The organism is Massilia pseudoviolaceinigra, from assembly GCF_030846505.1.
GTDB classification, from domain to species: domain Bacteria; phylum Pseudomonadota; class Gammaproteobacteria; order Burkholderiales; family Burkholderiaceae_D; genus Telluria_A; species Telluria_A violaceinigra.
The window spans coordinates 1-111,926 of sequence record NZ_JAVCWL010000007.1 but is presented as its reverse complement, the minus strand read 5'-3'; the positions used below and the strand labels follow the sequence as shown (position 1 = coordinate 111,926).

General features: G+C 64.3%; 107 protein-coding genes, 1 tRNA gene and 3 pseudogenes (1 of these 111 running past the window's edge). 54 read left to right on the top strand and 57 right to left on the bottom strand.

The features are described from left to right. On the top strand, positions 1-281 hold the 3' portion of the coding sequence (locus tag RBA40_RS08905; RefSeq protein ID WP_306647581.1) for a cupin domain-containing protein. Its footprint begins 235 nt before the window's first position; only the last 281 of its 516 coding nucleotides appear in the window; its start codon lies off the left edge, out of view; it ends in the stop codon at positions 279-281. A gap of 76 nt (positions 282-357) precedes the next feature. Here RBA40_RS08905 and RBA40_RS08900 read toward each other — a convergent pair. Then, positions 358-434: transfer RNA gene (locus tag RBA40_RS08900), tRNA-Pro, on the bottom strand. A 76-nt stretch (positions 435-510) separates the two neighbouring features. Here RBA40_RS08900 and RBA40_RS08895 point away from each other — a divergent pair. Further along, on the top strand, positions 511-1,197 hold the full coding sequence (locus tag RBA40_RS08895; protein WP_306647580.1) for a hypothetical protein: 687 nt from the start codon (positions 511-513) through the stop codon (positions 1,195-1,197). Positions 1,198-1,314: 117 nt separating this feature from the next. Here RBA40_RS08895 and RBA40_RS08890 read toward each other — a convergent pair whose 3' ends face one another. The 6 genes from RBA40_RS08890 to rsmI form a co-directional block, all read right to left on the bottom strand. After that, positions 1,315-2,319: an alpha/beta hydrolase gene (locus RBA40_RS08890; RefSeq protein ID WP_306647579.1), complete on the bottom strand. Its 1,005-nt coding sequence runs from the start codon at positions 2,317-2,319 to the stop codon at positions 1,315-1,317. 54 nt (positions 2,320-2,373) lie between these two features. Then, positions 2,374-3,171 (bottom strand): alpha/beta fold hydrolase, encoded by a 798-nt coding sequence (locus RBA40_RS08885; protein WP_306647576.1) that lies wholly within the window; start codon positions 3,169-3,171, stop codon positions 2,374-2,376. A gap of 103 nt (positions 3,172-3,274) precedes the next feature. Next, entirely contained in the window at positions 3,275-3,730 is a 456-nt protein-coding gene (locus tag RBA40_RS08880; protein WP_306647578.1) for a MarR family winged helix-turn-helix transcriptional regulator, read from the bottom strand. Between the two features lie 86 nt (positions 3,731-3,816). Beyond that, entirely contained in the window at positions 3,817-4,821 is a 1,005-nt protein-coding gene (locus RBA40_RS08875; RefSeq protein ID WP_306647577.1) for an alpha/beta hydrolase, read from the bottom strand. Between the two features lie 54 nt (positions 4,822-4,875). Then, the gene (locus tag RBA40_RS08870) at positions 4,876-5,673 is read right to left on the bottom strand and encodes an alpha/beta fold hydrolase (protein WP_306647576.1); all 798 of its coding nucleotides are present in this window, start codon (positions 5,671-5,673) and stop codon (positions 4,876-4,878) included. 295 nt (positions 5,674-5,968) lie between these two features. Further along, the gene (gene rsmI, locus RBA40_RS08865) at positions 5,969-6,880 is read right to left on the bottom strand and encodes a 16S rRNA (cytidine(1402)-2'-O)-methyltransferase (protein ID WP_306647575.1); all 912 of its coding nucleotides are present in this window, start codon (positions 6,878-6,880) and stop codon (positions 5,969-5,971) included. A gap of 12 nt (positions 6,881-6,892) precedes the next feature. On the opposite strand from rsmI, the gene RBA40_RS08860 reads away from it, so the two are divergent. From RBA40_RS08860 to RBA40_RS08840, 5 genes are all read left to right on the top strand, one after another. Further along, entirely contained in the window at positions 6,893-8,173 is a 1,281-nt protein-coding gene (locus RBA40_RS08860; RefSeq protein ID WP_306647574.1) for a penicillin-binding protein activator, read from the top strand. Position 8,174: 1 nt separating this feature from the next. Next, positions 8,175-8,534, top strand: coding sequence for a YraN family protein (locus RBA40_RS08855; protein ID WP_306647573.1), 360 nt, complete (start codon positions 8,175-8,177; stop codon positions 8,532-8,534). Between the two features lie 56 nt (positions 8,535-8,590). After that, a complete protein-coding gene (locus RBA40_RS08850; RefSeq protein ID WP_054265336.1) occupies positions 8,591-9,187 on the top strand; it encodes a phosphoheptose isomerase in 597 nt (198 codons plus the stop codon). Further along, positions 9,180-9,821, top strand: coding sequence for a BON domain-containing protein (locus RBA40_RS08845; protein WP_099873123.1), 642 nt, complete (start codon positions 9,180-9,182; stop codon positions 9,819-9,821). Before RBA40_RS08850 ends, RBA40_RS08845 begins: the two co-directional genes overlap by 8 nt. 116 nt (positions 9,822-9,937) lie before the next feature. Continuing rightward, a complete protein-coding gene (locus RBA40_RS08840) occupies positions 9,938-10,459 on the top strand; it encodes a TlpA family protein disulfide reductase (protein ID WP_306647572.1) in 522 nt (173 codons plus the stop codon). Between the two features lie 36 nt (positions 10,460-10,495). Here the strand turns inward: RBA40_RS08840 and RBA40_RS08835 are convergent, their stop codons facing one another. After that, on the bottom strand, positions 10,496-11,380 hold the full coding sequence (locus RBA40_RS08835) for a DUF3034 family protein (RefSeq protein WP_374710471.1): 885 nt from the start codon (positions 11,378-11,380) through the stop codon (positions 10,496-10,498). A gap of 200 nt (positions 11,381-11,580) precedes the next feature. On the opposite strand from RBA40_RS08835, the gene RBA40_RS08830 reads away from it, so the two are divergent. Beyond that, positions 11,581-12,171, top strand: coding sequence for a sigma-70 family RNA polymerase sigma factor (locus tag RBA40_RS08830; protein ID WP_306647571.1), 591 nt, complete (start codon positions 11,581-11,583; stop codon positions 12,169-12,171). After that, positions 12,168-12,872 (top strand): anti-sigma factor, encoded by a 705-nt coding sequence (locus RBA40_RS08825; RefSeq protein ID WP_306647570.1) that lies wholly within the window; start codon positions 12,168-12,170, stop codon positions 12,870-12,872. The genes RBA40_RS08830 and RBA40_RS08825 overlap by 4 nt, the downstream gene beginning before the upstream one ends. 96 nt (positions 12,873-12,968) lie before the next feature. On the opposite strand, the gene RBA40_RS08820 is transcribed toward RBA40_RS08825, so the two are convergent. The 3 genes from RBA40_RS08820 to RBA40_RS08810 all read right to left on the bottom strand — a co-directional run bounded on the left by RBA40_RS08820 (position 12,969) and on the right by RBA40_RS08810 (position 16,363). After that, on the bottom strand, positions 12,969-13,400 hold the full coding sequence (locus RBA40_RS08820; protein ID WP_306647569.1) for a group I truncated hemoglobin: 432 nt from the start codon (positions 13,398-13,400) through the stop codon (positions 12,969-12,971). A 100-nt stretch (positions 13,401-13,500) separates the two neighbouring features. Then, complete coding sequence (locus RBA40_RS08815; RefSeq protein WP_306647568.1) at positions 13,501-15,786, bottom strand: PAS domain S-box protein; 2,286 nt, start codon at positions 15,784-15,786, stop codon at positions 13,501-13,503. A 151-nt stretch (positions 15,787-15,937) separates the two neighbouring features. Continuing rightward, positions 15,938-16,363 carry a PaaI family thioesterase gene (locus RBA40_RS08810; protein WP_099873137.1) on the bottom strand — a complete coding sequence of 142 codons (426 nt, stop codon included), beginning with the start codon at positions 16,361-16,363 and terminating at the stop codon, positions 15,938-15,940. Positions 16,364-16,437: 74 nt separating this feature from the next. On the opposite strand from RBA40_RS08810, the gene RBA40_RS08805 reads away from it, so the two are divergent. Further along, the gene (locus tag RBA40_RS08805; protein WP_306647567.1) at positions 16,438-17,058 is read left to right on the top strand and encodes a DUF1287 domain-containing protein; all 621 of its coding nucleotides are present in this window, start codon (positions 16,438-16,440) and stop codon (positions 17,056-17,058) included. Here the strand turns inward: RBA40_RS08805 and RBA40_RS08800 are convergent. After that, positions 17,042-18,628, bottom strand: coding sequence for a mucoidy inhibitor MuiA family protein (locus tag RBA40_RS08800; protein WP_306647566.1), 1,587 nt, complete (start codon positions 18,626-18,628; stop codon positions 17,042-17,044). The two genes, RBA40_RS08805 and RBA40_RS08800, sit on opposite strands and share 17 nt — an antisense overlap. A 277-nt stretch (positions 18,629-18,905) precedes the next feature. Between RBA40_RS08800 and RBA40_RS08795 the strand changes: the two genes are divergently transcribed. Together RBA40_RS08795 and RBA40_RS08790 are read left to right on the top strand one after the other, a co-directional pair. Further along, complete coding sequence (locus RBA40_RS08795; protein WP_306647565.1) at positions 18,906-19,484, top strand: hypothetical protein; 579 nt, start codon at positions 18,906-18,908, stop codon at positions 19,482-19,484. A 285-nt stretch (positions 19,485-19,769) separates the two neighbouring features. Next, complete coding sequence (locus tag RBA40_RS08790; RefSeq protein ID WP_306647564.1) at positions 19,770-20,351, top strand: hypothetical protein; 582 nt, start codon at positions 19,770-19,772, stop codon at positions 20,349-20,351. Between the two features lie 59 nt (positions 20,352-20,410). Here RBA40_RS08790 and RBA40_RS08785 read toward each other — a convergent pair whose 3' ends face one another. Beyond that, positions 20,411-21,352: a LysR family transcriptional regulator gene (locus tag RBA40_RS08785; RefSeq protein WP_306647563.1), complete on the bottom strand. Its 942-nt coding sequence runs from the start codon at positions 21,350-21,352 to the stop codon at positions 20,411-20,413. Between the two features lie 125 nt (positions 21,353-21,477). Between RBA40_RS08785 and RBA40_RS08780 the strand changes: the two genes are divergently transcribed. Next, the gene (locus RBA40_RS08780; protein ID WP_306647562.1) at positions 21,478-22,446 is read left to right on the top strand and encodes an MBL fold metallo-hydrolase; all 969 of its coding nucleotides are present in this window, start codon (positions 21,478-21,480) and stop codon (positions 22,444-22,446) included. Positions 22,447-22,484: 38 nt separating this feature from the next. On the opposite strand, the gene RBA40_RS08775 is transcribed toward RBA40_RS08780, so the two are convergent. The 5 genes from RBA40_RS08775 to lipB all read right to left on the bottom strand — a co-directional run bounded on the left by RBA40_RS08775 (position 22,485) and on the right by lipB (position 25,743). After that, positions 22,485-22,955 carry a hypothetical protein gene (locus tag RBA40_RS08775; protein ID WP_306647561.1) on the bottom strand — a complete coding sequence of 157 codons (471 nt, stop codon included), beginning with the start codon at positions 22,953-22,955 and terminating at the stop codon, positions 22,485-22,487. 69 nt (positions 22,956-23,024) lie between these two features. Next, complete coding sequence (locus RBA40_RS08770) at positions 23,025-23,297, bottom strand: hypothetical protein (RefSeq protein WP_306647560.1); 273 nt, start codon at positions 23,295-23,297, stop codon at positions 23,025-23,027. Then, entirely contained in the window at positions 23,294-23,986 is a 693-nt protein-coding gene (locus RBA40_RS08765; protein WP_306647559.1) for an alpha/beta fold hydrolase, read from the bottom strand. The genes RBA40_RS08770 and RBA40_RS08765 overlap by 4 nt, the downstream gene beginning before the upstream one ends. A 21-nt stretch (positions 23,987-24,007) precedes the next feature. Continuing rightward, complete coding sequence (lipA, locus tag RBA40_RS08760) at positions 24,008-25,000, bottom strand: lipoyl synthase (RefSeq protein ID WP_099873150.1); 993 nt, start codon at positions 24,998-25,000, stop codon at positions 24,008-24,010. Then, on the bottom strand, positions 24,997-25,743 hold the full coding sequence (gene lipB, locus RBA40_RS08755) for a lipoyl(octanoyl) transferase LipB (protein WP_306647558.1): 747 nt from the start codon (positions 25,741-25,743) through the stop codon (positions 24,997-24,999). Before lipB ends, lipA begins: the two co-directional genes overlap by 4 nt. A gap of 200 nt (positions 25,744-25,943) precedes the next feature. On the opposite strand from lipB, the gene RBA40_RS08750 reads away from it, so the two are divergent. The 4 genes and pseudogenes from RBA40_RS08750 (at position 25,944) to RBA40_RS08735 (ending at position 29,546) form a co-directional block, all read left to right on the top strand. Then, positions 25,944-26,813, top strand: coding sequence for a TauD/TfdA dioxygenase family protein (locus RBA40_RS08750; RefSeq protein ID WP_306647671.1), 870 nt, complete (start codon positions 25,944-25,946; stop codon positions 26,811-26,813). A 21-nt stretch (positions 26,814-26,834) separates the two neighbouring features. Continuing rightward, positions 26,835-27,839 (top strand): ABC transporter substrate-binding protein, encoded by a 1,005-nt coding sequence (locus RBA40_RS08745; RefSeq protein ID WP_306647557.1) that lies wholly within the window; start codon positions 26,835-26,837, stop codon positions 27,837-27,839. Position 27,840: 1 nt separating this feature from the next. Continuing rightward, positions 27,841-28,663 (top strand): annotated as a pseudogene (locus RBA40_RS08740) (ABC transporter ATP-binding protein). Then, a pseudogene (locus RBA40_RS08735) lies at positions 28,660-29,546 on the top strand (ABC transporter permease). Before RBA40_RS08740 ends, RBA40_RS08735 begins: the two co-directional pseudogenes overlap by 4 nt. Here RBA40_RS08735 and RBA40_RS08730 read toward each other — a convergent pair. The 5 genes from RBA40_RS08730 to RBA40_RS08710 all read right to left on the bottom strand — a co-directional run bounded on the left by RBA40_RS08730 (position 29,539) and on the right by RBA40_RS08710 (position 33,838). Next, positions 29,539-29,805: a DUF493 family protein gene (locus RBA40_RS08730; protein WP_306647556.1), complete on the bottom strand. Its 267-nt coding sequence runs from the start codon at positions 29,803-29,805 to the stop codon at positions 29,539-29,541. The pseudogene RBA40_RS08735 and the gene RBA40_RS08730 sit on opposite strands and share 8 nt — an antisense overlap. Positions 29,806-29,980: 175 nt before the next feature. Then, positions 29,981-32,185 carry a DUF6600 domain-containing protein gene (locus RBA40_RS08725; protein ID WP_306647555.1) on the bottom strand — a complete coding sequence of 735 codons (2,205 nt, stop codon included), beginning with the start codon at positions 32,183-32,185 and terminating at the stop codon, positions 29,981-29,983. Between the two features lie 116 nt (positions 32,186-32,301). Further along, positions 32,302-32,943: a LysE family transporter gene (locus RBA40_RS08720; protein WP_306647554.1), complete on the bottom strand. Its 642-nt coding sequence runs from the start codon at positions 32,941-32,943 to the stop codon at positions 32,302-32,304. A 163-nt stretch (positions 32,944-33,106) separates the two neighbouring features. After that, positions 33,107-33,391 carry an HU family DNA-binding protein gene (locus RBA40_RS08715; protein WP_054265369.1) on the bottom strand — a complete coding sequence of 95 codons (285 nt, stop codon included), beginning with the start codon at positions 33,389-33,391 and terminating at the stop codon, positions 33,107-33,109. Positions 33,392-33,625: 234 nt separating this feature from the next. Then, positions 33,626-33,838 (bottom strand): BrnA antitoxin family protein, encoded by a 213-nt coding sequence (locus tag RBA40_RS08710; protein ID WP_306627683.1) that lies wholly within the window; start codon positions 33,836-33,838, stop codon positions 33,626-33,628. Positions 33,839-34,071: 233 nt separating this feature from the next. Between RBA40_RS08710 and RBA40_RS08705 the strand changes: the two genes are divergently transcribed. Beyond that, a complete protein-coding gene (locus tag RBA40_RS08705; protein ID WP_306647553.1) occupies positions 34,072-35,019 on the top strand; it encodes a DUF808 domain-containing protein in 948 nt (315 codons plus the stop codon). 241 nt (positions 35,020-35,260) lie between these two features. Continuing rightward, entirely contained in the window at positions 35,261-37,750 is a 2,490-nt protein-coding gene (locus RBA40_RS08700; RefSeq protein WP_306647552.1) for a TonB-dependent receptor plug domain-containing protein, read from the top strand. Between the two features lie 12 nt (positions 37,751-37,762). Here the strand turns inward: RBA40_RS08700 and RBA40_RS08695 are convergent, their stop codons facing one another. Together RBA40_RS08695 and RBA40_RS08690 are read right to left on the bottom strand one after the other, a co-directional pair. Further along, entirely contained in the window at positions 37,763-38,290 is a 528-nt protein-coding gene (locus RBA40_RS08695) for a hypothetical protein (protein WP_306647551.1), read from the bottom strand. Between the two features lie 17 nt (positions 38,291-38,307). Beyond that, positions 38,308-38,775 (bottom strand): hypothetical protein, encoded by a 468-nt coding sequence (locus RBA40_RS08690; RefSeq protein WP_306647550.1) that lies wholly within the window; start codon positions 38,773-38,775, stop codon positions 38,308-38,310. Positions 38,776-38,844: 69 nt separating this feature from the next. On the opposite strand from RBA40_RS08690, the gene RBA40_RS08685 reads away from it, so the two are divergent. Genes RBA40_RS08685 through RBA40_RS08675 form a run of 3 tightly spaced genes read left to right on the top strand, consistent with a single transcriptional unit; the run spans position 38,845 to position 40,837 of the window. Continuing rightward, on the top strand, positions 38,845-40,137 hold the full coding sequence (locus RBA40_RS08685) for an SDR family oxidoreductase (RefSeq protein ID WP_306647549.1): 1,293 nt from the start codon (positions 38,845-38,847) through the stop codon (positions 40,135-40,137). Beyond that, a complete protein-coding gene (locus tag RBA40_RS08680; RefSeq protein WP_306647548.1) occupies positions 40,137-40,601 on the top strand; it encodes a DUF2269 family protein in 465 nt (154 codons plus the stop codon). The genes RBA40_RS08685 and RBA40_RS08680 overlap by 1 nt, the downstream gene beginning before the upstream one ends. 8 nt (positions 40,602-40,609) lie before the next feature. Next, positions 40,610-40,837 carry a hypothetical protein gene (locus RBA40_RS08675; RefSeq protein ID WP_306647547.1) on the top strand — a complete coding sequence of 76 codons (228 nt, stop codon included), beginning with the start codon at positions 40,610-40,612 and terminating at the stop codon, positions 40,835-40,837. Here the strand turns inward: RBA40_RS08675 and RBA40_RS08670 are convergent. The 3 genes from RBA40_RS08670 to RBA40_RS08660 all read right to left on the bottom strand — a co-directional run bounded on the left by RBA40_RS08670 (position 40,834) and on the right by RBA40_RS08660 (position 43,487). Then, the gene (locus RBA40_RS08670; RefSeq protein WP_306647546.1) at positions 40,834-42,171 is read right to left on the bottom strand and encodes a HAMP domain-containing sensor histidine kinase; all 1,338 of its coding nucleotides are present in this window, start codon (positions 42,169-42,171) and stop codon (positions 40,834-40,836) included. The two genes, RBA40_RS08675 and RBA40_RS08670, sit on opposite strands and share 4 nt — an antisense overlap. Next, positions 42,164-42,868, bottom strand: coding sequence for a response regulator (locus tag RBA40_RS08665; RefSeq protein ID WP_306647545.1), 705 nt, complete (start codon positions 42,866-42,868; stop codon positions 42,164-42,166). Before RBA40_RS08665 ends, RBA40_RS08670 begins: the two co-directional genes overlap by 8 nt. A 73-nt stretch (positions 42,869-42,941) precedes the next feature. Beyond that, the gene (locus tag RBA40_RS08660; protein WP_306647544.1) at positions 42,942-43,487 is read right to left on the bottom strand and encodes a Spy/CpxP family protein refolding chaperone; all 546 of its coding nucleotides are present in this window, start codon (positions 43,485-43,487) and stop codon (positions 42,942-42,944) included. A 162-nt stretch (positions 43,488-43,649) separates the two neighbouring features. On the opposite strand from RBA40_RS08660, the gene RBA40_RS08655 reads away from it, so the two are divergent. The 4 genes from RBA40_RS08655 to RBA40_RS08640 all read left to right on the top strand — a co-directional run bounded on the left by RBA40_RS08655 (position 43,650) and on the right by RBA40_RS08640 (position 45,513). Continuing rightward, on the top strand, positions 43,650-43,970 hold the full coding sequence (locus tag RBA40_RS08655) for an ArsR/SmtB family transcription factor (RefSeq protein ID WP_099873183.1): 321 nt from the start codon (positions 43,650-43,652) through the stop codon (positions 43,968-43,970). After that, a complete protein-coding gene (locus RBA40_RS08650) occupies positions 43,967-44,641 on the top strand; it encodes an aquaporin (RefSeq protein WP_306647543.1) in 675 nt (224 codons plus the stop codon). Before RBA40_RS08655 ends, RBA40_RS08650 begins: the two co-directional genes overlap by 4 nt. A 25-nt stretch (positions 44,642-44,666) precedes the next feature. Beyond that, on the top strand, positions 44,667-45,149 hold the full coding sequence (locus RBA40_RS08645) for an arsenate reductase ArsC (RefSeq protein ID WP_306647542.1): 483 nt from the start codon (positions 44,667-44,669) through the stop codon (positions 45,147-45,149). 178 nt (positions 45,150-45,327) lie between these two features. Next, positions 45,328-45,513: a hypothetical protein gene (locus RBA40_RS08640; RefSeq protein ID WP_306647541.1), complete on the top strand. Its 186-nt coding sequence runs from the start codon at positions 45,328-45,330 to the stop codon at positions 45,511-45,513. Positions 45,514-45,530: 17 nt separating this feature from the next. Here the strand turns inward: RBA40_RS08640 and bla are convergent, their stop codons facing one another. Continuing rightward, positions 45,531-46,427, bottom strand: a complete 897-nt coding sequence (bla, locus tag RBA40_RS08635; RefSeq protein WP_306647540.1) for a class A beta-lactamase — start codon at positions 46,425-46,427, stop codon at positions 45,531-45,533. Positions 46,428-46,604: 177 nt separating this feature from the next. Here bla and RBA40_RS08630 point away from each other — a divergent pair, with 177 nt between their 5' ends. Both RBA40_RS08630 and RBA40_RS08625 read left to right on the top strand, forming a co-directional pair. Continuing rightward, the gene (locus RBA40_RS08630) at positions 46,605-47,684 is read left to right on the top strand and encodes a cache domain-containing protein (protein ID WP_306647539.1); all 1,080 of its coding nucleotides are present in this window, start codon (positions 46,605-46,607) and stop codon (positions 47,682-47,684) included. Between the two features lie 19 nt (positions 47,685-47,703). After that, positions 47,704-48,273 carry a DUF8082 domain-containing protein gene (locus RBA40_RS08625; RefSeq protein ID WP_306647538.1) on the top strand — a complete coding sequence of 190 codons (570 nt, stop codon included), beginning with the start codon at positions 47,704-47,706 and terminating at the stop codon, positions 48,271-48,273. On the opposite strand, the gene RBA40_RS08620 is transcribed toward RBA40_RS08625, so the two are convergent. Beyond that, positions 48,270-48,650, bottom strand: coding sequence for a zinc finger Ran-binding domain-containing protein (locus RBA40_RS08620; RefSeq protein ID WP_306647537.1), 381 nt, complete (start codon positions 48,648-48,650; stop codon positions 48,270-48,272). The two genes, RBA40_RS08625 and RBA40_RS08620, sit on opposite strands and share 4 nt — an antisense overlap. Positions 48,651-48,825: 175 nt before the next feature. Between RBA40_RS08620 and RBA40_RS08615 the strand changes: the two genes are divergently transcribed. From RBA40_RS08615 to RBA40_RS08605, 3 genes are all read left to right on the top strand, one after another. After that, the gene (locus RBA40_RS08615; RefSeq protein WP_306647536.1) at positions 48,826-49,515 is read left to right on the top strand and encodes a hypothetical protein; all 690 of its coding nucleotides are present in this window, start codon (positions 48,826-48,828) and stop codon (positions 49,513-49,515) included. A 128-nt stretch (positions 49,516-49,643) separates the two neighbouring features. Next, positions 49,644-50,492, top strand: a complete 849-nt coding sequence (locus tag RBA40_RS08610) for a hypothetical protein (protein WP_306647535.1) — start codon at positions 49,644-49,646, stop codon at positions 50,490-50,492. Between the two features lie 105 nt (positions 50,493-50,597). Next, a complete protein-coding gene (locus RBA40_RS08605) occupies positions 50,598-52,970 on the top strand; it encodes a hypothetical protein (RefSeq protein ID WP_306647534.1) in 2,373 nt (790 codons plus the stop codon). A 13-nt stretch (positions 52,971-52,983) separates the two neighbouring features. Here the strand turns inward: RBA40_RS08605 and RBA40_RS08600 are convergent, their stop codons facing one another. Genes RBA40_RS08600 through RBA40_RS08590 form a run of 3 tightly spaced genes read right to left on the bottom strand, consistent with a single transcriptional unit; the run spans position 52,984 to position 56,623 of the window. Continuing rightward, positions 52,984-54,102: a glycosyltransferase family 4 protein gene (locus RBA40_RS08600; RefSeq protein ID WP_306647533.1), complete on the bottom strand. Its 1,119-nt coding sequence runs from the start codon at positions 54,100-54,102 to the stop codon at positions 52,984-52,986. Further along, the gene (locus tag RBA40_RS08595) at positions 54,099-56,321 is read right to left on the bottom strand and encodes a glycosyltransferase (RefSeq protein ID WP_306647532.1); all 2,223 of its coding nucleotides are present in this window, start codon (positions 56,319-56,321) and stop codon (positions 54,099-54,101) included. The genes RBA40_RS08600 and RBA40_RS08595 overlap by 4 nt, the downstream gene beginning before the upstream one ends. Further along, complete coding sequence (locus RBA40_RS08590; RefSeq protein ID WP_306647531.1) at positions 56,318-56,623, bottom strand: hypothetical protein; 306 nt, start codon at positions 56,621-56,623, stop codon at positions 56,318-56,320. Before RBA40_RS08590 ends, RBA40_RS08595 begins: the two co-directional genes overlap by 4 nt. 124 nt (positions 56,624-56,747) lie before the next feature. On the opposite strand from RBA40_RS08590, the gene RBA40_RS08585 reads away from it, so the two are divergent. Further along, a complete protein-coding gene (locus RBA40_RS08585) occupies positions 56,748-57,335 on the top strand; it encodes a TetR/AcrR family transcriptional regulator (protein ID WP_306647530.1) in 588 nt (195 codons plus the stop codon). Positions 57,336-57,343: 8 nt separating this feature from the next. Further along, a complete protein-coding gene (gene map, locus RBA40_RS08580) occupies positions 57,344-58,138 on the top strand; it encodes a type I methionyl aminopeptidase (RefSeq protein WP_099873214.1) in 795 nt (264 codons plus the stop codon). Here the strand turns inward: map and RBA40_RS08575 are convergent. The 3 genes from RBA40_RS08575 to RBA40_RS08565 form a co-directional block, all read right to left on the bottom strand. After that, positions 58,135-58,656, bottom strand: a complete 522-nt coding sequence (locus tag RBA40_RS08575) for a Clp protease N-terminal domain-containing protein (protein WP_306647529.1) — start codon at positions 58,654-58,656, stop codon at positions 58,135-58,137. The genes map and RBA40_RS08575 overlap by 4 nt on opposite strands. 14 nt (positions 58,657-58,670) lie before the next feature. Further along, a complete protein-coding gene (locus tag RBA40_RS08570; RefSeq protein WP_306647528.1) occupies positions 58,671-58,871 on the bottom strand; it encodes a helix-turn-helix domain-containing protein in 201 nt (66 codons plus the stop codon). A 175-nt stretch (positions 58,872-59,046) separates the two neighbouring features. After that, positions 59,047-60,315, bottom strand: a complete 1,269-nt coding sequence (locus tag RBA40_RS08565) for an endo-1,4-beta-xylanase (RefSeq protein ID WP_306647527.1) — start codon at positions 60,313-60,315, stop codon at positions 59,047-59,049. Between the two features lie 372 nt (positions 60,316-60,687). On the opposite strand from RBA40_RS08565, the gene gbpA reads away from it, so the two are divergent. Further along, positions 60,688-62,103 (top strand): N-acetylglucosamine-binding protein GbpA, encoded by a 1,416-nt coding sequence (gene gbpA, locus RBA40_RS08560; RefSeq protein ID WP_306647526.1) that lies wholly within the window; start codon positions 60,688-60,690, stop codon positions 62,101-62,103. A gap of 14 nt (positions 62,104-62,117) precedes the next feature. On the opposite strand, the gene RBA40_RS08555 is transcribed toward gbpA, so the two are convergent. From RBA40_RS08555 to RBA40_RS08545, 3 genes are all read right to left on the bottom strand, one after another. Beyond that, entirely contained in the window at positions 62,118-62,678 is a 561-nt protein-coding gene (locus RBA40_RS08555) for a DUF2939 domain-containing protein (protein WP_306647525.1), read from the bottom strand. A gap of 64 nt (positions 62,679-62,742) precedes the next feature. After that, a complete protein-coding gene (locus RBA40_RS08550; protein ID WP_306647524.1) occupies positions 62,743-63,981 on the bottom strand; it encodes a sensor histidine kinase in 1,239 nt (412 codons plus the stop codon). Further along, entirely contained in the window at positions 63,971-65,314 is a 1,344-nt protein-coding gene (locus RBA40_RS08545) for a sigma-54-dependent transcriptional regulator (protein WP_306647523.1), read from the bottom strand. The genes RBA40_RS08550 and RBA40_RS08545 overlap by 11 nt, the downstream gene beginning before the upstream one ends. A gap of 227 nt (positions 65,315-65,541) precedes the next feature. On the opposite strand from RBA40_RS08545, the gene RBA40_RS08540 reads away from it, so the two are divergent. From RBA40_RS08540 to RBA40_RS08525, 4 genes are all read left to right on the top strand, one after another. Further along, positions 65,542-66,834: an efflux RND transporter periplasmic adaptor subunit gene (locus RBA40_RS08540; RefSeq protein ID WP_306647522.1), complete on the top strand. Its 1,293-nt coding sequence runs from the start codon at positions 65,542-65,544 to the stop codon at positions 66,832-66,834. A gap of 78 nt (positions 66,835-66,912) precedes the next feature. Next, complete coding sequence (locus RBA40_RS08535) at positions 66,913-67,593, top strand: ABC transporter ATP-binding protein (protein WP_099873230.1); 681 nt, start codon at positions 66,913-66,915, stop codon at positions 67,591-67,593. A 10-nt stretch (positions 67,594-67,603) separates the two neighbouring features. Further along, positions 67,604-70,048: an FtsX-like permease family protein gene (locus RBA40_RS08530; protein ID WP_306647521.1), complete on the top strand. Its 2,445-nt coding sequence runs from the start codon at positions 67,604-67,606 to the stop codon at positions 70,046-70,048. Between the two features lie 240 nt (positions 70,049-70,288). Beyond that, on the top strand, positions 70,289-70,786 hold the full coding sequence (locus RBA40_RS08525; RefSeq protein WP_306647520.1) for a hypothetical protein: 498 nt from the start codon (positions 70,289-70,291) through the stop codon (positions 70,784-70,786). A 13-nt stretch (positions 70,787-70,799) separates the two neighbouring features. On the opposite strand, the gene RBA40_RS08520 is transcribed toward RBA40_RS08525, so the two are convergent. The 6 genes from RBA40_RS08520 to RBA40_RS08495 form a co-directional block, all read right to left on the bottom strand. After that, on the bottom strand, positions 70,800-71,309 hold the full coding sequence (locus RBA40_RS08520) for a GNAT family N-acetyltransferase (protein WP_306647519.1): 510 nt from the start codon (positions 71,307-71,309) through the stop codon (positions 70,800-70,802). Between the two features lie 122 nt (positions 71,310-71,431). Next, complete coding sequence (locus RBA40_RS08515; protein WP_306647518.1) at positions 71,432-72,001, bottom strand: hypothetical protein; 570 nt, start codon at positions 71,999-72,001, stop codon at positions 71,432-71,434. Between the two features lie 147 nt (positions 72,002-72,148). Next, positions 72,149-72,409, bottom strand: coding sequence for a hypothetical protein (locus RBA40_RS08510; protein ID WP_306647517.1), 261 nt, complete (start codon positions 72,407-72,409; stop codon positions 72,149-72,151). A gap of 47 nt (positions 72,410-72,456) precedes the next feature. Further along, the gene (locus tag RBA40_RS08505) at positions 72,457-72,978 is read right to left on the bottom strand and encodes a hypothetical protein (protein WP_306647516.1); all 522 of its coding nucleotides are present in this window, start codon (positions 72,976-72,978) and stop codon (positions 72,457-72,459) included. Between the two features lie 184 nt (positions 72,979-73,162). Further along, the gene (locus tag RBA40_RS08500; RefSeq protein ID WP_306647515.1) at positions 73,163-73,564 is read right to left on the bottom strand and encodes a hypothetical protein; all 402 of its coding nucleotides are present in this window, start codon (positions 73,562-73,564) and stop codon (positions 73,163-73,165) included. A gap of 2 nt (positions 73,565-73,566) precedes the next feature. Then, positions 73,567-74,349 (bottom strand): PEP-CTERM sorting domain-containing protein, encoded by a 783-nt coding sequence (locus tag RBA40_RS08495; protein ID WP_306647514.1) that lies wholly within the window; start codon positions 74,347-74,349, stop codon positions 73,567-73,569. A 234-nt stretch (positions 74,350-74,583) separates the two neighbouring features. On the opposite strand from RBA40_RS08495, the gene RBA40_RS08490 reads away from it, so the two are divergent. Then, positions 74,584-75,246 (top strand): DUF2238 domain-containing protein, encoded by a 663-nt coding sequence (locus tag RBA40_RS08490; RefSeq protein ID WP_306647513.1) that lies wholly within the window; start codon positions 74,584-74,586, stop codon positions 75,244-75,246. A 49-nt stretch (positions 75,247-75,295) separates the two neighbouring features. On the opposite strand, the gene RBA40_RS08485 is transcribed toward RBA40_RS08490, so the two are convergent. Further along, positions 75,296-75,529, bottom strand: a complete 234-nt coding sequence (locus RBA40_RS08485; protein WP_306647512.1) for a helix-turn-helix transcriptional regulator — start codon at positions 75,527-75,529, stop codon at positions 75,296-75,298. Positions 75,530-75,630: 101 nt separating this feature from the next. On the opposite strand from RBA40_RS08485, the gene RBA40_RS08480 reads away from it, so the two are divergent. Further along, positions 75,631-76,368 carry a DNA-binding protein gene (locus tag RBA40_RS08480; protein ID WP_306647511.1) on the top strand — a complete coding sequence of 246 codons (738 nt, stop codon included), beginning with the start codon at positions 75,631-75,633 and terminating at the stop codon, positions 76,366-76,368. Between the two features lie 36 nt (positions 76,369-76,404). Here RBA40_RS08480 and RBA40_RS08475 read toward each other — a convergent pair whose 3' ends face one another. The 3 genes from RBA40_RS08475 to RBA40_RS08465 form a co-directional block, all read right to left on the bottom strand. After that, positions 76,405-77,169, bottom strand: coding sequence for an SDR family oxidoreductase (locus tag RBA40_RS08475; protein ID WP_306647510.1), 765 nt, complete (start codon positions 77,167-77,169; stop codon positions 76,405-76,407). A gap of 520 nt (positions 77,170-77,689) precedes the next feature. Continuing rightward, positions 77,690-79,660 carry a hypothetical protein gene (locus RBA40_RS08470; RefSeq protein ID WP_306647509.1) on the bottom strand — a complete coding sequence of 657 codons (1,971 nt, stop codon included), beginning with the start codon at positions 79,658-79,660 and terminating at the stop codon, positions 77,690-77,692. Next, positions 79,660-82,410, bottom strand: coding sequence for a hypothetical protein (locus RBA40_RS08465; protein WP_306647508.1), 2,751 nt, complete (start codon positions 82,408-82,410; stop codon positions 79,660-79,662). The genes RBA40_RS08470 and RBA40_RS08465 overlap by 1 nt, the downstream gene beginning before the upstream one ends. A gap of 421 nt (positions 82,411-82,831) precedes the next feature. Here RBA40_RS08465 and RBA40_RS08460 point away from each other — a divergent pair, with 421 nt between their 5' ends. After that, positions 82,832-85,903 (top strand): sensor histidine kinase, encoded by a 3,072-nt coding sequence (locus RBA40_RS08460; protein ID WP_306647507.1) that lies wholly within the window; start codon positions 82,832-82,834, stop codon positions 85,901-85,903. Positions 85,904-86,024: 121 nt separating this feature from the next. Continuing rightward, positions 86,025-86,990 (top strand): alpha/beta fold hydrolase, encoded by a 966-nt coding sequence (locus RBA40_RS08455; RefSeq protein WP_306647506.1) that lies wholly within the window; start codon positions 86,025-86,027, stop codon positions 86,988-86,990. On the opposite strand, the gene RBA40_RS08450 is transcribed toward RBA40_RS08455, so the two are convergent. Continuing rightward, positions 86,987-87,631 carry a response regulator transcription factor gene (locus RBA40_RS08450; RefSeq protein ID WP_306647505.1) on the bottom strand — a complete coding sequence of 215 codons (645 nt, stop codon included), beginning with the start codon at positions 87,629-87,631 and terminating at the stop codon, positions 86,987-86,989. The genes RBA40_RS08455 and RBA40_RS08450 overlap by 4 nt on opposite strands. 143 nt (positions 87,632-87,774) lie before the next feature. Here RBA40_RS08450 and RBA40_RS08445 point away from each other — a divergent pair, with 143 nt between their 5' ends. Further along, complete coding sequence (locus tag RBA40_RS08445) at positions 87,775-88,224, top strand: cupin domain-containing protein (protein ID WP_306647504.1); 450 nt, start codon at positions 87,775-87,777, stop codon at positions 88,222-88,224. Between the two features lie 91 nt (positions 88,225-88,315). On the opposite strand, the gene RBA40_RS08440 is transcribed toward RBA40_RS08445, so the two are convergent. Beyond that, positions 88,316-89,506 (bottom strand): DUF4272 domain-containing protein, encoded by a 1,191-nt coding sequence (locus RBA40_RS08440; protein ID WP_306647503.1) that lies wholly within the window; start codon positions 89,504-89,506, stop codon positions 88,316-88,318. 193 nt (positions 89,507-89,699) lie between these two features. Between RBA40_RS08440 and RBA40_RS08435 the strand changes: the two genes are divergently transcribed. After that, positions 89,700-90,785 carry a DUF4034 domain-containing protein gene (locus RBA40_RS08435; RefSeq protein WP_306647501.1) on the top strand — a complete coding sequence of 362 codons (1,086 nt, stop codon included), beginning with the start codon at positions 89,700-89,702 and terminating at the stop codon, positions 90,783-90,785. Positions 90,786-90,935: 150 nt separating this feature from the next. On the opposite strand, the gene RBA40_RS08430 is transcribed toward RBA40_RS08435, so the two are convergent. Continuing rightward, complete coding sequence (locus RBA40_RS08430; RefSeq protein WP_306647499.1) at positions 90,936-91,436, bottom strand: hypothetical protein; 501 nt, start codon at positions 91,434-91,436, stop codon at positions 90,936-90,938. Positions 91,437-91,734: 298 nt separating this feature from the next. Next, positions 91,735-93,051, bottom strand: a complete 1,317-nt coding sequence (locus RBA40_RS08425) for a carbohydrate-binding protein (protein ID WP_306647497.1) — start codon at positions 93,049-93,051, stop codon at positions 91,735-91,737. 406 nt (positions 93,052-93,457) lie between these two features. Between RBA40_RS08425 and RBA40_RS08420 the strand changes: the two genes are divergently transcribed. Both RBA40_RS08420 and RBA40_RS08415 read left to right on the top strand, forming a co-directional pair. Continuing rightward, on the top strand, positions 93,458-94,339 hold the full coding sequence (locus RBA40_RS08420; protein ID WP_306647495.1) for an amino acid ABC transporter substrate-binding protein: 882 nt from the start codon (positions 93,458-93,460) through the stop codon (positions 94,337-94,339). 183 nt (positions 94,340-94,522) lie between these two features. Next, entirely contained in the window at positions 94,523-95,608 is a 1,086-nt protein-coding gene (locus RBA40_RS08415) for a type II asparaginase (RefSeq protein WP_306647493.1), read from the top strand. 48 nt (positions 95,609-95,656) lie between these two features. Here RBA40_RS08415 and RBA40_RS08410 read toward each other — a convergent pair whose 3' ends face one another. Then, positions 95,657-97,018 (bottom strand): sigma-54-dependent transcriptional regulator, encoded by a 1,362-nt coding sequence (locus RBA40_RS08410; RefSeq protein WP_306647491.1) that lies wholly within the window; start codon positions 97,016-97,018, stop codon positions 95,657-95,659. Beyond that, complete coding sequence (locus RBA40_RS08405; protein WP_306647489.1) at positions 97,011-98,804, bottom strand: sensor histidine kinase; 1,794 nt, start codon at positions 98,802-98,804, stop codon at positions 97,011-97,013. The genes RBA40_RS08410 and RBA40_RS08405 overlap by 8 nt, the downstream gene beginning before the upstream one ends. A 381-nt stretch (positions 98,805-99,185) precedes the next feature. Between RBA40_RS08405 and RBA40_RS08400 the strand changes: the two genes are divergently transcribed. From RBA40_RS08400 to RBA40_RS08370, 7 genes are all read left to right on the top strand, one after another. Further along, positions 99,186-99,461, top strand: coding sequence for a LysR family transcriptional regulator (locus RBA40_RS08400; RefSeq protein WP_187362455.1), 276 nt, complete (start codon positions 99,186-99,188; stop codon positions 99,459-99,461). Positions 99,462-99,561: 100 nt separating this feature from the next. Then, entirely contained in the window at positions 99,562-100,554 is a 993-nt protein-coding gene (locus tag RBA40_RS08395; RefSeq protein ID WP_306647488.1) for a porin, read from the top strand. A 78-nt stretch (positions 100,555-100,632) separates the two neighbouring features. Further along, positions 100,633-101,583: a transporter substrate-binding domain-containing protein gene (locus RBA40_RS08390; protein WP_306647487.1), complete on the top strand. Its 951-nt coding sequence runs from the start codon at positions 100,633-100,635 to the stop codon at positions 101,581-101,583. A 30-nt stretch (positions 101,584-101,613) separates the two neighbouring features. After that, positions 101,614-102,363, top strand: coding sequence for an amino acid ABC transporter permease (locus tag RBA40_RS08385; RefSeq protein ID WP_306647485.1), 750 nt, complete (start codon positions 101,614-101,616; stop codon positions 102,361-102,363). A 1-nt stretch (position 102,364) separates the two neighbouring features. Beyond that, positions 102,365-103,057: an amino acid ABC transporter permease gene (locus RBA40_RS08380; protein ID WP_099873273.1), complete on the top strand. Its 693-nt coding sequence runs from the start codon at positions 102,365-102,367 to the stop codon at positions 103,055-103,057. 23 nt (positions 103,058-103,080) lie between these two features. Continuing rightward, positions 103,081-103,806, top strand: coding sequence for an amino acid ABC transporter ATP-binding protein (locus RBA40_RS08375; protein WP_306647484.1), 726 nt, complete (start codon positions 103,081-103,083; stop codon positions 103,804-103,806). 38 nt (positions 103,807-103,844) lie between these two features. Next, entirely contained in the window at positions 103,845-105,131 is a 1,287-nt protein-coding gene (locus RBA40_RS08370; protein ID WP_306647482.1) for a Glu/Leu/Phe/Val family dehydrogenase, read from the top strand. Positions 105,132-105,301: 170 nt separating this feature from the next. Here the strand turns inward: RBA40_RS08370 and RBA40_RS08365 are convergent, their stop codons facing one another. Next, positions 105,302-108,151: a TonB-dependent receptor domain-containing protein gene (locus tag RBA40_RS08365; RefSeq protein ID WP_306647480.1), complete on the bottom strand. Its 2,850-nt coding sequence runs from the start codon at positions 108,149-108,151 to the stop codon at positions 105,302-105,304. A gap of 791 nt (positions 108,152-108,942) precedes the next feature. Beyond that, positions 108,943-109,155: pseudogene (locus tag RBA40_RS08360) on the bottom strand (transposase); the annotation flags it as partial. Between the two features lie 215 nt (positions 109,156-109,370). Here RBA40_RS08360 and RBA40_RS08355 point away from each other — a divergent pair. Next, a partial coding sequence (locus tag RBA40_RS08355) for a protein kinase domain-containing protein (protein ID WP_306647479.1) occupies positions 109,371-111,926 on the top strand: 2,556 nt, incomplete at its 3' end.

Here is a 111,926-nt window from a genome sequence, read left to right as displayed (position 1 = left end):
GAACGATCAGGATCGGGGCCGCCAGCCATCCGCTGCGGCAGGGGGACATTGTTGCCTGTCCGGCGGGCGGGCAGGAGACGGCACATCAAATCATCAATACGGGGGAAGGCGAGTTGCGCTACCTGGCGCTGAGCACGAACATGTCACCGGAAGTGGTGGAATTTCCCGATTCGGGGAAGTATGCGACACTGCTGCTCGATGCAGGCGGCGGTGCAAACACCTTGCCACAACGGACAGTGGGCCACATTGGCCAATCGGTCGACTACTGGGAAGGGGAATGATGCTGCAAGAGAGAACTACGAGAGGGAGATATGACAGGCTGACGAGGTCTTTTTCGTCAGCCTGCATAAGAAATACTGGTCGGAGTACAAGGATTCGAACCTTGGACCCCCTGGTCCCAAACCAGGTGCGCTACCGGACTGCGCCACACTCCGAGGACCAGAATAATAACGGACGGAATTAACTTGGTCAAGGGTCCGTATGATTTTTTCGCGTTTTTCTACGAGATAGATGAATTTTTACGCACCTGCGCATGGTCAAACCGTTAACGACCGGGTGTTGTTCCGGGTCGGCGTCGGCATCGCGATGTCGATTGCCGTGCATGGACTACTGCTGTTCGCGTATCGGCAGGGGCTGGTGCCGGCGTGGCGGGAGGGTGCAGCAGTGCCGCGCGAGGCGCTGGTGGTGAGGCTGCGCGCGCCGGAACCGGCACCGACGCCGCTGGCCGAGCCGGAGCTGGTGCCCGAGGTGGTACCGCAGCCGAAACCGAAGCCTGCGATGAAACCCGCGCCAGCCCCGACCGAACGAGCCGAGCCGAAACCAAGCACGCAAACGGCGAGGGCCCGGCAAACGTCGGCGGAGAGCATCACAGCGCCCGACGTGATCGCCTTGCCGGAGAAGGAAGCGGATGCACCGGCCGCGCCGGAAGCGTTCACGGTGGCGCCGCCATCAGGGGCCCCGCGGTTCGATCCGGACGCGGCCCGCAAGTTTGCTCGCGAGATCGCCACCAAACCGGACCCGGCGCGCGCGGCGATGGCCGTGGCGCAGATTCCGCCCAAGCCGTACGCGACCGAAACCAAGGCGGCACGGCTCATCGCGGGGGCCAAGCGACGCGACTGCAAGGATGGGATTCCGGGTGGATTGCTGGCGCCACTCGTTCTGCTGCTCGATAAGAAGGATAGTGGCTGCAAGTGGTAGCCGATCGGCAGGGCGACCGCCAACGATGCTGATCGTGCCGCCAGCCGGCCCGGGTAACACCTGGCCGGCGGAGACGTCAGGCGCAGGCTAGCTCAGCGCAGGCCCGGCCATCACTGCTTATTTCAGACGCAGCTTCAGTTCCTGCGACGCCTGCTCGAGCGCGCTGCGGGTACCTGGCAAGGCCGCCAGCGCGTTGAGCAGCCCGAAGTCGTGGATCATGCCGTTGTAGCGCACGCTCTTGACCTCCACACCAGCCGCGTCGAGCTTGCGGGCATAAGCTTCGCCTTCATCGCGCAGCACGTCGAATTCCGCGGTCTGGATCAGCGTCGGCGGCAGGCCTTGCAGTTGCGCGCTGGTCGCTTGCAGCGGCGACGCGTAGATCTCTTTGCGGGCGCCGGCGTCCTTGGTGTAGTGGTCCCAGAACCAGACCATCAGGTCGCGGGTCAAAAAGTGACCGTCAGCAAACTGCTTGTACGACGGCGTATCGAAGTTGGCGTCGGTCACGGGCCACATCAGCACCTGGGCGCGCAGCTTGGGTGCGCCCTGATCCTTGGCCATCAGGCTGACCACCGCCGCCATGTTGCCGCCCACGCTGTTGCCGGCCACCGCCAGGCGCTTGCCGTCGACGTTGATGGCGTCGCCGTTCTCGGCCACCCAGCGGGTCGCCGCATAGGCTTGCTTGACCGCCACCCCGTAGCCCGCTTCCGGCGATGGCGTGTAGTTGACGAACACCGCCGTCGCGCCGGAACCGGCCACCAGGTCGCGCACCAGGCGCTCATGGGTCGGATAGTCGCCCAGCACCCAGCCGCCGCCGTGGAAGAACATGAAGGCCGGGATCTTGCCCTTGGCCCCAGCCGGGCGCACGATGGTCAGCTGGACCGGCTTGCCGTCGAGGGTGACGGTTTTTTGGCTCACATCGGCCGGCGCCAGCGCCACCTTGCTGCCCGCCTGCGCTCCGACCAGCACGGCGCGCGCTTCTTCCGGCGTCATCTGGTTGAGCGGCTTGCCGCCTTCGATCGCTTTCAGAAATTGCGCGGTGTTGCGTTCGACGCCGGGAAGGCTGGCCGCGTGGGCGGTCGACAGCGAGGCGGCGAGCAGGGTCAGGGCGAGGGTGGCTTTCATGATGCTTCCTTGTAGTTGGTGTCTATTAAGTAGCGAGCTATATATTGGATCGGATTACTTGGCTTGCGCGGCGTCTTCGATCAGGCGGGCAACGGCAGCCGGGTTCGAGGTCATCACGACGTGCGAAGCGCCCTTGATTTCAACGGTTTTGCGCGATTTGGCGCGTTCGGCCATGAAGCCGAGGGCGGCTGCCGGGATGTTCTTGTCGCCGGTGCCGTAGATGAAGTACGACGGCAGGTTCTTCCAGGCCGGGGCGCCGGACGCTTCGGTCAACGCCGCTTCGGCGATCGGGCGCTGGCTTACAGCCATCAGCTGGGCATCGGCTTTCGGCACATCGGCGGCGAACTGCTGGTGAAACTTGTCTTGCTGGATGTAGAAGTCCTTGCCGCCGGCGGCGATGGCAACCGGCTCGGCCAGCGCCTGGCCCAGGGTGCCGCCGGGGAAGCGGCCGGACAGTTCGAGTGCCGTTTCACCCTGGTCCGGAGCAAACGCGGCCACGTAGACCAGGCTCTTGACGTTCGGGTTGCCGTTGGCGGCAGTCGAGATCACGGCGCCGCCGTAGGAGTGACCGACCAGCACCACCGGACCCTTGACGCTCTTGACGATATCGGACACCACGGCGGCGTCGCCCTTGACGCTGCGCAGCGGATTGGCCGCGCCGATCACGCTGTAGCCGTCGGCGCGCAGCTTGGCGGCCACGCCGTTCCAGCTGCCGGCGTCGGCAAAGGCGCCGTGCACCAGGATGACAGTCGGCTTGACGGTGGCGACCGAGGCTGGCGCGGCCAGTGCCGGGGTGGCTGCTGCGGCAGCGGTGATCGACAGGGCGAGGGCGATGGTGTTGATGGCTTTCATGGTGGTTCCTTTTAAGAGATTAAGTTAGTTAGCGATTATATAGTGCACTACATTTTTACTCGACCGGGGCAGGCGGTAACTGTCCGCCCTGGCTTGTCAGGTGCTACGTGTTCTTGTTCAGATTACTGCGCAGTACGTCGAGCTGCTGCTTGATGCTGACGACCTGGTCCAGCTCACAACCAACGGCGCACAACAGCTGCGACGGAAACTTCTTCGCTTCTTCCCGCAAAAGACTCCCTGCTTCGGTCAGCGAAATGATCACCTGGCGTTCATCGCTGGCGGCGCGGATGCGGGTCAGCAGTTCAGTCTGTTCCATCCGCTTGAGCAGGGGAGTCAGGGTTGCCGAGTCCAGGAACAGGCGCTCGCCAATCTCCGACACCGTCAACTCGTTCTGTTCCCACAGCACCATCAACACCAGGTACTGCGAGTACGTCAGTCCGAGCTTGCGCAGCAACTTGCGGTACAGCTTGCTCATCGCCAGGGAAGTCGAGTACAGCGAGAAGCACAACTGGCCATCGAGCTGGGGGACTTCGTTATTCGGTGTTTGTTTGTCGTCCATGTGAAGCAGTATATATAGTGCGCTATCGGATAGCAAGCTATTTCTCATTTAATTTGCTGCGGCCAGGTCGAGGCTAGGCCGGGGACTTATTTCAGACGCAGCTTCAGTTCCTGCGATGCCTGCTCGAGCGCGCTGCGGGTACCTGGCAAGGTCGCCAGCGCGTTGAGCAGCCCGAAGTCGTGGATCATGCCGTTGTAGCGCACGCTCTTGACCTCCACCCCGGCCGCGTCGAGCTTGCGGGCATAAGCTTCGCCTTCATCGCGCAGCACGTCGAATTCCGCGGTCTGGATCAGCGTCGGCGGCAGGCCTTGCAGTTGCGCGCTGGTCGCTTGCAGCGGCGACGCGTAGATCTCTTTGCGGGCGCCGGCGTCCTTGGTGTAGTGGTCCCAGAACCAGACCATCAGGTCGCGGGTCAAAAAGTGACCGTCAGCAAACTGCTTGTACGACGGCGTATCGAAGTTGGCGTCGGTCACGGGCCACATCAGCACCTGGGCGCGCAGCTTGGGTGCGCCCTGATCCTTGGCCATCAGGCTGACCACCGCCGCCATGTTGCCGCCCACGCTGTTGCCGGCCACCGCCAGGCGCTTGCCGTCGACGTTGATGGCGTCGCCGTTCTCGGCCACCCAGCGGGTCGCCGCATAGGCTTGCTTGACCGCCACCCCGTAGCCCGCTTCCGGCGATGGCGTGTAGTTGACGAACACCGCCGTCGCGCCGGAACCGGCCACCAGGTCGCGCACCAGGCGCTCATGGGTCGGATAGTCGCCCAGCACCCAGCCGCCGCCGTGGAAGAACATGAAGGCCGGGATCTTGCCCTTGGCCCCAGCCGGGCGCACGATGGTCAGCTGGACCGGCTTGCCGTCGAGGGTGACGGTTTTTTGGCTCACATCGGCCGGCGCCAGCGCCACCTTGCTGCCCGCCTGCGCTCCGACCAGCACGGCGCGCGCTTCTTCCGGCGTCATCTGGTTGAGCGGCTTGCCGCCTTCGATCGCTTTCAGAAATTGCGCGGTGTTGCGTTCGACGCCGGGAAGGCTGGCCGCGTGGGCGGTCGACAGCGAGGCGGCGAGCAGGGTCAGGGCGAGGGTGGCTTTCATGATGCTTCCTTGTAGTTGGTGTCTATTAAGTAGCGAGCTATATATTGGATCGGATTACTTGGCTTGCGCGGCGTCTTCGATCAGGCGGGCAACGGCAGCCGGGTTCGAGGTCATCACGACGTGCGAAGCGCCCTTGATTTCAACGGTTTTGCGCGATTTGGCGCGTTCGGCCATGAAGCCGAGGGCGGCTGCCGGGATGTTCTTGTCGCCGGTGCCGTAGATGAAGTACGACGGCAGGTTCTTCCAGGCCGGGGCGCCGGACGCTTCGGTCAACGCCGCTTCGGCGATCGGGCGCTGGCTTACAGCCATCAGCTGGGCATCGGCTTTCGGCACATCGGCGGCGAACTGCTGGTGAAACTTGTCTTGCTGGATGTAGAAGTCCTTGCCGCCGGCGGCGATGGCAACCGGCTCGGCCAGCGCCTGGCCCAGGGTGCCGCCGGGGAAGCGGCCGGACAGTTCGAGTGCCGTTTCACCCTGGTCCGGAGCAAACGCGGCCACGTAGACCAGGCTCTTGACGTTCGGGTTGCCGTTGGCGGCAGTCGAGATCACGGCGCCGCCGTAGGAGTGACCGACCAGCACTACCGGACCCTTGACGCTCTTGACGATATCGGACACCACGGCGGCGTCGCCCTTGACGCTGCGCAGCGGATTGGCCGCGCCGATCACGCTATAGCCGTCGGCGCGCAGCTTGGCGGCCACGCCGTTCCAGCTGCCGGCGTCGGCAAAGGCGCCGTGCACCAGGATGACGGTCGGCTTGACGGTGGCGACCGAGGCTGGCGCGGCCAGTGCCGGGGTGGCTGCTGCGGCAGCGGTGATCGACAGGGCGAGGGCGATGGTGTTGATGGCTTTCATGGTGGTTCCTTTTAAGAGATTAAGTTAGTTAGCGATTATATAGGGCGCTACATTTTGCATCGACCGGTGTATTTGTTTGCCGTCCATGTGAAGAAGTATAATTAGTGCACTATCGAATAGCAAGCTATTTTTAAAATCTTTTACTTGCCGAACTTTGCTTCGCTGCCGGCACGCGCGCTGCTCCGCGCCAGCCGCCGGGCATAGTCCCCCGATACGACTTGCAGGGCGGATGGTTCGAAGCAGCCCGCGTCCCGCTTGGACAATGGCGACGACGCGAAAGTGCGATTGATGCAGATCAGTCTTGCTGGCCCTTGATCTCGAGCGCGCGGTCGTACAGGGCATTCTTCTTGCGCCCGGTAATTTGCGCCGTCAGGTTGGCGGCCTGCTTGACCGAACACTCGGCCAGCAGGATATTGAGGATGCGCTCGGCCTCGGCATCCTCGGCATCGCCCTCGGCCTGTGCGCCTTCGAGCAGCACCACGTACTCGCCCTTCTCGCGGTGCGCGTCGGCCTTGACCCAGGCCAGCGCCTCCGACAAGGGGCAGCGGTGGATTTCTTCGAACAGCTTGGTCAGCTCGCGCGCGAACACCACCTGGCGCGCCGGCTCGAACACGCCGGTCAACGCTTCCACACAATCAAGAATGCGGTGCGGCGCTTCGTAGAACACCATGGTCGCGCCGACCGTCAGCAGTTTTTGCAGGGCGGTCTCGCGCTGCTTGGCCTTGGCGGGCAAGAAGCCCACAAAATAGAACTGGTCGTTGACCAAACCGCTGGCCGACAGCGCCGTCACCGCCGCCGAGGCGCCCGGCACCGGCACCACGCGCAAGCCGGCGCTGCGCACCGCGTCGACGATGCGCGCGCCCGGGTCGGACACGCCCGGCGTGCCCGCATCCGACACCAGCGCGATGCGCTCGCCGGCCTGCAGGCGCGCGATCAGCTTGTCGGCCACTTCGCGCTCGTTGTGCTGGTGCGCGGCGATCATCGGGCGCGACAGGCCGAAGCGGGTCAGCAGGTTGCCGGTGTTGCGGGTGTCCTCGCAGGCGACCGCGTCGACCAGCGAGAGCACGTGCAAAGCGCGCACGCTGATGTCGGTGACGTTGCCGATGGGAGTAGCCACGATATACAGGGTTGCTGTAGGATAGGACTGATGCGCCGCCTCGCCGATGACGGGAAGCTGAGCGATCGGAGTGGTCTGGAATTCTGTCATTTGGGAGTGGTAATGCTGATTAAAAGTCTGAAGGGCCTGTTCGCCGTTAGCGCGCTCGCGATGCTGAGTGCCTGCAGCACGCCCTGCGACAGGCCGGGGGGATTGTGCGCGCCTATCGAGCCAAACACAAGTGTCGTACCGGCGCAGCCGCGCGCGCCCGAGATCCAGGAACCGGTCGTGCCGGAAGCCGAGGTTGAAACCATGCCGGTGGACGCGCCTCCGGGCGCCGTGGCCGCCAACCCGCGCGCGGCGGACCTGCCTGCCGCCGTGCCGGACACCAAGCCGGCTACCCGCATCGGCCTGCTGCTGCCGACCCGTTCCGATGGACTCGGTCCTCCGGCAGGCGCCTTGCGCGCCGGTTTCATGGCCGCCTACGAACGCGACCGCAGCGGATTCGTGGTCAACCTGATCGAAACCGGCGACAGCCCGCAGGAAGTGCTGGCCGCCTACACCGACGCCTTGGGGCAAAACGATATCGTGGTCGGTCCTTTGGCGCGCTCGGCGGTAAGCGCGATCGCGGCCGCCGGCGTGGGGGTGAGCAAGCCGACCCTGGCCCTGAACCATCCGGAAGGACGCGCCACCCACGCAGCCCTGCCGCACAACATGCTGGTCATGGGCCTGTCGATCGAAGACGAAGCGCGCCAGGTGGCGCAGTGGGCGGCCAGCGAGCATCCGGGCGCGCGCGCGCTGGTCGTGTCCGGCGCAAATGCCTGGCAGCGCCGCATCGCCAGTGCGTTTGCGGCCCAGTGGAAGCAGCTGGGCAACCAGTCGCAGACGGTGGAACTGGCCGCCTCGAACGGCTACCTGAGCGAATCGGGCATTTTCCAGCTGAAAAGCCGGGTCGATGCCGAAATGCCGACCTTGCTGTTCACCGCGCTCGACGCCGACCAGCTGCGCCAGGTGCGCACCTCGCTCGGCAGCAACGTGCCGGTCTACGGCACCTCGTCGGTCAATCCGGGCACGGAACCGGGCACCGCGCTGGCCGAACTGGACGGCGTGCGCCTGCTCGACCTGCCGTGGGAAGTGCAGCCCGATCATCCGGCGGTGATGGTATATCCGCGCTGGAACGCCAGCCGCCGCACGCTCGACCTCGACCGCCTGTATGCGCTGGGGATCGATGCTTTCCGCGTGGCGCGCGAAATCACCTTGCACCCAGGCGCGTCGTTCACCATGGATGGGGTGACGGGCAAGCTGTCGGTCAGCTTCGGCAACGGTCCGGCGCGTTTCGAGCGGGTCCAGCCAACCGCGGTGTATCAGGGCGGCAGCTTCAAGCCGTCTGACAGCGTGAACTGACATGTGGCCGGCCCGGCTCAGCGGCAAGCAGCGCCAGGGCCAGCTGTGGGAACAGACAGCGCTCGCCTATCTGCAGCGCCAGGGCTTGCGCCTGGTGGAAGCGAACTACCGCTGCCGGGGCGGCGAAATCGACCTGATCGTGCGCGACGGCGAGGCGCTGGTGTTCGTCGAAGTGCGCCAGCGCGCAAACAAGAGCCACGGCGGCGCGGCCGCCAGCATCACTCCCGCCAAAGTGCGGCGCATGGTGTGCGCCGCCCAGACCTATCTGCTGCGCTTTGCGCACCTGCCGCCATGCCGCTTCGACGTGGTGGCCATCGACGGCGAACAGCTCGACTGGCTGCGCGACGCCATCCAGTTGTAAGCAATTTTAATCGTACTTGGCCGGGTTCGCGGGCCGCTGCACTATAATCCCCCACTATGAATACTCAACGCATCCTCGCTCACTTCCACGAAAGCGCCGAACTCAAGATTCAGGCGGCTTCTGCCCTGGCCCAACCTATCTCGCAGGCGATCGAACTGATGTTCTTCGCCTTGTCGAATGGAAACAAGATTCTTGCCTGCGGCAATGGCGGGTCGGCTGCCGACTGCCAGCACTTCGCGGCCGAGCTGGTGGGCCGCTTCGAGCGCGAGCGCTTTCCGCTGCCGGCGCTGGCGCTGACCACCGATACCTCGATCATGACGGCGGTGGGCAACGATTACAGCTACCGCGAGATCTTCTCGAAGCAGGTGCAAGCCTTCGGCCAGGCCGGCGACGTGCTGCTGGCCATTTCCACCTCGGGCAACTCGGCCAACGTGATTGCCGCGGTCGAAGCGGCGCTGGAGCGCGAAATGCGCATCGTGGCGCTGACCGGCAAGGATGGCGGCGCGCTCGGCAAGATGCTGACCGATGCCGACGTGCATATCTGCGTGCCGCACGCGCGCACCGCGCGCATCCAGGAAGTCCATCTGGTGACCATACACTGCATTTGCGACGGCATCGATGTCGCCCTGTTCGGAGGAGATGTGAATGAATGATTCCAGTCTGCGCATGATGCGCCCGCTCGCGAAAGCGGCAGTCTGCGTCGCCTTGCTGGGCAGCCTGCAAGGCTGCGTCGGCCTGTTCGTGGGCGGGGCCGTTGCCGGCGCCGTGGCCACGGCCGACCGCCGCACGCTCGGTGCCCAGGCCGACGACAAGGCGATTGCGCTCAAGGCCGAGATGCGCTTGCCGAAAATCACCGGCGAAGATGTGCACATCAATGTCAACAGCTTCAACCGCAAAGTATTGCTGACCGGTGAAGTACGCGACGAAGCGATGAAGGCGGCGGTCGAGCGCGAAGTGAACAACGTCGATGGCGTGATGATGGTGATTAACGAACTCGAAGTCGGTTCGCCCGCCACCTACACCTCGCGTTCGAGCGATGCGCTGATCACCACCAAGGTCAAGGCTAGCCTGGTGGACATGAAGACCATTTCGGCAACCTCGTTCAAGGTCATCACCGAGCGCGGCACCGTGTTCCTGATGGGCCGCGTGACCCAGCGCGAAGGCCAGATCGGCGCCGATGTGGCGCGCGGCGTGTCGGGCGTGAAGAAAGTGGTCAAAGTGCTGGAATACATCAGCGAAGACGAGCGCAACGCGATCTCGCCGCGCTCCTCGTCGGTCCAGCTGTAGTTGTCGTTGTAAGTACTTGCACCCGCCGGGGCGCCCAGCCCTGCGCGGGCGGTCATGCGGGCAGCGTTTCGACAGCGCGGCTATAATGACTTTCCGTTCTACTCCAGCTCACCGTCATGTCCACCCAGACCCCGCCCCGTTCCTCCTGGCTCAAACCGGCGCTCATCGGCGCGGCTGTGCTGGCCATTGCCGTCGCCGGCTACGCCTCGCTGGCGCGCAGTACGCCGGCGCCGGACGTGACCTTCATCGACATCAAGGGTAACAAGATCAGCTCGCAAAACTTGCGCGGCAAGGTGTTCATGGTCAATTTCTGGGCCACGTCATGCGCCACCTGCGTCAAGGAAATGCCGCAGATGGTCGAGACCTACAACAAGTTCAAGGGCGAGGGCATGGAGTTCATTGCCGTGGCGATGAAGTACGACCCGCCCAACTACGTGCTCAGTTACGCCGAAACGCGCCAGCTGCCGTTCACGGTGGCGCTCGACAGCGCTGGCGATATTGCCAAGGCATATGGCGACGTGACCCTGACGCCGACCACGTTCGTGATCGACAAAGAAGGCAAGATCATCAAGCGCTACGTGGGCGAACCGGATTTCCAGGCGCTGCACAAGCTGCTGCAAAAGACGATCGCGGGATAAGCGGCTGCGGAACGTTCAGTCGAACAGGCGCGGACCTCAAAACCCCGCCTGCACCGACAAATACGCGCCTCTCTGGCGCTTCGGATTGAACACCGTGATATCCCCCAGCACCGCATACGCCGCCGTCACCGACACATGCTTGCTCGGGAACCAGGCCACGAACACGTCGTAATACGCCTTTTCATTGTCCACGCCCAGGTTATGCGGCTTGCGGCGGTATTCCACGCCGGCCACCATCTGGCGGTCCACCATGTACGCGGCCGACAGTTCCAGCATTGCCTTGTAGGAATCGCCCTTGTCGCCGCCGAAACCCAGCAAACCCATCTGATTAGCCTTGGTCGCGCGCACGGTGGCGTTGAGCAGCAGGCTCTGCTGAAGCAATAGCTTGGTCGCGGCCAGGTACACATCGGTGCCGCTGTCATCCTTGGCGCCCAGCTGCGCCACCTTGGTCACGCCCAGCGCCCCCAGCCCGCCCACGCCCTTGTTGCGCTTGTATAGTGCGCCGACGGCGAGCTGCGGCAAAAACACATCCTGCCCGTAGACGGCGTCGCCCGCCAGTTTCACCTTCACCCCCAGGATATCCTGCCTGATGCTGAGCCGGTCGAGCGGCGCCAGGCTGCCCTTGAAGTGCTGCTGCGCCAGCGACAATTCGACCCGGTCGGCCAGCCCGACGGCAATCCCGGCCGTGTCGAGCGTGTAATCCTGGGTCCGCACGCCGGTGTAGTGCGCGTTCGCGCCCCAGCTGTCGCGGCTGCCGTAGCCGGTGATCAGGGCCCACGGCGTCAGGCCGCCGCCGCCGGCGCCTTCGAGCTGGCTGACGCCACCCGTCGCGCTCAGCTTGCCCATGTCGGGCCGGCCCTGTCCGTACGCTCCACCCACTGCCAGATTTGCTACCAGGAACAAGCCACCGAAACGCGCCATCTGCATATGCTTTCCTTGAAAAAGCGGAACGAAGTAAGCCGTCTCTACGATACTGCGTACGCAAGCGGCGCCCGATTGGATTCAACTATTTTGCTGTATTTTGCAAATAAGTTTGTTGTATTCTGATATGCCTTTGCGATAACCTCACCGAGCTCTCCGCGGCACGCCGCGGCCATCCGAACCCACTTCCAAGGCGCGCTGTGTCCACCGACGTCAACCCGCTCGACCCGCAGCAATTGAGAAGCTGGCTCCTGGCAGCCGGCAAGCGCGATGGCGGCGCCTTCCGTTCTCTCTACGATGCAACTTCTCCGAAACTGTTTGGCTTCGCGCTGCGTATATTGCACAAGCGCGAGCTCGCTGAAGAGGTTTTACAAGAGAGCTATGTCGCGATCTGGAACAATGCCGCCAACTACCAGAGCCATCTTGCAGCGCCGATGACCTGGATGGCGACCATTGTCCGGAACAAGGCTTTCGACCACCTGCGGCGCAGCGACGTCTCGGTTGAAATCGATGCGGAACAGTTTGATAGTGAAGTCATGAATGCTCTACAGGATCCGCAAGCAACGCCGATCGAGGCCTTGCAAATGAGTGGCGATGCGAAAGCGCTGGCGTGGTGCATGTCCGCGCTGGAAGGGATGCATCGCCAGGTCGTTGCGCTGGCCTATTACCACGACCTGTCGCACAGCGAAGTGGCCGAGCAGATGAAACTACCAGTCGGAACCGTGAAAACCTGGATCAGGCGCAGTCTTGAAAAACTGCGCACCTGCCTCGCGAAACGGGAGCAAACATGAACATCCGACATAACATCGTCCTGCGCCAGAAACTGGCGGCGGAATACGTGCTGGGCACGCTCAGGGGCGGTGCGCGGCGCCGTTTCGAGGGCTGGCTGCACCAGGATGCGGACTTGCGCAACATCACCGCCCAGTGGCAGCAGCGCCTGGCCCCCATGGCCGAATTCGCCGGCGACGTGCAGCCGCCGAAAAGCGTGTGGAGCGGCATCGAACGGCGCCTGAACCTCAAGCCGAGCGCCGCTGCCGGCTGGCGCTTCTGGCTCAATGACAACCTGGCGTTCTGGCGCAGCCTGGGCATGGTCTCGACCGCGATGGCGGCCTTGCTGCTGGTGGTGGTGCTGACCAATCGTCCGGCCGATGCGCCGGTGATTTCCTATGTGGCCACGCTGAGCGACGACAAGGCGCAAACCGCCATGGTGCTCACCGCCGACCGCAAGCACCGGGCGCTCGATGCGCGGGTGGTGGGTGGCGACCAGGTTGCGGCGGACAAGAGCCTGCATCTATGGGCGGTGCCCAAGTCGGGCAAGCCGCGCTCGCTGGGCGTGCTGGCCGACAACCGGGGCAAGTTCGCCTTGCCGGATAACGCGATCAGCGATGATGTGGCGGTACTGGCGGTGACGCTGGAGCCGAAGGGCGGCTCGCCGGACCCGAACGGGCCGACCGGACCGATTGTGTATAAGGGTAATTGGGTGAGGTTGTAAGCGAGGAGACATCCCGCTACTTTCCTGGCCGTCGTTTTTGCCGGTGGCAGAAACGACGGCGCGTGCTTTAACGCGATGTCGATCGCCGGGTCCAGGTCACTTCGTCACAATCTCCTTCTGCATCGGCGCCAGCCTGGCCACCAGCCTGTTCTGCACCGCCGGCGCGATGCCGTTCTTGTCCATTGCTGCCTGCAAGTCCTCGGCCAGCGCGTTGAACTGCGCATTGGTGATGTTCAGGCCGTCATGGATCTCCTTCATGTCCTTGCCCTTGTACTTGCACGGGCCGCCGGCAAGTTCGCAGAACTGCTCTTCGAGCCGCATCGACAAGTTCTTCAGGTCGGTATCCCTGAACGATTCCTTGATGCGCGCATCGGCCATGATCATCGGTACGAAGGTGTCCACGATCTTCTTGATCCCGCTCTGGCCGCCCAGCCCCTGGTACATCGTGTCGTCGCTGGCCGGGCGGTGCGCGCAGGCGCTGGCCAGCGCCAGCGCGCCAATGTAAAAAAGCCGGGTCAGCATGTTCATGCTCGTATCCGATCATGGTTAAAAAGAAGATCAAACTTAGCCACTAATTGCGCGCGCCGCAAGGTATTGCCCGCCACCGGTGTGCCGCAAAACCACACGCTCAGTCGGCGGCAGGCGCCAGTGCCCGGTCCACCGCGGCGGTGAAGGCGTCGATGTCGATCGGTTTGGTCAGATAGGCAAAAAAGCCGGCGGCGATGCTGCGCTGGACGTCGCGCTCCATCGCATTCGCACTCAGTGCGATCACGGGAATGTGCGCCGTGCGCGGGTCGGCGCGCAACAGGCGCTGCGCCTCGTGTCCATCCATGCCGGGCAGGTTGATGTCCATCAGGATGACCTGCGGCAGATAGCTCTGCGCCAGGGCGATGCCGAGTTCGGCACTGGGTGCGGAAATGAGCGCCAGGTCGGGCCGGAAGCCGACGATTTCTTCCACCAGCAGGAGATTGGCGGGATTGTCTTCCACATACAGCAAGGTCGCCACCTTCGGATCGCTTGGCGCCGCCGCCGACGGCGCGCGCGGTGCGGCCACGGCCGGGCTGTCGCCGGGCTGGGGGCTGGTGCTCAGGTCGAGCTCGATCCAGAACACGCTGCCGATGCCGGCCGTGCTCGACACGCCCATGGTGCCGCCCATCAGCTCGACCAGCCGCTTGGTCACCACCAGCCCGATGCCGGTGCCTTCTTCGCTGCCGCCTTCCTGGCCGAGCCGGTTGAACGGCTGGAACAGGGCGCTGAGCTGGCCGGGACGCAAGCCCTTGCCGGTATCCTGCACCGAAATGCGCACCCGGGACGGGCCGATCAGGTTGGCGTTGACCACCACCACCCCTTGCTCGCGGTTGTACTTGATGGCGTTCGACAGCAGGTTCAGCATGATCTGCCTGAGCCGCGTATGGTCGGCCACCACCACCAGCGCGTCCGGCTTCGGAAACACCATGCGGATGCCGCGCTGGGCGGCGCTGTCGCCGACCATCGCCTGCGCTTCGTCAAGCAGGCGGGAGAGAATCACCGGTTCGAGCGACACGCTCAGGGAACCCGCTTCGATCTTGGCCAGGTCGAGGATTTCGTTAATCAGGGTCAGCAGGTGTTCACCGGCCGTGAGGATGTTGCGCACGAAATTGCGTTTTTGCTGGGCGGTCGAGGGCAGCGACTCGTTGGCCAGCAATTGGGTGAAGCCGAGAATGGCATTGAGCGGCGTGCGCAGCTCGTGCGACATGCTGGTCAGGAACAAGTCCTTGGCCTGGTTGGCGCGTTCGAGTTCGACCTTCTTGTCGTTCAGGGCGCGCTCGATGCGCTTGCGGTCGGTAATATCGCGGATCGCCGACGACACCAGCACCCCCTCCTCGGTTTCCAGCGGCGACAGGCTGATCTCGACCGGAAACTCGGTGCCGTCGCGGCGCAAGCCGTACAGTTCGAGTCCGGCGCCCATCGAGCGCGGGCGCTGGCCGGCCGAAAAACTGGTGCGGAAATGCGGATGCTGTTCAGCAAAGCGCTGCGGGATCAGGATCTCGACCTTCTTGCCGAGCAGCTCGGCGCGCGGATAGCCGAACAGTTTTTCGGTCTGGGAATTGACGAGTACGATTTCGCCATCGCGGTTGACGATCACGATCGCGTCCGGCGCCGATTCGAGCAGGCCGCGGAATTTCTGCTCGGCCTTCTTGCGCTCGCTGACATTGCGAATCGCGCTGATGACAAAGGCGCCGGCGTCGGTGCTGATCGGCGACAGGCTGATCTCGACCGGGAACTCGACCTGGTCCTTGCGCACGCCGTACAGCTCCAGCCCGGCGCCCATGGTACGGGTGCGCGACTGCTCGAAGTAGCGCGAGCGGTGGCCCACGTGGCCATGCTGGAAACGGGCCGGCAGCAGCACCTCGATCAGCTTGCCGTTCAGCTCCCCTGGCTCGTAACCGAACAGGCGTTCGGCCTGGGCATTGGCCAGCACGATGGTACCGGTCGGGTTGGCCATGATGATGCTGTCCGGGGTCGATTCGAGCAGGTCGCGGAACTTCGCTTCGATCAGCAGGGTGTCGCGCGCCGCCTTGGCCTGCGTCATGTCGCGCTGGCTCGACAGGATATAGGCGACCTTGCCGTGCTCGTCGTGGATGGCCTTGTCGGAAGCGTCGACGTAGATCAGCGCGCCATCCTTGCGGCGCCGCAGCGTTTCATAGTCGAACACGCCGCGCGCCGCGATCTGGTGCTCCGCCTCCCCGTCGAGCTCCGTCGTGCCGGGCAGCGCGATCAGCTCGCGCAGGTCGCGCCCCAGCGCTTCGTCGCTGCTGTAGCCGAAGATGCGTTCGGCGCCGTTGGTCCAGCGCAGCACGGTGTGGCCCGGCGTGATGACTATCACTCCGCCAGGAGCCTCGGTGAGTATGAGCTGATCGAAGTCGATGGGCATCCCGGTTTCTCTGGCTGGTGGACAGTGGCGCCGGAAGGAGGGCAACCGGCCACCCTGGCGTCAGGCCATGATGCGCTTTTTCAGGTAATTGTCAAACGGAAGTTGCTAGATTTAAAACTTCCAGTAGCAATTACGCAAATCCTTGCCGCGCTTACTTCGGATACAAAATCATCTGGGTGCAGCGGAACAGGGCGATGGTCTTGCCGTTGGCTTCATTGGTGACCACCACATCCCACACCTGGGTGGTTTTGCCGAGATGGGCCGCCTTGGCCACGCAGGCAATCGCCCCGTCGCGCGCGGTGCCCAGGTGGTTCGACTTGATTTCGATGGTGGTGAAGCTGTTCGCCCCTTGCGGCAGGTTGGCCACGCAGGCGTAGCCGGCGGCGGTGTCGGCCAGGGTGATGACGGTGCCGGCATGCAGGAAACCGTTGGGCGCGAGCAAGTGCGGCTTCACTTCCAGGCGCGCCGCGACTTCGCCGCCGCCGACCCGGGTGATTTCCACGCCCAAGTAACCGGGAAGCGTGCCGGCGCCGAAACTGTTCATCGATTCAGGGGTAAACTGCTGCTGCGTGCTCATGGCATTTCCGTTCGTGATTGAAATAAGCACGATTGTACGTTTTTCTTCCCCGCCCGGTTAACAGAGGTCCGATCTTGAAAAAACATGTTTTAACACTGCTGTGCCTGCCCGTGCTGCTGAGCATGCCGCTGACGGCCTCGGCGCAGAACGCCACGCCGGTGCGCCTGGTCGACGCGGCGCGCGCCCAGATCGGCGTGACCACCCAATACAACGGACGCTACGAGCGCATCGCCTATCCCGGCGGCGACGTGCCGCTCGAGCGCGGCGTGTGCACCGACGTGGTGATCCGCGCTTACCGCAAGGTCGGCGTGGACTTGCAGGAACTGGTGCACAAGGACATGAAGAAAGCCTGGGATGCCTATCCGCACCTGTGGCAACTCAAGCGCCCCGATCCGAATATCGACCATCGCCGCGTGCCCAACCTGGCCACCTATTTCAAGCGCCACGGCAAGGCCATGACGCCCTCGCGCGATGGCGCCGCCTACCAGGCGGGCGATATCGTCACCTGGATGCTGCCGGGTAACCTGCCGCACATCGGCATCGTGGCCGGCCAGCGCAGCGGCGCCGGAGTGCCGCTGGTGATCCACAACATCGGCAACGGCACCCAGATCGAGGACCGCCTGTTCGCCTGGCCTCTCACCGGGCATTACCGCTGGAACCCGGATGCGAAGCCGGCACTCAGCGCAGCCCGCTGACCGATCCTTCCTTCGGATAGTCGATGCGGTACTCGACCTGGAACTTGGCGGTCGCGCCGGCCGCGAGCGTCTTTTTCCAGGCGACCACACCGCGCCGCTGTTCCCAGGTGTCGGTGAACGGTTTCGGATCGAACACCGCCTCGACCTTGACTTCCTCGGCCGTGCTGACGGGCGAGGAATCGAACACCAGCAGCTCGACCGGCGTCTTGTGGCGGTTGACCAGGGTGAACACATCGGCGCGCACGCTGGTGGCGCGGCCGCCGAACATGCCCTTGCTGCCGGTCTTGCCGGCGACCGGATCGAGCGATACCTTGACCAGGTCGTCGCGCCCGAACGAGAACAGGGCCCGTTCGCCCTCCTGCAGGTTCCACTGGGTGGCGCCGATGTAGCCGCCATCGCGGAACAGCTGCATGCTGCCGGCCGGCCACACGCCTTCCGGACGGGCCGCTTCGGCCATGACGATGGCAAATTTTTCCAGGCGCGGCGTCACGCGCAGGTGCTGGGTGACCGGCAGCGCCAGGGTCGACAGCACCACCGAGGTGGCGCGTCCGTCGGCAGCCAGGGTGACCCGGCCCGGCACCTCGAATTCGGTGGCGAAGACGCCCTGCATTTCGGCGACCTCGTCCTCGCGCCTGACGGCGTTGGCGGTGATCTGCACTTTTTCCCTCTTGTCCATGGCCATCACCGGCGCTGGCGCCGGCGCATAGGCGCGCACGCTCTCGGGCGGCTGCGGTGGACGGTAGCCCAGCAGCCACGGCTGCGGTTCGCGCCCCGTGGGCGACAGGCGCGGCTGGCTGGTCGAGAGGGTCAGCTTGACGTTGCTCCAGTCTTCCCCGGTGGTTTGGGAGATCGTGGCGAGCCGTTCCAGGTCGACCCGGGAAGCGGCCGAGTCGAGGCTGGCGCGGTAGCCCGGCTTCCAGCCGGCATTGTCGCGCTGGTAGCTGACGGTCAGGGTGCCGGCCTTGGCCGCGGACAGGCGCACTACTAGGCTGCGCACATCCTTGTCATCCGACTGCAAACCCGCCAGGTCACGTTCCATGGCCTCGATTTTCTTGTCGAGTTCGCGCTGCTGCACGGCCAGCTTCTGGATCTTGATCAGCGCCTCGCTGGCGCCGCGTCCCAGGGTATCGATCACACCGGCCAGCGCCTTGCCATTGTCCGGCCCCTGGGCCTTGGCGCCCTCGGGGGCGCCGCCGTTATAGCGTTCCAGGTAAGCCTTGACGATGGTAGCGGACTTGACTTCGGCATCGAGCATGGCGCGCTGGTCCTTGAGGCGCTCGATGCTGGCTTGCAGCTGGGCTCCGGCCGGGTTGACCGCTTCGCTGCCGGCGGCCACGCGCGAGACCACGTCGGCCACGCGGATGCCGGAAGCGGCTTGCACGCGCACGGTTTCCACGTTGAAATTAGCGGGCAAGCCGTCGATGACGACTTCGGTGGCGCCGGCGGCGACCTGGGCGGTGCGCACCACGGTGGCGCTGCCGGGATACAGGGTGACGGCCGTGACCGGCGCGTTGGTGGCCATGCAGGCGGGACTGAGCAAGGCGAGAGCGGCAAGGATGGGATAACGCATGATGTGCCTTTCAAACAGGGATAAGGAAGACGGTTGGAACATGAAACGGATGGTGGTGGCAAACAGGGTTAAACCGCCCCGTGCAATGTACGAGTATCTTATTTGCAACATGATAGCTCAGCGAAACGTACGGCTTGCAACGCGTGCAAGCCTCGGTTAGGCTGTCGGCGACATTTTCATCAAGAAATAATAATTGCAGATAACTCCACAAAACGATCAAGTGCCGGGCGATCCGTTGGCCGGTGCTGCATTCACTCCCCTACAACAAGGACGTTTCATGACTGCCGTTTTTCGCCTCACCTCTCTCGTCGCTGCCGCCGTCCTGGCCGTGCAACTGACCGGCTGCGTGCAGTTCAGCATGGCCGTGCCGGCGGCTATGCGGGGCAATACCGTCAAACTGTACAATGCCAATTTTGACAAGGTCGCCGTCGGCAGCTTCACCTTCGACGCCAGCAAGAATCCCGCCCTCGACAAGAGCCACAGCATCCGCCTCGGCGTGCTGTCCGCGCCAGGCGGCTCGTTCGCGCAATACCTGGGCAACACGCTTAAAGCCGACCTGCTGGCGGCCAGCCTGCTCGACGCCAACGCCCCGACGGTCATCACCGGCACCCTGACGCTGAACGGCGTGGATGTCCCGGTCGGTACCGGCAAGGGCGTGCTGGCCGCACGCTTCGTCGTCACCCGGGCCGGCGCGGTGCGTTACGACCACGAACTCAAGGTCGAGTCGAGCTGGAATTCGCCGATCGCGGCTGCCACCGCCGTCCCGCAGGCCACGCGCGAGTACGAACTGCTGTACAGCGACCTGATCGGCGAGCTGCTCGATGACGACAAATTCCGTGCAGCCATCTCCAAGTAAGCGTGTCGCAGCGCTGCAAGAAACAGTCAAAACGCCTGCGTTCGCAGGCGTTTGCACATTCGGGCGGCGACCCGTTCGTGCGTGGCCAGCGCCCTTTTCCAGGCACCACCAGCAGGCCGGGCGCTGCGGCCGCCGTAGTTCATGCAATTGTGATAGCCTGTCGTCGACATTTTCATCAAGAAATAAAAATTGCAGCTAACTGCGCAGAACGATCAAGCGCTTTCCTGCCAGGCGCTGCGCGTTCTGTTGGCCGGTTCTGCATCCCCCCACAAACAAGGACGTTTCATGACCGCGGTTTTTCGCCTCACCTCTCTCGTCGCTGCCGCCGCCCTGGCCGTGCAACTGGCTGGCTGCGCGCAGTCCAGCATGGCCGTGCCGGCGGCTACGCGGGGCAATACCGTCAAACTGTACAATGCCAATTTCGACAAGGTCGCCGTCGGCAGCTTCACCTTCGACGCCAGCCAGAACCCCGCCCTCGACAAGCGCAACACCATCCGCGCCGCCGGTGTGCTGTACGCGCCAGGGGGCTCGTTCGCGCAACACCTGGGCAACACGCTCAAAGCCAACCTGCTGGCGGCCAGCCTGCTCGACGCCAACGCCCCGACGGTCATCACCGGCACCATGACGCTGAACCGGCTCAATGCCGCGGTCGGTTCCGGCAAGAGCGTGCTGGCCGCGCGCTTCATCGTCACCCGGGCCGGCGCGGTGCGTTACGACCAGGAACTCAAGGTCGAGTCGCGCTGGAATACATCGATCGGGGCTGAGTCCTTAGTCCAGCAGGCCAAGCGCGAGTATGAACTGCTGTTCAGCGACCTGGTCGGCGAGCTGCTCGATGACGACAAATTCCGCGTAGCCATCTCCAAGTAAACGTGTCACAGCGCCGTAAGAAGTCGTCAAAACGCCTGCGTCCGCAGGCGTTTCCGCATTCAGGCAACACCACGTTCGTGCGCGGCCAGCGCCCTTTCCCAGTACGGTGGCGTGCTCACATGGTCGCGCAGGTAAGCGATGAACAGTTGCGCCTTGACCGGATGCGAGCGCCCCGGCAAGCGCACCGCGTGGATGCCGTCGGTCACCCTTTCCTCCCCCTGGCTCGCCGGGCCGAACAGCGGCACCAGCTGCCCGGCGACCAGCGCTTCGCTGGCCAGCCAGCTCGGCAGATGGGCCACGCCGGCGCCGCCGATGGCCGCGTCGAGCATGAAGTCGACATCGTCGCTGCGCAGGGAGCCGCTCACCGGCAAGGGTTTGTTGCGGTTGATGCCATCGAAGCACCACCAGCAGGCCAGCGCGCTGCGGCTGACGTAGCTCATGCAATTGTGATCGAGCAAGTCCAGCGGCGTGGCCGGCGTCCCGCGCCGTGCCAGGTAGGTGGGGCTGGCGCAGGCGATGCGCCGCCGTGGCGCCAGGTACGTCGCCAGCAGATCGCTGTCGGGCAGGGGGCCGAGGCGGATCGCCACATCGACGCGCTGGGCCGACAGGTCGACCACGTCGTCGTTCAGTTGCAGCTCCAGTTCCATCAGCGGATAGCGGTGCAGGAACTCGCCCACGGCCGGGGCGATATGGCGCCGTCCGAAGGCGCGCGGGGCGGTGACGGTGAGCACGCCGCGCGGCTCGGGATCGACCGCGGTGACGGCCGCCTTCGCTTCAGCCAGCTCGGCCACCAGATGGCGCGCGCGTGGCAGGAAGCGCTCGCCGGCATCGGTGAGCAGCACCAGGCGCGAACTGCGCACGAACAGCCGGGCGCCGACGTCTTCTTCCAGCCAGTCGATCCGGCGCGACACCGACGAGACCGCCAGCTGCAGGGCCTTTGCGGCGCGCGACAGATTGCCGGTGTCGACCACGGTCAGGAAACAGTGCAGGGCGTCGAACATGGGCAGGGCTCCGGTGGGTTTGCGCGCAACGCAAAGAGAGTTTGCACATTGCCATATTGTTCCGCGTTGTGCAACGCTGCATACTGCTGCTTAGCATTTTCCCATCACCTGACCCGAAAGACGCCATGACCACACTCTTCCGCACCCCGCGCACCCTGATCCTGGCGGCCGCCCTTGGCGTTGCCGCCTTCGCCGCCAGCCCTGTCCACGCCGCCGCGCCGATGGCCAAGGTATCGGCGCCAGGCTACTTCCGCATGATGCTGGGCGAGTTCGAAGTGACCGCGCTGTCCGACGGCACGACCGAGCTGCCGGTCAACAAACTGCTCAAGACCGCACCGGCCAAGGTCGACAAGGCGCTGGCGAAAGTGTTCCTGGCCAGCCCGGTCGAAACCTCGTTCAACGCTTACCTGATCAATACCGGCAGCAAGCTGGTGCTGGTCGACAGCGGCGCGGGCGGCCTGTTCGGCCCGAACCTGGGCAAGCTGGTGGCGAACCTGAAGGCGTCGGGCTACCAGCCGGAGCAGGTCGATGAAATCTACATCACCCACTTGCATCCGGACCACGTGGGCGGCATCGCGAAAGACGGCGCGGCAGCGTTCGCCAACGCCGTGGTGCGGGCCGACAAACGCGATGCCGACTTCTGGCTGAGCCAGGCCAACATGGAGAAAGCGCCGGCAGAGAGCAAGGGTTTCTTCCAGGGTGCGGTCGCCTCGCTCAAGCCCTACATCGATGCCAAGCGCTTCCAGCCGTTCGAAGGCGACACGCAACTGGTGCCGGGCGTGAAATCGACTTCCACCTACGGCCACACGGCCGGCCACACCAGTTATGTGGTGGAGAGCGGCGGCCAGAAGCTGATGCTGGTCGGCGACCTGATCCACGTGGGCGCGGTGCAGTTCGACGATCCGACGGTCACGATTGCCTTCGATTCGGACGAGAAAGCCGCCCTGGCCCAGCGCCTGAAAACCTTCAGCGCCGCCGCCAAGGACGGCACCTGGGTGGGCGCGTCGCACCTGCAGTTCCCGGGGATCGGTCACGTGCGCAGCGCCGGTAAATCGTATCAGTGGGTGCCGGTCAATTACACGCAGGTGCGCTAAGAAAGGAGCGCGGCGTAGGCGGGCCGGGTTGCGCCGGCCTAGACACCGATGATGTCGCGCAATGACGACGGCATTGCACCGCCAGTCCAGGTACCGGAAGTTATTTCGAGCGTACTTGCTGCGGACCAGGCAAACTCGCCGTCCGCGTCAAAATCGATGCTCGCGTACGCGTCGGCGCGGCGCCAGAATGCCGCAACTGTTCCATCGTTTAGCAGCATGAGTGCGGGCGCGGGTACACCGGCCAACATCAGCATGATCAATCCGCGTTGCGCGGCCTCAATCTGGGCAGCATCAGGCGCGGCCACGGGAGTTGCCGACCAATTGGCCGGCATTGCCCGTAAGTGCTCGATGGCATTGCACAGTGGGTAGACCGGTGAGGTTTGCAAAATATAGAGGCCAAAAACTGGCCAGAAAACTTCGTCAGGATATTGGACCTGATGCCTGGTTAATAGTTCATTCCTTTTTTTTGACGTCGCAACGTCGCGCGCTGCTTGCTGAAGGAAGAGCAAGCATGTACAGCCGCAGATATGGCCTCGGAGCGCCATCCGGCGCAAACCGGGGGCAGCAACTTTGGAGAATCAGTCGGCACTCCCGGCTTTTTTCACAAGTTCAAATTCGTGCGCATGCAAATACAGGCCACTACACGCCCATTGCCCCGGCCCCTCTTCCCACCAGTTGGTAACGCTGGCTTTATCTTCCTCCGGGAAATCCTCGATGGGGTACTCGCTGTTCAACATCGCCAGCGTATGCGGCAGCTCATCGACGGGAAGCATATCGAGAAGGCCCTGATAGATTTCAAGAACGCGCACAATATCGCCAATCGCAACCTCATTACCATGCAGGTCTTTCATTGTGTCCTTTCCGCAGCCAGCGCGGCCACAAAGTTGTTGATCGTCGTTGCCGCTTGGCCGGGAACGCTTTGCAGCAGCAGATGCGGCCCCCGCAGCTGCACCAGGCGCCAGTCCCGGCATAGCGATGCCAGCAGGCGTGCGGCGGCGGCTGGAACGATCCAGTCGCGTGCCGCTTGCAAGTACAGCACCGGAACGTCGATGGAGCGTGCGCGCGCGGTGTAATCGACCGCCATCACTTCCTTCAAACGCAGGCGCAGGCGCGCTGGCGGCACCTGGTCGAGTGCCGCGCGCAGGGCCCGGCGCAGCGCCAGGGGCGCGCCAAAGCCGAGCAGGAAGGGTGCGATCAGGGGAGTCAGAGTGGCTGACATGGGCAGCACGCCGACCAGTATTCTCAACGGTGCCAGCAGCGGGCGCGGAGTGCGCGCAAAGGTGCAGCACAGCACCAGCCCGATCAGTCCCGGAGGCTGGGAGGCTGCCAGCGCAATGGCGACCGGCCCGGAAAACGACTCGCCGACCAATACGAAATGACGGTCCACCGGCAACTGCGCGCGCGCATGCTCGGTCAGCCCGGCGTAACCGAGCGCCAGCGCGGGAGGATAGGAAACGACAATGGCTTCAAACTGGTCCCCGAGCGCGGCAATGAAGCCGGCGAACAGGTCGCCGCTTCCGTCCATTCCCGGAAGCAGCACCAACGTCACCACTGGCCGAACTTACGCGCTGATCGCCACGCCCGCGTTATGGGCCTGTTCATCCGCATGGTACGAGCTGCGCACCATGGCGCCCACGGCCGCGTGCACGAAGCCCATCTTGTAGGCTTCTTCCTCGAACATCTTGAACACGTCCGGGTGCACATAGCGGCGCACCGGCAAATGGTCGCCCGACGGCGACAGGTACTGGCCGATGGTCAGCATGTCGACGTTGTGGCTGCGCAGGTCGCGCATCACTTGCAGGATTTCCTCGTCGGTTTCGCCCAGGCCAACCATGATGCCGGACTTGGTCACCGCGTTCGGATACAGCGCCTTGAAGTCGCGCAGCAATTCCAGCGAATGCGTGTAGTCGGAACCGGGACGGGCTTCCTTGTACAGGCGCGGCACGGTTTCGAGGTTGTGGTTCATCACGTCCGGCAAGCCGTCGGCGAAGATCGCCAGCGCCTTGGCCAGGCGGCCGCGGAAGTCGGGCACCAGCACTTCGATGCGGGTATTCGGCGAGAGCGCGCGCGTTTGCTTGATGCACTCGACAAAGTGGCCGGCGCCGCCGTCGCGCAGGTCGTCGCGGTCGACCGAGGTGATCACCACGTACGACAGGCGCAGTTCGGCGATGGTCTTGGACAGGTTGTGCGGCTCGTTCACGTCGAGCGGGTCGGGACGGCCGTGGCCGACGTCGCAGAACGGACAGCGGCGCGTGCACTTGTCGCCCATGATCATGAAGGTCGCCGTGCCCTTGCCGAAGCATTCGCCGATGTTCGGGCAGCTCGCTTCTTCGCACACGGTCACCAGGTTGTTGGCGCGCAGGATGTCCTTGATTTCGTAGAAACGCGACGACGCCGAAGCGGCCTTGACGCGGATCCAGTCCGGCTTTTTCAGGCGCTCGACTTGTCCGATCGGCACGATCTTGATCGGAATGCGCGAGGTCTTGCTGGCGCCTTTTTGCTTGTCGCTGGCGTTGTAGACTGGGGCGATGCTGGTATCGGTGTCAGAAGTCATTTGGCTGCTTGCCCATGGGGCTCGGTGGTGTTGTTCGATGCGTTGTTATGCGATTCGTTGTGCGGTGCGCCGCCCGAGCCGAGCTGCTGCACCAGTTCGCGCGCCAGGGCTTGCTGCACGTCGGCCAGCGCGGCCTCGGCGCCCATGCTGCGCATGTCCACCGTTTCCAGGCCCGCATAGCCGCACGGGTTAATCCAGGAAAACGGCGCCAGGTCCATCGCCACATTGAGCGACACGCCATGGTAGGTGCAGCCGTTGCCGCGCACCTTGAGGCCGAGCGCGGCGATCTTGGCGCCCTTGCGCGGCCCGCCGGCGATATAAATGCCGGGCGCGCCGGCGATGCGCTCGCCGAGCAGATTATACGCTCCCAGCACATTGATGATCGCCTGCTCGATTTTTTCGACGAATTGTCGAGCGTACAACTTGCCGCCCGGCTTGTTGCGGCGCAGGTCCATCAGCAGGTAGATCACCACCTGGCCGGGGCCGTGGAAAGTCACTTCGCCGCCGCGGTCGGTCTGCACCACGGGAACGCCATGGGCCGGGGTGTCGGCACCGGCCAGCAGGTGGGCGCGGTCGGCGCCCAGGCCCAGCGTAAAGACGGGCGGATGCTCGACGATCCACAGTTCGTCGGTGGTGTCGGGGTCGCGCGCGTCGGTAAAGGCGCGCATGGCGGCAAACACCGGCTCGTAGTCGGCACGGCCGAGGTCGCGGATGATCGCCTGCGCAGGGCGGATGGGGAGCATGGGTCGTCGATCGGGGATAAAGGGAGCCCTGCCATTATAAGCGAGTGCTCACCCGGCTGCTGGCCAGCGGCCGCATTAGCATAGTTGAAATGAACACAAAATGGCCGGCCACCAGCCGCATTAGCATAGTTGAAATGCTTCGTTGCCGCGCCAAACGCACGCCGATAAGCTGGGTGCTCGATCATCACCCGCTCACCGCCATGGCCGCCGTCCTCGACACCCGTTTCGACATCGCCCCATTCGACGCTCCGCTGGGCGCGGCCATCACCGGCCTCGACCTGTCGGTTCCGCTGAGCCAGGAAGATTTCGCCCTGATCCACCGCGCCCACCTCGACCACCATGTGCTGGTGTTTCGCGACCAGCACATCACGCCGGCCCAGCAGGTGGCCTTCAGCCGCCGCTTCGGCCCGCTGCAAATCCATGTACTGCGCCAATTCCAGCTGCCCACCCAGCCGGAAGTGCTGATTATTTCCAACGTCAAGGAAAACGGCCAGCCGCTCGGCCTGGGCGACGCCGGCCATTTCTGGCATTCGGACCTGTCGTACAAGACCGTGCCCAGCCTGGGCTCGATGCTGCACGCGCAGGAGTTGCCGCAAGACGGAGGCGATACCCTGTTCGCCAACCAGCACCTGGCCTGGGACCAGCTGCCCGGCTACCTGCGGCGCGCCATCGACGGGCGCAGCGCCGAACACAGCTACCTGGCCAAATATGCCGAACTGCAAAAGCGCAGCCCGTGGCGCCCCGACCTGACCCGCGCCCAGATCGACGAAGTGCGGCCGGCGGTGCATCCGGTCGTGCGCACCCATCCGGAAACCGGGCGCCGCGCCCTGTTCGTCAGCGAGCATTTCACCACCCGCGTGATCGGCCTGCCCGACAGCGACAGCCGCGCTTTGCTCGACGAGCTGTTTGCGTTCAGCACCCGGCCCGCATTCATTTACCGCCACCAGTGGCAGGCGCGCGACATGGTGTTCTGGGATAACCGCTCGGTCATGCACCTGGCCGCCGGTTGCCCGGAGCACCAGCGCCGCCTGCTGTACCGCTCCACCATCGAAGGCAATGCGCCGTTCTGACCCACGCCAAAGGAAACCACCATGAAGCTATTGAACAAGGCCGCATGCGCCCTCGCTTGCGCCGCCGCGCTGGCCTGCAACCCGGCCCGGGCCGAAGGGCGCATCCGCATCGCCGAGCAGTTCGGCATCGTGTACCTGCTGCTGAACGTGGCGCAGGACCAGAAGCTGATCGAAAAGCATGGCCGCAAGCAGGGCGTGGAAATCGATGTCGACTGGGTCAAGCTGTCGGGCGGGGCAGCGATCAACGATGCGCTGCTGTCGGGCTCGATCGATATCGCCAGCGCCGGCATCGGCCCCCTGCTGACCGTATGGGACCGCACCGCCGGCAAGCAGAACGTCAAGGGCGTGGCGTCGCTGGGCAATTTTCCGTATTACCTGATCAGCACCAATCCGAACGTCAAGACCATCGCCGACCTGAGCGAGAAGGACCGCATCGCGCTGCCGGCGGTCACGGTGTCGGTGCAGGCGCGGATTTTGCAGATGGCGGCGGCGAAACAGTGGGGCACGGCCGAGTTCAAGAAGCTCGACCGCCTCACGCAGACCCTGCCGCATCCGGACGCGGCCGCCGCCATCATTGCCGGCCAGACCGAGATCAACGCCCATTTCGCCACCCCGCCTTACCAGGAGCAGGAACTGGCGGCCAATCCCAAGGCCCACATCGTGCTCGACTCCTACGAGGTGCTGGGCGGCCCGGGTTCGTCGACGGTGCTGTACGCCACCGAGAAATATTTGAAGGACAATCCGAAAACGTACCGCGCTTTTGTCGATGCGCTGGCCGAGGCCGCGCAGTTCATCAGCGCCAGCCCGGAAGCGGCGGCCGACGCCTATTTGCCCGTGAACAAGAGCAGCACCGACCGCGCCCTGCTGCTCAAGGTCATCAAAAATCCGAAAGTGCAGTTCCAGGTGGCGCCGCAAAACACCTTCGGCCTGGCGCAGTTCCTGTTCCAGGCCGGGGCGCTGAAAAAGCAGCCGGCCAGCTGGCGCGATTACTTTTTCCAGAGCCCGGCCGTGGCCTCGGGGAGTTGACATGGACGTGCACCGCTTCCCCATGGCGCCCGGCGAAGCGCTGCTGCGCGCCGAGGGCGTCACGCTAGAGTACCGCAGCGGCGCGGCCACCGTGCGCGCCCTTGACAACGTCCAGCTTCGAGGTGCACCGGGGCGACCGCCTGGTGCTGCTGGGGCCGTCCGGCTGCGGCAAGTCGACCTTGCTCAAGGCGATCGCCGGCTTCATCATGCCGCGCGCCGGCAGCCTGACCCTGGACGGCCAGCCGATCCTGCGCCCCGGCCCGGACCGCTTCGTGGTGTTCCAGGAATTCGACCAGCTGCCGCCCTGGAAGTCGGTGTTGGGCAATGTCATGTTTCCTCTGCTGGCTGGCGGCGTGGCCAGGGCCGAGGCGCGGGCGCGCGCCCTGCACTGGATTAACAAGGTCGGCCTGTCGCCGTTCGCCGACGCTTTTCCGCACACCTTGTCGGGCGGGATGAAGGCGCGCGTGGCGATTGCGCGGGCGCTGGCGATGCAGCCGGCCATCCTGCTGATGGACGAGCCGTGCGCCGCCCTCGACGCGCTCACGCGCCGCAGCATGCAGGAGCAATTGCAGACCTTGTGGGAAGAAATCCGCTTCACGATGCTGTTCGTCACCCATTCGATCGAAGATGCGCTGGTGGTGGGCAACCGCATCGTGCTGCTGTCGCCCCATCCGGGCCGCGTACGCGCCGAGCTGAACAGTCACCAGTTCGACCTGGGCAGCGCCGGCGGCGCGGCGTTCCAGGCGGCCACCCAGCGCATTCACCGCCGGCTGTTCGGCGACGATGCGCTGGCCGTGCAAGCGCTTGAGCCGGTGCCCGCATGAACGCCCGGCCGCTGCCGCCGATCCGCCCGGAATACGTGGTGCCTCTGGTACCGCCGGGCGCGCCGGCCTCAACCGTGATCGACGACGCGCCGCCCCCGCTGCGCCGTGCCTTGCAGCACACCTGGCTGCGCAAGTCGCTCTTGCTGCTGCTCCTGGCCGGCCTGTGGGAAGCGCTGGCGCGCTGGCAGGATAACGACCTGCTGCAGACGGCGCGCGCGTTCGCGGCCGGCATGCTGTCGGGCGAGTTGCCCGGCTACGTGGCGGCGTCGCTGGCGGTGCTGGTCCAGGGTTATGCGCTGGGCGTGGCCGGCGCGCTGGTGCTCACCTCGCTGGCGATCGGCAGCCGCGTCGGGCGCGACCTGCTGGAACCCTGACCGCGATGTTCAATCCGCTGCCGGCGATTGCGCTGCTTCCGCTGGCGCTGCTGTGGTTCGGCCTGGGCCGCGCCAGCCTGGTGTTCGTGCTGGTCCATTCGGTGATGTGGCCGCTGGCGCTGAACGCCTACGCCGGTTTCGGCAGCGTGCCGGAAACGCTGCGCATGGCCGGACGCAATGTTGGCTTGAATGGGGCGCCGCTGGTGTTCCAGGTGATGATTCCGGCGGCGCTGCCGGCCATTTTGTCGGGACTGAAAATCGGCTGGGCGTTCGCATGGCGCACCCTGATCGCGGCCGAGCTGGTGTTCGGGACGACCTCGGGCCAGGGCGGGCTCGGCTGGTACATCTTCCAGAGCCGCAACGAACTGTTCACCGACAAGGTGTTTGCCGGGCTGGCGGCGGTGATCGCCATCGGTTTGCTGGTCGAAGGGCTGGTGTTCCAGACCCTCGAACGCCTGACGGTGCGCCGCTGGGGCATGCAGCGCCAGGCGCTGGGCTCGCCTACATGACAATCTTGACCATCGGGTGGCCGTGCAGCGCGCGGTACAGGTCGTCGAGCTGGGTGCGGCTGGTGGCGCGCACGGTCACTGTCAGGCCGGTGTAATTGCCTTTCGGCGAAGGGCGCACTTCCATGCGGCCGATGTGAAACGTGGGGTCGAATTCGAGCACCACGTCGACGATGGTCGCCGCGAAATCCGCGTGCGTGGCGCCCATCACCTTGATCGGGAAGTCGCTCGGGTATTCGATAAGGGATTCAGTCGGGTCCATACACCATCCAGTTCTAAAAAATGACAACACAAATGACAACACAGCAGTATTCCGCGCAGGGGAACACCGGTTTCAGGCTCTTGGTGACATTGTAGCCAAAAAAAGGCCAGCACTTGGCTGGCCTTGAACTATTCCCTTGCGGGGAACAGGTGAGACTGGTACGGAGCCGGGCGGCTCAGCGAATATCTTGCTGCACGTTGTGGCGGCGGTCCTGGCGGTCCTGGCGTTCCTCGCGCGCGCGCTCGCGCTTGTCGGCCTGCTCGGCTTGCCGCTGTTGCTGCTGCTGCACTTGCTGCGGCTGCGGCTGTTGCGGCTGTTGCGCTTGCTGCTGCTGCGCCTGGCGTGCCGCGGCGGCAGCGGCAGCCGCCTCGCGCTGCTGGCGCTCGGCCTGCTGGCGGCGTTCATTGTCGGCGTCGCGCGCCTGGCGCTCCGCCTGCTGCTGGCGTTCGGCCTGCTGGCGGCGCGCATTGTCGGCATCGCGCTGCTGGCGCTCGGCTTGCTGGCGGCGCTCGTTGTCGCTCTCGCGCTGTTGCCGTTCCGCTTGCAGGCGGCGTTCGTGGTCGGCGTCGCGCTGCACCCGTTCGACCTGCAGGCGCAGGTTGGCGTCGCGCTGCTGACGGTCGGCCTGCTGGCGATTGTTGGCGTCGCGTTGCGCCTGCAGTTGCGCTTCGACGTCGCGCTGGCTCCGTTCATTGTCGAACGCTTGCTGGCGCTGGCTTTCGGCGCCGCGCAGGCGCTCCATGTCGGCTTCGCGCCGGCGCTCGGCCAGTTCGGCTTCGCGCTGGCGTTGCTGGCCCTCGGTGACGCGGCGGCTGTCCACCTCGACCTCGCGCAGGCGGCGCTCGTTGGCCAGGTCGCGCTCGCGCCGTTCGATTTCGGCTTCGCGCTGGCGGCGGTCGCGTTCGGCCAGGCTGCGCTGAGGCTCGCCCACCGTGAGCACCGGCGGCGCCGGATTGGTCATGACCGCGCGCGGCACTTGCGGCGGGGTGCGCACCAGACGCTCGTTGTCGGACGGGCGACCGTCGCGGCGGCTGAACGGCACCACCGGCTGGGCGCCGTTCGGCGGCACGGTGATCACGCGGCCCGGCCCATGACGGTCGGGACGGCCATCGCCATCGCGGTCGAAACGGTTGGACCAGTTGCCCTGCGGGCGCGGCGGCGCGCCGAACGGGACATTTTGCGTGGCCTGCGGCGTGAGCACGGGCCGCGGCGCGCGCGGCACCACGATCTGGCCACGGCCGTCGAACAGGTTCAGACCGACCACCGTCAGGCCGTCGCGCCGGCCCGGACGATAGTCGGGACGGGCATGGCGGTTGTGGTGGCGCAGGTGTTCCGGGCGCAGGTGGTAGCCCGGCACGTAGTTTTCGCCCGGATTGAGCGGATACCAGCCCTGCGCGGGCGCGGCGCGGCGCCCGCCGTTGTCGGTGAACGTGAGGTTCCAGTTATTGCCGCCGACCCAGCCCACCAGCGCCGGCGCCCACACCGGACGCCCGATGTTGCGGCCCGGCGCCCACGACCAGCGCTGCCTGACCATCACCCAGCGCCCGTAGTGCGAGGGGGCGTAGCCCCACGGCGCGTTGTCGACCCAGGTCCAGCCCCATGGCGCCAGATAGGTCCAGCGGCCGTCGCGGTACGGCACCCAGTCGGCGGCCACGCGGCGCGGGGTCCACAGGGGGCCGTAGTCGCTGTCCTCGCGCCACACGCCGTGCTGGTCGAGTTCTTCGTAGCCGGTCATTTCGCTGGTGACGTAGCGGTCGGACGTGGTGCGCACGTCGCGCTCGTCGCGCTGCAGGGCCCACTCGTCGAAGCCATCGCGTACCGCCAGCGCGGTGCGCACATCGTCCTCGTGCACGTCGACACGCTTGCCGGCGCGTACCGCCAGGCTGGAGCCGCCACCGTCGACCTGGGCCACGCCCTCGAACACCGACACGTTGGTAGTGTCGCGCACGCGTTCGGCATCGATGCGGATGCGGCCCACGTCCTTCATGCGGATCTGGCCTTGCGGCGTGGTGATTTCCAGGCCGCGCAGCACCTCGGCGTTGCGCACGCGGATGCTGGCGCTGCCGTAATGCAGGCGCAGGCGCACGGTGTCGTCGTCGAGCTCGACGACTTCGAGCGAGGAGTCGCTGTCGAGCCGCACCGAGGTCGACCCGATCCGGATTTCAGTGCGGCCGTCGCGCCCGGTGTTGATCTGGCTGCTTGAAGTCACCGGCCAGTTCACCAGCGCGGCCGTGGCTTCGTCGCCCACTTCGGAGCTGATATTGACCGCTCCCTGCGCCAAGGCGATGCGGCCCACGCGCGCGGGCGTATCGGCCAGCGCCAGCGTGGACAGGGCGGAAAACGCCAACAGCATCACGGTTTTACGGAAAGGAAAAGTCATACAAGCTCCAGGGGCGGACGAGGGACGTCGTCCACCTGTAACGCGCGAGAGCGCGGGCGGACGACACGGGTTACAAACAGTTGCACATTGTGCGCTACTGTTACCTGTTGAGCAACTCAGCTTTGGTTGCCGCGCTTCACGAAGAACAGGGCACCGCCGATGAACACCAGCACGGCGCCGAAAAAGCGGTTTTGCTTGCGCACCGCGCCGGCATCGCGGAAATAGTGCTGCATGGATGAGGCCAGGAAGGCATAGCCGTGCATGACGACGGTATCGATGACCAGCATGGTGGCGCCAAGAATGACCAGCTGCGGCAGCAGCGGCAGGGACTTCGAGATAAACGTCGGCAGCACCGCGACCATGAAAATGATGCCTTTGGGGTTGGTCGCATTGGTCAGGAAGCCCGTCAGCGCCCGCTTTTGCCAGGATGGATGAGCCAGCAAGGGCGCGCCGGCGTGGCCGGTGCTGGCCGGCACCGGGGCGCGCCACTGCTGCACGCCGAGGTACATCAGATAGAGCGCGCCGATGATCTTGACGATATTGAACGCCAGTTCCGACGCCAGCAGCAGCGAACCGACCCCGGCGCCGGCGATGGCGAACACCAGCAGCAAGCCGCATTGCAGGCCGGCCACGGTGGCACTGGCTTTGCGCAAGCCATAGGCCAGGCCATGCGACATCGACAGCACGGCGCCCGAACCGGGCGAAATGGCGATCAGCGAACCGGCGATGACGAAGGCAATCCAGGTGGCAAGCGGCATGGGAATGTGGTGCGCAGTAAAGGGGGACCAGCAGGATACAACAAGATACGGGGCGATGCAGAAGGATGCGGCAGGATGCAAAAGAAGGGGAAACACGCGGCAGCTGAAGCGGCGAAGCCGGTCTGGGACCGACGCCGCCGCTTCAGGCCGCGCACAGAGTCGCTTACTTCTTCTTCGGGTTGACCGCAGCCTTCAGGGTTGCGCCAGCCGAAAACTTAGGCGACTTCGACGCAGCGATCTTGATCGCTTCGCCAGTCGATGGATTGCGGCCCTTGCGCGCAGCGCGCTTGGCAACGGAGAACGTACCGAAACCGGTGATACCAACCGTGTCGCCTTTTTTCAGACGCTCGGTGATGATATCGATGATCGTGTTCACCGCGCTGTTGGCAGCTGCGCCGGACATTTCTGTACGCTTCGCAAATTCCGCAATCAGTTCGCCTTTTTTCATAAAAATCCTCCCGTGTTAAAAGAGCGGGAAGATTAGCATAATTATTGCCTAGTGTAATAAATTCCGAAGAGTACGCGCAAAAGTAACCCCCGCTGTGACTGGATCACGACGATATCGGGGGCTATCGTGCGCGGCCCGAAAAGCGCCGCGCGGGGGTGTGCGCGATGCGCATCGGCGCATGCTGCGCGCGTGCGGCGGCAGACAGCGGGCGGGCCGGCGGCGGCGCCGGCGCGCTTACTCGGCCAATGCCGGCTCGGGGCGCGCCTGCGGCAGGCGGGTGCGCAGGGCGGCGTTGATCAGGGTCTGGTAGCCCTTGCCGCTCTGCTCGGAGAGCGAGCGGAACTGCTGCAATACCTCGTCGTCGAGGTAGATGGTGATGCGCGTCTTGCGCTTGACCGGGCGGCCGGCGGTGTTGGCGGTGTTCGAAAAATCGTACTCGGATTTCATGGTTGCCTCGCTTTACATCGTATGGTTGGCTTGCGTGCGTGGAATCGATCAGGGCAGGCCCGGATTGCGTGGATAATTGCCGGGCCTTGCACTGATTTCACTATACGTACATGACACGGCGACAACGGCCGGAAAGCGACGAGTTGCAGATTCCGGGGGGTGAAACGCAAAAAGCCGGGCTGAACGGACTCGGGTTAAGATGCTCCCTTTCGACCAACTTTGGAGCAGGACAGATGGCTGCAAGCAGTTTACTGGCATTAATCGACGATATCGCGACCATCCTCGATGATGTCGCGGTGATGAGCAAAGTGGCGGCCAAGAAGACCGCCGGGGTGCTCGGCGACGATCTGGCGCTCAATGCCCAGCAGGTCACGGGGGTGAAAGCGGACCGCGAATTGCCGGTGGTATGGGCGGTCGCAAAGGGCTCCTTCCTGAACAAGGCGATCCTGGTGCCGGCCGCGCTGGCCATCAGCGCCTTCCTGCCGCAGGCCATCACGCCGCTGCTGATGATCGGCGGAGCCTACCTGTGCTTCGAGGGCTTCGAGAAGATCGCCCACAAATACCTGCACAGCCCGGCCGAGGACGCGGCGCACCACGACCAGCTGGTCAAGGCGCTCAGCGACGAGTCGGTCGACCTGGTCGCGCTCGAGAAAGAGAAGATCAAGGGCGCGGTGCGCACCGACTTCATTTTGTCGGCCGAGATCATCGTCATCTCGCTCGGCACGGTCGAAAAGGCGCCGTTCGGGCAGCAGGTGGCGGTCCTGACCACGATCGCCATCGTGATGACAGTGGGCGTGTACGGCCTGGTGGCCGGGATCGTCAAGCTGGATGACGCCGGCCTGTACCTGAGCGAGCGCGCCAACGGCGCCGCGCGCGCCTTCGGCCGCCTGCTGCTGTCCGCCGCGCCCAAGCTGATGAAGACCCTGTCGGTGGTCGGCACGGCGGCCATGTTCATGGTCGGCGGCGGCATCCTGGAGCACGGCATCGGCGCGCTGCACCACCTGGTCGAGGACGCCGCCACGGCGGCCGGCGCGGTGGCCGGCATCGGCCCGGTGCTCAAGGCGATTGTCCCGACCCTGATCGACGCCATCATCGGCCTGATCGCCGGCGCCCTGGTGCTGGGCGTGGTCATGGGCGCCAAGCGCCTGTTCAAAGGCAAGCAGGCCAGCGGCCACGCTTGATCGTTGTCATGCGGCGGCCGTTCTGGCCGCCGCTACCGTCCGCCCGTCCAGGGTTGCCGTGTTTCTTACGCGGAACTGACGAAACTATCCAAACTGTTGTTATCAGATCTGCATAAGCTCCTTCCGAATTGACTTTGTCATATCTTCGTCTCAGTATGGTCCGGCAAGATTTCCGCTATTCACATGACTGAGTTGATAGGTTGAGTTAAAAGAAAATTAATATTTCACCAAGGGAGCAGGTATGCAGACAACATTCGCACCAAAGAAGCACGTATTGGCATTATCGATTGCAGCGCTGTTCGCCACCGGCGCGGCAATCGCCCAGGACGCAGCACCGAATGACACTTCAAATACCGTGGTCGTGACCGGCACGCGCGTAGCCAACCGCACCGCGCTCGACACCGCCTCCCCGGTCGACATCATCTCGGCCGAATCGCTCAAGAATTCCGGCACCACCGAAATCAACCAGGCCCTGGCCGTGGCCCTGCCGTCGCTGAACTTTCCGCGTCCGGGCCTGGCCGACGGCACCGACACCATCCGCCCCGCCACCCTGCGCGGCATGGCGCCCGACCAGACGCTGGTGCTGGTGAACTCGAAACGGCGCCACGCATCGTCCCTGGTGAACGTGAACGGCACCATCGGGCGCGGCTCGGCCGCCGTCGACCTGAACACGATCCCGACCGCAATCGTCAAGAATATCGAAGTGCTGCGCGATGGCGCGGCCGCCCAGTACGGGTCGGACGCGATTTCCGGCGTGGTCAACCTGCGCCTGCGCAGCAACCGCGACGGCGGCGAAGCGACCGTCAACTACGGCGCGCGCCTGACCGAATACGATTTCCTGACCGGCCCGGCCCCGGCCAACGCCACCTGGCAGGCCCAGAACTCGCGCAAGCGCACCGACGGCCAGACCGCCACGGTGAGCATGTGGAAGGGCCTGGCGCTGGGCGAAACCGGCTACCTGACCATCGCCGGCGAATTCAAGGACCAGAAGCACACCGAACGCAGCGGCTACGACATGCGCCAGCAGTACGCGCTGGTGGGCGGCGCGTACGATCCGCGCGAAAACACCATCAACCGCTTCAACACCTGGTACGGCGAGCCGGAAATGAAGCAGTCGACCGTGTTCGCGAATGCCGGCGACACGCTCGGCAACGGCGTCAAGGTCTACGGCTGGGCCAGCTACCAGAAGCGCGAAGCCAGTTCGGCCGGCTTCTTCCGCTGGTCCAACGATCCGCGCAACATTCCATCGATCTACCCGGACGGCTTCATGCCGATCATTTCGCCGGTGGTCGACGACTTCGCCGCCACCGGTGGCGCCAGCTGGAGCATGGGCGACTGGGAAATGGATACCTCGCTCGGCTACGGCAAGAACAAGATGGCCTTCACCATCGAAAACACCCTGAACCGCTCGATCGGCCCGAGCAGCAAGACCTCGTTCGACGCCGGCGGCTTCGAATACGACCAGCTGGTGTTCAACCTGACCGGGGTGCGCTCGGTAGCGCTGGCGGCCCTGTCGTCGCCGCTGAACGTGGCGGTCGGCGCCGAGGCGCGCCGCGAAGGCTACAGCCTGTTCGCCGGCGAGCCCGATTCCTACCGCTTCGGCGGCCAGCTGCTGCCGAACGGCCAGCCGACCGCGCCGGGCGCGCAAGTGTTTTCGGGCTTCCGTCCGCAGAATGAATCGGATACGCACCGCACCGCCATCGGCGCCTTTGTCGACCTGGAAGCGAACATCACCCCGTCGCTGCTGACCTCGGTGGCGATCCGCGGCGAGCATTATTCGGACTTCGGCGACAGCCTGGCCGGCAAACTGGCGGCCCGCTACGACTTCAGCAAGGCGTTCGCCCTGCGCGCCTCGGTGCAAAACGGGTTCCGCGCGCCCTCGCCCCAGCAGCAGAACTTCACCTCGACGGCGACCAACTTCATCACCGGCGTGCCGTTCGAGATCACCACCTTCCGCCCGACCGATTCGGTGGCCGTCGCCCTCGGCGCCAAGCCGCTCGACGCCGAGAAATCGGTCAACGCCTCGCTCGGCGCCGTGATGCGCCTGGGCGGCGCCAACGTCACCATCGACGCTTACCGCATCAAGGTGCGCGACCGCATCGTGCTGTCGGAAAACCTCACGTCCGCCGATGTGCGCAATTTCCTGACCAAGCAGGGTTTCATCGGCGTGGGCGGCGGGCGCTTCTTCATCAACGGCGTCGATACCACCACCGATGGCGTGGACGTGGTGGTGAACTGGGCGGCCAACGGCGGCGCGGCCGGCAAGTTCGACTTCACGGTGGCGGGCAACTTCACCAAGACCGACGTGACCAAGGTCCCGGCCACGGCGCAACTGGCGGCGCTGCCGACGCCAACCCCGCTGTTCGACCGGCTCAACGTGCTGTCGCTGGAACAGGGCCAGCCGAAGAACAAGTTCAACGCCAGCACCAACTGGAAACTCGGCCAGATGGGCGCCACCCTGCGCGCCACCCGCTACGGCAAGGTGCTCTCGCCGAACGCCTCGCCGGCGCTGGACGTGACCCTGGGCGCGAAAACCGTGATCGACCTCGAAGGGCGTTATGCGGTGACCTCGAAAGTGAACCTGGCGTTCGGTGCGGAAAACCTGTTCGACAAGTATCCTGAATCGGTCGGCAATGCGCTCAATCCGAGCGGCAATGCGCCATTCCCGAACTACGCCGCGTTCGGGCGTGGCGGGCGCTTCGTGTACGCGCGCGCCACATACGCGTTCTGATCGGCGCGTAAGCTACAAGCCGCCGTTGCCGCCCATGCGGGAACGGCGGCGCAGCCGTGAGGCCGCCAGGCCATCGCGCACACTCCATCCGAGTGAGGCGATGGCCAGTCCGCTCAAGATCCAGCTGGCCCAGCCATGGTCCACGCGCACCAGTGCCGGCGGCAACGCCGCCCACGCCAGCAACTGCTGCCCCAGCAGCGCAATGATGATCCCCAGGTTGACGAACAGCACCACGTGCGCCGCGCGTTCGGTCGGCGGCAGCGTGCGGATATCCACCTCCAGCACCTGGTCGACCGTCGAGATCGCCAATTCCAGCACCAGCAGCGCGCCGATGGCCAGCGCGAACACGCCATGCCACTCGAACCATGCAAGCGCACCGAACAGCGCGGCGAACACCAGTTCGCGCGCGCTGTGCAGGCGCTGCTCGCGCGCCGCCCCGCGCCGGCGCGGCACTTTGGCGATCAGCTCGTGATTGATCAACACATCGAGCGCGCCAATGACGCCGTGGCCGATGAGCGCGAGCAGAAAACCCGCTATCATCCCGACTCCGGTGCAGGCTAGCCGCGCCGGATCAGCAAGGCGCCCGCCGCCAGGCCCAGCCCGAAGGCGCCGTAGACCAGCGCCAGCGAGGGCTGCGACAGGCGTTTTTCGTAGCCGGGCTTGAGGCGCTCGGGCGTCATCTGGTAATCGACGAAGCAGGCCACGGCCGAGGCGGCGGCGGCCGCTTGCAAGGTGGCGACCGGATCTTTCCTGTCGAGCTGGCGGCCCATCAGGCGCTCGAACAGCACGGCCCAGAAAGTCGCGCTGGCATGGTGGATCAGGTAGCCGGTCAGGGTGTAGCGCAGCGAAGGACCGTCGCGCCGCGCGGCCTTCTCGCCCCAGATCCAATGGCTGATGGCATTGGTCGGGCCGAAGCTGCTGCCATCGGTTGCCTTGCCCAGAGCGGCCAGGGCGGCGCTCGAAAGCAGGCTGGCGGTGGCCCCCGAGACGAGGCCGCGTTGGGTTGCAGATTTCCAGGTATCCATGAATGTCCTCGTGGAATTAAATGAACGTGTTGGTATAGGCTCTATTGGTATGAATGGTAAGGAGGTCGGATGCGCATTTTGCTGACAGGAGCGAGCGGGTTTATCGGCAGGCATCTGCTGAACGTGTTGCTTGCCGAGGGTTATTACGTGGTGGCGGCCGTGCGCAAGCCGCCCGCCGCCACGCGTGCGCGCCTGCGCTATATCGAAGCCGACTTCGTCAAGGATACCGATAAATCGGTCTGGCTGGCGCGCCTGGACGGCATCGATGTTGTGATCAACACGGTGGGCATTTTTCGCGAGCACGGCAAGCAAACCTTCGCCACGGTTCACAGCGATACGCCGCGCGCGCTGTTTGCCGCCTGCGTCGAGTCGGACGACGTGCGCATGGTGCTGCAGCTGTCCGCGCTGGGCGCTGACCAGCAGGCCGAGAGCGCCTATCACCTGAGCAAGAAAGCGGCCGACGATTACCTGGCGCTGCTGCCGCTGCGTTCGGCCATCCTGCAGCCGTCCCTGGTGTACGGCAAGGACGGGGTCAGCGCGCGCGTGTTCCGCACCCTGGCCAGCATGCCCTTGTGCGCCCGTTTCGGCAGCGCGCCGCAACTGGTGCAGCCGATCCACGTGGACGACGTGGTCAGCGCCATCGCCAGCCTGATCCGGCGCCCGCTGCCGGTCGGCCCGGGCGGCGCCACGGCCCAGCGCATCGCCCTGGTCGGCCCGGCCGCCTTGCCGTTCACCGATTATCTGGCGGCGTTGCGCAGCAGCATGGGCCTGGGCAAGCTGCGCGTGCTGCGCTTGCCGGCCTGGTGCGGCAGCGCGCTGGCCGGGCTGGCGCGCCTGCTGCCGGGCAGCCTGCTCAACCGCGATGCCCTGCGCATGCTCGACCGCGGCAGCAGCGCCGATTCCGGCATGACGGTGCGCCTGATCGGCCGCCTGCCGCGCCCGGTCAGCAGCTTCATCGACGACCCCGCCGCCGAGCGCATGCAGGCCAAGCTGCACTGGCTCATGCCGGTGCTGCGCGTTTCCATCGCGGCGGTGTGGATTGCCACGGCGGCGGTCTCGGCCGGGCTGTATCCGGTCGAACAGAGCTACCAGTTGCTCGAACGCACAGGTGTGCCGCCCGCGCTGGCGCCGCTGATGCTGTACGGTGCTTGCGCGCTCGACCTGCTGATCGGCATCGGCATCCTGACCCTGAAACGGCGGCGCTGGCTGTGGGGCGCGCAACTGCTGCTGATCGGTTTCTATACGCTGGTGATCGCGTTCAAGCTGCCCGAATTCCTGCTCCATCCCTACGGTCCGCTGACCAAGAACCTGCCCATGCTGGCCGCGATCTGGCTCCTGTTTGAACTTGATGAGGAAAAATAATGGACTACATGATCGTCAAATGGCTGCACATCCTGTCATCGACCTTTTTGTTCGGCACCGGCATCGGCTCGGCCTTCTACATGCTGTTCACCAGCCTGAGCCGCGACGTGCGCGCCATTGCCGTAGTCAGCCGCCACGTGGTGCTGGCCGACTGGATTTTTACCACCACCACCATCATCGTCCAGCCGGTGACCGGCCTGTACATGATCCATCTGGCCGGCTATCCCTTGACCAGCGCCTGGATTGCGTGGTCGTTCGCCCTGTATTTCTTTGCCGGCGCCTGCTGGCTGCCGGTGGTATGGATGCAGCTGCGCATGCGCGACATGGCCCAGGTGGCCGCGCGCGACGGCACCGAGCTGCCGCCCCTGTACTGGCGCTACCTGCGCTTCTGGGTGCTGCTGGGGATTCCAGCCTTCTTCGCGCTGGTCATCATCTTCTGGCTGATGGTGGCTAAACCCGTATGAGCGCGCCCATGACCCCTTACGCCAATTTCTCGGGCGACTCCGGCGTGCAGGCTTACCGCATCGGTGCGCGCCAGATCGCCGTGCAGTTCGCCGGCGGCGCGGTGTATGTCTACACCCATGCCAGCGCCGGGCGCGAGCACGTGGAGCACATGAAGCTGCTGGCGCAGGCGGGGCAGGGCCTGGCGACCTACATCAGCGAGCACGCGCACGACGCCTACGCCAGCAAGCAGCCTTAAAAGCCCGGCAACGGCGCTGGCAACGATGCTGGCAACTGCACCCGGAAGCAGCAGCCTCCCGGCTCGCCCGCCAGGCAGCGCACCTCGCCGCCATGATGGCGCGCGATCTGGCGCACGAGACTGAGGCCCAAACCGACGCCGCCGGCCGACTCGCTCGCGCCCGGTACGCGGTAAAACGGCTCGAAGATGCGTTCGCGCTCCGCCTCGGGCACGCCGGGACCGCTGTCGCACACGTCGAGCACGATCGCTCCCTTGTCGTGCAGGCGCAGGCTGGCGTGCACGCCCGAGCCGGCGCCGTAGCGGCCCGCGTTTTCCAGCAGATTGCGCACCAGGCGCCGCAGCAGGCGCGCGTCGCCCGGCAGGGTCAGCGCCGCCGCGTCGAAGCTTGCTCCCACCCGCGTGCACTCCTCGGCCACGATGGCGGCCAGGTCGGCCTGCTCGTCGCTGCGCGCCAGCTCGGCGGTGGCGTCGAGCCGGCTGGCCAGCAGGACTTCATCGATCAGCTGGTCCAGTTCACCGATATTGCGCGTGAGTTCGTCGCGAATCGCCGGCGCCGCCTGGTCCTGCATCAGTTCGACCGCCATGCGGATCCGCGCCAGCGGCGAGCGCAGTTCGTGCGAGGCGTTCGCCAGCAGGTTTTTCTGCGCGCCGACCAGCGCCTCGATGCGCGCCGCCGCCTGGTTGAAGCTGGTGGCCAGACGCGCCACTTCATCCTTGCCTTCGACCGCGACGCGCGTGCCGAGCTGGCCGCCGCCCCAGGTTTCCACGCTCTCCTGCAAGCGTTCGAGGCGCCGCGTGAGGCGCCGCACCGCCGGATAGGCGGCCACCGCCACCACCAGCGCGATCAGCACCAGCATCGCCAGCAGGCCGAGCGGGGCGCGCTTGCCGTAAGCGCGCTGGCCGACCAGCCAGCGGCCGTCCGGCAATTGCAAGGTAAACACCGCCATCGGTCCGAACAGCTTGGCGCCGCGCCGGGCCTTGGCCAGCGGCGGCAAGGGCTCGCCGGCGGCCGCGACCGGCTCGCCGGCGCTCGTGTACAGCGCCAGGTCGGTGTGCAGGCGCTTGGCCCAGCGGGTTAGCGCGGCTTGCTGCTGCGCACTTGACGCGCTGGCGGGCGGCAGCACGCTGGAGGCCAGCTCGGCGATGGCTTCGTTGCCCGAGTTCAGGTGTTCCGGATCGTAGAGCCAGTGCGCCAGCCCGAACAGGCAGGCCGCCAGTCCCAGGCTGACCAGCAGCGCACCGTAAATGCGCAGGTACAGGCGGTGCGCCATCGAAAAACGCTGTCCGCGCGCTGCGCCGTCCGCGCGCACCGCCTTGCGCTCGCGCCTATGCATCCTGGACCTTGGCGAACACATAGCCGGCGCCGCGCACGGTGATGATGCGCCGCGGGTGCTTGGGATCGTCCTCGATGGCCTGGCGCAGGCGTCCGATATGCACATCGATCGAGCGGTCGAACGGTTCCAGCGACTCGCCCTTGACAGCGTCGATCAGGTGTTCGCGCGACAGCACGCGCCCGGCGCGCTCGGCCAGCGCCAGCAGCAGGTCGAACTGGTAGGCCGTCAGGCTGCGCGCCTGGCCATCGATGCTCACCTTGCGCGCGCCGGTGTCGATCGCCAGGCGCCCGAACTGGCGCACGCTGGTCTCGGCCTCGGCCAGCTGGGGCCGGCGCAGCACGGCGCGCAGGCGCGCCAGCAGTTCGCGCGGCTCGAACGGCTTGGGCAGGTAGTCGTCGGCGCCCAGTTCCAACCCCACCACGCGGTCGAGCGGGTCGCCCTTGGCGGTGAGCATGACGATCGGCACCGAGGCCAGCGGCGCGCCCAGGGCGCGGATGCGGCGGCACACTTCCAGGCCGTCGGCGTCGGGCAGCATCAGGTCGAGCAGCACCAGCGCCGGCGCGGTCGACTGCAGCTCGGCCAGCCCGGCGGCGGCCGTGGTGGCGTGCGCCACCGTGTAACCGTTCTGGCCAAGATAGGTGACGACCATGCCGGCCAGGCGAACGTCGTCTTCGATCATCAAAATGCGCGGAAGCATGCTGGAGGTGACTTGTCGTCCACAGTGTCGGAAGGCCCAAGGATACATGGCTCGGTGGATTCAGGGCAGGCGGTCATTGCATGCGTTTTTTCATGTGCGCGGCGAAGCGCACGCGCTGCTCGGGGGTGAGCACGTCGGCCGCGTCCGCCACCGCTTCCAGGATGCGCTTGCTGACATGGTCGAGCCGCTGCACTTCGTCCACGCGCAGCTGTTCCAGGGCGACCCGGTCGATGGTCGGGGCCGATAACAGCGTGCGCGCCTTCTCGCGGCTGGCCTTGTGCTCGCGGTGCATCGGTTGCACGTCGGCGAAGGCGGCTTTGGCGACGGCGGACAGGCGCGCTTTTTGCTCGGCCGTGCCGTCGCTCAGGAGATGCTCGACCATCCTGTCGATGTGCTTGGCGGCGTCGGCCGGGTCCATGGCGGCGAGATGGCCGCGGTGGCCGTGCATGCCGCGCCCTTCGCCGGCAAAGCTGGCGCCGGCCAGGGACATGGCGCCGGCGGCCAGCCCGAGGGCGGCGCCGACCAGCCAGCGGCGGCCGCGCCGCTTGGGGCCATGCTCGCCGTCAGGGTGGCCGTGGTGATGGTGCGGATGTGGGTGGGAATGCTTATGCGGATTCATGGGCTGCCTTTCGTGAGTGCAAGACCAGGGTGGGCTCGCAGGGTTCCACTGTAGGCGGCGTCCCTGTCTGCTTCGTGTGCGGCTGGTAAAGTTTTGTAAAGCGGGCGCTTGTGTATCTTCGACGTTTCCAATATTATGGAAATATCGAACATGGAGTAAACGATGGAAAACAAAAACGCACTGGCGGCGCTGTCCGCGCTGGCCCAGGAATCGCGGCTGGCGGTATTCCGGCTGCTGATCGAAGCGGGGCCGGGCGGCATGTCGCCGGGACAGATCGGCGAGCGGCTCGGCATTGCGCCATCGTCGCTATCGTTCCACCTCAAGGAACTGAGCCACGCCGGACTGATCGCACCGACCCAGAGCGGGCGCTACCTGATCTACGCGGCCCATATGCCGACCATGCAGGCGCTGATCGATTTTCTCACCGAAAACTGCTGCGGCGGCAATCCTTGCGGGCCGGACAGCGGCCCCATGCTGGCATGACGCTGGCGCGCCGCCTGGTGGCGGAAGGGCTGGGCAGCGCCTTCCTGCTGGCGATCGTAGTCGGTTCCGGCATCATGGCCGAGCGCCTGGCGGGCGCCAACGTGGCGCTGGCGCTGCTGGCCAATGCCATCGCGACCGGGGCCGGGCTGGTGGCGCTGATCCTCACCTTCGGCGCGGTGTCGGGTGCGCATTTCAATCCGCTGGTGAGCCTGTCGGCGGCCTGGCAAGGGCAGTTGCCGGCGAGCCAGCTCGTGCCCTACATCGCGGCGCAGCTGGCCGGCGCGCTGGCGGGCGTGATGGCCGCGCATGCGATGTTCGAGCTGCCGCTGCTGTCGGCGTCGCTGCATGTGCGCACCGGGCCGTCCCAGTGGTGGAGCGAATTCGTGGCCAGTTTCGGCTTGCTGGGCGTCATTATCGGCTGCTCGCGCACCCGCCCCGGAGCCACGCCATTTGCCGTGGCCGCCTACATCACGGCCGCTTACTGGTTCACCGCGTCGACTTCGTTCGCCAATCCGGCGGTGACGCTGGCGCGCGCGGCCAGCGACACCTTTGCCGGCATCCGGCCGTGGGACACGCCGGGCTTCATCCTCGCCCAACTGGCGGGCGCGGGCGCAGCCACGCTGCTGTTCTGCTGGCTCTACCGGCCGACGCCGGCTACCCCTTCCGATTGACTTCATTCACTTCAAGAAAATGCCAATGAAAAACGTCCTGTTCCTCTGCACCGGCAACTCGTGCCGCTCGATTCTGGCCGAAGCGACCTTCAATCATCTGGCCCCGGCCGGCTGGCATGCGGTCAGCGCCGGCAGCAAGCCGGCTGGCGAAGTGCATCCGCGCTCGCTGGCCCTGCTGGCGCGCGAAGGCATTGCCAGCGAGGGGTATCACAGCAAGTCGTGGGACAAGCTGCCGGTCGTGCCCGACATCGTCATCACGGTCTGCGGCAGCGCGGCCGGGGAAACCTGCCCCGCCTACCTGGGCCAAGTGCTGCGCGCGCACTGGGGCGTGGAAGACCCGGCCCATGCCAGCGGCACCGACGCGCAGATCGACGCCAGCTTCATGCACGCGTATGCCACCTTGCGCGCGCGCATCGAGGCGCTGTTCGCGCTGCCGGCGGCCACCCTGGATGGCGCGCCCGAGGCCCTGAAACGCGAACTTGACCGGATCGGTACGATGCACAAATAACCGGCAGTCGGGAACTCTACCGTAGTAACAAATTGTTACGTCTTGCCATTCAGTTAAAAAAGCTGGAGGTGCGATGGCGAACAGTGTTGCCTAATAAGTAGGCATACCCTGAAGACAAGTAAGTTAATACGGGCAGCACATGAAATACCGGGGGAAGCAAGAACGCAAGGCCTACGGCATGTCCCGCATGGTCAAGGCGATCGACCGCGCCATCGACTCATCGTCCGACGAGGAGAAGGCGCGGGCGGCGCGGTGGGCCTCGGCGTGGGGGGCGATCAGCGGGATTCATTCGCGCGGCATCCGTCTGCGCCGCACCGACCTGTTCAAGCAGCTGCCGCGCAGAAAGACCACCTCGAACGCCTGACGGGTGCGGCAGCGCTGTTACACGCGCCCCAACTCCTCCATCACCACCCGCGTTGCGGCGGCCAGAATCTCGCTGTTGGCCTTGGCGTCCTGCGCCGCCTGCGTGTAGTACAGCGCCAGCACGACCGGCGCGCCCTTGGGCGGGAAGACAATGCCGATATCGTTGCTCGAACCGTAAGCGCCGGTGCCCGTCTTGTCCGCCACTGCCCAGCCGGCCGGTACGCCCGCGCGGATGCGTGTCGCGCCGGTCGTGTTGCCGCGCATCCATGCCTGCAGCAAGTCGCGTTGGGCCGGCGGCAAGCCGTCATCGAGCGCCACGCGGCGCAGCAGGGTCGCCATCGCCTCCGGGGTGGTGGTGTCGCGCGGATCGCCCGGAATTGCCGAGTTGAGCTCGGTTTCCCAGCGGTCCAGCCGGAACGTGGTATCGCCCACGCTGCGTGCGAACGCCGTGACGCCCGCCGGGCCGCCGATGAGTTTCATCAGCAGGTTGGCCGCCGCGTTGTCGCTGTACTGGATGGTGGCCTCGCACAGCTCGGCCACCGTCATGCCCTTGTCCAGCTCTTGCTCGGTGATCGGGGAATACGTCACCAGATCGGCCTTGGTGTAGCGGATGCGCTGTTCCAGCAAGCCCGGCACGTTCTTGCCGTGCGCCAGGATGGCGGCCGAGGCGATGGCCTTGAAGGTGCTGCACATCGGAAAACGCTCGCCGGCGCGATGTCCCAGCTGCCGGCCGTTGCCGGTATCGACCGCCGCCACGCCCAGACGTCCGCCGGCGGCCTTTTCCAGCGCGGCCAGGCGCGCTGGCGTGACGACGACCGGGCCGGACGGTAGAGCGCAGCCCGCGAGCAGGGGAGCGCAGGCGCCCGCTACGAGCAAGGTCCGGCGGCGTGGGGAAAAGGGGAGCGAAGAGGTCATAGTGGCTTCCAGTTGTGGGGTGGACGGGATAGTGTTGTAGAGCCGCCATTCTCCACGATGCCTTGTCCCATCTCAACCATTGTCTTGTGGAAATATGGTCTTCTGTCGATATCCCCTCTCCGCTTGCGCACGGTGCGCAGGGCGCCGCCGGGCTGTCCACAGAAAAGGAAACTCCCGATGAAATCCGAATCGTTCCGCCTCACTATTTTCCACAAGCTGGTGATCACCTTGCTGGCGGTGTCGCTCATTCCGCTGCTCTGCGTCTGGTACGCGGGCAGCAGCCAGGCGCGCTCCGACGCGACAGCGACCAGTTCGCAGCACCTGATGATGACCGCCAGCGGCATCGCCACCGGCATCAACGGCTGGGACGAAGCGAACGTGCGCGCGCTGCGCCAGACCGCCAAGCTCGACGACATCCGCAGCATGGAGCCGGCACGCCAGACACCGATCCTGCGCGCCATGGGCGAGAGCTACGAATGGGCCTTCGTGGTCTTCACGATCGAACCGACCGGCGAGAATATCGCGCGCAGCGACGACAAGCCGCTGACCCGCTTCGGCGAACGCAGCTATTTTCAGTCGGCCATGAAGGGCGAGATATCGAGCCGCCAGGTGCTGATCAGCAAGTCGACCGGCCGTCCCGCCCTGACCTTGGCCGTGCCGATCCGCAATGCCATGGGCGGCACGGTCGGCGTGCTGGCCATGGCCATGAAGCTGGACGATATTTCGCGGGTCATCAAGGACACCCGCATCGGCGAAACCGGCTACGCGATCCTGCTCGACGCCGATAACAAGGTGATCGCCTCGGGCCGGCCCGACCAGGCCACCGACGCGGTGCAGGACATGAGCAATTATCCGGCCCTGAAGGTCGATGGCATCGCCGAGCAGCCGACCGTGTATGCGTCGGGCGAGAAGCGCGTGGTCGGCTACGCCCGCAAGTTGCCGCAAGGCTGGACCTTGCTGGTGGAACAGGATTACGCCGAAGCCTACGCCGCGCTGGAACGCATCGAAACCGGTGCGCGCGCGCTGATCCTGCTGACCGCCGTGCTGGTGGTGGGCGTGGCCGCCTTCCTGGCCAAACAGTTGACGATGCCGATCAACCAGCTGATCATGGTGGCGGAACAGCTGAGCAAGGGCGAGTTTACGGAAACCATTCCGGGCACCATGCGGGGCGATGAGATCGGCTCGCTGGCGCGCGCCATCGAACGGCTGGGCATCAGCATCCAGATGGCCATCAGCCGGCTGAGCCGCAGAGCATGACGCACCCAAGGGGAATGCCATGACACACCAGGAGCTGATGCCGTTCGGCGGCATCGTGGAGCAGTTGCGGCATTTCCGCGACCAGGGCCGCACCGGCACCGCGTTCATCGTCAGCGACGACAACCGCATGGCCCAGGTGCACATGAACAGCGGCAATATCGTCATGCTGCTGTGCCGCGGGCATCGCGGGGAAGCGGCGGTGGCGGCGATGCGCACCATGCTGCGCGCCAGCGTGCGCTTCGACGACAGTTATGTGGCGAAGCAGACGGGCACCGGGGTGGCCGGGGTCAACCTGATGGACTTGCTCAACGATCCGGCGCCGCTGCGCGCACCGGCGCGGGTGGGGCCGCATCCGACCCGTCCGCGTCCGGCGCCGGCCGAGTTTGCGCGCGAGGACCTGCACAAGCTCGAACGCATGCTGGCCGGGCACATCGGGCCGATGGCGACCATCGTCTGCGCCGAACATGCCAGCGAGGCGAGCGACCTGCGCACGCTGGTGATGGCGCTGGCGGCCGATATTCCGGACAAGAAGCAGGCCGCCGATTTCCGGCTCGATGCCGGGCGCGCCGTGGGGCTGGGGGCGGTTTAGGGGGGTGGGGAGGGCGCGGTTTTCCGACCAGCGGCCAGTCCGACCAGCAGCAGGCCGCCGGCCACCATCAGGAAAGCGCTCCCGAAGGACTGCATGGTCCAGGCAAATTTCCACCATATGCCGCCAGCTCCGCCCACCATCAGGCCGACGTAGGCAAGTATCCTGCGCCAAAGGGGCAAGCCGGCAAAGAGCTCGGTTAGGTTCACGCTGTCGGACGAAGTGGGCGGCGCTGCTTCAGCGGCGTCGGCCCGGGCAGCGCGTTTCAGCAAAATATCTTTGCCGCGCGCGACCGCGGCAAAGCCGCAGGCGGTACAGGTATCGCGCGCGGCGCTATTGCTGCGTCTGCAGACGTGGCATTGCCACTCGTAAGCTTGCATGGTCCGACATCCATAAGTGAATGCGACGCAGTGTAGCACCGGCCCTCTTCACATTCGGCACATTCCCACCGCACAGGCACTTGCTACGCTCGTGGTCCGACAAAGTTTCCCTGAAACGCCATGATCGACCAATACGGCGGTGCGGCTGCCTTTCAAGTCCGCGCTACCGTATCACATGCTCAGTGATTCCGTTCGCGCAGCGCTGTGGTTCTGCGGCGCGATCCTGCCGCTGATTTCGCTCGCGGTCGTGCACGTCGGCTATGTGGGGGGCAGCATGCCGCTACCGGGCACCATGCTGATCCACGCGTTCCTGATTACCAGCATCCCGCTCGCCAATGCGCTGCCGCTGCGTGCAATGATGAGCGAGCGGCCTTCGCTGCCGCGCCCGCTGGCGTTGCTGCACGGTTTCGCAGCGACCGTCAGCACCGTCTACACCATCGTCTTCCTGCCGCTGATTCCGTTCACCATGGCCGTAATCCTGAGTTACGGCATCTTCTTGCTGCTGGTGCTCGCACCGCTGCTGTCGCTGATCGCGCTGCTGGCCGGGCGCCGCCTGTTCGGCGACATGATGCGGGAGGCCGGCGCGGCGCAGATGCCGTCCGCGTGGCCCGGTGTGCTGCTGGCGATGGTCATCATTGCCGCCATCGAGTTACCGGCCGCCGTGACGCTGATCGGCATGCGCATGGCGAACAGCAGCGTGCATGCCACCAGGGCCGACGGCGTGCGCCTGCTGCGCCACTTGGGCAACGGGAAAATGATAGCAAGCATGTGCAAATGGCAGGACACCAGCGTCACGGACCTGAGCGGCCTGATCCTAACGATAGGCAACCCGATCAAGCGGACGCAAGCGTGCCCCGTCTCGTAGGCTTGCATGGTTTGTCATCGTGTCATTGCTGCGCGGTAGCGTATTATCGGCCCACTTCACATTCAGCACATTCCCACCGCACACGCGCTTGTTACGCTCGTGGTCCGTCAAGTTTCCATTGGAATGCCATGATCGATCTGTACGACTCCGCAAGCCCCACCGTCGCGTCAGCGCCGCCCCACGCAGTGCGTTCTCATCTGCGCGCAGCGATCTGGTTCGCCGGCGTGATCCTGCCGCTGATCGCGCTCGCTGCCCTGTTCGTCGGCCTGCGCTGGGAAGGCGCTGTCCTGTCGCTCACCCTGAAGGTCTACATCGTCTTCATTGCCAGCGTCCCGCTGGCCAATGCCATGCTGATACGCGCGGTCGATAGCGAGCGGCTCGAGCTGTCGCGTCCGCTGGCGCTGCTGCACGGATTTGCGACCGGGATCAGCGCCATCTTCGCTATCTTGTTTCTGCCGCTCACACCGGCAGGCGTGCTGGGCCTTGTCGTCTTCGGCATCGGCCTGCTGCTGCTCGCGCCGCTGCTGGCGCTGGTCGCGGCGCTGGCCGTGCGGCGCGTGCTCGCCGGCCGCCTGCTGCACGGCGGCGGCGCGGCGCTGCCCTCCGCGTGGCCAGGCGCGCTGCTGGCGCTGGCCATCGTCGGCGCCATGGAACTGCCGTCCGTCGTCACGCGGGTCGGCATGCGCATGGCTTCCGACAAGGCACACGCCACCAGCACGAACGGCCTACGCCTGCTGCGCTACCTCGGCAACGAAAAAATCATGCAGCGCATGTGCTCCGGAGAGAGCGGCTTCCCCACCGACCTGACCAGCATCGTGCTGACCAGGCGCGGCGCGACCAGCGCCGAGGAAGCACGCGCCGTCTACTACCGCCTCACCGGCACCGCGTTCAGCGCCGTGCCGGTTGCCTCCGGGCGAGCCGCGCACGCCGCTGATGGCGCTGACGGCCCGCAGGCCGGACAAGAAACAGGCCGCTGATTTCCGGCTCCAGCAGCGCAACAGCGGCCCACTTCACACTCAGCACATTCGCACTGCACACTCGCTTGTTACGCTCATGGTCTGTTAAGTTTCCTTTGGAACGCCATGACCGATCATCACGAGTCCGTAAGCCCCACTCCCACGCCGCACCAAGCAGTGCGCTTTTCCGTTCGCGCAGCGATCTGGTTCGCCGGCGTGATCCTGCCGGTGATTGCAGTTACGGTCCTGCTCATCGGCGTGTTCTGGGCGCAGATGATCCATCTGCTCACCTTGTCCGCGCACCTGGTCTTGATAGCCAGCGTCCCGCTGGCCAATGCCCAGCTGATGATCACCCTCAAGAGCGGGCAGCCTGCGCTGTCACGTCCACTGGCGCTGCTGCACGGCTTTGCGATCGGGATCAGCGCCTTCTTCACCGTGCTGTTCCTTCCGGTCACGCTGGGCGCCGTGCTGTTCCTGCCGGTTACGCTGGGCGGCGTGGCCATGATCATCTACTTCGGCATCGGCTTGCTGCTGCTCGCACCGCTGCTGTCGCTGGTGGCGGCACTGGCCGCGCGCCGCTTGCTCGGCCGCCGCTTGCTCGGCCGCCGCTTGCTCGGCCGCCGCCTGCTGGAGACGGGCCGCGCGCCGCTGCCCTCCGCCTGGCCCGGCGCCCTGCTGGCGCTGGCCATCGTCGGCGCAATGGAACTGCCGACCGCCGTCACGAGGCTCGGCATGCGCATGGCGAGCGACAAAGCACACGCCACCAGTGCGAACGGGATACGCCTGCTGCGCTACCTCGGCAACGAGGACATCATGCTGCGCCTGTGCTACGGAGATGGCAACGTCGGGCTCGACCTGACCAGCAGCATGCTGATGAAGGGCCCCGGGACCAGCGCCGAGGAAGCGCGCGCCGTTTACTACCGCCTCACCGGCACCCCGTTCAGCGACGTGGCGAACCTGCATCTGGCCAGTTCGCGCATCGATGGCACGCTCGATGCCCGTGCGGCACACGGGTCGCTTGAATGGACCATGGTGTTTCGCAAAGAGAAATACCATTGGAAGGAAGCGCGCGCGCAGGTCACGTTACCGGCCGGCGCCGTGGTCACCCGCGTCACACTCCGGGATGACAGCGGGGAGCACGAGGCGACAGTCGCCGGGGGCGCACAGGCACGCGCGGAGCACGAAAACGCAGACTGGTCCACCCGTCCGCCCATCCTGGTGACCACGGCTGGCAAGGACCGCATCATGCTCGAGCTGCGTCCGGATCAGAAGGGAAGCGCGCTCACTGTGCGCATTGCGATGACCGCGCCGCTGGTGCTCAACGAACCGGGCCTGGGCTATCTTCAGCTGCCCGCGTTCAGCGAACGCAATTTCGAGATCCCACCGGCCTGGCGCCACGCAGTATCGGTGGAATCGGCCAGCGCGCTGCAGGGTGCGCCCGGCATGCGCGAGGAGACCGGCACCACGCTGCCATTCGCGGTACGCGGCGACCTCGCCGAGCCACTGCCCGGTGTCGGCGCGGCCATCATCAGCGCCTTGCGCGCGCCGGCCGATACGCAGGCGTGGAGCTCCGACCCGACGGTGCAGAACGGGGCCATCGTGCAAACCATCAGCCAGAAAGCTGCCCGCATTCCACGCCGCGTGGCGCTGGTCATCGACGGTTCGATGGCGCTGGCGGCGCAACGGGAGCAGCTGGCGCGCGCCGCGACGTCCTTTCCGGGCAATGTGGAACTGGGCGTGATCGTGGCCGGTAACGAGGCGCCGCAGGTGTTCCTGCACGATCATTCCGAGTCGCTGGCCAGCGTGCGGCATCTGCAGGACATCACGTATGAAGAGGGTCACGACAACAGCGCGGCGCTGCTGATGGCGTGGGAATGGGCGGCGGCCAGCAGCGACGGCGCGGTGGTGTGGATCCACGGGCCGCAACCCATCATGCCGCGCTCGGCGAACGCGCTGCTGCAGCACTACCGGCAGCGCCCGGACCAGGTGCGCATATTTGCACTGGAAGCGGTCACCGGTCCCAACGTTCTGTGGGAAAGGATGGAAGACGTCGCCGCCCTGTCACGCGTGCCGCGCATCGGATCACTGCACGACGACCTGGTACGCCTGCTCAGTGGCTGGAAACCGGGGGCGCAGCAGATCGTGGCCGAACGCCGCGCCAGCACCGACCGGCAGCCGGCGCAGGAACAGACTTCGCCGCACCTGACACGCCTGTGGGCGGGCGAACGCGCCGCGCTGCTGCGCGCGATGAACGCCCTGGCCACGCCGCAGGAAGAAGAGCAATTGCGCGGCCTTGAGCAACTGCAGATGGAGAAGACCGACACGCCGGCACCCGGGGCGCAGCCGCAAGCGGTCACCGGCCAGAAAGCGGCGCAAGCGGCCGGCATGAGCATCGTGCCCGAACCGGAAACCGTGTTGATCACGGTCGTCGCACTGGCCGTGCTGGGATGGCGCATGCGCTTCCATCTGCGCACGCCGTATCCGGCTTCGCCCGAGTGAGGCGCGAGCCTGGTCAGTTATCCAGGGCGCCGTTGACCAGGTCCGCCACCAGGGTGGTCAGGCGGCAGCGCGCCCGCGCGGGCGCAAACGTCTTCGCATGGCCCCATGCGCCAGCCGCGAAGGTGGCAAAGCCGTCCGCCTGCCACGGCGGCGAGCGGACCAGCGCCAGCTCGTCGCCGATGGCCGCGGCCAGCGCCGCGATGTCGCCCGTCGGCACCAGGCGCGCGAAGCCGCCGGCGATGGCCGGCGTGTTTGAATTGTCGTAGCAGACCACCCGGCATCCTGCCGACAGCGCTTCCACGATCGGCACGCAAAACCCTTCATGGTAGGTGGGCAGGACGAATACGTCGCCCTGCGCCAGCAGGCGCTGCTTGAGTTCGTCAGGGGCGTCGCCGTGCAGGCGCAGCGTGACACGCGAGTCGAAAACGCGCGCCCACTCGGCGGCTGCGCCGTGCACCGCATCGACCAGCACCGGATCGGAGAAGCCCAGGTTGGCCACCAGGTCGAGCGCAATCTGCGCAGTGGTGTCGGCCCGCAGGCAGCGCGCAACGGCGTCCAGCAGGTCGGCCACGCCTTTTGACTGCACCAGGCGGCCGATGAAGACGATGCGCACGATGCAATCGGCATGCCCCGGCTTGGCGGCGCAGGGCTGCGCCTGTCCGTGCACCGCCAGCGGCAGCACGCTTGCCGGCGTGGTCACGGCCGCCGTGCGCAGCACTGCCAGGTTGCTGGCACTGTCGCAGGCCACGTGGTCGGCAAACATGACGTTTCCCATCTGCGCGAACGACTTGTCGATGGTGGCGTGATGTTCGGCGCCGACGAACTGCTTGGGCGTGATGTTATGGAACACCACCAGGCGCCGCGCACGCGCCGGCACCAGCATGATCAGGTCGAACAGCGGATAGAAAATCCCGAAATGGAAAATGACCGCATCGCTGGCCTGGAAATGCGGGTCGGGCACTATGTCGGTGACGTCACGCACGAGCCGGTGCGGCACGGCGGCATGCTCGCAGGCGTAGGCGAACAGCACGACCTCGTGGCCGGCCTCGATCAGCCAGCCGATGTTGTCGGCGATGGCGTTCGAGATGGCGTCGTTCCTGACGCAGATGCCGTGGACAACCGAAATTTTCATTGGTAGGCCTGCGCAAACCGGCCGACAGCGATGCCATACAACGGCGCGCTGTCCTGCGCCATGCGGCGCGAGATGAATTTGTCTTCAAACAGCACGCGCCCCGCACGGCCCATGGCGGCGCGCAGTTCGGGCGATGCGGCCAGCGTGCCGATGGCGCCGGCCAGCGCGGCGCTGTCGCCCGGAGCAACCAAAATGCCGTTGACGCCATCGCTGACCACTTCTGGCATGCCGCCCGCAGCGCAGCCGATTACCGGGCGCGCCTCGCGCATGGCTTCGACAAACACCAGTCCGAACGACTCGTAGCGGCTGGGCGCCACGAACAGGTCGCAATCGCGGTAGGCGGCGCGCAGGGTGGCGTCGTCGACGCGTCCTTCAAACGTGACCCGCTCGCCCCACGCGGCCAACTGGCCATTGCGCCGGCAGTGTTCCTTGTAGCTGATCGTCCCGCCCGACATGAGCAGCGTATCGTCGCCGATGATGCGAAAGCGCACCCGCGGATGCTGCGCCAGCACCGGGTCGACCGCCGCGAGCAGCACGTCGATACCCTTGCGCGCTTCAAGGCGGCCGACGAACAGCACCGTGATGCTTCCATCGGCGCGGGTGGCCGGCGCCACCGCGTGCGGCACGTCGGGCATCCCGAGCGGCACCAGGCGCAGGGTGGCGTCGTCGAAGCGGAAGCCGTAAGCCTGCTCGATGTCGCGCCGGATCGCGGCGCTGTTGGCGCGGATCGCCTGCGAACGCTGCATGAGCTCCTTTTCGAGCGCCAGCATGGGCGTGCCGAAGCGCGCCATCCACGCGGCATCGTCGCGCAGTTCGGTGCGGCCCTGCAGCGAGAAATGCAAGGTTGTGTGCAGGCTGGTGACCAGCGGCCACTCGGCGGCCAGCAGAAAGGCCGCGCCTTCGGCATCCCAGATGGGCGCTTCGACCAGGTCCAGCGGACGCTGGCTGGCAATGCGGCGCGCCTCGGCCAGCGCGCTGGCGGACCAGTTCCAGATTTCTTGCGGGATGCTGCGTTCGAGCGCTTCGCAGGTACGCGCGTACTCGCGCAGCGCGATCCGGTGCACCCACACGCCGCCCACCAGTTCAACGTGGCTGTGGGTGGCGCTTTCGGTAATCACGTACACCTGGTGGCCTTCGGCGGCCAGCGCCTCGGCCAGGTCGCGGCTGAAGGTGGCGATGCCGCCACGATGATTGGGCGGGTAGTCGCGCGAGACCAGCGCCAGCGTGCGAGCCTGCGCATTGCCAATGGTCGCAAACGGCAGGAATTGGCCGTGCCAGCGGGCGCGTTTGGCGGTGTCGATACCGTTTGCGACAGGCGCCAGCCCGTGCCGCACGCCGGTGTCCCAGGCGCGCGCATGCTCGTCCTCGAACCCGGCGCGGCGCTCTTTGCCGGCGCTGCCGTTGGCGATCATGAATTCCAAGTGGCGCCGCTGCGACGCGGCCGTCTCGCCGTTGTGGGCGTCGATCTGGGCACGCGTGGCGTACGCCAGGCCGTGCTTGAGCGAGAAGTAGATGGTGTTCTTGAGGATCGGGTAAATCGCGCGCGGCAGCCGGGCATGATCGCGCACTTCGTTGGGCGCGGTCTTGTGGTGCACGTACGCGTGCGGCAACTGCTTGAGCAGGTAGCCGGCATCGACCAGCCGGCAGCAGACGTCGGTCTCGTCGAGGAAGTACTCGAACTCCTCGTCGAAACCGTTCACTTCCAGCAGCGCCGAACGCAGGAAGGAGGCGTTGGTCCCCTGCAGATAGGGAAATTCGCGCGAGCCGGGAAAGCACAGCTGCGGCGTGTCTTTGCGATGGCTGATATCGACGTCGCCGAGCCGGTTGGCGGTGGCGTAGTGGTACTGAAAAGTGTAGCCGCTGCAGTCCAACACGCGCCCGCCGGCGCCGCCCACGCCCGGCTCCTGATAGGCCGCGGCCAGCTCGGTGAGCCATTCGGGTTCGGGAATGGCGTCGTCGTCGATGAACGCCACCACGTCGCCTGCCGCCATGCAGATGCCGATATTGCGCGACACCGACAGGTTGGCGACATCGCAGCGCGCGGTGCGGATGCGCGGCAGCCAAGTTGCGATCACCTGCTCCGAATCGTCGGTGGAAGGGCCGTTGACGACGATCACCTCGAACCGGCCCGCGTAGCGCAGGCGGCACAGGCTCTCGAGCGTTTCCTGCAGCAGGGCGGCGCGGTTGAGGGTATTGATCACGATCGAAAAGGTGATCATGGGCGCTGCGCGGCCTCCAGCTGGTCGAGACGCTCGCGCAGCGCTGCCAGGTCGCGCCCGATCAGGCGCAGCGCGACCGGCGTGGACACGACCAGGTTGTGCGGATCGCGCTCGGCCGCCAGCACGCGGGCGTTGAGTTCGGATATCGTCTTGAGCAGCATCGGCAACTGTTCCCTGGCAAGGGCATCGCGCCGCAGGTTATCGTCCGGCAGGCGCACGACGGCCACCACGGTCCGGATCAGGCGGCCCAGCAGCGGCCAGCCCGCCATGCCGCGCACGGCACGTTTGATCAGCGTTTTCATCGGACAGCACCTATTTTCTCTATAGCAAGACTGCCGGATTCTGGGGGGGCATTACGTATCTGTCAATAGTGCTTAAGCGGAAAGCGCGCTTGACGGGCTCAAATAGAATCTATATTCTATTTGAATGGTCAGACTCGCAAAATACAATGCACATACATTCATCGACGGCGCCATCGGCATCGCCGCCGCCTGCGGCATCGGTTCGGTGTCGATGTCGGCGATCGCCATCCGGGCCGGCGCACCGATCGGATCGGTCTATCACCGCTTCGATTCGCGCAGCACGCTGCTGGCGCACGCCTGGCTGACGGTGAAAGCCGATTTTCGCGAACAGGTGGCCCGGCACTGGGATGAAGACGACACGTGGATACCGGTGGCGGCGCTGCTCGACTGGTGCCGCAGCAACCCGGTGTACGCGCGCTTTTTGCTGCAGTACGAAGACTGCCCGGACCTGGGCGCGCCGCTCACGCCGGAACTGAGCGAGCTGCTCGAAGCGGAGCAGGCGCGCCTCGACGCCTGCTTCGAGCGCTGCCTGCGGCGCCGTGGCGCAGATGGCGACGATGCGGCCCATACGCTGCGTTTCATGCTGATCGATGCCCCGATCGCCATCGTCAAACCCTACCTGGCCCAAAACAAGGCGATTCCCGCCTCGCTCGACGCGATCCTGCGCGCCTCGCACGACGCCGTCGGCGCGCTGGCCGCCACACCTCACTGAGAAACCCCATGCGCTATTCCACACAAACAGAACACGGCAAACCGATTCCCCTGTACGACGAAGCGGGCTTCGAGGCCATGCGCGCGGCCGGCCGCGTGGCCGCCGACACGCTCGATTTCATCGCGCCGCACGTGCGAGCCGGCGTGTCGACGGCAACGCTGGACGCCATGTGCGAAGAATTCATGCGCGCCGCCGGCAGCATTCCAGCCACCATCGATTACCACGGCTACAAGCACGCCAGCTGCATTTCGGTGAACCACGTGGTCACGCACGGTATTCCGTCGGACAAAAAGATCCTGCGCGAGGGCGACATCGTCAACATCGACGTCACGCCCAAACTCAATGGCTGGTTCGGCGACACCAGCCGCACCTTCGAAGTCGGTACGGTATCGATCCTGGCCAAGCGCCTGGTAAGTTCAGCCTACGAGGCGATGATGACGGGCGTGCGCACGGTGCGTCCGGGCGCCACCCTGGGCGACGTCGGCGCGGCGATCGAGACGTATATCAAGGCGCAGGGCTTTTCATCGGTTCGCGATTTTTGCGGCCATGGCATCGGCCAGGTATTCCACGATACGCCGCAGGTGACGCACTACGGCCGCCCCGGCACCGGCATCGTTCTCGAACCGGGCATGATCTTCACGATCGAACCGATGGTCAACGTCGGTACCCACCAGGTGACGGTGCTGCCCGACAAATGGACCACCGTGACCAAGGACCGCAAGTGGTCGGCCCAGTTCGAGCACTCGGTGGCGGTGACAGAGAGCGGCGTCGAGATCTTTACGCTGTCGGCCGCCGAGCGCTAACGGTTCCGGTAAGCGCCGATTTCGGCTTGCGCCGCCGCGCGCAGCGCTGCCGCATCGACGCCCAGCGCCACCAGCGAGCGTGGCGCCACGCCCTGGCGCATCGCCGCCACCAGCGCCACCACGTGCGCACCCAGCAAGGGGCCACGTTCGCCCGAACGCTGCTGCGCCAGGGTTTGCATCAGATCCGCGCCCGACGGCGCCGCCTCGTACAGGCCCCGGCTTCGTTCGAGCGGCTCGGATGCATCGAGCGCGCTGGCCGCAGCATCGGCCGTGAGGCCCGCAAAACGCAGCGCGTCGCGGTACTGCTGCGCGATCGCCCGCGGCAGTTGCGCCGGATCGGCATGGACCTGTTCGAAGGCGCGGCGCGCCGTGCCATCTTCCAGGTCAAGCGCGGAGAGCAGGAAATGCTCCGCCGCCGGTTCGCGCTGCTGGTCGGCCAGCGCGTATTGTTCCGCCCTTTGGCACAGATGCTGAATCGTCTTCATGTCGCCCAGACGCTGGCGTATGCGTTGAAACATCGACTGCCTCCCGTTTAACTGTCGTCGTCCGTCACTGAACCGGCCAGGCGCTTGTGGGCGGCCTGTTTCGACACGCCCAGTGCCTGTGCAATGTCGCTCCACGACCAGCCCTGCTTCACCGCCGCGTTGACGGCCTTGCGTTCGAGCGCATCGGCGTAACGGCGCAGCGCCACGACCGCCGCCAGGGCTTCGGCGGGGTCGTCGGGGGAAGGCATATGGCGGGGATCGATCATGGGAGTGAAGATAAGCCAGGCCGGCGATTCTGTCAACATATGTTGACGAACGGCCTGGATAACGCGGCCCGGACGTTAATACCACATTTTTGCGCTTGCCAAATTGGTATGCATAAAACATGGCAAGCGGCACCCGGCTGCGGGATGCCGCCTGGAATCAAGTATTGGTGCAGGCCTTGCCGGACAAGCCATCGGCCACGCCGCGCAAGGCCGGCTTTTGCTGATAGGCGCCGTCGAACAGCAGCGGCCAGTCGGCGTGCGCGTTTTTAAACAGGTCGCTGATGAGCCAGCTGCTTGGATCGCTCACGCCCCACACCGTCACGCCGCCGCGCAGTCTGGCCGGTACCGTGTCCATATACGCTTTCACGACTTCGCAATAGCGCTTTTTCTGCGCCAGCGCCAGTGCCGGCGTCAGTTCGCGCTTGATGTCGCCGGCCTGGTACGGCGGGCTGAATGGATTATTGATGGGGATATCGAGTTCGGTGATCTTGACCTTCAGATTGCGGTCCACGGCCCGCTTGAATGCGGCCGAAATGGTGCTCACCGACGGATAATCCATATAGATATGCATCTGGAAGCCGACCCCGCTGATCGGCACCGAACGCGCCTTGAAACCGTCGAGCATCTCGGTCAGGGTTTGCAGCTTGGCGGCGTCGGCCTCGATGTTGTAATCGTTGTAGTACAGGTCGGCCTTCTTGTCGACGGCGCGCGCATTGATGAACGCCTGTTCGATATAGTCGGCGCCCGTCTTCTGGTAAAAAATCGAATTGCGGTAGCCGCCGCCGTCGTTAATGGCTTCGTTCACCACATCCCAGCTCGCGACTTTGCCGGAGAAGTGCCTGGTAATCGTTTGCACGTGGGTCTTGAGCATCGCCAGCCAGGCCGCTTTATCGCCCTGATAGTTTTTCATGAACGCCGGAACCTGATAGTCGGAGTGCCAGATCAGGGCATGCGCGTGCAGGGTTTTGCCATTGTCCCTGGCGAACTTTAAAAAGTCGTCGGCCTGGGTGAAGTTATAGGTATCCTGGGCCGGATGCAGATAGCTCATCTTCATGATATTGCCGGCCGTGAGCTGGCTGAAATGCGTCTTGATGACTGCCTGCTGCGCCGGGCTGTTGGTATAGCTGAAGGCTTCATTGCCATAGGCGACCGAGACGCCGACCGGGAACGTGGCCAGCCTGCTTAATCTGCTGACGTCGGTCCCGCTGGTTTTTTCGGAGGAGCCGGAGTCGAAGCCGGTCATGCTGTCCTCCGCCTCGCCAGCCAACGCAGGCGGAGGCGCATCGTCGGCCTGCGGGATCGCATCGGCCACAGCGTCGGCGGCCACCGGTGGCGCTGGCGCGGCCGTGGGGTTGCCCGGGTCGGCGTCACCGCCGCAGGCGGAAAGGAGCAGGCATAAACTGAACGTGGCAGTAGAAAGTCGCATCGGGTCTCCAGAGTGTTTTTGTGGGTTGCAACATTGAATGCACTGAATCATGAAAACGTTTTCATTAGCAAATAAATAACTTTTTGATTTTTTGATTGTGCGGTAAACATCTTCGTAAGTCAATCGTCGAAACCCCTTCGCGACCACTTCCCGGCCGGCGTTTGCCGGCCTCGAAATCGTTATCTTTTTGCTTGCAACAGAACCTTCCATCCCGCACTGGTATTGCTCGCAGGGGTAATTTTGAAAACCAGTTGACTACCACTTTCACGGCGATCATCCTGACGGATTTTGAACTGCAAGCGAGCGCGCGATGTCGGCCGGACCGGCTGTATGCGTGCGTCCGACGTCGTCCTGCCCGAAAGGTAAATCAACATGAAAACACTCACCACCATCGCCGGCGCCTGCGCGCTGTTGTGCAGCGCCAGTGCCATGGCACACGGCTACATCACCCAACCCGAATCGCGCAACCTGCTGTGCAAACAAGGCGGCAACAGCGCCTGCGGCGCCATCCAATGGGAACCGCAAAGTCTGGAGGCGCCATCCGGTTTTCCGGCCCAGGGACCGGCGGACGGCGTCATCGCCTCGGCCGCACTGGCGCAATTCGGCGAACTCAATGAACAGACCAGCAGCCGCTGGACCAAGCGAGCCATGCAGGCCGGCGCCAACGTCTTCAAGTGGCAGTTCACGGCCAACCACGCCACGCGCAACTGGCGCTATTACATCACCAAATCGAACTGGAATCCGAACCAGAAATTGACGCGCGCTTCGTTCGACCTGACCCCGTTCTGCGTGATCGACGGCGGCAACCGCCAGCCGCCCGCGCAGGTCAGCCACAACTGCACGGTACCGCAGCGCACCGGCTACCAGGTGATCCTGGGCGTGTGGGAAATCGGCGATACGCCGAACAGTTTCTATAACATGATCGATGTGCTGTTCAAGGATGGCGGAACGGTACCGGTGCCGGAATGGACGCAGCGCGGCGCGATTTATCCGTCGGTCGACCTGGCCGCCGGCGACAGCGTGGCCACGCGCGTGTTCGACGCCGCGGGCGAAAAACCGGAACTGCAAACCAAGGTCACCATCGGCAGCGCCAGCGAAGGCTTGCGCAATAACTGGGCGCATCTGCTGGCCACCCGCATCAACGCCGAACAGCCGCAGCTGCAAGCGGGCCAGATGGGCCAGGACGGCAAGATCACCCCGGTGTACGGACAGAACACCGTGTATGCGAAGACGGCCAGCGCGCTGACCCGGGTGGAAGTGCAGATCAACAAGGACCAGACACCGCCGCCGGCCGACTTCAGCGTCAGCGATTTGCGCACCTCGTATGTGATCAAGGGCGGGCAACTGGCGATCAATTTCAGCGTCAGCGCCAATGCCGACATGGACGTCAGCGCGTATGTGTACGACCAGGCGGGCGTGTCGAAGGGCTTTGCAACGGCGCCGCTGAACAACAACAGCGCGGCGCTGGCGGTGAACCTGAACGCACCCAAGGCGGGCGCGCACCAGCTGGTGCTCAAGGCGGTGGTCAAGGACGGCGGCGCGGTGCTGCAGAAGACGTTCCCGCTGACGCTGACCGAAGAAGGCGGCAGCGCGGCCTACGATCATGTGTTCCCGGCCTCGCTGGCCACCTACAAGGCCGGCACCCGCGTGCTGCAGCAGAAGAACGGCAAGGTCTACACCTGCAAGCCGTTCCCGTACAGCGGCTGGTGCTCGCAGTGGACTGCGGCATCGACGCACTATGAGCCGGGCGTGGGCGCGAACTGGCAGGACGCCTGGATCGCACCGTAAGCCGGCAGGCTTGCTTATCTGGTAGCGGCGGCGGGGGCGCTCATGCGCACCTCCGCCAGCTTCCACGAGGCCAGGCCGTGTCGCTCCATCACGAGCGACATGCGCCGGTCGCCGGGCTTTTCCGGGTCCAGGTGCATGATGAACTGGCTCAAGCCGACGCGCTCGGACGTGTACTTGGGATCGGGCTTCTTCGCCGCATCGCCTTCCACGCGCTGCGGACGTGGAGCCAGCGTTCCCTGTTCCATCGCGCGCATGACGAATTCCGGCCGCACCATGGCGTCGACCATCTTGTCGGCCATCGCCATTCCCAGCATCTTGCCGATCGCCGCGCCAGCCTCACCGAGCCCGCTGGTATCGCTGCGCTTGACTTCCTCGTTCATGGCAGCACTGAGCTGCACCTTGACGCTTTCGCGCAGGCGCGGATAGTCGACGCGCTCGTTGAAGCGCTCGGCGTTGTTCTCGCGGGCCGCCGCGCGCATCTGGTGCAGGGCGATCAGGGGGGAGTAGTACCAGTACGCTGCGCCGGCGGCGACGCAAAGCGTGGCGATACCGAGTTTGAGGTGAATTGCCTTCACGATGTCCTTCTGTAGGTTGACGGTGTGCCGATCGCACAGGGCGGATTCTACACGGCGCGCGCCGTCAAAATGTGATGATGAAGCGCGCGCCGGTGCCGACCGACTTGGCATAGCGCACGGCGCCGCCATTGCGGTGCACCAGCTGGCGCACCATGGCCAGGCCGATGCCGCCGCCCTTGCTCTTCGTAGAAAAGAAAGGCGTGAAGATATCGGCGATCACCTCGTCCGGCACGCCCGGCCCGTTGTCGCACACTTCGATGCGCAAGCGCCCGCCGCGCGCCAGTCTGGCACTCACCGCAACGTGCGGCGCGGCGCGCTGCGTGCACGCCTGCGCCGCGTTCTGGAGCAGGTTCACCAGCGCCTGTTCGAGCTGACCCGGATCGGCCATCAGTTCGAGCGATTCCGGTTCCACCCTGAAATCGGCGCTGCCGCCGCGCGCCTGCCACGCCGGCGCGATCAGGGCCGACAGGCGCGCGAACATTTCCTGCACCACCACCCGCTGCGGCGCAGCTTCCGGCACGCTGGCCAGGGCGCGGTAGCCGCTGACGAAACGGGTCAGGCTGTCGGCGCGGCGGGCGATGGCGTCGAGCGCGATGCCGAGGTCGCCGGCGATATCGGGCGGCAGGCTGGCGCGCACGCCGTGCACCATGTCGCGCGCGCTGTGCGAGAGCGAGGCGACCGGCGTGAGCGAATTCATGATCTCGTGCGTGAGCACGTGCACCAGCTTTTGCCAGGCCTGCATGGCCTCCGCCGCGAGCTCGTTTTCCATCGGGGTCAGGGCCACCAGCCGCTGCGGCCGCCCTTCGATGCTCAGTGCGCCGGCAGTCGCCAGGGCGCGCTCGATGCCTTGTTCGGTATCGACGTCGATCATGCGGCGCTGGCCCGGCGCCAGGCCAGCCAGGGTACGGCGCAGGGCATCGAGGTCGGTGGCGCGGCCGGGCGCCAGCAGGCGGCGCGCGTTGGCGTTGACCGGCTCCACGGCGAAGGGCAGCTGTGCACTGTCGATACGGAACAGGGCGATGGGCGCATGCTCGACCTGCGATTCGAGCGCCAGCACGCGCGCGGCCATTTGCGCCTGGTCGTGCGGCACGCCGACCGGTATTTCCAGCGGCGGCAGGGGCGCCACCACGGCCGACGCGGCCAGTCCGCGACGAATCAACCCCACGGCCGCCAGCGCCGCCAGGACACTGCCCGTCGTCGCCAGCGAGACGGTGGCGCCATGCGCTCCGGCACTCCACGCGGCGGCGCCGAGCAGCAAGGCACCGGCCCAGATGGCGCGCCGTGGCGCGGCGTCAGAGGCCATGCTTGGCACGCTTGCGGTAAAGCGCGGCGCGGCTGATGCCCAGCAAGCCGGCGGCATGGGTGATGTTGCCGCGCACCTGCGCCATGGCGGCGGCCACGGCGTCGCGCTCAATGGCGTCGAGGACGAGCATGTCGGTGCTGGCCGCGCGCGGCACCGCGGCCGGCTCGCCGCCGTGCAGGCCGAAATCGGCGAGGCCGTGGATGCCGGGCTGGCCGAGGATCACCGCACGCTCGCAGGCGTGGCGCAACGCGCGCACATTGCCGGGCCAAGGGTGCGCGCACAGCGCGTCGAAGGCGTCCGGGGCGATGGCGGCGGGCGGCTTGCCGTACAACTGCGCGTAATGGGCCAGGTAATGGCGCAGGAGCGCGGGAATATCGTCGCGCCGCTCGCGCAAGGGCGGCACGCGGATCACGATGGTGTTGAGGCGGAACAGCAGGTCGGGCCGGAACACCTGAGCGTCATACAGCCTGGCTTCATCGAGATTGGTAGCGCTGACGATGCGCACGTCGATCGCTTGCGGGCGGTCGGCGCCGAGCGGCGTGACTTCGCGCCGCTCCAGTGCCGTCAGCAGTTTCGATTGCGCGGCCAGCGGCAGGTTGCCTATTTCGTCGAGAAACAGGGTGCCGCCGGACGCCGCCTGGAAGCGCCCGGCGCGGTCGCTGCGCGCATCGGTAAACGAGCCTTTGCGGTGGCCGAACAATTCGCTCTCCAGCGTCGTTTCCGGCAGGCTGCCCATGTCCACGGCGAGAAATTGGCCCGCGGCGCGGCGCGAGGCCAGGTGCAGCGCGCGCGCGACCAATTCCTTGCCGACGCCATTCTCGCCCAGCACCATGACATTGGCCTGCGTGGGCCCGACGCTGGCGATCAAAGCGCGCAACTGGCGCATCGGCAGCGATTCGCCCATCAGGGCATCAAGGGCGCCGCTGGCCGGTGACGCCGGCGCAGCGCGCCGCGCCAGCGCGCCTTCCACGATGGCGAGCAGGCGCGCGTTATCCCATGGCTTGGTCAGAAAATCGCTGGCGCCGCGCTTCATCGCCTCGACCGCCAGCGCCACATCGGCGTAGGCAGTCATGACGATGACCGCCGGCGCATCGGGCAGCGCGCGCAGCTGGTCGAGCACCGCCAGGCCCTCGGCGCCGTCGGTGCGGCCGGGTGCGAAGTTAAAGTCGAGCAGCACCACGTCGGGCACGCCGCCCTGCAGGTGGCGCGCCAGTTGGCGCGGATCGGCCAGGGTGGTCACTTTGGCCGCGCAGCGGCGCAGCACCAGTTGCGCCGCATAGGCGACGTCGGCGTCGTCGTCGAGGATCAGGATGCGGGCGGGAGTGTCAGCCATGGCGCGGAGGATGAAAGCAGGTGCGCCGATTCTAGCAGCAGGCCGCCGGCGCCACCAATCAAACCGGCCGATCGCGGCCCAGGTGTCCGGAAGCGCACACTTCGCACCGTCCGCTTTCGCACGGATGACGCACAACGCACCTGTGCGAACGGGCGCTTGCCCCTGGCGGGCGCATGGCACGGATGTTGCGATCCATCCGTGCATTACTTCACAGCCCGATCGTCGCCATGATTGTTCCGATAGCCCCACCAGCAGAGCGCAGCAGCGGCGCCGCCATGGATCAGCCGCTGCAGCGGCGCCGTGGCAGACGCGCCTTGAGCGCCGCGGCGCTCGCGCTGGCCCTGCTGGCCGGCGGCGCGGCCTTGTGGCAGCAGCTTCCGCGCGGCTTGCAGGTGGCGCGGGCGGACGCGCGCATCGCGAGCGTGACGCGCGGCGTGTTCCGCGACGACGTGGCCTTGCGCGCCATCGCCGCGCCGCTGCACTCGGTGATGCTCGACGCGGTCGAATCGGGCCGGGTGGAAGAAGTCTTCGCACGCGACGGTGCGCCCGTAAAGCAGGGCGAGGTGCTGTTCCGGCTGTCGAACCCGCAGCGCCGACTGGACCTGCTGGCGCGCGAGGCGGAGCACGCGCAGCAGATTTCCAACCTGACCAACCTGCGCATCGCGCTCGAAGCGAGCCGCAGGGAACGCGAGCGGCGCGGCGCCGAACTGGCGTTCGCCCTGGCCCTGGCCGACAAGCAGCACGCGCGCAATGCAGCGCTGGCGCAGAAGGGCTTCGTGTCGTCGAACGCGCTGGAAGACTCGCAAGATCGCGTGGCGCAGCAGCGCCGCCTGTACGAGAGCGAGAAGGCCGGCTACAAGAGCGAAACGGCCACCCAGCGCGACGCCGTCAGGCAGATGGAGCAAGCCATCGGCCGGCTCGAAGCTGGCCTGCAGCTGGTCAACGCCACCATCGATGCGCTGGCGGTGCGGGCCCCGGTGTCGGGCCGCCTGACCGATTTTCATTTGCAGGTCGGCGAAACCGTCAAGCCCGACCAGCACCTGGGCCGCATCGACGACGTGGACCAGTTCAAGCTGGCCGCGCGGGTCGACGAGTATTACCTGAACCGGGTGGCGGTGGGCCGCCAGGGAACGACCACCATCAACGGCCGCGCGCACGCGCTGACGGTGAGCCGGATCTACCCGCAAATCAAGGAGGGCCGCTTTGCGCTGGAACTGGCGTTCGCCGACGGCCAGCCGCCAACGCTCAACCCGGGCCAGGGCATGGAAGCGCTGGTTACGCTGGGCGGCGCCAGCGAGGCGCTGCTGCTGCCGCACGACGCCTTCGTCAACGACAGCGGCGGCGTGGCGGTGTATGTGCTGGACAAGGATGGAGGAACAGCCGGGCGGCGCGCAATTCGCACCGGCCGGCGCAATAACACCCAGGTCGAGGTCCTCGCTGGCCTGGCGCCGGGCGAGCGGGTCATCGTCTCGTCGTATGCCGGCTATGGCAAGGCGGCCCGGCTGCAGTTCCTGGACTAGATTTTTCATGTTTGCCTACCCGGAGATGACACAATGAACCCCACATCAATCCACCCCACACCACGACAGAAGGACGGCATGCTCAAGCTACTCAATGTCAGCAAAACGTTCCAGGGCGGCGAAGTGCGCACCACGGCACTGGACCGCATCACGCTCGATATCGATGCCGGCGAATACGTGGCCATCACCGGGCCGTCCGGCTGCGGCAAATCGACCCTGCTGTCGGTGCTGGGATTGCTCGACACGCCCGACAGCGGCGAATACTGGTTCGACGGCCAGAACGTGGCCGGGTGGAGCGAAGCGCAGCTGAACCGGCTGCGGCGCGGGCGCATCGGCTTCATCTTCCAGAGCTTTAACCTGATCGAGGAATTGTCGGTGGCCGAGAATGTGGAACTGGCGCTGGAGTACATGAACGTGCCGGCCAAAGAACGGCGCGAGCGCGTCGCGGCAATGCTCGACAAGCTGGGCGTGGCGCACCGCGCCAAACACCGGCCCTCGCAACTATCGGGCGGGCAGCAGCAGCGCGTGGCGATCGCGCGCGCGCTGGTGGCAAACCCCGCGATGCTGCTGGCCGATGAACCGACCGGCAACCTCGATAGCGCGCATGGCGATGACGTCATGCGCCTGCTGCGCCAGATTAATGCGGAAGGCACCACCATCATCATGGTGACGCACTCGCCGTCGCATGCGGCGCAGGCATCGCGCACCTTGCGCCTGCTCGACGGCCGCATTCTGGTCGATGCGCTGCAAGCGGCGTGAGGGAGCGATCATGAAACTTACGGATTTTCGTATCGGCTGGCGCACGCTGCTGCAGGAACCGGCGTATTCGCTGGTCGTCATCGCCGGCCTGGGCGTGGGCTTTGCGGCGGCCCTGCTGCTGTTTGGCTTCGTGCGTTTTTCATGGAAGTACAACGCCGAGGTTCCCGGCGCCGATCACGTCTACATCGTCAAGCAGCGCTACAACGTGGACCCGAAGGCGCCGTGGTTCGACCAGGCGCCGATGATGCTGCGCATGGCCGCCGCCAAGGCGCCCGGCGTGATCGCCTCGACCGCCTACATTCCGACGCGCCCGCACATCAAGGGACTGACGACGACCATCAATGGCCAGCTGCATGCGATGGACGGCCTGACGGTGATGCCGGAATTCGCCGGCATCCTCGGCTTGCAGGCAGTGCGCGGGAACCTCAAGGCCGCGCTGGAGCGGCCGGAAGGCTTTGCCATCACCGAAGCGGCGGCGATCAACCATTTCGGCACGGCCGATATCGTGGGGCGCACCATGCTGGTCGAGGGCAAGCTGCTGCGCGCCACGGCGGTGCTGCGCACGCCGGCCGCCAACACCACCATCCCGTTCGAGGTGCTGGTGGGCGTGCGTTCAGTGCTGGCCGAGGCGCACGTGCAGGAAGAGATGATGACGGGGAAATCGGGCTGGTGGGGCAAGGTGCTGGTTCGCATCGATCCCGCGGCGTCGGTGGCTGCGTTGACGGCATCGTTGCAGCAGGCCGTTGACGACGCACCCGGCATCCAGAACGTTCCGCCGGAAACCAAACAGCGGCTGGGGAAACGGAAGGTGATGGATGTCGCGCTGTCGTCGCTGCGGGACGCCTATTTCGACCGCGACATGGGACAGACCGAGGTGATCGCGGCCGGGGAGCGCGGCAACCCGGTGGTGATTGCCGCACTGGCGGCGATGGCCGCGCTGATCCTGGCGATGGCCGCCATCAATTACGTCAACCTGGCGGCGGTGCGGGTGCTGCGGCGCCAGCGCGAGGTGGCCATGCGCAAGGTGCTGGGCGCGGGCGTGCGCCAGATCGTTTTGCAGCTGCTGGCCGAATCAATGCTGGTGGCGCTGCTGGCGACGGGCCTGGGCCTGCTGCTGGCGTGGATGGCGCTGCCCTTGTTCGCGCAACTGGTCGACCGCAAGCTCGATGGCATGCTGTCAGGCGCCAATATCGGCGCGGCGCTGGCCCTGGGCTTGGCGCTGGGCGCGCTGACGGCGGCGTATCCAGCGTGGATCGCCATACGCGTGCGTCCCAGCCAGGCGCTGGCGGGGCGCGGCGACAGCGAGTCGGCGCGCGGCATGCAGCTGCGCCGCGTGATGACGGTGGTGCAGGTGGCCACCGCCATGGGCTTTGCCGGCATCACGCTGGCGATTGCGTGGCAAACCGCGTATGCCATGCGCGTCTCGCCCGGTTTCGATCCGGCGCCACTTCTGATTGTCGACCTGCCGGAAACGATGCGCGACAGCGCCCGCGTGCGCAGCTTCGTCGCGGCGCTGTCGGCCCAGCCGGGCGTGGCCGGCACCGCGATCTCGGAAGACGCCGTGGGACGCCATCAGATGTCGTGGCTGCGCGACCTCAAGCGCCCGGACGGGATCAGCGCATCGATGGAAATGAAGTCGGTCAGCGCGGCGTTTTTCGAGCAGTACCGCATCGCGCCGCGCGCCGGGCGGCTGTTCGGCGCCGCCGTCGACAAGGAAGACGATCCGGTACCGCTGGTGTTGAACGCGATCGCCACCCGCGATCTCGGCTTCGCCAGTCCCGAGGCCGCGCTGGGCCAGACGCTGTTGTTTACCGGCTTCGATAACAAGGTCCTTCAGAAGCGCGTGGTGGGCATTGCACCGGAACTGCGCTTCCAGTCGCTGCGCGAACCGCCGCATGCGATGGCTTACGAGCTGTGGACCGCCGGGATGACGCTGAGCGTGCGCGCAACGGGTGCGCTGGCGCCGGTCGAGGCGGCGGTGCGCAGTTTATGGCCCCGGTATTTTCCCGATGCGATGATCAAGACGCACCGCGCAGATGCGATCCTGGCGCTCAATTATGCCGAGGATGCGCGGGTGGCCAAGCTGCTGGCGATTGCCACCGGCATCGCGCTGGCTATCGCGGCGTTCGGCACGTACGTGCTGGCGGCGCACACGGTGCAGCGGCGCTCGAAGGAAATCGTGCTGCGCAAGCTGCACGGGGCGCGCCGGTCCGCCATTGGCCTCTTGGTGGTGCGTGAAATCGGCACGCTGGCCGCGATCGCGGCGCTGATCGCATTGCCGCTGGCGGCGTTGGCAATCAACAGTTATCTGGCGACCTATGTCGAGCACGCGCCGATCGGTTACTGGACCTTGCTGTTTGCGCTGGCGTCGACCGTGGCGGTGGCGCTGGTGGCTGTGGCGCGCCACGCGTGGCTGGCGATGCGCATGCTGCCGGCGGACGCGCTGCGGGTGTAAGTACTCAGCGCAGCTTCATGAATTGGTTTCCATGAGATTGCGGCGATGGCGGTGGCGCTGACGCAGCCGATGGGGAGAGAGACGTTCGCATTCACATCGGCGCCTTTATTGTTCCTGTCGGGGGCCCGCTGGAGAGCGCCTGGGCATCCCTGACCCAGCCATTTTACATGTGTCGTGCGGTAGAATCGGAACGGTCGGCCCGCACTTTTGCGGCAGCCAATACTCATTTCAGGTATCCGCATGCAGACACTGATTCAGATCATCGAAACGTGGTGGACCGGCGCATCGCGCGGCGCGCCGGGATCGGTTTTGCGAAACGCCGTTCCGGAGCGCGTTTTGATTCCCGATTGCGCGCTGTCCGATCCGGTTCTGTTGCATCTTGTGCGGTCCTATGAAAGCCGCCAGTTCGCCATCGATCATGGTACGGAAGTGGTTCGTTTCGCCCAACAGCACGGCGAGGCCTTTCCGCTCACTATCGAGCACACGGCGGCAGGCATACATGTCGCTTTCCTTGGCTATCACACCCGGCGCAGACCGGCGAAAGCCGTTTCCGACGTGCTGCTGGAACCGAACTGCTGGGTGCGGATCATCGGGAATTATCGCATGGCGCAAGAAAGCGCTTGGGTGTATCGCAAGGTCGTGTTCAACATCTTCCACGGCCCGGCGCTGCGGGCCAACGAACTGATGGCAAGCAAACCGCCAATCGCGCGCATCGATCATCAGCGTCACCTGTGGTGACGCAGTTGGAGAATCAGCCTGCGCCGACGTCGCGCAGCATGTGGACGTCGTCGTAAAACACACCGTCGACGCACAGGGCGCGCGGCTCGTGGCCGACTATGCGAAATCCCATCGATTCATACAGTGCCAGTGCTGCCGCGTTGCCGGCGGTGAGGGTCAGCGTTACCTGGCGCAGCCCGGGCATGGCATCGGCGAAGCCCAGCGCGTGCGCGAGCAGCTGCCGGCCGACGCCCTTGTTGCGCCAGGCCGGCGCCACCACCATGCCGCGCACGAAGCCCTTGTGGCGCAGCTTGGGCGCACTCTCGCGGCCCACGCCGACGATGCCAACGAGTTCCGCGCCATCGAAAGCGCCGAAGCGGTTGCGTCCCGAATCTGGAGCCATATGCGCTTCGATGGTGGACAGCGGCGTGTCGCACTCTTCCTCGTAGCTGGCGCTGAAGGCGGACGGGCATTCCTGCAGGGACGCCAGACGCAGCGACTGGAACGCGGAGGCATCGGAGGGAACAAGGCGGCGAATCTGCATGGGAAGGCCAGTGAAGGGAGTCGGATGACGATGATAACCCAGTCCGCTACGGACGGTCACGTCGTCGCCGCTACGCTGTTCGACAATGCCGGCGTACAGATTGGGCCCGGCTGCAACGATTATTATCGACGTTGCGCCATCCAGGCCATCACGGCGTCACCGTCCTCGAAGACGTACGGGATACGCATAATGGCCCGTCTTTGCCGCGAAGAGAACAAGTACAAGGTTGTATTACCTTGCAACGTCATCTTCCCGTAGTCCGCTATGTCGCTGCGCGCAATTGTCCGGGTTGTGAATGCGCGGCGCAGGGTGAGCGAGCGTGGCGTCAGGGTGAGCCGGAAGCGTACCGACGTTGTCATGAGCCCGATGCCGCAGCACAAGATCACAAGAATGAACAGCGAGTTGAAAACCGCCTCGCCCTGATTAAGCTCGGCGCGCTTGGCTAGCAAAGAAAAACCAAGGGCAATGCTACCAATCGTTATGAAGGCGCCGAAGACGAAATACAGCACGCGTCTGGGAAAAGGTTCGCAGTAGTTCATCGCGAAGTACCGTTCGCTGAGGAGCCAGTGACGGAAAGCGGATTTGGCATCATTGTTGGAATGGGGGCTGAGTTGGCGAATGGATGTTTCATATGTCATTTTATGCAATGTGGCGCCAGGCCGCCAACGGTAAAAGACAATGACAAATACCATCGCAACTAGCCTTATTGGTTCTCCCCAGCCGGGCTGCGCGTAACACTGCCACAAGCCGGTTTTCCATGATGCGACGCCGGCCCGCGCCGGCGGTGTCGATCAGCCATTCGGTCGCATGGTGGTTGGCGAACGGGTCTACATAGCGGCTCAAGCGGACGTTGCGTATCTCATCCCGGCGCGCCCTTCGCCGGTTCCGCCGTCAAACTGGTAAAAATGGAAACCGTCCTCTGTCATCGCGATCGCGTGATAGTTGACCGGTTTGCTTATAGCGACCACGATTCTGGCCAGGACGCATAGCCCGAACATGGTCCACACCATGCCGGAGACGGTGGGGAACGAGGACGACACGGCCATCACCACGAACATGGCCAGGACCGTGACGATCGACGCGAGATGGTCGCGGTTCACGAGCGCACGGTTTCGTTGAGGGCGTTAAACGTGGCGGCCAGCGGGGCTTATTGACAGCCGCCGAGCAGTTGGCGAACCTGCTGGACGAATTTCTGCGCCGCCTGCGGTCCCTGCACTGCGCTTTTCATATAGCTCACGCGCAGTTTGACGAAGTTGTTTTTCATGGTGGTCAGATAGGATGCCGAGGCCAGTGTGCCTTCCGGCAGGTCGATCTCGAACTCGCGCACGATGAACTGGGGGCCGCAACCGGCGAACGTGGTGGTTCTTTCGGTTTTTCCGACGACTTGCGTCATGCGCACCTTGCCCGTGCCATCCCATGCTTTCAGGTCGGCGATGACTTGTTCAAAATGCTTGCGCACGACCGGCGCGTCGACATCCGCGGGCACGGAGGCCAGCCCGCCATTGTAGATATACAGCGCCCCGCGCATTCCCCTGTCGCTACCGGTATATTCGATCGCCACGCCGAGTGCCTTTTGCGGAAACGCCGTGCGCCCCTGGAAGGTCAGGCCGGCGATTTCAGAGGGAAACGATACACCGATGGACGGTTCATACGTGGTGGCTTGCGCCATGCTCGTGGTAGTGACAAAGCAAAGTGCGAGGGCGACTAGATGATTGCGCATGCTGGGGTTCCGGTGCGTGGGATCTGGGTTCAGACGGGGGCAGACGGGATTGTAGCCTGCCTGAACGCGGCGCTTTCTATTTGTCCGGCCGGGCCGACGGAGCAGCGGCATTCATGCTGCTGAGAACAGCATGTCAGCCAGCGGCACCGTCCCAGGGACGCAGCATGTCCGGCGAGGGCAGGAACGATGGCGCGGCGCCGGCCAAACCGTAGACCTCTATTCCGCTCAGCACACCCTGGCTTGAAAAGATGAATATGCCGGCCAGATCGTCACCGGTGCCGAACACAAAATCGCCAAGGACGTGAACACCAGCAGGGGCGGGGGGACGGCCCCGTATCTGGAAGTTGATGCTGGAGCAGCCACATCCGCAGCGCCATGGCGTGACCTCCAGCAAGTCCACCTGGCCGAGGTATTGCTGTGCGTCGGCGGCGCCGTTGCCTAGCATGTGGCGCACGAGTCCGAGCTCGGCTTCGGTAAGGGTACGATTGGCGGCAGCCGGCGGCACGGGGCCGTGGGCGGCATGTGTGTCTGGCACGCTCATCGGGCCGATACAGCCTGGCGCCGGCGCCGGCGCGCACAGGCGCCGAGCAGCGTCAGGCCGGCCAGCAGCATCGCGTAGGTCTGCGGTTCGGGGACCGGTGGCGGCGGATCAGCATAGACGCTGGCGCTGTTGGTCATCTTGAAATAGCCATCCAACGCAATGGCGCCGCTGCGCAGCTCGCCGAGGACATGTTCGCTACGGGTACCGTCCTCCACCGAGGCGGTGTAGTTAAAGGCGGTGTAATCGACCACCTCGGGCGGGGTCCACACGAAAAGACCCTGGACCGTCACGCCCGACACCGCCTGTATCGCGCCGCCAGTGTCGTTCGCGCGCAGGGCAATATCGGCGGAAAACTCCAGCCTGGTCGATGGCGTGAGGCTGAACTTGAAGCGGTATTCGTTTTCGCTGCCGAAGGTCTGATAGCCTGGCGTTACTGCGGTGTACTGAGCCTGCGCCTGCATGAAGTCACCACCCGTATGGGTGGAAGATGAGCCGAACGCTTCGCTGGTCGCGGTCGTGCCGATATCGCCGATGGTAAAGAATTGGTGCACCGCGCTGTTGCCGTACATGCTAAACGAGCGGCGGATCATATTGCTCTGGTCCGCCGGGATAATCGTGATGGAAGGCGTGATGCCGTCCGCGAGGTCGAGATCGACGAGGCGGTAGCTGAAGCCGGTAATGTCCGAGCTGGCCGACGCCAGCTGCGCCTGGGCCGGGAACGCGCACAAGGCGCTGGCGGCAAGCGCGACGTGGCACAGCCGGTGAATAGAATGCGGCATGGTAATCCTTTCGGGTCGAGCGGCCATCGCCCTCTGGACAGCCATCAGTCAAACGTCAAGCATAACAAAACGATACCACTTTCCCGAGCAGGCAGGGGCCTGTGGCAAGACATATTCGTCTGCCGTCGCGTTGGCGATCCGCGGCGGTGGTGAACAGGATATATTTTCATCAAGCAATGCTGATTCATCGCATACCATAACGTCCCAAGCGGACTGCCGGAAACGGACCAGTTCTTGTTTCATTTTTACTTTACAGCCATGTACCCTTCCCAGCGCACGTCCACCGTCATCATGCTGCTCATCTTCGTCGCTACGTGGATCAATCCGCCGTGGCCGGTGGAACAAGCGCTGCATAGTTCGCTCACGCTGGTCGGCTTTGCGCTGTTGTGGAAGTTTTCGCGGCGCGGTGGCCTGGCCGACGTGGATTTCCTGCTCATTGCCGTGTTCCTGTCGGTACACTCCATCGCCGCGCGCTGGCTGTATTCCAACGTGCCGTACGATGCGTGGGGGCAGGCGCTGTTTCACATTTCCATCGACCAATCGTTCGGGTGGACGCGCAATAACTTCGACCGGCTCGTGCATTTCCTGTTCGGCCTGTGCTTCACGCCAGGCGCCATTTCCTACCTCACTTCCCGGCGCGGGCTGTCGGTGCGGCTGGGATTCTATATTGCCGTGTCGGCGGTGATGGTCACCAGCCTCTGGTACGAATGGTTCGAGTTCGCGGTGGCGATGATCTTGTCGTCGGAGGACGCCGAGTCGTACAACGGGCAACAGGGCGATATGTGGGATGCGCACAAGGACATGCTGCTGGCCACCTTGGGCAGCCTGCTGTGGGCCTGGTCGGCGTTGCGCGCGCCATCCGGCGGGCGGCGCCCTCATGCCGGCGTTGAACTATAAAGCGGGAAAGACTGGAAACGTGCTTAACGGGACAGGCGCGGGCCGCCGCTCAGTGCGATGGCGCTTCCAGGTCGAACACGTCTTCGATGCTGGTGCCGAACAGGCGCGCGATCTTGTAGGCCAGCGGCAGGCTGGGGTCGTACTTGTCGGTCTCGATGCAGTGCACGGTCTGGCGGCTGACGTCGAGCGCCGCCGCCAGTATAGAACTCCTTACATTGCTGTTCTGGCAAAGGTAACGGGAATTTGGTGCAACGTTGCATGCCAGCCACGCGCGGCCCGGCATTGCGTTCGCGTGAATGCGTGGCAGGCAGAAGGGCGCGGCCGATTGTCGTCGCGGCGTATGATGTTAGCTATCCTCAACGATATCCCTACCGGAGACGACTTATGGCACGCCAGGAAGTCACATACGACGAAGTTGCAGAGGCGGCCATCAGCCTGCGGGACGACGGCACGCGGATCAGCATCGACGCGGTGCGCGAGGCGCTCGGCACCGGTTCTCCCAACACCATTCACCAGCATCTGCTCGCCTGGCGCGCCAACGAGGCCACACCGCCCGAGCCGCCCAGGGCGGATATTCCGGAGTCGGTCGCGACGGTCCTGAGCAACTGGGCCCAGCAGTTCGCGCACGAGGCCGGGGCCGGCGTGCGTGACGCGCTGGCGCAGTCCGAGAGCGACATGGCGGACCTGTTCGCCGCAAGCCAGCAGCTCGAAGCCGAGCGCAACGATTTGCGCACACAGTTGACGAGCATGACGATCGCGCGCGACCAGGCTCTGGCGACAGTGGCTGAGCGGGACGAGGATATCCAGCGCCTGACGGTGGAGCTGCGCAACGCGCGCCTGGTGGCCACCGAAGCGCTGGTGGGCAAAGCAAAAGACCAGCTGGCCATCGAAGGCAAGAATGAGCAGCTGGTGGACTTGCGCGCACAGATCGAGCGCAATGTGGCGTCGCAGGCGGCGGTATCGGATGCGCGCCTCGCCGCCGAGATGGAGCTGATCGGCGCGGTGACCGCGCGCGACAATTTCGAGGCGGAGATCAAGGATCTGCGCGCCCGGCTCGATGCATCGAACGCAGACCGCAGCGCTTTGCGGGCCGAGGCGGAAGCGCTGCGCGCGCAGCAGTAGCCTAGGGCCGCGCTACGCGCATCACCGGCATGCGGTTCATGTCCGGTTAATGGACACGCCGCCATCGGCGATCAGGCTCGATCCGGTCGTGAAACTCGATGCGTCGGAGGCCAGGTAGAGCGCCGATTGTGCAATCTCCTGTGGCCGCGCCAGACGCTTTAATGCATACAGCCCCTCGACGAAGGCGCGCGCTTCGGGCGTATTGGCGACGGCGCGCCCCATCGGCGTATCGGTGCCGCCCGGCAGAAGCGCATTGGCGCGGATGCCCTTCGTACCATATTCGACCGCAATGACTTGCATCAGGCCGATCAGGCCGGCCTTGCTGGCCGCATAGGCGCCCATTCCCGGAAAGCCGACGGTGTGGCCGACAAAGGTCGATGTGAAAATGATCGAGCCACCACCGCGTTTGAGCATCGCGGGAATCTGATATTTCGCGCCGAGGAAGGCGCTGGTGAGGTTGGTGCCCAGGATAGCGTTCCAGGCCTCGGCCGACATGTCGGCAACGGGCACGCTGTCGCCTGTCGTGCCGGCGTTGTTGAAGGCGATATCGAGTCCGCCGAAGCTGCCGACGGCCACTTCCACCAGCGCGCGGGCAGTGTCTTCTTCCCTGATGTCGCCGGCGACGGCAATCGCTTCACCGCCGCTGCGTTCGATCTCGGCGACGAGCACGTTCAGCTCGGCCTGCCGGCGCGCCGTAACGACCACTTTGGCGCCCTCGCGCGCGAACAGTCTGGCCGTCTCGTAGCCAATGCCTGAACTTGCGCCCGTCACAATTGCCACCTTGCCTGATAACTGGTTCATTTACCTATCCTTATGCTGGTTGTCTGTCGGGCTTTCAGCATAGGGACGGCTTGATCGCCGATCTATCCGTTTCTTGCTGTGACATGCTGCGGGCGCGGATTGATTGAACCCGGCAATTGTTCCATTGCGGGCTGCCGGCGTGCGCCGCTCCCACAGTCACCGCCCATGGGAGCAAGCCGCCGCCGGCGATGGAATGCGACGCGTGAAGATAGCCGAAGGGCCACGCGGCCCCATGCGCGGGGGACAGCAGCGGCGTGGCCGGCGCATCGACATTCGAGAACAGCGGCATGTTCGCCGCCCCCACGAGGCCGCACAACAACACAGCGCCTGCCAGCGCCGCAGCAAGATGCCCGTCATGCCGATGGCATTCCGGCGCAGGCGAAAGCGCGATAAGGTGGCGGACAGGATGATTAGCCAATGCTTAACAACCACCACGTCGGGGCCTGCCCGTCCCCCCTGTCGCGACCTTCTGCTCTCCGCCGATGCAAGCAACAACGATGATGCGCCGACAAGCCCAGCCTCAAGGCCAGGTCAGCGAAAACATGCCTTCCCGGGCCGAGCCGATCAGCACCTCGCGCGAGCCGGGCAAATAAAGCAGCCGCCGGCCCGATGGCGGAATACCGGATCGCTCATCGAGCGTCGCGACATGGCGCCGCTCCGCATCGAGCAGCACCACTTGTCCTGCCGAGAACAGAATCCACCACCGGCCCGCATCGTCGATGACAAGATCGACCGGATGGCCCAGCGGGCGAAGCGGCGCGGGCTCGATCGCAAACAGCACGGGGACCATGCGCTCGCCGTCCCAGTACTGCACGGTAGCCCCGACCGCACCGACGATATTGCGTGACGCATTGCGGTACAGCGCTTCAACGCGCTCTGCCGATATGCGTCGTGGACTTCCCCTGGCGTCGGCTTCAATGATGCCAATGCGCGTGCCGGCCCATGCCCGGCCGTCAGGCCAGGCCATCAGCCGGCCGCTCGGCTGTGCCTGGCGGTCCGGCAACGGTACGAAGCGGGCGCTGCCTTCGTTGGGCAGGAAGTGCAGGCCGGCCGAACCGCCGCCCAACGGCGTGCTGCCGGCCGCGATCCAGATGCCGCCGGGCGCTATCGCCACATCGAGCGGCATTGCGCCTTGCTCAAGCTCCACCGCTTGCATTCCTCCTGGCCGCAGACGTAGCAGGCCCTGCGACAGCTGCACGGCAATGATCTGGTCCGGCTGCGCGTAGGCGGCGGCGCCGTACACGGCGGCCGGCAGGTCGATACCGGCCCGCCACCGGCGTGCCACCTGCCAGCCGTCAGCGCTGCGTGCCAGCTCCAGGAGGCCGGCAGTCGGTGAGCTGAGAAGCGCCAGCGCGCCCTTCGCTTTGTACTCCATCGGCAAGGCGTCGATGGGAATCCCGGGCCCGGGCGCAGGCGTCAAGGCCAGCGGCGTGCCGCCCTTCCCAAGTTGCCAGACGGCGGCGTCGGTGGCCACCAGCAGGCCGAGGCGGGCGTCATGCGTCAATGCGGTGGCGTTGCTCACACGCGGGTCGACGGACAGCGGCTTGAGCGGCCCGCAGGTCAAGGCATGAACGCCGGCGCCGGCGCGCGCGACGATCAGGTCCGGGCCCGATTGCACCAGCCCTGTCACCTGCTCCTTGAAGCTGGCTTTCGAGCAGTGGGGCCTGAGCCGGCCATTCTTGTCCAGGTTCATCACGACATGGCGGCGCGAGGCGGGATTGGCCGCGGACTGGGTCACCATCACCAGGATGGTGGAGCGGCCATCGGCTGCCCTGGCGATGGCGGCAACGCCAATGGTGCCGGCGGGCGCGCCGTCGGCAAGGCGCCAGGTACGCAGCTGCCCACCGCACTGGCGCGCATACCAGGGCCGCTGCGCCGCGCCATCGACCTGGATGCCGGCGAGGTGAAAACAGCCATCCTTGCGGTCGGCCAGGCCGGCCGTGGCCACGACCCCGCTGCCGAGCCGCAGGTCCCAGGGTTGCACGCGCTGGCCATCCCAGTGCCATAGCGATGCTTCAGGCTGGCCCTCGGCACCGTAGGAATCGAGCTCGGTGAGCTGAAAGATCACCGAGCTCCCCTGGTTGGCCGCCAGCACCAGGTCGGCCGCCATGGTTTGCTGGCCCGTGCCTGGTGGCGCGATCGGCGTGCTGCTGCGCTCGCGCGGGTCGACCAGCACCAGGCCGCCCTGGGTGCCCACCACCAGGCGGCCGTCGGGCAGCGCTGCGAGTTCCTGCGCGACGGCCGAGGGCAAGCCCTGGCCGACATCGAAGCGCATGGTGCGCACAGCGCGTTCATACCCGATCAGGCCGCCGCCACGGCTGGCCACCCACAAGCGGCCGTCCACGACCGCCATCGCGGCGCCCGCCAGGGGCGGCTCCAGCACGCGCCGCGCCGACGGCAAGGAGGCGGCGAACGCCTGTCCGATCGATGCGACGGCGAACAGGGCGGCGATCACGCGCCCGGCGCTCTTGCTCTGGTGTGGGGCGCGCATCAGTAGTCCGATCCTCCCGTGGTGGTGATGACGGCATAGGGCGGCGGAACGGTCCACAGGCCGGCGGCCGGAGAGGTGGAGATGCGTTCGTTGCCGTCGAGGGCGTCGCGCGTGCGGGTGCGGTAGTACAGGCGCGTGAGGTGGCCGCCGCTTTGCAGCGTTGTCCACTGCGCCGCATTCGGCGTCCAGGTATCCGAGCATTCCGGCGACGCCGGCGTGGCGGTGTTCAGGTCGACCACGCGCCAGCCGCTGTTGATGGTCGATGCCGGCGAGAAGGCCGGATCGGTCGACGCTTCAACAATATACTTGGCATTGCAGATCGCCGTGCCGCTGACGGGGCGGGCGCTGGTGCCGGTAAAGCGGAAGCGCGGGCCGGTCCAGACCTGGAAGGTCGGTGCGGGGCCGCCCAGCTTGAGGAAGTCCGTCTCGCGGTGCGAAATGCCGTCCACCACCAGATCGTCGGCGAGATCGTTATCGTTCATGTCGATCACCGCGTCGCCGCCATTTTCGCCGGCGGGGCAGATGGCCGCATCGGAGGTGGTGTTGTCGCCGTCGATACAGGCCGATGGCAGGGCGAACACGCCGCCCTTCGCGAACCCGGCAAGCACTTTGTTGGTCGTATGGTTGCCGTTGTGCGCGAACGCCGGCGGACCGCCCGGCAAGCCGGATGTGGCCCATTGCTCGACCATTTCGAGTTCCAGATCGCGCAGCACGTTGTAGATGCCGCGGTCGCCGCTTCCGGGCGCCCCGGACAGGCCGGCGTTCTTGAGCGCGCGCGTGAAGCGCACAAAATACTGCGGATGCCCGGACGGCCTGCACTTGCTGCGCATGCCCTCGCGCACCTGCCACAGGATCGCCGAACCGATCTGCATGTCGGCGTAGTCGATGGTCGAAAAGTCCCGGTGTTCCGGGAAATGGTCGCCCGGGATGGCGGGATTGAACGGCGTCGTCACTTCATGCAGGCGCGGCAACCTGCCGGCCTCGTCGTGGCCGCGGCTGCCCTGGCAATTGTTGCTGGCATTCACGCCGCCCAGGTTCTTGGCGACCCAGCCGGCGGTGCAGTTGGTGTTATCGAAATGGTCGGCCCAGGCGTCGGCCAGGTCGTGCAACTTGCTCATGCCCACCGGAATGGCACAAGGCGCCATCCCGCACCAGTTGCTGGGGCGGTCGTCGGTGAATCGCTGCACGGCATTGTGCGCCAGCTCATGGCTGACGACCGTGTTGTCGTGGGCAAAGTTCATGTAGTTGGCGCCGGCCGTCGTGCCATCCGAATAGTTGGGACATGCCGCGTCGAAGTAGCCCTGGCAGGCGCCGAAGTCCATGCTGGACCAGGCATTGCAGCCGGCCGAGCCCGACTCGATGCGCGGGTTCCATGGGCTGGTCGGGAAGGGCGTGAAGATCCCGTGCGAGATCGACGTCTTCCAATTCATATGGAACACGCCGAAGTAGTTAACCTGCTGGAACCTCGGATTGGCGCCGCTGGAACAGACGCCGCTCGCGCCATTGTTGATGGGCGCCTGGTTGAAGTTCGCCAGGGTGGCGCTGCTCCCCCCCAGCGTGCTCGATACCGACACGTCCTCGGCATCGAAACCGTCGCCCTGGTGGTCCACGCGCGAGACGACGCCGGCCAGCTTGAGCGTGTATTGTCCGCCGACCGCGGGGTCGACCGCGAAGGTACGCACCTGGGTCGCCCCGGTGCCGGGATCGCGCCGCCACACATTGCCCACGGCGTTGACATCGGAGACGAGCGGACGCATCTTCAAAATGGTGCCGGTCGCGGCATCGGACCAGACCCTGAACGGCACCGGCCTGCCGAAGCTCATGCCGCGCACGACCATGCGCCATGCGTAGCGCAGGGAAACGCCGCCGGCGCTGTCGTTACCGTAAGGCAGCAGTACCAGGAATGGACCGTCGAGCACGCGCTTGCCGTCGACACTGTCGATGCCCTTGACCCTGCTCAGGGCGGCATACGCGCGCAGATCGGCCCCTTCCGGGCTTTGCGGGCGCGCGTTGGCGATCGAATAGCGGTGGATCAGCGAGCCGCGCACGCTGGTGACGGTCTGGCCTTCCCAGCGCGACGCCAGCAGCATGGTGTGCTCGATCGGCACGTCGCCTTCGACCTGCATGAAGGGATAGATAATTTCCTGGCGTTCGATGTCGGCCTTGAACTGCGAGTAGGTCAGGCCGCGCGCGATCATCAGGTTGCGCTCGACGTCGTCGGTTGGCGCGCGCTTGCCGAGGAAGGCGTCGACCATGTCCAGGGTGCGCGGGCGCGTGGCTTTTTCGTTGCCCTGGTACTCGAGGGAGAGCAACTGGGCGACGCCGTCGAGCTGCGGGCGCGTTTGCGGCAGGCCGGCATCCGGGGCGCGGCGCAGACGCCGCATGCCCCCTTCGAAGCGCATCGCGGTCAGCAGCGGCGTGATCACTTTATCGGCGACATCGGCGGCCGACAAGGTGGCCGCCTGTCCTGGCGGGATGCGCAGGAAAACGTGGCTCATGTCCTGGTTGGGCAGGGACGCCCTGGCGCCCTGCGGCAAGGCACGCAGATCGACCACCGGTGCGCGGCCGGGCTTGATGTCGGGGGTATCGATCGATGGAAAGGCGACTTCCGACGGAGCGGGGCCGTTGGCCAGCCCCAGTGTGCCTGGCGGCGTGGCAGCCAGGGCGGTGCAACTGCCCATCAGGAGTGAGATTGCACCAAGCAATGGGCGCAGCTGAAAGCGGCGCGGGAGCGAGCGTAGAGAGTCCATGTTGCATCCTTCCAGGGAACTAACGAACGATTGACCAAAATCAGTATAGGTACTGTATTTACAGACAATCTCACCGATTGTCACTGTGGTGAAAATGGTAAAAAAGGAACTTGCGCGCCGGATTTGCAGAGTTACTTCAACCGGCCCGGGGTGGCTGGACGGGCATGTTTGCAAGGGCTGTCATTGGTGTTCAAGGTATGATGTGCGCGATATCGGCCGGCGACCTCATCGGCCACACCAGGACCGCATCCGGGGATAGCGCGCACGCGGTCGGCCTCGTCCCCGATACCGTGGGCGGCCCGGTATGAGGGCCCCCGCATACCCGCGACGCGCAAGAGGCCATCTTCCATCGGATTCGAGACACTCATTCGGCAGCCAGCACGGTGTCCCGGACACCGTGCCGAAAGCCCCTGAACACTTTATGAAAAACAATCTCGAGGAAAAAAACGCGGCGTCCAGCGAGCGCCCCGGCATGGCCGTGAGCATGACTGCCGCTGTGCTGCGCCGCAGCCTGGCGTGGGCGACGCTGGTCCTGTCCTGCGCTGCCCATGCCGGCACGCCTCCCCTGTCCAGTTACGCCCACACCGCCTGGAACGGACAGCGCGGCGCCCCCGCCGATGTCTTGCAGTTCACCCAGACCCTGGACGGATGGTTGTGGATCAGTTCACCCAACGGCCTGTTTCGCTTCGACGGCGTCGACTTCGAGCGCATGGACAGCGTGCAGGGCCATCGCCTGCACTCGACCAGTACGCTGGGACTGCTGACCACGCGCGACGGACGCTTGTGGGTCGGCGGGCGCTTCGGCGGCATCAGCATGTTCGCGGACGGCCGCATGCACCTGTATTCCGAAGCGGACGGCCTGCCCCGGGGCGCTGTCATGACCATGACGGAGGGACCGGATGGCAGCGTGTGGGCCGCCACCAGCAGCGGTCTCGGCCATCTGGCGCCGGGCGCGGCGCGCTTTCGCCGCGTCGGCCGGCAAGAAGGCTTGCCGGAAAAGCCGGCCCGGCAGATATTGTATGGACGCGACGGCCGCCAGTGGGTATCGGTCGAAGGCGGCATCTACTTCCGCGATCCCGGCCAGGCAGGCTACCGGCGCGCGTGGCCGCATATCGACCTGATGGCAATGGCCGAAGCGCCCGACGGCACCTTGTGGGGCTCCGACGGCGTTGACAAGCATTACCGTGTGTTGCCGGCTGCGCCGCGCGGCAACCCGCAGCCCCGTGCCGAACTGGGCGGCAACGGCGCCTTGTTCGACCGCGATGGCACGATGTGGATCTTGAAAGTGAATGCGCTCGAACGGCGCCAGGCCCCGTATGTCGGCAAGAGCGCCAGCGCGCAACAGCTGACGCGCGCGAATGGCATGAGCGGTCCGTTGCCGCAATCGGCGTTCGAGGACCGCGAAGGGAACCTGTGGATCGGCACCTCGGCCGGCCTTGACCGCCTGCGCCGCACGCGTCTGCGGCCGGTGCCGGTCGCTACCGCGTTCGACCGCCCGGGCGTGATCGCCGACGAGCGGGGCGGCGTGATCATCGGCGACCGGCGCCAGCCGCTGCGCCGCTACGACGCGCAAGGCGCGCACGAAACCCTGGGGCGCCTGACGCTCACCGCCGCCTACCGCGCCGCCGACGGCGCCCTGTGGCTGGCCAGCTTCAACGAGCGCTGGCGGCGCGCCGCCTCGGGTGGGCTCACGCGCCTGCCGCACCCTGCGCATCTTGCCGGTCACGACATGCAGGCCATGACGATCGACGGCAAGGGCCGCATGTGGGGTTCGCTCTCGCGCCAGGGTTTGTTCAGGATCGAGGACGGCGCGTGGCGCAAGGACGGCGGCTTGCCAGGGATGCCGGACGGACTGGCCCTGGCGCTGGCGACCGACCCCGCCGGGCGGGTGTGGGCCGGCTTCCTGCGCAACCGGATTGCCCTGATCGACGACACGCGGGTGCGGGTGTTCGGCGAGGCCGACGGCCTGCGGCTGGGCGACGTGCAATCGCTGCTGGTGGACGGCCCGCGCATCTGGGCCGGCGGGCGCGATGGGCTGGCCTGGTATGACGGCCGGCGCTGGCACGGCGCCAGCGCCGCCGGCGGGCAGCGCTGGCGCGGCATCTCGGGCATGGTGCGTACCGCCACGGGCGAGCTGTGGCTGTACGGCTCCGACGGCATCAGCCGCATTGGCGCCGCCGACGTCGAGCGTCTCTTGCGCGAGCCGGCCTGGCCCTTGCCGTTCGAGCGTTTCGACGGGCTCGACGGCCTGGTGGGCAGCGCCGAGCAATTGCGTCCCTTGCCATCGATGACGCAGAGTACCGACGGCCGGCTCTGGTTCGCCACCGCCAGCGAAGTGGCCAGTATCGATCCGGCCACCGTCTCGCGCAACCGGCTGGCCCCGCCGGTGCAGGTGCTCTCGCTGCGTTCGGGCGACGTCGCCTACCCGGCCCAGGAGCGCCTGCGCCTGCCCACCGGCGCGCGCGACCTGCGCATCGCGTACACCGCGCTGAGCCTGGCGATTCCGGAACGGGTGCACTTCCGCTACAAGCTCGACGGGTTCGACCAGCGCTGGCAGGATGCCGGCACGCGCCGCGAAGCGGTCTACACCAACTTGCGTCCCGGCGCCTACCGCTTCCGGGTGGCGGCCGCCAACGAGGATGGGGTATGGAACGATACCGGCGCCACGCTGGAACTGGTGCTGCCGCCGCGATTCGTCGAAACCGGATGGTTTATCGCCCTGATGGTGCTGCTTGGCGCGGCGCTGTTGGGCGCTCTGTACTGGCTGCGCGTGCGGCGCCTGACCGAACGCATGCGTGACCGGATGCAGGAGCGCCTGGCCGAGCGCGAACGCATCGCGCGCGGCCTGCACGACACGCTGCTGCAAAGCGTGCAGGGCTTGATCATGCTGTTCGGCCAGCAAGCGCGCAGCCTGCCGATCGGCACCGAGGAGCGCGGCAAGATCGAGCAAACGCTCGAGCTTGCCGACGAGCTGATGACCGAAGGGCGCGACTGTATTTCGGACCTGCGCAGCGCTGGCGAGCCCGAAGAGTTGGGCCAGGCGCTGGCGCAGTACGGCCGCGTGCTGCTGCAGCAGCGTTTCACGGCCAGCATCCAGGGCAAGCCGCGCACCCTGTCCTCGCGGGTGCGCGACGAGGTGCAGGCGATCGCGCGCGAAGCGCTGTTCAACGCGTCGCGCCACGCCCGCGCGACCAGGGTGGAACTGGTCATCGACTACCGCCCTGACGCACTTGCCGTACTGGTGCGCGACAATGGCTGCGGCATGGCGGCACCGGCCACGGGGACGGCGCCGCCGCGCAAGCACTACGGCATCGTCGGCATGTGCGAGCGCGCCAGGGCGCTCGGCGCGGCCTGCACCTTGCATTCGGCGCCTGGCCAGGGCACCTGTATGCAACTCGACATCCCGGCCGAGCAAGCCTACCCCGGGCGCCGCACGGCGGCCCTGTTCCAAAAGCTGCGCCAACGGCGGCGTGCCCATGCCGAGGCGGCGTAGCGCCTAGCCCGAACGAGCTAGAGCGCTTGCACTCCGCGTGTCGATGGCGCCCGCGGCCCTGCACGGTACGCTATGGCCGGCATGTTCACCGTGCCCGCTATTGACTACTACAGAGGAAAGCATGACCAACCATACCAATCCGGACCAGCGCCGCCGCAACGTGCTGCTGAGCGCGGCCACGGCTGCCGCCGGCGTCTCGCTCGCCAGCACCGCCGCCGCCGCCGCCGCCCCATCGAACCGGACTCGCCCGCCCGCCACCCTGACCACGCGCGACGGCGTCACGCTGTACTACAAGGACTGGGGGCCGAAGAACGGCCAACCGGTCGTCTTCAGCCATGGCTGGCCGCTGAACTCGGACAGCTGGGAATCGCAGATGATGTTCCTGGCCGATCATGGCTACCGCTGCATCGCCCACGACCGCCGTGGCCACGGCCGCTCGAGCCAGCCGTGGGAAGGCAACGACATGGACCACTATGCCGACGACTTGGCCCAGCTGGTCGAGACGCTGGACCTGAAGGGCGCGGTACTGGTCGGCTTTTCCACCGGGGGCGGCGAAGTGGCGCGCTACGTCGGACGCCACGGCACCAAACGCGTGGCCGGCCTGGCGCTGGTGTCCGCCGTGCCGCCGCTGATGCTCAAGACCGCGGACTATCCCGGCGGGCTGCCGCGCGAGGTATTCGACGGCATCCGCGCCGGCTCGATGGCAAACCGCTCGCAGCTGTACAAGGATATCGCCGCCGGTCCGTTCTTCGGCTTTAACCGCCCGGGCGCGAAGGTGTCGCAGGGCCTCATCGACGGCTGGTGGATGCAGGGCATGATGGCCGGCCACAAGAATACCTATGACTCGATCAAAGCGTTCTCCGAAACCGATTTCCGCGACGACCTGCGTAAATTCGACAAGCCGACCTTGATCATCCATGGCGACGACGACCAGATCGTTCCGATCGACGCATCCGGGCGCGCCGCCGCGGCCATCGTCAAGCACGCCAGGCTGCTGGTCTATCCGGGCGCGCCGCATGGCCTGACCGACACCCATAAAGACAGGGTGAACAGCGACCTGCTGGCGTTTCTCAAGGGCGCAGGCTAGAGGGAAATGATGCCGCGCTTGACCGCAATGGCGACCGCGTGAGTACGGTCATGCGCGTGCAGCTTGGCGAGGATGGTGCGTATATGCGCCTTGACGGTGTCTTCGGCGATCCCCAGGAGCGCCCCGATCTGCTTGTTGGCGTTGCCGGCGGCGGCGCTGCGCAGCACCTCGGCCTCACGCTCGCTCAGCTTGGGTTGGCCCAGGTGTTCGACCAGCGTGCGCGCGACGTCGGAAGGGATCCAGCGTCTGCCGGCGTGCACCGCGACAATCGCATCGATCAGGTCCTTGCGCAGGCTGTGCTTCATCAGGAACCCGGCCGCACCAAGTTCGACCGCGCGGCGCATCTGGTGATCGCCCGCCAGGGTCGTGAGCATGATCACGCGGGCGCCGCCGTGCAGCTGGCGCATCGCTTCGAGCGCCTGCAGGCCGTCCATGCGGGGCATGGCGATGTCCATGATGGTGATGTCCGGGCGCAGTGCCTCGAACGCATCGAGAACGCCGACGCCGTCCTCGAGTTCGCCCACCACGCACATGCCGGGTTCGCTGGCAATGGTGTCGGCCAGTCCTGCCAGGATCATGGGATGGTCGTCGACCAGAAGGATGCGGATCGGCTTGCTGCTGGATGGTTCAGTACTGCTCAAGACGTGCACTCCGTGATGGTGGGCGGCGGAAATGCGTGCAGTGTAATACACAAACAGACAGGGCAATCGGCGAACACCGCTTGTCCGTTCAGATTAACAAGAAATACGGCTGGCATGACGCCAGCCGCCCCACAGGAGAAATCATGAGTTTCATTATGAAGATCGCGCTTAGCGCGGTATCGCTGGCGTTGATGTCCGCGCCGGTCATGGCACAGCCGGCAGCCGGCGCTTCCGTCCAGGTCGCCGCGGCGCCGTTGCCGGCACCTCAGTTCGATGCCAAAGGGATTGCCCGCACCGAAACCGTGCGCAGTCAATTCGACAATAAAAGAGAGGCGATCCAGGTCCGGGTCGACTTCGCGCCAGGCGCCTCGTTTCCGAAGCACTCGCACCCGGGTGTGGAAATTGCGTATGTGCTGAGCGGTTCGATCGAGTATGAATTGAACGGCAAGACGGTGCGTCTGCAGGCCGGCGAATCGATTTACATTCCGGCCGGTGCGGTGCACTCGGCAAAGAATACCGGAACCGGCATCACGTCCGAGCTGGCCACCTATCTGGTGGAAAAAAATCAGCCGATCGTGATTCTCGACAAATAAGCAGCGGGCGCATCGCTTGCCGGTCGACTCCTTCCGGACGCATGGCGCGGACGCTTTGCTCTCAACGCCATCGAGGACCCGCGCGCGCGCGTCAGGTGCTCAGATCGGTATCGTCCCAGTCATCCTCTGGTGCCAGCGCCCACGTGAGGGAGTGGCGGCGTTCGTGAACGGCGCCGCCATGCATGACTGGGTCGAAACCCGCGGGCACGGTGGCGCCACCCAGTTGGGCACTTCGGACTGCGTTATGGGCGCAGTAGAATTTGTACTCCATGTAAATCACCTCGCTGGCCGGGCGCAATGAGACGCCCGCCGAGAAATCGGCGGCATTGTCAGCCCAGGCAGGCAGAAAGTCAAACAGCATCGCCTCGATGACTTCATCGGAAATCTGGCTGGCATCGAGTGCCGGCACCGGCTCGAAGCCTGCGATCCATGCCAGTGCCCACATGTTTTCCAGCCTCCACCCGACCGTATCGGCATACAGCGATTGCGACTGCTGGCGCGGCAGATTAATCAGTGCACGTTCGCTTTCCGTCATCGATGCGCGCAAATTGTTGCGCTCGATATAGCCTTGCAGGAGCGCCGTCGCGCCGACATGTTCAGGCATTGCGGCCCAGGCGAATACGGCCTGCAATGCCATCAGCCGCGTGCAGACCTCGTGCGCATCACGCGTACGGACGTCGAGGTCGGGCAGGGGTAAGGACTCGGCCGGCTGAAAGCCGAGTGAGGCCAGTTCGCCAAAAACCCCTTGTTTCAATGCCAGTTGCTGGTTTTTAACCGAGTCAGGCGCTGGCAGGATAGGGGTATATGCCGGCCACCTTGCCTCTGGGTCCCGTTCCGCGACGCCGTACAGCACTCTGCCATGGGCATCGCGCATGGCAGAGGGGGTGAACCATACCGCGTCCAGCGCTTCGGCTATCGCCGACAAAACCGCGTATCGTTCGTCACCGGGTTCGGCATCGGGATCGCAGATCGTGCCCAGTGCGAAACCGAATTTTTCAGTCAGGGCGAGCACCTGTGCCTGTTCCGGCGCTTCCGGAAAGCGCGAGAAATAGCCGCGCATGCCGTTCATCTGAAGCTGCCACCCCGGCCCGCTGTAGTAATCGGGATCGTGGGTGATTCTCAGCTGATTATTCGTCAACCGTCCACCATGTGTGACGACGATTTCGCTCCACGCGTCTTCCGTTCCGACCATCGTGTACAAGGCATTCATTTTCCGCAACACGGCAATGACAAGTGCCGGATTTTTTTTCTCGGCGAAGAGCGCGATGGGTTCAGTTGCCATGGTCGGATGTATCCTTGAGTCGTTAAATTAATTGAAAGCAAATGTAGTGTTCCAGCTGCTAAGCAGGAACGCCCTCGAACCATGCCATCACGGCGTCTTTCGCTTTAAATGATAGAAAGCTCTGGTATCGACAGAATGCTCCCGCGCGGCTTGATACAATCATTTTCTTTCGTGTTTAACCATCAAATATTCCATGAAACTCAACTGGCAAAGTAGCACGACCGTTTCAGCATTGCTCCTGGCCCTGATTTCTTCCATCAACACGGCAAGCGCCTGCACGAAAAACAATCACATCCGCCCTGCGGAAATTGTCTCGGATGAGGTTCATAAGCTCATGAAAGAAAAGAATTATAAGAAACTAGATGAGTTGTACACGAAATATTCGAAGAAGATGGCTAAAACACCCGACGGCGTCTCTGCCCTATCGCCTTTTTTCAGCGGGATCGCGCAAACGTTTAACGTTGCTTGCACAAACCCGAAACGCTCGGACGAGGAGTGGCTGGCCCATCAGGCTTCGTTGTCAGCTTGGCTTGAATCGTCGCCCACGTCGATGGGTGCCAAACTGGCGCTCGCTTTTTTCGCTGCCGATTATGCGTGGTACGCACGCGGATCCGGCTACTCCTCGACAGTCAGCGACGCATCGCAGAAAATATTCGAGCAGCGTATGGCTTCGGCGAAACGGCAACTCGATAAGCTGGCCGGCCCCGGCAAAAATAATCCAGCCTGGTATGAGGGAATGCTGACGGTTGGTTTAGCCCAGGGATGGGCGCCCGCCAAATTCGACGCCATGTATAACAAAGCGGCCAAGGTTGATCCCTATTACCTCGATATTCACTACACAAACATCGCATTCCATGACGCGAAATGGTATGGATCCGATCAGGAAGTGCTCAGCGCGATCAACCGGGCTGCGCAGCTGACCAAGGCGCGCCTCGGAGACACCATGTACACACGTCTTCACTGGACCATAGCGCAATCGCCGGACATGTTCGAGACAGGGGGCGCCAACTGGACAAGAATGAAGGCAGGCTTCGAGGATTATCTTCGCCTGTATTCCGACACAAGGACCAGAAACAATTACGCTCTGTACGCATGCATGGCTGAAGACAAACCCACCCTCAGAGAGCAACTGGCCCTGTTGGGAAACGATCTCGATCCGAAAAAATGGAGCAACGATTATCAATACGCATATTGCACCGCGTATGCCAAGTTGAGCGGACTCGACCAGAAACCGGCGTGCTTCACGCGTGCGGACACAGGTGCCTATTTCTGTAAGTGAGCCAGAGGGTGGCCAGGTCCGTGGGTCTGGCACGTGCCCCCGACGGCAGCCTGATGGTGGCGACGTGGGGCGCCAACAGCGCGTTTCACATTCGTCGACCCTGATGTGGCACCAAAGGTCAAATCCGTGGTGGTGCCGTGATCGTACTGCTTACCGGTTTGCTGGACTTGCCACCTGATCAGTGCCAGGGCCGAAGCGTTTCAACTCGTACTCGAGCGCCTCTAATGACGAGGCCAGCGCATCCTCATTCGCCGACCACCATCCTTGCTGCTTGCACTCGCCAAGGATGCGATGCGATTGCAAAATAAATGAATCGATAAACGGCCTGGCCGCAGCTTCGCCTGTCGCCGTTTCGAAGCCGCTCGATATTCCGTTCACGGCCCGGAACTCAAATGTTGCGGCGGATGTTTTCAGCACTTTCACCGCATAATCTCCTTCCATGAAAGGCACGGTCACGGTGCAACGATCGTTAACCGACAAGCGCAGCAGTGCCTGGGCCCACCATCCCAAGATGGTGACCACAAAATCGTCCCACCCCTCCGTCGGAAATGCAACGCCTCCGATGTTGAGGAAGAGGACCCCTGTAGCTGACCCATTTGGCCGCGTCTTCACCGTCGATGGATCGGTCGTCAAAAAGGTGTCGATGATCATATTTCAGTTTGTCCTGACAGTTCTTTGTCTGACTTTATTGAGTGTGCACACGAGTGCGCTCACTGAATAGAGCTAATAAAGTTGGCCGGGTTTTTCCAGGCTAAGCTCTTGATTCTACAGGTAGCGAAGTTTTCGGCAAGTTGGTCGAGGAGGCAGCAGCCCGGTTCCAGAACCTTGCCGCGACGAGCGCGCGGCTGTCATTGCTGGCAGAGCTGGACCCGGAAATAACAGCGCCCCTTTTCGGGGCGCCATGTTGGGTGAACAGATGGAGAGAAAATGCTTCCTCTCCAGCTCTGGATTACCTGCGATAGACGCGGACGTAGTCGACCTGCATCCGGTTCGGGAACACGGTGGATGCATCCGGGCTGCCAGGCCAGTTGCCGCCGACGGCCAGGTTAAACAGCAGGAAGTACGGCGCATGGAACTCCGACGTGCCGTTGATGCCGCCGGCGATATTGACTTCGTGGAACTTGTTACCGTCCACGTACCAGCGGATCACGGAGGCATCCCACTCCACGGCATACACGTGGAACTGCGAGAAGTCCAGGTTGCCCGATGGGCCGCCATAATTGGCATACGCGTTGTTATGATCCGACCAGTGGATGGTGCCGTGGGTAACCGCTTCGGAATTGACGTGCTCCATGATGTCGATTTCACCGCTTGCGGGCCAGCCCACACTGCTGATGGAGTTACCCAGCATCCAGAAAGCCGGCCAGGTGCCCTTGCCGGTCGGGATCTTCATGCGCGCTTCCATCCGCCCGTACTGCCAGCTGGCCTTGTTCTGGGTGGTAATGCGGCCCGAGGTGTACTGCTTGCCCATATAGGCTTCCTTGCGCGCCTCGATGACCAGTTCGCCGCCGCTGACACGGATGTTTTCCGGACGTGCGGTGTAGTACTGCAGCTCGTTGTTGCCGCCGCCATTTCCGTTGACCTCGATGTTCCACTTCGAGGTGTCCAGTGAGGTGCCGTTGAACTCGTCGGCCCAGGCCAGCGTCCAGCCGCCAGGTGGCGGAGGCGTTGTGCCGCAGCTGGCGCCGGCGATACTGATCCAGTTCAGGTTGAAGCCCGCGCTGCTGACGAACGTGCCGAGGTTGTAGGTACCGGCATTCACGTTAATCGTGCGCTGCACGGTGGTCCAGTTCTGCCAGCCGCCGGTGGCGGGGACCGAGGTGGTGCCCAGCGGGATCGTGCCTCCGTTGAGGTCGGCCGAAATCACGCCGCCGGCGGAAGGGGCCGCGACACGGTAGGCAATGGTATAGGCGCCGCTGGTAGGGAAGGTGACGTTGTTGTGTGCCAGCCATTCGCCGTTGGCAGTCCAGGCAACGTTATACCCTCCGCCGGCATCGGTGGTGGCTTCAATATCGACGTTGTCGGTGCGGTGCTGGTTACCTGTATTGCCGGCAGTGGTGTCGAACGCGTTGGCATAGTCTTCAGCCTGGAGCGTGCAGACGGCGGCGACGTTGGAGCTGGAACCAGCCGCACTACCTGTCTGCGCCAGGGATATGGGCGTTTTCCCGCCATCGCCGCTGTCGCCCGACGTGTTACCGCCACAGCCGGCCATAGTGCCGCCAGCCAATAATGATGCCAGCACGACGTTAATCGTCTTCATCTTCATGTTGAAAGTCTCCGAAGTTATCGTTAGGGTTTTACGTTCGGGCAACAACCACTTCCCAGCGGCGTTATCAGCGATAACGATGTTGATGGAAGCGTTTCCACTGCGATTGAGTATCCTGCACATTGGTCGTATTGTCAAAACCCACACAAGCCTGACGTGAGTTTCGGCCCGGTTCTGTCGGGTTTACGCCAATGTTTCTTAGCGTCATTAAGCGCTCCGCACGCAATCGACTACCCCAGCAAGCGCAAGCAGCCCGGCAATGAACCCAAAGCTCCCGTTGATCTTCCTGCCCGGAGCATCATCGCCTCCCATGTGAATTTTGCATAAGCATTGTCGTTACAAGCTGTTCATGGGAACATTGCGCCATGCGACGGTCGGAATTCCCGGGCCGTAAGGAAAAAACGACGTGAACACCAGACACCTGCTCTTCGCATTTGCCGCACTGCTCCCGCTCGCCCCCCATGGCGCGGCGCAAGAGTCGCCGACCTTGCGAAAAATCGCGGAAACGGGCGTCATCAGCATTGGCTTTCGCGACAAATCGATCCCGTTTTCCTATCTCGACAAGCAGCAGCGGCCGACCGGTTATTCGATCGAACTGTGCTATCGCATCGTCGACGCCATCCGCACCCGGCTCAAGGCGCCCGGCCTGGAAGTGATGCTGCGCCCGGTCACCTCCGCCAACCGCAACGCGTTCATGGTCAACGGCATCGTCGACATCGAATGCGGCTCGACCACCAACACGCTCGAGCGGCAAAAGGAGCTGGCGTTTTCGGTGACGACCTTCGTCGCGGCCACCAGCCTGGTAGCGAAAAAGACGGCCCACATCGATTCGCTGCAAGCGCTCAAGGGCTCGACCGTCGTGTCGACGGCCGGCACCACGGCCATCCACGCGCTGGGGGAAACCGCCCAGGCACAGGGGCTCGACCTGCACATCATTCCGGGCCGGGATCACGCCGAAGCGTTTTCGATGGTCGAGGCCGGCCGCGCGGTCGCGTTCGTGATGGACGATGTGCTTCTGCACGGGCTGGTCGCCGCCGCCAAGGACCGGAGCATCTATGCCATCGCCGCCACCGATTTGCCGGTGCAGCCGTACGGGATCGTCGTGCGCAAGGGCGACCCCGAATTCAAGAAACTGGTGGACGAAGCCATCGTCGCGCTGTTCAAGTCCGGCGAAGTGCAGCAGATCTACCGCAAGTGGTTCGCGCCGCTGCAGCTACCGATGAGCCCAGCGCTGAAAAAGGCGATTGCCGCCCCCACCGATTCGGGCGACCCGGCCGCCTACCGGTGAAGCAGGGAATTGGCGCGGTCTACCGCGCCCCTGCGCAACGAGCCTGCCTTGCAAGGCAGGCTTCCTTCGCCCGTTATCATAGGACTAATCCTCAAACAGACTTTTCGCCTTCCCGCAGCAGGCAAAACGCGTCATGAACAATGGCGTCGCCTGCAAAAAACCACCGTCCCTTTAGGAGATCGCATGCTTCACAAAAATCCCGCGCAATCGATGATCGCGCTGTTCGGCCTCCTGTTCTGCATGGCCTCGGCCACGCAGGCGCAACAAGCCGCGCCCAAACTGCCCAACGTGACCATCCTGGCCACCGGCGGCACCATCGCCGGCTCCGGCGCCACCAGCACCACCACGGTCGGCTACACCGCCGCCACGGTAGGCGTGCAGCGCCTGATCGCGGCGGTGCCCGAACTGGCCAAGGTGGCCAACGTCAGCGGCGAACAGACGTTCCAGATCGCCAGCGAGAACATGACCAACGAGCACTGGCTCACGCTGGCCAAGCGCGTCAACGTGCTGCTGGCCCAATCGAACGTGGACGGCATCGTCATCACGCACGGCACCGACACGCTGGAAGAAACGGCTTACTTCCTGAACCTGGTGGTCAAGAGCCGCAAGCCGGTGGTGCTGGTGGGCGCGATGCGGCCATCGACCGCGATCTCGGCCGACGGCCCGATCAATTTGTACAATTCGGTGATGCTGGCGGCCAGCCCCGAGGCGGTCGGCAAGGGCGTACTGGTGGCGATGAACGACCAGATCCAGTCGGCGCGCGACGTGGCCAAGGTCAATACCTCGACGCTGGACTCTTTCCGCACGTCGGAACTGGGCCTGCTCGGTTATATCCAGGGCAGCAAGCCATTCTTCTATCGCCAGCAAATGCGCAAGCACACCACCGAGAGCGAATTCGACATCAGCGCGCTGCAGGTGCTGCCGCAAGTGGACATCGTATATGGCTATGCGAACGTCGGACCGGTAGCGGTCGATGCGCTCATGGCCGCTGGCGCCAAGGGCATCATCCACGCAGGCGTGGGCGACGGCAGCCTGGCCGCCAGGGTCAAGCCGGCACTGGTTGCCGCGCGTGCCAAGGGGGCGGTCGTGGTGCGGGCCAGCCGCGTGGGCCAGGGCATCTTGGCGCGCAACGGCGAAGCCAATGACGACGAGCTGGACTTCGTGGTGGCCGACACCTTGAGTGCGCAGAAGGCGCGCATCCTGCTGATGCTGGCGCTGACCAAGACCAGCAGCACCAAGGAGATTCAGCGGATGTTCTATACCTACTAAGTTCTGCCTGGGCAGCCTGCCCTGCAAGGCAGGCCCCTACCCAGGCGGCTAGAGCGCGCCGCCCGGCACCGGCCGGAAGTCGTCGATGACGATGCCGTGCCGGTGCAGCTTGTCGTACAAGGTCTTCTTGCCGATGCCGAGCGCATCGCAGATCGCTTGCGGGCGTCCGCCGTACTGCTTGAGCGCCTGTTCCACCAGGGTCTTTTCGACCATGTCCATCTGCTGCGCCAGCGTCATCGGGGCCGCGGCCGTATCGGCGGCGCCCGGGTGCATCCCCGGCAGTCCCAGCACGAAACGGTCGGCCGCGTTGCGCAGTTCGCGCACGTTGCCGGGCCAGTCGCCGGCCATCAGCTTGAGCATGTCGTGTGCGGCCAGGGCCGGGGCCTCGCGCCCGTAGCGCAGCGCCGCCTGCAGCGAAAAATGTTCGAACAGGATCGGAATATCCTCGCGCCGTTCGCGCAGCGGCGGCAGTTCGAGCACGGCGACGTTGAGCCGGTAATACAGGTCGCTGCGAAACTTCTGCTGCGCGCTCAGTTCCTTCAGGTCGCTCTTGGTGGCGGCGACGATCCTGAAGTCGACCGGTACGCCCTGGTTCGAGCCGAGCCGTTCGATCTTGCGTTCCTGGAGCGCGCGCAGCAGCTTGACCTGGAGCGCCATCGGCATGCTTTCAATTTCATCGAGCAGCAAGGTGCCGCCGTCGGCATGCTCGATCTTGCCCACCCGGCGCTTGCTGGCGCTGGTGAACGCGCCCGCTTCATGCCCGAAGATCTCGCTCTCGAACAGGCTTTCGGGCAGGCCGCCGCAATTGATCGCGACGAAGTTGGCCTTGCTGCGTTTGCTGTGCTCGTGCAGGCAACGCGCCACCACTTCCTTGCCGGTGCCGGTTTCGCCGAACACCAGCACGTCGGCCGGCGTATCGGCCAGGTTCAGTATCTGGCGCCGCAGTTCGCGTATCGCCGGCGAGTTGCCGAGCAAGGTCGCCTCGATCCCGCGCCGATCCTGCAGCTGGCGCTGCAGCGTGTCCACTTCAAGGCGCAGCGCGCGTTTTTCCATGGCACGCGACGCCACCTCGACCAGGCGCTCCATCGCGAAGGGCTTCTCGATGAAGTCGTAGGCGCCGCAGCGCATTGCCTCGACCGCCATCGACACGTCGCCATGGCCGGTCACCATGATGACCGGGATGGTGGCGTCGAACGCGCACACGCGGCGCAACAGTTCGAATCCGTCCATGCCGGGCAGGCGCACGTCGCTGATGACGATGCCGGCAAAGCTGCTGCGCAGTTGCCCTAGCGCGTCCTCGGCCGACTCGAACGGCGCCACGTGGAACCCGGCCAGCTCCAGCGTTTCGGTGACGCTGCTGCGCACGGCCAGGTCGTCTTCGACGAACACGATGGTGAAACCTTCATACATGACTTGTTTCCTCTACTAGTGGCAGGTCCAGTTCGAAGGCGGCACCGCCTTGACAATTCGACGCGCGCAAGGCGCCGCCGAAGTCGCGCACGATGTCGGCCGAAATGGCAAGGCCGAGTCCCAGTCCCTGGCCCGGCAGCTTGGTGCTGAAAAACGGCTCGAACAGGCGCGCCATCACGGCTTGCGGAATGCCGGCGCCGCTGTCGCTGACCTGGATGTGCGCGCGTCCGTCTGCACTCCACAGGCGGATGGCCAGGTTCTTGACCGGCGCGTCGAGCATGGCGTCGAGCGCGTTGGCGCACAGGTTGATCAGCACTTGTTCGAGCCGGTTGGCGTCGCACATGGCGCGCACCGACGGCGCCAGGTCCAGCTGCACGCATGCGTGTTCGGTGCGGATCCGGTTCTCCAGCAGCTGCAAGGTATTGTCGACCGCCTTGGACAGGGTCAGTGGGGCCATGGCCAGGGGCGTCTTGCGCGAGAAGGATTTGAGCTGCTCGGTCAGGCGGCCCATGCGTTCAGTCAGGTCGCTGACCGAGCGCAGGTTCTTTTCCACGCGCGCCAGGTCGCCGCGCTTGAGCAGCAGCTGGGCATTGAAGGAAAGCGAGCGTAGCGCGGTGAGCGGCTGGCTGATTTCGTGCGTGATACCGGCCGACATCTGGCCGAGCAGAGCGAGTTTGCTGGCGTGTAGCAGGTCGTCCTGGGAAGCGCGCAGCACCTGTTCGGCGTGTTCGCGTTCGCCGATCTGGTGCAGCAGTTCGCGGTTCATCGCATGCAATGCGGCGGTGCGGTCGGCCACGCGCAGTTCCAATTCGTCGTGCGCGCGCTGCAGCGCTTCGCGCGCCTGCAGGCGGCTTTCTATCGCGCGCCGGCGCATCGCCACGAACATCGCGAGCAAACCGAGGAACCCGGCCAACAGGCCAGCGGCCACGGCGTTTTGCCCGGCCTGCAGCTTGACCGGGGCGGCATTGGTGAGCGTGAGCAGGCGCCAGCCCTGGCGCGCCATCGGCCGGCTCTGGCTTGCGTAGCGGGTCGATGGCGCGGCCGGATTGAGCGCGCGCCACGCGACGACAGGCTTGCCCTGGTCGATGGCCTGGAGGTCGGCCTTGCGGTTGCGCCACTGGGGCGCGGACGAGAGAACGATCATGCCGTCGGCGTCGAGCACCATGAAAAAATCGTTGTGCGGCTGCGCGGCCGCCGCGACCCAGGTCGACTCGATCGGGTCGAGGCTGATCTTGACCACCACCACGCCGAGCACCTGGCCGCCTTGCAGCACTTGCTGCGCGAAATAATACTCGGGCGAGTTGCGCGCCGCCGCGCGCGAAAAATAGCGCGCAGGCCCGCCCTGCATGGCGCCGGAAAAATACGGCAGGGCTGCCAGATCCATGCCGACGCTGGTCTCCGGCTGGTACCAGTTGCTGGCCGCCCGCACCAGGCCCGCCGTGTCGAGCACGAAGATGGCGAGCGAGCCGGCGCGCGCGTTCAGGCTGGTCAGGCGCTTGTTGGCGCGCTCGTCCAGGCCGGCGCCGGCCGGGTTCCTCAGCAGGGCATGGACGTCATGATCGAGGGCGACGATGCCGGGCAGGTATTCATGCCGGCCCAGTTCGCTTTCGAGGGCCGCCGCGTACAGGTCGAGCTGCTGCGCCTGGACCTCGCCAAGCTGCGCATAGCCGCGCCGTTCGCTCCACGCATACACGAAGGCGACGGCGGCGCTCAGGCCGATGATCGCGGCCCATGCCGCGACTGTGCCCGCGGAGCGGGAAACGGCAAATTGTCGGAACGCCTGCAATGCTCACCTCGGCGCGTGTGGTTAGTGTTGGCGCGGTCCGGCAAGGGGAGGCGACTGCGTTCTATCTTACCCCAGAACATTCTTCCAGATATTAATTTCGGCAATAGCCAACAGGGCGGGTTTCTAAATCCACACGCCGGAAAACGGGTTTGTGTGGAATACCGCACGCGCTCAGCTTTCGGCGTTTCCCGATGATTGAAAATATCCATTCCAATCAAGGCGCTGGGGCGCTTCTCGCCATATTTACATTGCTGGCATGCAAACTGCTATGCATAGGAGGTAGGGATGGAAACACATGCCGAATAATCGGCAGTGCAATGGGTGACGGTCAATCGCGCCGGCCCATTAAAAAATAAATATAAGCGGGAGACAGCAATGGACATGAAATGGGTCGAAGACTTTCTTTGCCTGGCCGATACGCGAAGCTTTTCGCGTTCCGCCAGCGAGCGGCACTCCAGCCAGCCGGCATTCAGCCGGCGCATCCGGTCGCTTGAAACCTGGCTCGGCGCCACGCTTGTGGACCGCAGCTGCAACCCTCCCTCGCTTACGCCGGCAGGCCACGTATTCCGCGGCCATGCACTCGGCATCATGCAACAGGTCCACAAGGCCAAGCATATCCTGCGGCACGCTTCGGATTATCCCGGCGGCGCCATTTAGATTACTCCCCATCGCGGCAATTCACCTGTTCCATGCACCGCGTGGAATGGAGCGGTATTGCCGATCAAATATAAAAAACGTTAAACAACAGAGGAAACGAATGAATAAGATCATTATCGCGATCATGGCATCGAGCCTGGTTCCGGCGGCCGCCATGGCGCAGTCGGCGGTTACCGTGTATGGCGTGGCCGACGTCGGATTGGTGCGCGAAACGGGCGGCGCGGCGGGCAGCGTCAACACGATCAACAGCGGTGTCGCCTCCGGTTCGCGGCTGGGCTTCAAAGGCAATGAAGACCTCGGCGGCGGCGTCAACGCCTACTTCGTCCTGGAACACGGCGTCAATATCGATACCGGCAGCTCGGCCCAGGGCGGCCTGCTGTTCGGACGCCAGGCATTCCTGGGCGTGTCCAGCAAGCTCGGTGCGGTCAGCTTCGGGCGCCAGTATTCGCCGTACTATCGCGCCATGCGCGACGTCGTCGATCCGTTCTGCGACGGTTTGGCCGGCCAGGCGGGCAACATCACGGTCTCGAACGCCCGCCTCGACAACATGGCCGGCTACGCCTCGCCGACACTGCATGGCTTTTCGGCGGAACTGGCCGTGGGCGTCGGTGAAGTGCCGGACAATTCGGCCGCCAGGCGCGCCTACAGCACGGTGCTGTCGTATACGGCCAAGAGCCTGGCCGTCTCGCTGGGCTGGCATCAGCAGCAAAATGCGCTGGCCACCGACAGCAGCGCCAATACGCTGCTCGGCGCCAAATACAACTGGGGCGTGGCCGAAGGGCACCTGGGCTACGCGCGCAACAAGGGCCTGGGCGGTGCGCGCAGCGAAGACGCGATCGTCGGCGTGAGCGTGCCTTTCGGCGCGCACAAGGCGTACGCCTCGTATGTCCGCCATGACGACACCACGCACGCCAACCGCGACGCTTCCCAATGGGCGCTCGGCTACACCTATGCACTGTCCAAACGCACCGACGTGTACGCGGCCTATGCGCGCATCGGCAACCGCAATGGCGCCACCTTCAAGGTCGGCAACGCCACCACGGATGGCACCGGCAACACCGGGGCAAACCTGGGCATGCGCCACACCTTCTGATCCTGTTGAATTCCCCCCGGCCGCCGGGCGGCCGGATTATCGCTTTGTGCCTTCTTCACCCCTTTGGAGTTATCCGACATGAATTACGCAAAATCTCTCGTTGTACTGCTCAGTGCAACCCTGTTCGGCGCCGCCGCGCAGGCGCAGGAGCCGACCGGCACGCTGGCCAAGATCAAGAAAAGCGGCGTCATCACGCTGGGCGTGCGTGACGGTTCCATTCCCTTTTCCTACCTGGACGACAAGCAGCAGTACCAGGGCTATTCGATCGACCTGTGCATGAAGGTGGTCGCCGCCCTGCGAAAGCAGCCGGGCCTGGCCTCCTTGAAGGTGGCGATGAATCCGGTGACCTCGGCCAACCGCATCCCGCTGATGGCCAACGGGACGATCGACCTCGAATGCGGCTCGACCACCAACAACCTGGAGCGCCAGCAGCAGGTCGCCTTCGCCCCGACCATGTTCGTGGTCGCCAACCGCCTGCTGGCCAAAAAAACGTCGAACATCCATACGCTGGCCGACATGAAGGGCAAGACCTTGGTGGCCACGGCCGGCACCTCGACCCTGAAGCAGATGACGATCCTCAACCGCGAGCAAAACCTGGGCATGACCATCGTCGTCGGCAAGGACCATCCCGAATCGTTCCTGATGGTCGAGACCGGGCGCGCCGCGGCCGAGGCCAACGACGACATCCTGCTGGCGTCGCAACGCGCCAACGCCAAGCGGCCGGACGACTACCAGATTACGGCCGACGCGCTGTCGGTCGAGCCGTACGGGATCATGCTGCGCAAGGACGACCCGGCCTTCAAGAAGGCGGTCGACGACGCCCTCATCGCCTATTACAAGTCGGGCGACGACGTGTATCGCCTGTACCAGAAGTGGTTCCTGTCGCCGATTCCGCCAAAGGGCATCAACCTGCGCTTCCCGATGCCGCCGGAGCTGATCAACGTACTCGCCAAGCCGACCGATTCGCCCGACCCGGCCGTGTATGCGGTGGTGCCGGACGCGCAAAAAGCGGCCTCCAAAAAGCGTTAATTTTTCTGTAGCCCAGCCTGGAACAATACGATGAACTATCACTGGAACTGGCGCATCTTCTGGGAGATTGCGCCCGATGGTGCCGGCACTTATCTCGACACCTTATTCTCGGGCTTGATGTGGACCTTGGCCACCGCGCTGACGGCCTGGATCATGGCGCTGGCGCTCGGCCTTGTGGTCGGCACCGTGCGCACCATACCGAACAAATGGCTGGTACGCCTGGCCAACGGCTATGTCGAACTTTTTCGCAATGTGCCGCTGCTGGTGCAGATGTTCCTGTGGTATTTCGTCGCTCCCGACGTGCTGCCGCAAGCCTTCGGCGACTGGATCAAGGCCCTGCCCAACGCGCCGTTCGTCACGGCGGTGCTGTGCCTGGGCACGTTTACCTCGGCACGGGTGGCGGTACAGGTTTCGGCCGGCATCGCCGCCTTGCCGAGCGGGCAAAAAATGGCCGGCACCGCGCTCGGCCTGACGCTGGCGCAGACCTACCGCTACGTGCTGCTGCCGATGGCATCGCGCGTGATCCTGCCGCCGCTAACCAGCGAGTTCCTCAACATCATCAAGAACAGCTCGGTGGCCTTGACCATCGGCCTGATGGAACTGACTGCGAGCGCTCGTGCGATCCAGGAGTTTTCGTTCCAGGTATTCGAGGCCTTCAGCGCCGCGACGCTGGTCTACGTGCTGGTCAACGCCGTGGTCGTTTTCATCATGCACCGGATCGAGAAGAAAGTGGCGATTCCCGGCTTTATCGTCGCCGGCGGCGCGGCGGGGGGACACTGAGATGGCGCTCGACTTCGATTTCGACGTGATCGCCCGCTCGTGGGTCTATCTGTTCCAGACCGGGATGGTCTTCACGCTCAAGCTGACCGTGCTGGCCATGACCGGCGGGATCGTCCTCGGTACGCTGCTGGCGCTGATGCGCCTGTCCAGCATCCGCGCGGTGTCGCTGCTGGCGTCCGGCTACGTCAACCTGGTGCGCTCGATCCCCCTGGTGCTGGTGATCTTCTGGTTCTACTTCCTGGTGCCGTATATCGCCGCCTGGATCATCGGCGCCAACGAGCCGGTACAGGTGGGCGCTTTCACGTCCGCGCTGATCACCTTCATCATGTTCGAGGCGGCCTACTACTGCGAGATCATGCGCAGCGGGATCGGCTCGATCCCGCGCGGCCAGGTATGGGCAGGGCGGGCGCTGGGCATGACCTACTGGCAGACCATGAGCCACGTGGTGCTGCCGCAGGCGTTTCGCAACATGATTCCCCTGCTGCTGACGCAGACGATCGTCCTGTTCCAGGACGTGTCGCTGGTGTACGTGCTGTCGATTCCCGATTTTGTCGGCGCCGCCAGCAAGGTCGCCCAGCGCGACGGCCGCCTGGTCGAGATGTACAGCTTCGTGGCGCTGGTGTATCTGGTCCTGGGCCTGGGGCTGTCGTCCCTGGTGCGCCGCCTGCAGCAGCGCGTGGCGATCATCCGCTAGCGCTTTTCAATTGGAGAAGAAGAATGATAGAACTTAACAATATCAGCAAATGGTACGGCAAGTTCCAGGTGCTCACCGAGTGCACCACGCGGGTCGGCAAAGGCGATGTGATGGTCATCTGCGGCCCGTCGGGTTCGGGCAAGTCGACCCTGATCAAGACCGTCAACGGCCTTGAGCCGTTCCAGAAGGGAGGCATCAGGGTGGACGGAGTGGAGGTGGGCGACCCGAAAACCAACCTGTCCAAGCTGCGCGCGCGGATCGGCATGGTGTTCCAGAATTTCGAGCTGTTCCCGCATTTGTCGATCCGGGAAAACCTGACCATCGGGCAGATCAAGGTGCTGGGGCGCAGCGCCGACGAGGCCAACGCCAAGGGCCTGAAGTACCTGGACCGGGTCGGCCTGCTGGCGCAGCAGGATAAATTTCCGGGCCAGCTGTCGGGCGGCCAGCAGCAGCGCGTGGCCATTGCCAGGGCCTTGGCGATGGATCCGATCGCGATGCTGTTCGACGAGCCCACCTCCGCGCTCGACCCCGAAATGATCAACGAAGTGCTCGACGTGATGGTCGGCCTGGCGCAGGAGGGGATGACGATGATGGTCGTCACCCACGAAATGGGTTTCGCCAAACGGGTGGCCAACCGCATCGTCTTCATGGACCAGGGGAAGATCATCGAGGACTGCACCAAGGACGAATTCTTCGGCACCCGGCGCTCGGACCGCGCGGCCGACTTCCTGGCCAAGATCATCCACTAAAAGACACCACCTTCAAACTACAACAACGGAGCCGCCGCATGACACGCCAGCACGACATTCCATCCTACCTCGTCCCCAAGGAAAACAACCCCTGGAGCGTTTATCTCGAACAGATCGACCGCGTGACACCGCACCTTGGCGCACTGGCGCGCTGGGTCGAAACGCTCAAGCGGCCCAAGCGCATCCTGGTGGTCGACGTACCGATCGAGCGCGACGATGGCAGCATCGCCCACTTCGAGGGCTACCGGGTACAGCACAACATGTCGCGCGGCCCCGGCAAGGGCGGCGTGCGCTTCCACCAGGACGTGACGCTGTCGGAAGTGATGGCGCTGTCGGCATGGATGACGGTCAAGAACGCCGCCGTCAATGTGCCGTACGGCGGCGCCAAGGGCGGGATCCGGGTCGACCCGAGGACGCTGTCGCAGGGCGAACTGCAGCGCATGACGCGCCGTTATACCAGCGAGATCGGCATCATCATCGGGCCGAACAAGGACATTCCGGCGCCGGACGTGAACACCAACGAGCAGACCATGGCGTGGATGATGGATACCTACTCGATGAACCAGGGCAGCACGGCGACCGGCGTGGTGACGGGCAAGCCGATTTCGCTGGGCGGCAGCCTGGGACGGCGCGACGCCACCGGGCGCGGCGTGTACGTCGCCGGCTGCGAGGCTGCCATCAAGTGCGGCATGCAGATCGAGGGCGCCAGGGTCGCGGTACAGGGCTTCGGCAATGTGGGCGGGATCGCCGCCCGCCTGTTTTCGGAGGCCGGCGCGCTGGTGGTGGCGGTGCAGGACCACGGCGGCACGATCGTGCATGACGGCGGCCTGGACGTGGAAGCCTTGCTGGCGCATGTGGCGCAGACGGGCAGCGTGGTGGGCTTTGCCGGCGCCGAGGACAGTATTGCGCCAGAGCGCTTCTGGAGCGTCGATTGCGACATCCTGATTCCGGCCGCGCTGGAGCAGCAGATCACCAGGGAGAACGCCGGCCAGATTCGCGCGCGCATCATCCTTGAGGGCGCCAACGGACCGACCACGCCGGAGGCCGACGATATCCTGCGCGAGAACGGCGTGCTGGTGGTGCCGGACGTGATCGCCAACGCGGGCGGTGTCACGGTCAGCTACTTTGAATGGGTGCAGGACTTCTCGAGCTTTTTCTGGAGCGAGGAAGACATCAACGCCCGCCTGACGCGCATCATGCGCGATGCGTTCGCGGCCATCTGGCAGGTGGCGCAGGACAAGGACGTGTCGCTGAGGACGGCCGCCTTCGTCGTTGCGTGCACGCGCGTGCTGCAGGCGCGCGAGGTGCGCGGCTTGTATCCGTGATGGCCTGAGGGGGCAGTCTGCGGCAGCGCGGCCATGTATCTGCATGCCGTGGCGCCGCGCGTGGCCTGGATGGTGGAAATAAGGGGGACTGGCAAGCTCAGCTTGCCAAAACCGTGACGATCCAAAACCTCACTGACGCGGGAAGTGCTCCAGGAGCACTTCCCTTTGTTTTAGAAGCTGACGCCGCCAGTGACGTAGAACTGACGCCCCAACGGACTCGCATAGCGCGCGTCGAATCCCGCCTGATTTCCGCCGCCCGCAGTACGAATGCTGAGAGGTGGTTCTGCATCAAACACATTACGAATGCCCAGGGAAATGCCCAGGTTAGCGTATTGTTTCAGCTGAATTCGCGTTTGCCAGTCAACGGTCGTAAACGCTTTGACGTCACGTGTGAGACCGGTGAACCCGACCGGCAAGGTGCCGTCATCGTTGACCAGCTTTAACGCGTTGTCGTCCGCCGTCAACACCTGGTCGTGATAACCGGAGCGGAAATTGATCGCCAAGGTGTTGGTGTAGGTATCAAGACTGGCCCAGCTGGCCGACAGCCGCGAAACAATGCGCGCGGTGACGTTGTTGTATGCATCAAACCGGCCAACGCTGCTTTCCGTGGGAGATCCAGGCACGTCGACCTCGGATTTCAACATGTAGGTTCCGTTCCACTTGAAGTCGAACTTGCCCACGCCGGTTTTCATTGAATACGAGTTGTCCCAGTCAATCCCGCGGTATCGCGCCGCGGCCAGGTTAAATGTCGGAAGAAGTGTGACCAGCTTGTTGGCGCCGATACCCTGGTCATAGACGACGGAGAAATTATTGTTGAATTTGACCGGATCTGCGAAGGGAAACTGTTCCGGAAGGGTGGTGAGCTGATCCTTCATGCTCACCGACCACAAATCCAGTCCGAGCGACAGGCTCTTGACCGGATCGAATCGAACACCAACTGCGAATTGCTCAGACGTCTCAGGCCGCAACCCGCTTGCTCCGGAGAGGTTATTTCCACCCGTGAGCAAGTACTGCTGCGTCGTTCCCGTACAGTACGCCGCGCGAGGATCCGGGGCTTTGACAGGGCAAGCATAAGCCCCGGAAGTATTGCCGGCCTGAACGGTCGGCGACGCGATCGAGTCCATGCTCGCCACCTTGAAGCCCGTCCCGTACGATCCCCTGAACAGCAAATTCTCGACGGGAGTGAAGCGGAAAGCGAGTTTGTAGGTTGCCTTCTTGTTGGCATTGCCCTGTTCCGCTGGAGGCAGAAGCTTCCCGTCCGATGGATCGAAGACCATGCTGTTTTTCACGGCCGAATACGCATCGTAGCGGGCCGCGGCCGTCACTTCCAAGGTCTTATGCAATGGAGTCATCCACTCGGCTGAAGCGCCCCAGTTGTTGCGCTTGGCCGCGACAGGCAGGTGATCCGCCGAGTCACCCAAAGGGGTGTCCGTAAAATTGGGCTGTTGCGCGTTCGCCCCTTGCGAGATTGGACTCGGCATGGAATTGTAACGTTGCTGCGAATAGTCACCGCTGAGCGCCAACTGGGAAGTACCGCCAGGTGCGTCGAACAATGCGTGGCTGAGCGTCCCGCTCACCCTGTCCAGTTTTACTTCGGTCTTGTTTTCGTTGGTATGCAGAATTGCCGGCGCCAGGACTGCAGACGAACTACCCGATGGACCGAACGGATTGAACTGACCGGAAGCGACAATGTCGTTATAGGCATTCTTGCTCAGGAAGCCGCCCACAAAATTGGATTCCTGACTATTCTCGGAGTGTGTAAACGATGCCGAGTAATCGAAGCCGTTCTTCATGCCTGAAGCGCCAAAGGCCAGATGCTTTGCATCTGTAATATAGTCCCTGGTCCGGCCTCCGGCGTCCGTGAACCGGATATTCATCGAGGCGGATGCCACGTCGCCTGGCGACACGCCAATCTTACCAAGATACGGCACCACTTCATTGGCATAGAGAGCCCCGGTCAACGGCAGACTCAGGCGCTGAGCGGCGGGCGCATAGCGCGCCGTCTGCTTGTATTTTGAGAGCACAAGCTCACCAAAAATATTCAGCTCAGGATTGAGCTTCATGTTGAAAGACGAGAAGAGACTGTCCCGCTCAGACTTCGGAACCAGCTGAACAGTCCCCGCGTAGTCGTACCAGCACGACTTGTCATCTGCCGTGCCAACAAATGCGGTGTCAGGAGCGCAGGCGCCGGTTTTATAGTAATCAGGCGAAAATATCTTCACCGTGTTGTCCTTGAGGCTCAACGTGGCCGACGCCGGTGCGGTATTGGCCGCCAGAAGGTAAGTGGAATACGTCTTTCCGTTTTCGTTAAAACGCCTCAGTCCGGTTTTTGCGAAATCACGATCCTTCGCATTGAGTTCACGTTGAGCGTCATGCGCGTACGTCACCAGGAAATTGTAGCCATCCTTGTCGAGGTCCCCGAACCCTTTGGACATCGAGAAATTGGAGTTTCCGCCACCTTTTTTTCCTGGCCGATTCACGCCAGCATCAAAGCGAAAATCCTGCTGGTTTTTCTTGAGAATGAAATTGATGACGCCCGCAATGGCATCGGACCCGTATAAGGTCGAAGCACCGTCAGTCAGAATTTCCACGCGCTCGACCGCGCTCATTGGAATGCTGGCAAGGTTGACGGCGCTGCCCGATCCGTAGGACGCGATCCGGCGGCCATTGAGCAATACCAGCGTATAAGCGGCTCCGATGCTGTGGATTGAGGCGTTTTGAACACCGCCGCCGCCGCCGTTGACGGACTCCGAGGCAGTGGTAAAGCCCTGCATTGATGAGAGCGACTGAACGAGCTCTTCAACGCTTTTAGCGCCAGTTTTTTGAATATCTGCCGCGCTCAGAAATTGAACTGGCAGCGCCCCTTCCTTGGCGATGCGTTTGATCGCCGAGCCAGTGATTTCCACTCGCTGTATTCCTGCCTCCTGAGCGTTAGCGCTCAGGGAAAATGCAGTACTGCCGCCGATCAGACCTGTCATACATAGAAGTCGTATCGCTGCACAAATCGATTTCTCTTTCACGCGTGTCTCCCCAACATTTGGTTAGTTGATTCCTGGGTTTGTCCGGCTATGTCCATCGGTATTTGGTGAACGGCATGCCGGGCTTATAGGTCTATGCAACATGCATATTTCGATCTCAAGCCGTTGGTCCACTTGTGCCAAGTAGCGTCGCGAATTGCGTGCTTTAAGCCGACTGGAACGCGCCATATCTGATGCATGCCGAAGCCATGGTTACGAAAATTGCTTCGGCGAATGTAGACTAACCAGTTTGACCATTTGTATCTATGCGTCTTTCGCCCTGTTCAGGCGCATAACGTACATAACTTTCCGAGTCGGGAAGTGAGCGGTCTACTAACGTTGCCGCCGTCGTGCTCCCTTCGGCTTTAAGGCACGTCGAATAACCCGTGATTTTGCGGTTGCCAGGGAGCGGGGCGTTTGAATGTGGCCGGCATTGCGCGAGCGGCGCTGTTCTCCGGCCTCTTTTCCACGCTGCGTTGCTCAAATTTGGCGGCCCGGATGGACCTCGGGCGTTAGAACGCCTCGACACCGGCCGCCTTCAAGTAGACGATGCGCTGCAAGTTGTAAGCAGCGACCTCTCAGTTCAGGAGCAGCGTGGCGCGCGCCAGGCCAATGGAGCGCAACGTCTTGCCGTCCATCTGGGTGAGGCCCGCGAACACGTGTTCGACGCGTGCCCCAAGGAAAACAATCTCTGCAGCGTTTACCTCGAACAGATCGACCGCGTGACGCCGCAGCTTGGTGAGCTCGCGCGCTGGGTCGAGACGCACAAGCGGCCCAAGCGCATCCTGGTCGTCGACGACCCCGAACTTGTCTTTCGAGTTCGATTCCCCGGCATTCCTCCCATTTCCGGGCACCGGCACTCCCTGGGCTTTTAGATTTCGTCGCCAAGAATAGAGGGGCTGTTCCGAGATACCATGCTCCCGAGCCAGTTGCGAAACCAGCTTGTTCGTTGGCGGCAGCATTTGCCGCCAAATCGCTTGCTTGCGCTCCACTGAATAGTGCTTCACTGCCTGCCTTTGCTCCGCCCCCGATACGATTATGAAAAATTAGATGACGCCACAACTCTCCTCAAACAGGGGTTATTGCCACCCTAGAAATATGGTATCGTAAATTTACGTTGGACCCAGCGGCGACAGCAAGCCGACAGTTCGGCCAATTTGTTCGACGCGCCGGCCCTTCAGTTCCGAATGGGGCTTTACTGAACGTACATGGGAGCATGAACTTGAATCAGCAAAGCAACAATAAATTTGAGCCGGATGCTGAAGGGAAAGAAAGCCATCATTCCTTATCCGAAATTATGATGGTCGGTCAAATTATCGATAACCGCTTTAAAATTACTTCCGGGCCTAATAGTGGTGGCATGTCGGCAGTGTATTGCGCAGATGATCTCGATTACGGCGGAAGCCGGGCGGTGAAGATATCCCTTCCAACGTCCGATCATAACTTGTCAAAACTATCATTTGAGCGTGAAGAACGTGCACTTCGTGATCTTGCCCATAAAAACATTGCTCAATACGTCGAATCGGGTGTTTCCAATGGAATTTATTACTTAGCAATAGAGTGGTTGGCCGGTGGCTCATTGGCTGAGAAGATTTTGCAGAAAGGACCGGTACCGTGGGTTGAATTTTATGAAAAAACGGGTCGCCCGCTATTAGAAGCACTGGCCTACGCACATCGGCGAAATTGGGCGCACCGCGACTTGAAACCACAAAATATTCTTTATAATTCAGATGACACCCCAAAGATAATCGATTTTGGCATAGCTCGAGACGTGACTCAGTCACAACTAAATCAGACATTTTTCAGATCGGGTTCTCCTCCATACACGCCGCCAGAGCCTGATGATAGTTATCAGTCCACTAGACGAGACGTGTTTTCTTGGGCAGCAATCGCGGTTTCTTGTCTCACTGGCGAGGTTTATAAGGATTACGAATCGTTGAATAGCGCGCTGGACAGGCTGGGGAATAAAAGCGTTCCTAAGGCACATTTAACAGCAGCCCTCAGCCTGAAAGTGTCCTCACGCCAAGAAGGTGCAAACATATTGTTGGCAGATATGGACGAGTACCACCTATCTGTTCTTGCTGCATCCACAAAACAAATCTCAATCTATATCCAACCGCCGTCAGAAAATATTAAACGCGAATTGATCGAATACTATGCCAGCCTGCCACCAGCGGAGGTGGCGAATTTTATCGAAAGTGATTTTAATTCTGTTTGGGCAGCGGCCTACGAGGAAAAAGAGAATGCTCTTACAATTATAGGGGCAACTATCCGAGCAGTGTGTCGAGTTGAAGAAGCGGCACTTCGGCTACTAAAGTTAACTGTTCAGAGTCCGCAAAGGGCAATTGAATTACGTGAGACGCTTTCCTCCGTGCCTTCAGTTAAGTTCGTATGTGGTGTAGATAGCGACTTTAAATTAGCGCGAACGAACATCCGTGCGTTACTCACGCGAATTGAAATCAGCGACGAGGTTTCTGCAGTACGGTCTGAAGAGAAAAGGAAAAATTATTGGTTCGATTGTTGGTCGGATTTTTTGCGCGAGAAAGAACGAATCTATAGGACTAAGCAACTCGGCATTCGGGCAACGCATGTCGCTTCTGACGGCGAGAATTATGTTGCGAATGTTGAGGGGGAAATTGACCGTGATCAACTTGGTGAATCGCTTGTGGTCCAGACCGGCACTGGTAAGCCACTAATATTTTCGGTTGTTGATCTGATTGCAGATCAGATGATTCTCTCTTTGCGTTTAGGGGCCCGCTCGGATGTGCCCCGTCGAAATGTCTTGTTTGAAACAAACTTTGAAGCGGAAAGAAAATCAATCCAAAAACAACGGACCGCTCTAGATGATATACGCACCGGAGGGGCGGTACATCCACAGCTACGTGATTTCTTATCGTCGCCTGAAACTGTGGAAGCAGCGTCTATGTCTGGCGGGATATTTCCAGAATTTCTTAGTGAGGACAAGCGGCAAGTGTTAGACAAAGCACTTAGCGTACAAAATATTCTGGCGGTAAATGGCCCTCCAGGAACTGGTAAAACCACCTTAATCGCAGAGCTTATAGGTGCTTACCTTGGAAGGTTTCCAAATAGCAGAATTTTGCTATCATCACAGACCCATGTAGCATTAGATAATATCATCGTGAAACTAGTCGACAAAGGTCTCTCTGAACACATTGTCCGAGTGGTTTCGAGTGGTTCGGAAAACGTACATAAGGTTCATAAGGCCGCGGAAGCTTTGACACTTGAGTATAAGGTGAGAGAGTGGTGCATAAAGGCCGAGCGACTGTCTGAAGAGTTCGTCGAAACGTACGCGCAGAAAGCAGGAATGAATTCCTATGACTTGAAAGCAGAGTTGCTCGGGAAATCGTTCTGCAAGACCGTCGATCAATTGAATGCTTTAACCTTAGAGCGCAAGAAAATTCATACGCGAAGCGCGGAAATTGACGAGCAACGCGAAGCAACTATTGATAAAGGGTTTATCCCCGACCGCGAAGAGCTGCTAGTTAAAACTCAGAATATTGTTCTGGATATCGAAGCTTTAAACGAGGCTATTGACTCTGCGGAGGCTCGACTTTCGCGCTTAAAAATTACGCTAAATAAAATGGACGGATTAGGCGATCTTTTCGAATCGGCAGCAGAGTCTGAGTTGACAGAACTACTCAACGGGCTTGTCAAGGCTGAAGAAGGGCGTGATGCTATTCTTCCGATTATTCAACTTCATCTCGACTGGATCAATCGACTTGGCTCCGAGCGTTCGTTTCATAGCGCCGTGCTTAAA

What these genes read in the sequence shown, in the direction of transcription:
- RBA40_RS08895 (WP_306647580.1), top strand. Translation starts at nt 511, where the DNA reads ATGAATTTTTACGCACCTGCGCATGGTCAAACCGTTAACGACCGGGTG.
- RBA40_RS08890 (WP_306647579.1), bottom strand. Translation starts at nt 2,319, where the DNA reads ATGAAAGCCACCCTCGCCCTGACCCTGCTCGCCGCCTCGCTGTCGACC.
- RBA40_RS08885 (WP_306647576.1), bottom strand. Translation starts at nt 3,171, where the DNA reads ATGAAAGCCATCAACACCATCGCCCTCGCCCTGTCGATCACCGCTGCC.
- RBA40_RS08880 (WP_306647578.1), bottom strand. Translation starts at nt 3,730, where the DNA reads ATGGACGACAAACAAACACCGAATAACGAAGTCCCCCAGCTCGATGGC.
- RBA40_RS08875 (WP_306647577.1), bottom strand. Translation starts at nt 4,821, where the DNA reads ATGAAAGCCACCCTCGCCCTGACCCTGCTCGCCGCCTCGCTGTCGACC.
- RBA40_RS08870 (WP_306647576.1), bottom strand. Translation starts at nt 5,673, where the DNA reads ATGAAAGCCATCAACACCATCGCCCTCGCCCTGTCGATCACCGCTGCC.
- rsmI (WP_306647575.1), bottom strand. Translation starts at nt 6,880, where the DNA reads ATGACAGAATTCCAGACCACTCCGATCGCTCAGCTTCCCGTCATCGGC.
- RBA40_RS08860 (WP_306647574.1), top strand. Translation starts at nt 6,893, where the DNA reads ATGCTGATTAAAAGTCTGAAGGGCCTGTTCGCCGTTAGCGCGCTCGCG.
- RBA40_RS08855 (WP_306647573.1), top strand. Translation starts at nt 8,175, where the DNA reads ATGTGGCCGGCCCGGCTCAGCGGCAAGCAGCGCCAGGGCCAGCTGTGG.
- RBA40_RS08850 (WP_054265336.1), top strand. Translation starts at nt 8,591, where the DNA reads ATGAATACTCAACGCATCCTCGCTCACTTCCACGAAAGCGCCGAACTC.
- RBA40_RS08845 (WP_099873123.1), top strand. Translation starts at nt 9,180, where the DNA reads ATGAATGATTCCAGTCTGCGCATGATGCGCCCGCTCGCGAAAGCGGCA.
- RBA40_RS08840 (WP_306647572.1), top strand. Translation starts at nt 9,938, where the DNA reads ATGTCCACCCAGACCCCGCCCCGTTCCTCCTGGCTCAAACCGGCGCTC.
- RBA40_RS08835 (WP_374710471.1), bottom strand. Translation starts at nt 11,380, where the DNA reads ATGGCGCGTTTCGGTGGCTTGTTCCTGGTAGCAAATCTGGCAGTGGGT.
- RBA40_RS08825 (WP_306647570.1), top strand. Translation starts at nt 12,168, where the DNA reads ATGAACATCCGACATAACATCGTCCTGCGCCAGAAACTGGCGGCGGAA.
- RBA40_RS08820 (WP_306647569.1), bottom strand. Translation starts at nt 13,400, where the DNA reads ATGAACATGCTGACCCGGCTTTTTTACATTGGCGCGCTGGCGCTGGCC.
- RBA40_RS08815 (WP_306647568.1), bottom strand. Translation starts at nt 15,786, where the DNA reads ATGCCCATCGACTTCGATCAGCTCATACTCACCGAGGCTCCTGGCGGA.
- RBA40_RS08810 (WP_099873137.1), bottom strand. Translation starts at nt 16,363, where the DNA reads ATGAGCACGCAGCAGCAGTTTACCCCTGAATCGATGAACAGTTTCGGC.
- RBA40_RS08800 (WP_306647566.1), bottom strand. Translation starts at nt 18,628, where the DNA reads ATGCGTTATCCCATCCTTGCCGCTCTCGCCTTGCTCAGTCCCGCCTGC.
- RBA40_RS08795 (WP_306647565.1), top strand. Translation starts at nt 18,906, where the DNA reads ATGACTGCCGTTTTTCGCCTCACCTCTCTCGTCGCTGCCGCCGTCCTG.
- RBA40_RS08790 (WP_306647564.1), top strand. Translation starts at nt 19,770, where the DNA reads ATGACCGCGGTTTTTCGCCTCACCTCTCTCGTCGCTGCCGCCGCCCTG.
- RBA40_RS08785 (WP_306647563.1), bottom strand. Translation starts at nt 21,352, where the DNA reads ATGTTCGACGCCCTGCACTGTTTCCTGACCGTGGTCGACACCGGCAAT.
- RBA40_RS08780 (WP_306647562.1), top strand. Translation starts at nt 21,478, where the DNA reads ATGACCACACTCTTCCGCACCCCGCGCACCCTGATCCTGGCGGCCGCC.
- RBA40_RS08770 (WP_306647560.1), bottom strand. Translation starts at nt 23,297, where the DNA reads ATGAAAGACCTGCATGGTAATGAGGTTGCGATTGGCGATATTGTGCGC.
- lipA (WP_099873150.1), bottom strand. Translation starts at nt 25,000, where the DNA reads ATGACTTCTGACACCGATACCAGCATCGCCCCAGTCTACAACGCCAGC.
- lipB (WP_306647558.1), bottom strand. Translation starts at nt 25,743, where the DNA reads ATGCTCCCCATCCGCCCTGCGCAGGCGATCATCCGCGACCTCGGCCGT.
- RBA40_RS08750 (WP_306647671.1), top strand. Translation starts at nt 25,944, where the DNA reads ATGGCCGCCGTCCTCGACACCCGTTTCGACATCGCCCCATTCGACGCT.
- RBA40_RS08745 (WP_306647557.1), top strand. Translation starts at nt 26,835, where the DNA reads ATGAAGCTATTGAACAAGGCCGCATGCGCCCTCGCTTGCGCCGCCGCG.
- RBA40_RS08730 (WP_306647556.1), bottom strand. Translation starts at nt 29,805, where the DNA reads ATGGACCCGACTGAATCCCTTATCGAATACCCGAGCGACTTCCCGATC.
- RBA40_RS08725 (WP_306647555.1), bottom strand. Translation starts at nt 32,185, where the DNA reads ATGACTTTTCCTTTCCGTAAAACCGTGATGCTGTTGGCGTTTTCCGCC.
- RBA40_RS08720 (WP_306647554.1), bottom strand. Translation starts at nt 32,943, where the DNA reads ATGCCGCTTGCCACCTGGATTGCCTTCGTCATCGCCGGTTCGCTGATC.
- RBA40_RS08715 (WP_054265369.1), bottom strand. Translation starts at nt 33,391, where the DNA reads ATGAAAAAAGGCGAACTGATTGCGGAATTTGCGAAGCGTACAGAAATG.
- RBA40_RS08710 (WP_306627683.1), bottom strand. Translation starts at nt 33,838, where the DNA reads ATGAAATCCGAGTACGATTTTTCGAACACCGCCAACACCGCCGGCCGC.
- RBA40_RS08705 (WP_306647553.1), top strand. Translation starts at nt 34,072, where the DNA reads ATGGCTGCAAGCAGTTTACTGGCATTAATCGACGATATCGCGACCATC.
- RBA40_RS08700 (WP_306647552.1), top strand. Translation starts at nt 35,261, where the DNA reads ATGCAGACAACATTCGCACCAAAGAAGCACGTATTGGCATTATCGATT.
- RBA40_RS08695 (WP_306647551.1), bottom strand. Translation starts at nt 38,290, where the DNA reads ATGATAGCGGGTTTTCTGCTCGCGCTCATCGGCCACGGCGTCATTGGC.
- RBA40_RS08690 (WP_306647550.1), bottom strand. Translation starts at nt 38,775, where the DNA reads ATGGATACCTGGAAATCTGCAACCCAACGCGGCCTCGTCTCGGGGGCC.
- RBA40_RS08685 (WP_306647549.1), top strand. Translation starts at nt 38,845, where the DNA reads ATGCGCATTTTGCTGACAGGAGCGAGCGGGTTTATCGGCAGGCATCTG.
- RBA40_RS08680 (WP_306647548.1), top strand. Translation starts at nt 40,137, where the DNA reads ATGGACTACATGATCGTCAAATGGCTGCACATCCTGTCATCGACCTTT.
- RBA40_RS08675 (WP_306647547.1), top strand. Translation starts at nt 40,610, where the DNA reads ATGACCCCTTACGCCAATTTCTCGGGCGACTCCGGCGTGCAGGCTTAC.
- RBA40_RS08670 (WP_306647546.1), bottom strand. Translation starts at nt 42,171, where the DNA reads ATGCATAGGCGCGAGCGCAAGGCGGTGCGCGCGGACGGCGCAGCGCGC.
- RBA40_RS08665 (WP_306647545.1), bottom strand. Translation starts at nt 42,868, where the DNA reads ATGCTTCCGCGCATTTTGATGATCGAAGACGACGTTCGCCTGGCCGGC.
- RBA40_RS08660 (WP_306647544.1), bottom strand. Translation starts at nt 43,487, where the DNA reads ATGAATCCGCATAAGCATTCCCACCCACATCCGCACCATCACCACGGC.
- RBA40_RS08655 (WP_099873183.1), top strand. Translation starts at nt 43,650, where the DNA reads ATGGAAAACAAAAACGCACTGGCGGCGCTGTCCGCGCTGGCCCAGGAA.
- RBA40_RS08650 (WP_306647543.1), top strand. Translation starts at nt 43,967, where the DNA reads ATGACGCTGGCGCGCCGCCTGGTGGCGGAAGGGCTGGGCAGCGCCTTC.
- RBA40_RS08645 (WP_306647542.1), top strand. Translation starts at nt 44,667, where the DNA reads ATGAAAAACGTCCTGTTCCTCTGCACCGGCAACTCGTGCCGCTCGATT.
- RBA40_RS08640 (WP_306647541.1), top strand. Translation starts at nt 45,328, where the DNA reads ATGTCCCGCATGGTCAAGGCGATCGACCGCGCCATCGACTCATCGTCC.
- bla (WP_306647540.1), bottom strand. Translation starts at nt 46,427, where the DNA reads ATGACCTCTTCGCTCCCCTTTTCCCCACGCCGCCGGACCTTGCTCGTA.
- RBA40_RS08630 (WP_306647539.1), top strand. Translation starts at nt 46,605, where the DNA reads ATGAAATCCGAATCGTTCCGCCTCACTATTTTCCACAAGCTGGTGATC.
- RBA40_RS08625 (WP_306647538.1), top strand. Translation starts at nt 47,704, where the DNA reads ATGACACACCAGGAGCTGATGCCGTTCGGCGGCATCGTGGAGCAGTTG.
- RBA40_RS08620 (WP_306647537.1), bottom strand. Translation starts at nt 48,650, where the DNA reads ATGCAAGCTTACGAGTGGCAATGCCACGTCTGCAGACGCAGCAATAGC.
- RBA40_RS08615 (WP_306647536.1), top strand. Translation starts at nt 48,826, where the DNA reads ATGCTCAGTGATTCCGTTCGCGCAGCGCTGTGGTTCTGCGGCGCGATC.
- RBA40_RS08610 (WP_306647535.1), top strand. Translation starts at nt 49,644, where the DNA reads ATGATCGATCTGTACGACTCCGCAAGCCCCACCGTCGCGTCAGCGCCG.
- RBA40_RS08605 (WP_306647534.1), top strand. Translation starts at nt 50,598, where the DNA reads ATGACCGATCATCACGAGTCCGTAAGCCCCACTCCCACGCCGCACCAA.
- RBA40_RS08600 (WP_306647533.1), bottom strand. Translation starts at nt 54,102, where the DNA reads ATGAAAATTTCGGTTGTCCACGGCATCTGCGTCAGGAACGACGCCATC.
- RBA40_RS08595 (WP_306647532.1), bottom strand. Translation starts at nt 56,321, where the DNA reads ATGATCACCTTTTCGATCGTGATCAATACCCTCAACCGCGCCGCCCTG.
- RBA40_RS08590 (WP_306647531.1), bottom strand. Translation starts at nt 56,623, where the DNA reads ATGAAAACGCTGATCAAACGTGCCGTGCGCGGCATGGCGGGCTGGCCG.
- RBA40_RS08585 (WP_306647530.1), top strand. Translation starts at nt 56,748, where the DNA reads ATGGTCAGACTCGCAAAATACAATGCACATACATTCATCGACGGCGCC.
- map (WP_099873214.1), top strand. Translation starts at nt 57,344, where the DNA reads ATGCGCTATTCCACACAAACAGAACACGGCAAACCGATTCCCCTGTAC.
- RBA40_RS08575 (WP_306647529.1), bottom strand. Translation starts at nt 58,656, where the DNA reads ATGTTTCAACGCATACGCCAGCGTCTGGGCGACATGAAGACGATTCAG.
- RBA40_RS08570 (WP_306647528.1), bottom strand. Translation starts at nt 58,871, where the DNA reads ATGCCTTCCCCCGACGACCCCGCCGAAGCCCTGGCGGCGGTCGTGGCG.
- RBA40_RS08565 (WP_306647527.1), bottom strand. Translation starts at nt 60,315, where the DNA reads ATGCGACTTTCTACTGCCACGTTCAGTTTATGCCTGCTCCTTTCCGCC.
- gbpA (WP_306647526.1), top strand. Translation starts at nt 60,688, where the DNA reads ATGAAAACACTCACCACCATCGCCGGCGCCTGCGCGCTGTTGTGCAGC.
- RBA40_RS08550 (WP_306647524.1), bottom strand. Translation starts at nt 63,981, where the DNA reads ATGGCCTCTGACGCCGCGCCACGGCGCGCCATCTGGGCCGGTGCCTTG.
- RBA40_RS08545 (WP_306647523.1), bottom strand. Translation starts at nt 65,314, where the DNA reads ATGGCTGACACTCCCGCCCGCATCCTGATCCTCGACGACGACGCCGAC.
- RBA40_RS08540 (WP_306647522.1), top strand. Translation starts at nt 65,542, where the DNA reads ATGATTGTTCCGATAGCCCCACCAGCAGAGCGCAGCAGCGGCGCCGCC.
- RBA40_RS08535 (WP_099873230.1), top strand. Translation starts at nt 66,913, where the DNA reads ATGCTCAAGCTACTCAATGTCAGCAAAACGTTCCAGGGCGGCGAAGTG.
- RBA40_RS08530 (WP_306647521.1), top strand. Translation starts at nt 67,604, where the DNA reads ATGAAACTTACGGATTTTCGTATCGGCTGGCGCACGCTGCTGCAGGAA.
- RBA40_RS08525 (WP_306647520.1), top strand. Translation starts at nt 70,289, where the DNA reads ATGCAGACACTGATTCAGATCATCGAAACGTGGTGGACCGGCGCATCG.
- RBA40_RS08520 (WP_306647519.1), bottom strand. Translation starts at nt 71,309, where the DNA reads ATGCAGATTCGCCGCCTTGTTCCCTCCGATGCCTCCGCGTTCCAGTCG.
- RBA40_RS08515 (WP_306647518.1), bottom strand. Translation starts at nt 72,001, where the DNA reads ATGGTATTTGTCATTGTCTTTTACCGTTGGCGGCCTGGCGCCACATTG.
- RBA40_RS08505 (WP_306647516.1), bottom strand. Translation starts at nt 72,978, where the DNA reads ATGGCGCAAGCCACCACGTATGAACCGTCCATCGGTGTATCGTTTCCC.
- RBA40_RS08495 (WP_306647514.1), bottom strand. Translation starts at nt 74,349, where the DNA reads ATGCCGCATTCTATTCACCGGCTGTGCCACGTCGCGCTTGCCGCCAGC.
- RBA40_RS08485 (WP_306647512.1), bottom strand. Translation starts at nt 75,529, where the DNA reads ATGCCGGGCCGCGCGTGGCTGGCATGCAACGTTGCACCAAATTCCCGT.
- RBA40_RS08480 (WP_306647511.1), top strand. Translation starts at nt 75,631, where the DNA reads ATGGCACGCCAGGAAGTCACATACGACGAAGTTGCAGAGGCGGCCATC.
- RBA40_RS08475 (WP_306647510.1), bottom strand. Translation starts at nt 77,169, where the DNA reads ATGAACCAGTTATCAGGCAAGGTGGCAATTGTGACGGGCGCAAGTTCA.
- RBA40_RS08470 (WP_306647509.1), bottom strand. Translation starts at nt 79,660, where the DNA reads ATGCGCGCCCCACACCAGAGCAAGAGCGCCGGGCGCGTGATCGCCGCC.
- RBA40_RS08465 (WP_306647508.1), bottom strand. Translation starts at nt 82,410, where the DNA reads ATGGACTCTCTACGCTCGCTCCCGCGCCGCTTTCAGCTGCGCCCATTG.
- RBA40_RS08460 (WP_306647507.1), top strand. Translation starts at nt 82,832, where the DNA reads ATGAAAAACAATCTCGAGGAAAAAAACGCGGCGTCCAGCGAGCGCCCC.
- RBA40_RS08455 (WP_306647506.1), top strand. Translation starts at nt 86,025, where the DNA reads ATGACCAACCATACCAATCCGGACCAGCGCCGCCGCAACGTGCTGCTG.
- RBA40_RS08445 (WP_306647504.1), top strand. Translation starts at nt 87,775, where the DNA reads ATGAGTTTCATTATGAAGATCGCGCTTAGCGCGGTATCGCTGGCGTTG.
- RBA40_RS08440 (WP_306647503.1), bottom strand. Translation starts at nt 89,506, where the DNA reads ATGGCAACTGAACCCATCGCGCTCTTCGCCGAGAAAAAAAATCCGGCA.
- RBA40_RS08435 (WP_306647501.1), top strand. Translation starts at nt 89,700, where the DNA reads ATGAAACTCAACTGGCAAAGTAGCACGACCGTTTCAGCATTGCTCCTG.
- RBA40_RS08430 (WP_306647499.1), bottom strand. Translation starts at nt 91,436, where the DNA reads ATGATCATCGACACCTTTTTGACGACCGATCCATCGACGGTGAAGACG.
- RBA40_RS08425 (WP_306647497.1), bottom strand. Translation starts at nt 93,051, where the DNA reads ATGAAGATGAAGACGATTAACGTCGTGCTGGCATCATTATTGGCTGGC.
- RBA40_RS08415 (WP_306647493.1), top strand. Translation starts at nt 94,523, where the DNA reads ATGCTTCACAAAAATCCCGCGCAATCGATGATCGCGCTGTTCGGCCTC.
- RBA40_RS08410 (WP_306647491.1), bottom strand. Translation starts at nt 97,018, where the DNA reads ATGTATGAAGGTTTCACCATCGTGTTCGTCGAAGACGACCTGGCCGTG.
- RBA40_RS08400 (WP_187362455.1), top strand. Translation starts at nt 99,186, where the DNA reads ATGAAATGGGTCGAAGACTTTCTTTGCCTGGCCGATACGCGAAGCTTT.
- RBA40_RS08395 (WP_306647488.1), top strand. Translation starts at nt 99,562, where the DNA reads ATGAATAAGATCATTATCGCGATCATGGCATCGAGCCTGGTTCCGGCG.
- RBA40_RS08390 (WP_306647487.1), top strand. Translation starts at nt 100,633, where the DNA reads ATGAATTACGCAAAATCTCTCGTTGTACTGCTCAGTGCAACCCTGTTC.
- RBA40_RS08385 (WP_306647485.1), top strand. Translation starts at nt 101,614, where the DNA reads ATGAACTATCACTGGAACTGGCGCATCTTCTGGGAGATTGCGCCCGAT.
- RBA40_RS08380 (WP_099873273.1), top strand. Translation starts at nt 102,365, where the DNA reads ATGGCGCTCGACTTCGATTTCGACGTGATCGCCCGCTCGTGGGTCTAT.
- RBA40_RS08375 (WP_306647484.1), top strand. Translation starts at nt 103,081, where the DNA reads ATGATAGAACTTAACAATATCAGCAAATGGTACGGCAAGTTCCAGGTG.
- RBA40_RS08370 (WP_306647482.1), top strand. Translation starts at nt 103,845, where the DNA reads ATGACACGCCAGCACGACATTCCATCCTACCTCGTCCCCAAGGAAAAC.